Annotated in this window: 100 protein-coding genes (2 of these 100 cut by a window edge); 44 read left to right on the top strand and 56 right to left on the bottom strand. The window is 74.1% G+C overall.

Annotated elements, in window-relative coordinates:
- The 4 genes from ACFVU7_RS20545 to ACFVU7_RS20530 all read right to left on the bottom strand — a co-directional run.
- Positions 1–823 carry the 5' portion of a hypothetical protein gene (locus ACFVU7_RS20545; RefSeq protein WP_388046330.1) on the bottom strand. 206 nt of this gene lie to the left of the window's left edge, so only the first 823 of its 1029 coding nucleotides appear in the window; the start codon lies at positions 821–823; the stop codon falls past the left edge of the window.
- Positions 824–995: 172 nt separating this feature from the next.
- Positions 996–2009: an alcohol dehydrogenase AdhP gene (gene adhP, locus ACFVU7_RS20540; protein WP_074004513.1), complete on the bottom strand. Its 1014-nt coding sequence runs from the start codon at positions 2007–2009 to the stop codon at positions 996–998.
- A gap of 143 nt (positions 2010–2152) precedes the next feature.
- A complete protein-coding gene (locus ACFVU7_RS20535) occupies positions 2153–2650 on the bottom strand; it encodes a GNAT family N-acetyltransferase (protein WP_049652045.1) in 498 nt (165 codons plus the stop codon).
- The gene (locus ACFVU7_RS20530) at positions 2650–3969 is read right to left on the bottom strand and encodes a DUF6271 family protein (RefSeq protein WP_388046328.1); all 1320 of its coding nucleotides are present in this window, start codon (positions 3967–3969) and stop codon (positions 2650–2652) included. Before ACFVU7_RS20530 ends, ACFVU7_RS20535 begins: the two co-directional genes overlap by 1 nt.
- Positions 3970–4327: 358 nt before the next feature.
- Between ACFVU7_RS20530 and ACFVU7_RS20525 the strand changes: the two genes are divergently transcribed.
- From ACFVU7_RS20525 to ACFVU7_RS20515, 3 genes are all read left to right on the top strand, one after another.
- Entirely contained in the window at positions 4328–5518 is a 1191-nt protein-coding gene (locus ACFVU7_RS20525; protein ID WP_049652047.1) for a peptidoglycan-binding protein, read from the top strand.
- Positions 5519–5738: 220 nt separating this feature from the next.
- Positions 5739–6377, top strand: coding sequence for a DUF2269 domain-containing protein (locus ACFVU7_RS20520; RefSeq protein ID WP_388046326.1), 639 nt, complete (start codon positions 5739–5741; stop codon positions 6375–6377).
- 80 nt (positions 6378–6457) lie between these two features.
- Positions 6458–7465, top strand: a complete 1008-nt coding sequence (locus ACFVU7_RS20515) for an MsnO8 family LLM class oxidoreductase (protein ID WP_388046407.1) — start codon at positions 6458–6460, stop codon at positions 7463–7465.
- Positions 7466–7562: 97 nt separating this feature from the next.
- On the opposite strand, the gene ACFVU7_RS20510 is transcribed toward ACFVU7_RS20515, so the two are convergent.
- Positions 7563–9086, bottom strand: coding sequence for an APC family permease (locus ACFVU7_RS20510; RefSeq protein WP_388046324.1), 1524 nt, complete (start codon positions 9084–9086; stop codon positions 7563–7565).
- 242 nt (positions 9087–9328) lie between these two features.
- Positions 9329–10972 carry an amidohydrolase gene (locus ACFVU7_RS20505; protein ID WP_388046322.1) on the bottom strand — a complete coding sequence of 548 codons (1644 nt, stop codon included), beginning with the start codon at positions 10970–10972 and terminating at the stop codon, positions 9329–9331.
- A gap of 206 nt (positions 10973–11178) precedes the next feature.
- Here ACFVU7_RS20505 and ACFVU7_RS20500 point away from each other — a divergent pair, with 206 nt between their 5' ends.
- The 5 genes from ACFVU7_RS20500 to ACFVU7_RS20480 all read left to right on the top strand — a co-directional run bounded on the left by ACFVU7_RS20500 (position 11179) and on the right by ACFVU7_RS20480 (position 14757).
- On the top strand, positions 11179–11787 hold the full coding sequence (locus tag ACFVU7_RS20500; protein ID WP_049652049.1) for a TetR/AcrR family transcriptional regulator C-terminal domain-containing protein: 609 nt from the start codon (positions 11179–11181) through the stop codon (positions 11785–11787).
- 569 nt (positions 11788–12356) lie between these two features.
- Positions 12357–12740 carry a hypothetical protein gene (locus ACFVU7_RS20495; RefSeq protein ID WP_388046320.1) on the top strand — a complete coding sequence of 128 codons (384 nt, stop codon included), beginning with the start codon at positions 12357–12359 and terminating at the stop codon, positions 12738–12740.
- A 4-nt stretch (positions 12741–12744) separates the two neighbouring features.
- Positions 12745–13824 carry a hypothetical protein gene (locus ACFVU7_RS20490; protein WP_388046318.1) on the top strand — a complete coding sequence of 360 codons (1080 nt, stop codon included), beginning with the start codon at positions 12745–12747 and terminating at the stop codon, positions 13822–13824.
- Positions 13825–13906: 82 nt separating this feature from the next.
- Positions 13907–14302 (top strand): roadblock/LC7 domain-containing protein, encoded by a 396-nt coding sequence (locus ACFVU7_RS20485; protein ID WP_310593218.1) that lies wholly within the window; start codon positions 13907–13909, stop codon positions 14300–14302.
- An 80-nt stretch (positions 14303–14382) separates the two neighbouring features.
- A complete protein-coding gene (locus ACFVU7_RS20480; protein WP_049652052.1) occupies positions 14383–14757 on the top strand; it encodes a hypothetical protein in 375 nt (124 codons plus the stop codon).
- Positions 14758–14862: 105 nt separating this feature from the next.
- On the opposite strand, the gene ACFVU7_RS20475 is transcribed toward ACFVU7_RS20480, so the two are convergent.
- The 6 genes from ACFVU7_RS20475 to ACFVU7_RS20450 form a co-directional block, all read right to left on the bottom strand.
- On the bottom strand, positions 14863–16023 hold the full coding sequence (locus ACFVU7_RS20475) for an NUDIX domain-containing protein (protein ID WP_388046316.1): 1161 nt from the start codon (positions 16021–16023) through the stop codon (positions 14863–14865).
- A gap of 108 nt (positions 16024–16131) precedes the next feature.
- On the bottom strand, positions 16132–16479 hold the full coding sequence (locus tag ACFVU7_RS20470) for a VOC family protein (protein ID WP_388046314.1): 348 nt from the start codon (positions 16477–16479) through the stop codon (positions 16132–16134).
- 134 nt (positions 16480–16613) lie between these two features.
- Positions 16614–17492 (bottom strand): SGNH/GDSL hydrolase family protein, encoded by an 879-nt coding sequence (locus ACFVU7_RS20465; protein ID WP_388046405.1) that lies wholly within the window; start codon positions 17490–17492, stop codon positions 16614–16616.
- Positions 17493–17494: 2 nt separating this feature from the next.
- A complete protein-coding gene (locus ACFVU7_RS20460; protein ID WP_388046403.1) occupies positions 17495–18682 on the bottom strand; it encodes a glycosyltransferase in 1188 nt (395 codons plus the stop codon).
- Between the two features lie 80 nt (positions 18683–18762).
- Complete coding sequence (locus ACFVU7_RS20455; protein ID WP_079272522.1) at positions 18763–19980, bottom strand: glycosyltransferase family 1 protein; 1218 nt, start codon at positions 19978–19980, stop codon at positions 18763–18765.
- Between the two features lie 198 nt (positions 19981–20178).
- Entirely contained in the window at positions 20179–20367 is a 189-nt protein-coding gene (locus ACFVU7_RS20450; RefSeq protein ID WP_049652112.1) for a DUF1508 domain-containing protein, read from the bottom strand.
- A gap of 546 nt (positions 20368–20913) precedes the next feature.
- On the opposite strand from ACFVU7_RS20450, the gene ACFVU7_RS20445 reads away from it, so the two are divergent.
- Entirely contained in the window at positions 20914–22410 is a 1497-nt protein-coding gene (locus tag ACFVU7_RS20445) for an IMP dehydrogenase (protein WP_388046312.1), read from the top strand.
- 169 nt (positions 22411–22579) lie between these two features.
- On the opposite strand, the gene ACFVU7_RS20440 is transcribed toward ACFVU7_RS20445, so the two are convergent.
- The gene (locus ACFVU7_RS20440) at positions 22580–23218 is read right to left on the bottom strand and encodes an HAD family hydrolase (protein WP_220450140.1); all 639 of its coding nucleotides are present in this window, start codon (positions 23216–23218) and stop codon (positions 22580–22582) included.
- A 663-nt stretch (positions 23219–23881) separates the two neighbouring features.
- Between ACFVU7_RS20440 and ACFVU7_RS20435 the strand changes: the two genes are divergently transcribed.
- From ACFVU7_RS20435 to ACFVU7_RS20405, 7 genes are read left to right on the top strand one after another with little or no spacing between them, the layout of a single operon-like run.
- Positions 23882–24412 (top strand): adenine phosphoribosyltransferase, encoded by a 531-nt coding sequence (locus ACFVU7_RS20435; RefSeq protein ID WP_049652115.1) that lies wholly within the window; start codon positions 23882–23884, stop codon positions 24410–24412.
- Between the two features lie 11 nt (positions 24413–24423).
- Complete coding sequence (locus ACFVU7_RS20430; RefSeq protein ID WP_074004520.1) at positions 24424–24717, top strand: acyl carrier protein; 294 nt, start codon at positions 24424–24426, stop codon at positions 24715–24717.
- Positions 24714–25940 (top strand): cytochrome P450, encoded by a 1227-nt coding sequence (locus ACFVU7_RS20425; protein WP_049652117.1) that lies wholly within the window; start codon positions 24714–24716, stop codon positions 25938–25940. The genes ACFVU7_RS20430 and ACFVU7_RS20425 overlap by 4 nt, the downstream gene beginning before the upstream one ends.
- 5 nt (positions 25941–25945) lie before the next feature.
- Positions 25946–27403 carry an amino acid adenylation domain-containing protein gene (locus ACFVU7_RS20420; RefSeq protein WP_388046311.1) on the top strand — a complete coding sequence of 486 codons (1458 nt, stop codon included), beginning with the start codon at positions 25946–25948 and terminating at the stop codon, positions 27401–27403.
- A gap of 25 nt (positions 27404–27428) precedes the next feature.
- The gene (locus tag ACFVU7_RS20415) at positions 27429–28214 is read left to right on the top strand and encodes a thioesterase II family protein (RefSeq protein ID WP_375875421.1); all 786 of its coding nucleotides are present in this window, start codon (positions 27429–27431) and stop codon (positions 28212–28214) included.
- Positions 28211–29245, top strand: coding sequence for a threonine aldolase family protein (locus tag ACFVU7_RS20410; protein WP_388046309.1), 1035 nt, complete (start codon positions 28211–28213; stop codon positions 29243–29245). The genes ACFVU7_RS20415 and ACFVU7_RS20410 overlap by 4 nt, the downstream gene beginning before the upstream one ends.
- A gap of 22 nt (positions 29246–29267) precedes the next feature.
- Complete coding sequence (locus ACFVU7_RS20405; RefSeq protein WP_079272524.1) at positions 29268–30428, top strand: MFS transporter; 1161 nt, start codon at positions 29268–29270, stop codon at positions 30426–30428.
- A 109-nt stretch (positions 30429–30537) separates the two neighbouring features.
- On the opposite strand, the gene ACFVU7_RS20400 is transcribed toward ACFVU7_RS20405, so the two are convergent.
- Both ACFVU7_RS20400 and ACFVU7_RS20395 read right to left on the bottom strand, forming a co-directional pair.
- Entirely contained in the window at positions 30538–31185 is a 648-nt protein-coding gene (locus tag ACFVU7_RS20400) for an HNH endonuclease family protein (RefSeq protein WP_049652121.1), read from the bottom strand.
- A 198-nt stretch (positions 31186–31383) separates the two neighbouring features.
- Positions 31384–32799, bottom strand: a complete 1416-nt coding sequence (locus ACFVU7_RS20395; protein ID WP_387828827.1) for an amino acid permease — start codon at positions 32797–32799, stop codon at positions 31384–31386.
- Between the two features lie 457 nt (positions 32800–33256).
- Between ACFVU7_RS20395 and ACFVU7_RS20390 the strand changes: the two genes are divergently transcribed.
- On the top strand, positions 33257–33472 hold the full coding sequence (locus tag ACFVU7_RS20390) for a hypothetical protein (RefSeq protein WP_049652123.1): 216 nt from the start codon (positions 33257–33259) through the stop codon (positions 33470–33472).
- Positions 33473–33518: 46 nt separating this feature from the next.
- Here the strand turns inward: ACFVU7_RS20390 and ACFVU7_RS20385 are convergent, their stop codons facing one another.
- Positions 33519–34511 carry a deoxyribonuclease IV gene (locus ACFVU7_RS20385; RefSeq protein WP_388046307.1) on the bottom strand — a complete coding sequence of 331 codons (993 nt, stop codon included), beginning with the start codon at positions 34509–34511 and terminating at the stop codon, positions 33519–33521.
- A gap of 378 nt (positions 34512–34889) precedes the next feature.
- Between ACFVU7_RS20385 and ACFVU7_RS20380 the strand changes: the two genes are divergently transcribed.
- Both ACFVU7_RS20380 and ACFVU7_RS20375 read left to right on the top strand, forming a co-directional pair.
- A complete protein-coding gene (locus ACFVU7_RS20380) occupies positions 34890–35972 on the top strand; it encodes a nitrous oxide reductase family maturation protein NosD (RefSeq protein WP_074004526.1) in 1083 nt (360 codons plus the stop codon).
- Positions 35973–36038: 66 nt separating this feature from the next.
- Positions 36039–37073 (top strand): methyltransferase, encoded by a 1035-nt coding sequence (locus ACFVU7_RS20375; protein ID WP_074004527.1) that lies wholly within the window; start codon positions 36039–36041, stop codon positions 37071–37073.
- A gap of 103 nt (positions 37074–37176) precedes the next feature.
- Here the strand turns inward: ACFVU7_RS20375 and ACFVU7_RS20370 are convergent, their stop codons facing one another.
- From ACFVU7_RS20370 to ACFVU7_RS20330, 9 genes are all read right to left on the bottom strand, one after another.
- On the bottom strand, positions 37177–37848 hold the full coding sequence (locus ACFVU7_RS20370; protein ID WP_388046305.1) for a class F sortase: 672 nt from the start codon (positions 37846–37848) through the stop codon (positions 37177–37179).
- A gap of 102 nt (positions 37849–37950) precedes the next feature.
- Complete coding sequence (locus ACFVU7_RS20365; protein ID WP_117492275.1) at positions 37951–38403, bottom strand: hypothetical protein; 453 nt, start codon at positions 38401–38403, stop codon at positions 37951–37953.
- 365 nt (positions 38404–38768) lie between these two features.
- Entirely contained in the window at positions 38769–39089 is a 321-nt protein-coding gene (locus ACFVU7_RS20360; protein ID WP_049659041.1) for a TcmI family type II polyketide cyclase, read from the bottom strand.
- A 5-nt stretch (positions 39090–39094) separates the two neighbouring features.
- Entirely contained in the window at positions 39095–39550 is a 456-nt protein-coding gene (locus tag ACFVU7_RS20355; protein ID WP_049659036.1) for an SRPBCC family protein, read from the bottom strand.
- Position 39551: 1 nt separating this feature from the next.
- On the bottom strand, positions 39552–39812 hold the full coding sequence (locus tag ACFVU7_RS20350; protein WP_074004530.1) for an acyl carrier protein: 261 nt from the start codon (positions 39810–39812) through the stop codon (positions 39552–39554).
- Positions 39813–39870: 58 nt separating this feature from the next.
- Positions 39871–41109 carry a beta-ketoacyl synthase N-terminal-like domain-containing protein gene (locus ACFVU7_RS20345; RefSeq protein WP_049659038.1) on the bottom strand — a complete coding sequence of 413 codons (1239 nt, stop codon included), beginning with the start codon at positions 41107–41109 and terminating at the stop codon, positions 39871–39873.
- A 5-nt stretch (positions 41110–41114) separates the two neighbouring features.
- Positions 41115–42371, bottom strand: coding sequence for a beta-ketoacyl-[acyl-carrier-protein] synthase family protein (locus ACFVU7_RS20340; protein WP_375877729.1), 1257 nt, complete (start codon positions 42369–42371; stop codon positions 41115–41117).
- Complete coding sequence (locus tag ACFVU7_RS20335; RefSeq protein WP_074004532.1) at positions 42368–42793, bottom strand: cupin domain-containing protein; 426 nt, start codon at positions 42791–42793, stop codon at positions 42368–42370. The genes ACFVU7_RS20340 and ACFVU7_RS20335 overlap by 4 nt, the downstream gene beginning before the upstream one ends.
- A gap of 27 nt (positions 42794–42820) precedes the next feature.
- A complete protein-coding gene (locus ACFVU7_RS20330) occupies positions 42821–43996 on the bottom strand; it encodes a SchA/CurD-like domain-containing protein (protein ID WP_375877730.1) in 1176 nt (391 codons plus the stop codon).
- A gap of 208 nt (positions 43997–44204) precedes the next feature.
- Between ACFVU7_RS20330 and ACFVU7_RS20325 the strand changes: the two genes are divergently transcribed.
- Positions 44205–45926: an FAD-dependent oxidoreductase gene (locus tag ACFVU7_RS20325; RefSeq protein ID WP_388046303.1), complete on the top strand. Its 1722-nt coding sequence runs from the start codon at positions 44205–44207 to the stop codon at positions 45924–45926.
- Between the two features lie 61 nt (positions 45927–45987).
- On the opposite strand, the gene ACFVU7_RS20320 is transcribed toward ACFVU7_RS20325, so the two are convergent.
- A complete protein-coding gene (locus tag ACFVU7_RS20320; protein ID WP_049658055.1) occupies positions 45988–47649 on the bottom strand; it encodes an APC family permease in 1662 nt (553 codons plus the stop codon).
- A 268-nt stretch (positions 47650–47917) separates the two neighbouring features.
- Positions 47918–48838, bottom strand: coding sequence for a serine/threonine dehydratase (locus tag ACFVU7_RS20315; protein WP_049658053.1), 921 nt, complete (start codon positions 48836–48838; stop codon positions 47918–47920).
- Between the two features lie 276 nt (positions 48839–49114).
- On the opposite strand from ACFVU7_RS20315, the gene ACFVU7_RS20310 reads away from it, so the two are divergent.
- Both ACFVU7_RS20310 and ACFVU7_RS20305 read left to right on the top strand, forming a co-directional pair.
- The gene (locus ACFVU7_RS20310) at positions 49115–49993 is read left to right on the top strand and encodes a DMT family transporter (RefSeq protein ID WP_074004535.1); all 879 of its coding nucleotides are present in this window, start codon (positions 49115–49117) and stop codon (positions 49991–49993) included.
- Positions 49994–50085: 92 nt separating this feature from the next.
- Positions 50086–50349: a hypothetical protein gene (locus ACFVU7_RS20305; RefSeq protein ID WP_143204646.1), complete on the top strand. Its 264-nt coding sequence runs from the start codon at positions 50086–50088 to the stop codon at positions 50347–50349.
- Between the two features lie 67 nt (positions 50350–50416).
- On the opposite strand, the gene ACFVU7_RS20300 is transcribed toward ACFVU7_RS20305, so the two are convergent.
- Entirely contained in the window at positions 50417–50743 is a 327-nt protein-coding gene (locus tag ACFVU7_RS20300) for a hypothetical protein (protein ID WP_049657428.1), read from the bottom strand.
- Entirely contained in the window at positions 50740–51108 is a 369-nt protein-coding gene (locus tag ACFVU7_RS20295; RefSeq protein WP_117492267.1) for an SAV_915 family protein, read from the bottom strand. The genes ACFVU7_RS20300 and ACFVU7_RS20295 overlap by 4 nt, the downstream gene beginning before the upstream one ends.
- A gap of 390 nt (positions 51109–51498) precedes the next feature.
- On the opposite strand from ACFVU7_RS20295, the gene ACFVU7_RS20290 reads away from it, so the two are divergent.
- Positions 51499–53721, top strand: coding sequence for an NADP-dependent isocitrate dehydrogenase (locus tag ACFVU7_RS20290; protein WP_380782647.1), 2223 nt, complete (start codon positions 51499–51501; stop codon positions 53719–53721).
- A gap of 72 nt (positions 53722–53793) precedes the next feature.
- Here ACFVU7_RS20290 and ACFVU7_RS20285 read toward each other — a convergent pair whose 3' ends face one another.
- From ACFVU7_RS20285 to ACFVU7_RS20275, 3 genes are all read right to left on the bottom strand, one after another.
- Entirely contained in the window at positions 53794–54465 is a 672-nt protein-coding gene (locus ACFVU7_RS20285) for a hypothetical protein (RefSeq protein WP_380781070.1), read from the bottom strand.
- 100 nt (positions 54466–54565) lie between these two features.
- Positions 54566–55213, bottom strand: a complete 648-nt coding sequence (locus ACFVU7_RS20280) for a YdcF family protein (protein WP_117492263.1) — start codon at positions 55211–55213, stop codon at positions 54566–54568.
- A 125-nt stretch (positions 55214–55338) separates the two neighbouring features.
- Positions 55339–56355 carry a cytochrome c oxidase assembly protein gene (locus ACFVU7_RS20275; protein WP_082346077.1) on the bottom strand — a complete coding sequence of 339 codons (1017 nt, stop codon included), beginning with the start codon at positions 56353–56355 and terminating at the stop codon, positions 55339–55341.
- A 244-nt stretch (positions 56356–56599) separates the two neighbouring features.
- Between ACFVU7_RS20275 and ACFVU7_RS20270 the strand changes: the two genes are divergently transcribed.
- A complete protein-coding gene (locus ACFVU7_RS20270) occupies positions 56600–57559 on the top strand; it encodes an NAD-dependent epimerase/dehydratase family protein (protein WP_388046299.1) in 960 nt (319 codons plus the stop codon).
- 49 nt (positions 57560–57608) lie between these two features.
- Here the strand turns inward: ACFVU7_RS20270 and ACFVU7_RS20265 are convergent, their stop codons facing one another.
- Positions 57609–58442: an SDR family NAD(P)-dependent oxidoreductase gene (locus ACFVU7_RS20265; protein WP_388046297.1), complete on the bottom strand. Its 834-nt coding sequence runs from the start codon at positions 58440–58442 to the stop codon at positions 57609–57611.
- A gap of 207 nt (positions 58443–58649) precedes the next feature.
- Here ACFVU7_RS20265 and ACFVU7_RS20260 point away from each other — a divergent pair, with 207 nt between their 5' ends.
- Positions 58650–59276 (top strand): TetR family transcriptional regulator, encoded by a 627-nt coding sequence (locus ACFVU7_RS20260; protein WP_388046295.1) that lies wholly within the window; start codon positions 58650–58652, stop codon positions 59274–59276.
- Between the two features lie 64 nt (positions 59277–59340).
- On the opposite strand, the gene ACFVU7_RS20255 is transcribed toward ACFVU7_RS20260, so the two are convergent.
- The 7 genes from ACFVU7_RS20255 to ACFVU7_RS20225 all read right to left on the bottom strand — a co-directional run bounded on the left by ACFVU7_RS20255 (position 59341) and on the right by ACFVU7_RS20225 (position 66617).
- Positions 59341–60393 (bottom strand): CU044_5270 family protein, encoded by a 1053-nt coding sequence (locus ACFVU7_RS20255; RefSeq protein WP_388046293.1) that lies wholly within the window; start codon positions 60391–60393, stop codon positions 59341–59343.
- Positions 60390–61025, bottom strand: coding sequence for an RNA polymerase sigma factor (locus ACFVU7_RS20250; RefSeq protein ID WP_380781060.1), 636 nt, complete (start codon positions 61023–61025; stop codon positions 60390–60392). The genes ACFVU7_RS20255 and ACFVU7_RS20250 overlap by 4 nt, the downstream gene beginning before the upstream one ends.
- Positions 61026–61084: 59 nt before the next feature.
- Positions 61085–62080 (bottom strand): 2-hydroxyacid dehydrogenase, encoded by a 996-nt coding sequence (locus ACFVU7_RS20245; RefSeq protein ID WP_049656211.1) that lies wholly within the window; start codon positions 62078–62080, stop codon positions 61085–61087.
- Between the two features lie 140 nt (positions 62081–62220).
- Positions 62221–63246: a 6-phosphofructokinase gene (locus tag ACFVU7_RS20240; RefSeq protein ID WP_074004545.1), complete on the bottom strand. Its 1026-nt coding sequence runs from the start codon at positions 63244–63246 to the stop codon at positions 62221–62223.
- A gap of 351 nt (positions 63247–63597) precedes the next feature.
- Positions 63598–64326: a type 1 glutamine amidotransferase gene (locus tag ACFVU7_RS20235; RefSeq protein WP_074004546.1), complete on the bottom strand. Its 729-nt coding sequence runs from the start codon at positions 64324–64326 to the stop codon at positions 63598–63600.
- A 46-nt stretch (positions 64327–64372) separates the two neighbouring features.
- A complete protein-coding gene (locus ACFVU7_RS20230) occupies positions 64373–65635 on the bottom strand; it encodes a MurT ligase domain-containing protein (protein WP_049656207.1) in 1263 nt (420 codons plus the stop codon).
- A 283-nt stretch (positions 65636–65918) separates the two neighbouring features.
- Entirely contained in the window at positions 65919–66617 is a 699-nt protein-coding gene (locus ACFVU7_RS20225; protein WP_074004547.1) for a GNAT family N-acetyltransferase, read from the bottom strand.
- Positions 66618–66875: 258 nt separating this feature from the next.
- On the opposite strand from ACFVU7_RS20225, the gene ACFVU7_RS20220 reads away from it, so the two are divergent.
- From ACFVU7_RS20220 to ACFVU7_RS20210, 3 genes are all read left to right on the top strand, one after another.
- Positions 66876–70862, top strand: a complete 3987-nt coding sequence (locus ACFVU7_RS20220) for an amino acid adenylation domain-containing protein (protein WP_388046291.1) — start codon at positions 66876–66878, stop codon at positions 70860–70862.
- A 115-nt stretch (positions 70863–70977) separates the two neighbouring features.
- Entirely contained in the window at positions 70978–71193 is a 216-nt protein-coding gene (locus ACFVU7_RS20215) for a hypothetical protein (protein WP_049658393.1), read from the top strand.
- A 217-nt stretch (positions 71194–71410) separates the two neighbouring features.
- Positions 71411–71701 carry a muconolactone Delta-isomerase family protein gene (locus ACFVU7_RS20210; RefSeq protein ID WP_388046288.1) on the top strand — a complete coding sequence of 97 codons (291 nt, stop codon included), beginning with the start codon at positions 71411–71413 and terminating at the stop codon, positions 71699–71701.
- Positions 71702–71710: 9 nt separating this feature from the next.
- Here the strand turns inward: ACFVU7_RS20210 and ACFVU7_RS20205 are convergent, their stop codons facing one another.
- The 4 genes from ACFVU7_RS20205 to asnB form a co-directional block, all read right to left on the bottom strand.
- Entirely contained in the window at positions 71711–72163 is a 453-nt protein-coding gene (locus ACFVU7_RS20205) for a hypothetical protein (protein ID WP_049658391.1), read from the bottom strand.
- A gap of 126 nt (positions 72164–72289) precedes the next feature.
- A complete protein-coding gene (locus ACFVU7_RS20200; RefSeq protein WP_388046286.1) occupies positions 72290–73759 on the bottom strand; it encodes a pyridoxal phosphate-dependent decarboxylase family protein in 1470 nt (489 codons plus the stop codon).
- 163 nt (positions 73760–73922) lie between these two features.
- On the bottom strand, positions 73923–75041 hold the full coding sequence (locus ACFVU7_RS20195) for a hypothetical protein (protein WP_388046283.1): 1119 nt from the start codon (positions 75039–75041) through the stop codon (positions 73923–73925).
- 242 nt (positions 75042–75283) lie between these two features.
- The gene (asnB, locus tag ACFVU7_RS20190) at positions 75284–77134 is read right to left on the bottom strand and encodes an asparagine synthase (glutamine-hydrolyzing) (RefSeq protein WP_074004552.1); all 1851 of its coding nucleotides are present in this window, start codon (positions 77132–77134) and stop codon (positions 75284–75286) included.
- A 216-nt stretch (positions 77135–77350) separates the two neighbouring features.
- Between asnB and ACFVU7_RS20185 the strand changes: the two genes are divergently transcribed.
- Together ACFVU7_RS20185 and glmS are read left to right on the top strand one after the other, a co-directional pair.
- The gene (locus ACFVU7_RS20185) at positions 77351–77626 is read left to right on the top strand and encodes a hypothetical protein (RefSeq protein WP_049651654.1); all 276 of its coding nucleotides are present in this window, start codon (positions 77351–77353) and stop codon (positions 77624–77626) included.
- A gap of 115 nt (positions 77627–77741) precedes the next feature.
- A complete protein-coding gene (gene glmS, locus ACFVU7_RS20180) occupies positions 77742–79568 on the top strand; it encodes a glutamine--fructose-6-phosphate transaminase (isomerizing) (protein WP_388046281.1) in 1827 nt (608 codons plus the stop codon).
- Between the two features lie 111 nt (positions 79569–79679).
- Here glmS and ACFVU7_RS20175 read toward each other — a convergent pair whose 3' ends face one another.
- Complete coding sequence (locus ACFVU7_RS20175; protein ID WP_369808293.1) at positions 79680–80618, bottom strand: glutaminase; 939 nt, start codon at positions 80616–80618, stop codon at positions 79680–79682.
- A 198-nt stretch (positions 80619–80816) separates the two neighbouring features.
- Entirely contained in the window at positions 80817–81515 is a 699-nt protein-coding gene (locus ACFVU7_RS20170) for a DUF3152 domain-containing protein (protein WP_388046279.1), read from the bottom strand.
- A gap of 452 nt (positions 81516–81967) precedes the next feature.
- Between ACFVU7_RS20170 and ACFVU7_RS20165 the strand changes: the two genes are divergently transcribed.
- Positions 81968–82183 (top strand): heavy-metal-associated domain-containing protein, encoded by a 216-nt coding sequence (locus tag ACFVU7_RS20165; protein WP_049651651.1) that lies wholly within the window; start codon positions 81968–81970, stop codon positions 82181–82183.
- 96 nt (positions 82184–82279) lie between these two features.
- Here the strand turns inward: ACFVU7_RS20165 and ACFVU7_RS20160 are convergent, their stop codons facing one another.
- Positions 82280–82840, bottom strand: a complete 561-nt coding sequence (locus tag ACFVU7_RS20160; RefSeq protein ID WP_388046401.1) for a DinB family protein — start codon at positions 82838–82840, stop codon at positions 82280–82282.
- 111 nt (positions 82841–82951) lie between these two features.
- Here ACFVU7_RS20160 and ACFVU7_RS20155 point away from each other — a divergent pair, with 111 nt between their 5' ends.
- Positions 82952–83926 carry a helix-turn-helix transcriptional regulator gene (locus ACFVU7_RS20155; protein ID WP_387829184.1) on the top strand — a complete coding sequence of 325 codons (975 nt, stop codon included), beginning with the start codon at positions 82952–82954 and terminating at the stop codon, positions 83924–83926.
- 1623 nt (positions 83927–85549) lie between these two features.
- Here ACFVU7_RS20155 and ACFVU7_RS20150 read toward each other — a convergent pair.
- Positions 85550–86884, bottom strand: a complete 1335-nt coding sequence (locus ACFVU7_RS20150; RefSeq protein ID WP_388046277.1) for a PLP-dependent aminotransferase family protein — start codon at positions 86882–86884, stop codon at positions 85550–85552.
- 163 nt (positions 86885–87047) lie between these two features.
- Here ACFVU7_RS20150 and ACFVU7_RS20145 point away from each other — a divergent pair, with 163 nt between their 5' ends.
- Together ACFVU7_RS20145 and ACFVU7_RS20140 are read left to right on the top strand one after the other, a co-directional pair.
- A complete protein-coding gene (locus ACFVU7_RS20145; RefSeq protein ID WP_388046276.1) occupies positions 87048–87848 on the top strand; it encodes a crotonase/enoyl-CoA hydratase family protein in 801 nt (266 codons plus the stop codon).
- A 53-nt stretch (positions 87849–87901) separates the two neighbouring features.
- Entirely contained in the window at positions 87902–88672 is a 771-nt protein-coding gene (locus tag ACFVU7_RS20140; RefSeq protein ID WP_388046274.1) for a GNAT family N-acetyltransferase, read from the top strand.
- Positions 88673–88863: 191 nt separating this feature from the next.
- Here the strand turns inward: ACFVU7_RS20140 and ACFVU7_RS20135 are convergent, their stop codons facing one another.
- Together ACFVU7_RS20135 and ACFVU7_RS20130 are read right to left on the bottom strand one after the other, a co-directional pair.
- Positions 88864–89784, bottom strand: coding sequence for a LysR family transcriptional regulator (locus ACFVU7_RS20135; protein WP_388046273.1), 921 nt, complete (start codon positions 89782–89784; stop codon positions 88864–88866).
- 380 nt (positions 89785–90164) lie between these two features.
- Entirely contained in the window at positions 90165–90656 is a 492-nt protein-coding gene (locus ACFVU7_RS20130; protein WP_049651645.1) for an HPP family protein, read from the bottom strand.
- 196 nt (positions 90657–90852) lie between these two features.
- Between ACFVU7_RS20130 and ACFVU7_RS20125 the strand changes: the two genes are divergently transcribed.
- Positions 90853–92070, top strand: coding sequence for an amidohydrolase (locus tag ACFVU7_RS20125; protein WP_388046271.1), 1218 nt, complete (start codon positions 90853–90855; stop codon positions 92068–92070).
- 123 nt (positions 92071–92193) lie between these two features.
- Here ACFVU7_RS20125 and ACFVU7_RS20120 read toward each other — a convergent pair whose 3' ends face one another.
- From ACFVU7_RS20120 to ACFVU7_RS20110, 3 genes are all read right to left on the bottom strand, one after another.
- Positions 92194–93573 (bottom strand): erythromycin esterase family protein, encoded by a 1380-nt coding sequence (locus tag ACFVU7_RS20120; RefSeq protein ID WP_388046269.1) that lies wholly within the window; start codon positions 93571–93573, stop codon positions 92194–92196.
- A 217-nt stretch (positions 93574–93790) separates the two neighbouring features.
- Positions 93791–95425, bottom strand: coding sequence for an amidohydrolase (locus ACFVU7_RS20115; protein ID WP_388046267.1), 1635 nt, complete (start codon positions 95423–95425; stop codon positions 93791–93793).
- A gap of 93 nt (positions 95426–95518) precedes the next feature.
- Positions 95519–96217, bottom strand: a complete 699-nt coding sequence (locus tag ACFVU7_RS20110) for a TetR/AcrR family transcriptional regulator (protein ID WP_388046265.1) — start codon at positions 96215–96217, stop codon at positions 95519–95521.
- A 72-nt stretch (positions 96218–96289) separates the two neighbouring features.
- On the opposite strand from ACFVU7_RS20110, the gene ACFVU7_RS20105 reads away from it, so the two are divergent.
- The 5 genes from ACFVU7_RS20105 (at position 96290) to ACFVU7_RS20085 (ending at position 104382) form a co-directional block, all read left to right on the top strand.
- Positions 96290–97735: a purine-cytosine permease family protein gene (locus ACFVU7_RS20105; RefSeq protein WP_387829170.1), complete on the top strand. Its 1446-nt coding sequence runs from the start codon at positions 96290–96292 to the stop codon at positions 97733–97735.
- Between the two features lie 1346 nt (positions 97736–99081).
- Positions 99082–100317, top strand: coding sequence for a glycosyltransferase (locus ACFVU7_RS20100; RefSeq protein WP_388046263.1), 1236 nt, complete (start codon positions 99082–99084; stop codon positions 100315–100317).
- A gap of 227 nt (positions 100318–100544) precedes the next feature.
- Positions 100545–101270, top strand: coding sequence for a DUF6461 domain-containing protein (locus tag ACFVU7_RS20095; protein ID WP_375875288.1), 726 nt, complete (start codon positions 100545–100547; stop codon positions 101268–101270).
- Between the two features lie 636 nt (positions 101271–101906).
- Positions 101907–103502, top strand: a complete 1596-nt coding sequence (locus ACFVU7_RS20090) for an alpha/beta hydrolase (protein ID WP_388046261.1) — start codon at positions 101907–101909, stop codon at positions 103500–103502.
- Positions 103503–103656: 154 nt separating this feature from the next.
- Positions 103657–104382 carry a DsbA family protein gene (locus ACFVU7_RS20085; RefSeq protein ID WP_388046259.1) on the top strand — a complete coding sequence of 242 codons (726 nt, stop codon included), beginning with the start codon at positions 103657–103659 and terminating at the stop codon, positions 104380–104382.
- 113 nt (positions 104383–104495) lie between these two features.
- Here ACFVU7_RS20085 and ACFVU7_RS20080 read toward each other — a convergent pair whose 3' ends face one another.
- Positions 104496–105089, bottom strand: a complete 594-nt coding sequence (locus tag ACFVU7_RS20080) for a DUF1707 domain-containing protein (RefSeq protein ID WP_388046257.1) — start codon at positions 105087–105089, stop codon at positions 104496–104498.
- Positions 105090–105557: 468 nt separating this feature from the next.
- Between ACFVU7_RS20080 and ftsH the strand changes: the two genes are divergently transcribed.
- From ftsH to ACFVU7_RS20065, 3 genes are all read left to right on the top strand, one after another.
- Positions 105558–107657, top strand: a complete 2100-nt coding sequence (gene ftsH, locus ACFVU7_RS20075; protein ID WP_388046255.1) for an ATP-dependent zinc metalloprotease FtsH — start codon at positions 105558–105560, stop codon at positions 107655–107657.
- 66 nt (positions 107658–107723) lie between these two features.
- Entirely contained in the window at positions 107724–108563 is an 840-nt protein-coding gene (gene nadE, locus ACFVU7_RS20070) for an ammonia-dependent NAD(+) synthetase (protein ID WP_380738501.1), read from the top strand.
- Between the two features lie 152 nt (positions 108564–108715).
- Positions 108716–109486, top strand: a complete 771-nt coding sequence (locus tag ACFVU7_RS20065) for an SDR family oxidoreductase (protein ID WP_310593214.1) — start codon at positions 108716–108718, stop codon at positions 109484–109486.
- 22 nt (positions 109487–109508) lie between these two features.
- On the opposite strand, the gene ACFVU7_RS20060 is transcribed toward ACFVU7_RS20065, so the two are convergent.
- Both ACFVU7_RS20060 and ACFVU7_RS20055 read right to left on the bottom strand, forming a co-directional pair.
- Complete coding sequence (locus ACFVU7_RS20060) at positions 109509–111182, bottom strand: DUF885 domain-containing protein (RefSeq protein WP_388046252.1); 1674 nt, start codon at positions 111180–111182, stop codon at positions 109509–109511.
- Between the two features lie 330 nt (positions 111183–111512).
- Entirely contained in the window at positions 111513–111941 is a 429-nt protein-coding gene (locus ACFVU7_RS20055) for a DUF5997 family protein (RefSeq protein ID WP_049657333.1), read from the bottom strand.
- A 67-nt stretch (positions 111942–112008) separates the two neighbouring features.
- On the opposite strand from ACFVU7_RS20055, the gene ACFVU7_RS20050 reads away from it, so the two are divergent.
- Positions 112009–112361, top strand: the start of a protein-coding gene (locus tag ACFVU7_RS20050) for a LysR family substrate-binding domain-containing protein (RefSeq protein WP_375875364.1). 481 nt of this gene lie beyond the right edge of the window; 353 of the gene's 834 nt are visible here — the first part of the coding sequence; it begins with the start codon at positions 112009–112011; the stop codon falls past the right edge of the window.

Genomic DNA, 112361 nt, shown 5'->3' with positions numbered 1-112361 from the left:
GGTCGCCGATCCGCGGGACGGCCGCCGCCGGTTCGGTGCCGGCGGTCCGGTCGAGCGTGTGGTCGAAGGCGCGGGCGGCGGCCTCGGGGGAGGCGAAGGAGGCCACGCCGAACTCCACGGTCTGCGCCGAGGCCGAACCGAAGGTCACGGTGGCGGAGGCGAGTTGAAGGTCGCAGGAGTCCGGGAGCAGGCACGGCAGCCCGCCGCCCCGGGCGGTCCCCGCCGTCGGCTCCCGCCGCACCTGCCAGCCGCCCGGCAGCGCCCGCGCGTCGGGCAGCACCGCCCGGACCAGCGCCGGGTCGCCCAGCGGCGGTGCGGCGTGCGCCAGTCCGGGCCCGCCCGGCTTCAGCAGCGGACGCGAGCCCAGGTGGATGCCGATCGCGACCAGCGCGGCGATCAGCACCAGGGCGAGCGCCACCACGATGCCGGTGCCGCTCCGTCGGGCGGCGAGCGTGCGGGCGCGGGCGGCCCCCGGGTCGAGCCGCAGCTGGACGGTGGCCGGGTTCGCCGGCGGCGGCGTGGACGGCGGTCCGACCCGCAGTTGCACGGTGCCGGGCTCGCTCCGCAGCTGGACGGTCGGCGGGTCGGCCGGTTTCCCGAGCCCGGTGGTGGCGAGGTATCGCGCGAACGCCGGATCCGCGGCCAGCAGGTGGTCGACGGCGGCGGTCAGCAGCGCCCGTGCCCGCGCGTCCCCCGGGCTCGCCTCCGCCGCCGTCAGCGCCCGGGCCCCCTCCGGCACCGTCCGCAACCGCGCCCGGAGGACCTCCGCCACCGCCCGGTGCGGCCCGTCGCCCAGCAGCGCCGCCACCGCATCCGGTGCCAAGCCCCGGCCGTCCCCCATGGCAACTCCCCTTGCCGCACGAGTGGTTGCCCCCACGATCCCGGACCGGGGCCCGGTTCGTACCCATGCCGAACCGAACGGAGACGCGACTGAGACGCGATCCGGACGTAGCCGGGCGCGGCCCGGCGGCCGACCCGCGCCGTGGGCGGGGGTGTCAGCGCAGGTCGAAGACCAGGCGGGCGGAGACCTTGCCGCTCAGGACCTCGTCGAAGCAGGCGTTCACGTCCTCCAGCCGGCGGGTCTCGCGGATCACCCGGGTGCGGCCGAGGGCGTGCAGGCGGAAGACCTCGGCGAGGTCCTCGCGGGTGCCGACGATCGAGCCGATCACCTTGGTGCCGTTCAGCACCGTCTCGAAGACCGGGAGTTCGAGCCTGCCCTCGGCCGGGAGGGCGACCAGGACGAGGGTGCCGCCGCGGCGCAGGGCGCCGTAGGCCGCCTGGAAGGAGGCGTTGCTGACGGCGAGGGCGATCGAGGCGTGGGCGCCGCCCAGGGCCTGGACCTCGGCCGCGACGTCCTGGGTGCGGGCGTCCAGGACGTGGTCGGCGCCGAGCTCGCGGGCCAGGGCGAGCTTGTCGTCGGTGACGTCGACGGCGATGGTCTCGGCGCCGAAGATCCGGGCGTACTGGAGGGCCAGGTGGCCGAGCCCGCCGATGCCGGAGACCAGCACCCGGGTGCCGGGCCGGGCGTCCGAGACCTTGAGCGCCTTGTAGGTGGTGACGCCCGCGCAGGACAGCGGGGCGGCGTCCAGCGGGTCGATGCCGTCCGGGACGGGGACGACGTAGTCGCCGTGCGCGAGCGCGTACTCGGCGTAGGCGCCGTCCACCGAGTAGCCGCTGTTGTGCTGCTGGAGGCAGAGCGTCTCCCAGCCGGAGACGCAGTGGTCGCAGCGCCCGCAGGCGTCCGCGAGCCAGGGGATGGCGACCCGTTCGCCCACCCGGACGTGCCGGACCTGGTCGCCGGCCGCCTCGACGATGCCGACGCCCTCGTGCCCGGGGACGAACGGCGGGCTGGGCTTGACCGGCCAGTCGCCGTGGGCGGCGTGGATGTCGGTGTGGCAGAGACCGGAGGCCTCGATCCGGACCCGGACCTGGTGCGCGGCGGGCTTCGGTAGGGGGCGGTCCTCGACGGCCAGCGGTGCGGTGAAGTCGTGGACGACGGCGGCCTTCATGCGCTTCTCCCTCGGGCGTACGGACGGGTGCTGCCGGCGGCCGCGCGCGCGGGCGCAGCCGCCACCAGCTTCACCCGATGGGGTGATCTTCGCCGTCCGGACTAGGCCAAAAGAGTGGGCATGGGGCCAGGTATCCCCGCAGGTCAGCGCACCGGCATCGACATGTAGACGGCGCGTCGCCCGTAGGACGCGGGGACCGCCACCTCCCGGTGCGCGCGGTAGCCGAGCAGCCGCAGCAGGATGTCCGCCCCGCGCACCGCGACCATCGAGATCCGCTCGAAGCCCAGCTCCTCCGCCCGCTCCCGGAAGTGCCGGATGAACCCCAGCGCGACCTCCCGGCCGCGCAGGTCCTCGGCGATCACCAGGTCGTGCACGTGCAGGTTGCCCGACTCGTGCACCGCGTCCTCCGCCCGGGCGAGGTCCGGGCAGCGCAGCGGCGGGTACGGCAGGCTCAGGAGGTAGCCGCGGACCGTGCCGCCCTGCTCCAGCACGAAGCAGGTCTCCGGCGAGCCGAGGGCGCGGGACTGCAGCGCCTCCCGGCCCTCCGACAGGCCGTCGGCCGCGTAGGCGTCGTACTCCAGCGCGACCACGGCGTCCCAGTCGCCGTCGGCCAGGAGCCGGATCCGGAGGTCCTCGCCCACTAGGCCGGAACCTCCGAGGCGCCGAGCCCCTCCGCGCGGGAGGCGGCCACCAGTGCCGCCCAGGCCTCCACCAGCACCGCCCAGCGCTCGGCGTCCGCCCGCGCCTCGTCCAGCAGCTGCTGCCGCCGCTCGGCCACCACGTCCGCGAGCTCGGCGTACTTGCCGCCCAGCTTGCGGTAGGAGCGGTCCAGGACGTCGAGGCAGTGCTCGTTCCCGGCCCGGTCCCAGTCGACGCTGCCGCGCACCAGGTCGATGAGCGGCTCGACCTTCAGCCCGTGCCGCTCGTCCAGCAGCCCGCGGCCGAGGTCGATCATCCCGCCGTAGACCGGGTACAGGTACAGCATCGAGAGCAGGAACTTGACGAACCGCAGCTGGTAGTTGACGAAGCCGGAGCCGGTGCGGCGCTCGGGCGTGTAGTAGTTGACGATGTGGCGGTTGTGGACGACGCCGGGCAGCCGGGAGTGGACCATGGCGTGCAGCAGGGCGTAGTCGCTGCCGATCGTCTCGATCGAGGGCAGCAGCGGCAGCACCTCGTAGGCCCGGTGGTCCAGGGCGATGTTGCACATGTAGACGTCCCAGATGTCGGGCACGCCGAGGACGGACTCGTCGGTGGTGAACGGCTCGGAGCCGGCGCCCTTGAAGGAGACGTCCACCATCGCGTCCTGCTCCTCCTGCGACCACACCGGCGGGGTCCACAGGCGCACCACCTCGCGGTAGACGGCCGGGTCCAGCTCGTGGATCTCGCTGATGTCCACGTTGAGTTCGCCGATGAAGGAGCCGCTGACCAGCATCACCGGCTTGTCCGCGTCGGCCGGGTCGAGCTCGGAGCGGGACACGACGGCCGCCGCCTCGCCGGCCGGCCGGCCGATCGAGAGCAGCTCGTGGTGGATCGGGAAGACCTTCCGGCCGTCGACGACCTGGAAGTCGGCGTCGTCGTTGCGCAGGTGCGCCGAGGTGCAGCCCAGGGCGGCCGCGCCGAGGAAGAGCCGGTTGACGCAGGAGCCGTACGCGACGGCCGGCGGCAGCATCATGTCGAGCAGCAGTTCGGGGTCGGCGGCGCCGGAGCGCTCGGCCACCCGGCGCAGGAACTCCCGCTGCCGCGCCTCGCCGAGGTGGTGGACGACCACGCCGGGGGTGGGCTCCAGCGCGGCCACGGCGCCCGCGTTCTCCGCGAAGGCGACGGCGTCGGTGGTGTCGAGGACGAGCAGGTGCACCTCGACCCCGAAGGTCGCGACGGCGTAGGCCGCCTCCTCGGCGAGTTCCGCGATGGTGTCGGGGCAGGACCGCATGGTGGGCAGGGCGAGGCAGACTCTTTGCATGGTGCGGGTTTCTCCATCGGATCGTCAGATTCGGTGCAGTGATTGCCAGTTGAGCGCACAGGGGGACCCCGGACGGCGGCTCGGGCCGGTCTGCCGGACCACCGTGGACTAGACCACTTGTGAAGTCAACGATTGACAGCGGCGCCCCGACGGGGTGGAATGCGCCCCCTTCCGTGCGACCGGCCGTCCCCGCACGGGCGCCCGAATCGCACGCGAGGACGAAGAGCCCTCGCTGAGTCGAACGGCCGGACGGGTACGGGGGGTTCATTGCCGGGGTTTTGCGCCGTCGGGGTCAATCCGTGAGCCCTGCCTGCCGATACCGGAGGTGATGCCCTCACGCCGTTCGGAGGAGCCCACGATGCCCGAACTGTGGCTGCCCGGTGCCGAGATCCACGACCTCGGCGACCACGCGCCGACCGATCAGCAGTACCCGCCGAAGGCCATCGCCCACATCACCTGGGACCGCAACGCGACCGCCGCCGCGCCGCAGGACTGGTGCTCCTACGAGGACCTGGTCGGCTACTTCACCGGCAGCGGCGCCGGCGACGCGCCGCACCTGGTCTGGGACCCGTTCAGCGGCCGCACGGCGCAGCTGTTCCCGGCCGACTCCCGCTCGAAGAGCCTGCTCAGCCCCAGCCAGAGCCCCACCCGCACCAACCGGGCCGGGCGGGTGGTGATCCAGATCGAGGCGGTGTTCTTCCCCTACTGCCGCTACCAGGGCGCCGTCTACCCGCGCCTGGTCGACACCCCGTGCGCGGGCTGGGACCGGATCCACGCCTGGATCTCCTCCTGGGGCGTGCCCGACATCTGGCCGATGGGCCGGCCGACCGACTTCTCCGGCCACCGCGACGAGCGGACCTGGGAGGCCCTCGGCGGCTGGTACGCGCACGCCCACGTGCCGTACAACGACCACACCGACCCCGGCTCCTGGCCCGACCTCACGGCCGGGCCCGGCTCCCCGGGCATCCCGCCCCAGCAGCAGCCGGTGCCCCCGGTCACGACCGCCCGCTACCAGGTCAGCATCAACGGCCTGCCGTACGGCTACGGCGCCCAGGGCTACCAGGTGACGGTGGTCGGGCGGGCGCTGGTCGCGCACGGCTTCGGCGACCACTACCGCTCCGGCCCCGGCCCGAACTGGACGGACGCGGACACCGAGAACTACGCGGACTACCAGGGGAGTCTGGGCTACGCCGGGCAGGCGGCGGACGGCGTCCCGGGGGAGAGCTCGCTGCGCCGGCTGCTCGGCTACCTGCCCGGGCAGCGGACGGTCTCGGTGTCCCACGTGGTCGCGGCCGCCGGGACCGACCCGGGGGCCGCGCAGGGGCACCTGACGTACGGGTCCGAGGTGGCCATCGTGGAGCAGGCGCTCGCCGACGAGGGGCTGCTCGACCAGCGGTGGGTGGACGGCTCGTTCGGCACCCGGACGGTCTCCGCGTACGCGGCCTGGCAGCGGCGCTGCGGGTACCAGGCGGGGGCGGCGGACGGGATCCCCGGCCAGGCCTCGCTGCAGCAGCTGGGCGCGGCGCAGGGGTTCGCGGTGACCGACTGAGGCCGGCTCCTGGGGAACCGCGGTCGGGGCTGTTTCCCGCTGTCTCCGGCTGCTCCCCGCTGTTCCGTGCTGCTCCTCGGGGAGGAGCGCTCCGGCTGTCGCCCGGTGCGTGTACTCGCCGGGGAGTAGGCGAGGTTACTTCCACCGTCAGATGCCCGATGAGGATCGGACGGGAGAGCCTGGGGCCGTCCTCGTGGCCCCGACTCGAAGGAGGTACCCCGTGCGCTCGCCCACCGGCGCCGTCACGGCGTCCGAACCGGCGTCCGGTGTCAGGCGGCGGTCCGCGGGCCGCCGCCTGACACCGGCGGCGCGCAAACGCCTGGTCGTCCTGCACATCACCGCCTCGGTGAGCTGGCTGGCGCTGATGCTCTGCCTGCTCACCCTGGCGGTGACGGCGCTGACGGCCGTGGGCGCCGGCGACGCCGACCGGCTGCGCACCGCCTACCGGGCGATGGGCCTGCTCGGCGACGTGCTGATCCTGCCGCTGAGCCTGCTCACCTTCCTGAGCGGGGTGGCGCTCGGGCTCGGCACCTCCTGGGGGCTGTTCCGGTACTACTGGGTGAGTACCAAGTTCTGGCTGACGCTGGGGGCGATGGCGGCCTCCGTCTTCGCGCTCAGCGACCGGCTGCACGACGCGGTGCGGGTGGTGGACGCGCACCCGACCGGCCCGATCACGGCGGCGGACCTCGGCTTCGTCCGGTACAACACGGTGATCGTCCCGGCGGTGGCGCTGTCGCTCTACCTGTTCACCGTGGTCCTGTCGGTGTACAAGCCCTGGGGCCGCCGGAAGTCCAAGGCCGGTGCCGGGGCCGTGGACGCGGACGCCCGCCGGGGCCGAATACCCGGGGCGGGCGCCTGACCGGCCGGCCGACGGCCGCCGGCCCCGGCCCGGGGCCGCCCGGGGAATGCCCGCGCGCAGGGAGGGCGTTGTGCACCAACGTGACCAGCGCCGCGTCCACGACCAGGATCTCCGTGCTCGACCGCTCCCGGACCAGACAGGGTGAGGAGCCGGCCCGGGCACTGCGGGACACGGTGGCCTTCGCCCGCGAGGCGGAGCGGCTCGGCTACCACCGGTTCTGGGTCTCCGAGCACCACGGCGTGCCGGGGGTGGCCGGGTCGGCGCCCACCGTGCTCGCCGCGGCGGTGGCGGCGGCCACCTCCCGGATCCGGGTCGGCACCGGCGGGGTGATGCTGCCCAACCATCAGCCGCTGGTGGTGGCCGAGCAGTTCGGGGTGCTGGCCGCGCTGTTCCCGGGGCGGATCGACATGGGGCTCGGGCGCTCGGTGGGCTTCACCGACGGCGTCCGGCGGGCGCTCGGGCGCGAGAAGGGCGCAGCGGACGAGTTCGGTGCCCAGCTGGCCGAACTGCTCGGCTACTTCGACGGCTCGCAGCAGGCGCACCGCGGAGTCCACGCCCGGCCGGCCGAGGGCCTGCACGTCCCGGCCTTCGTCCTGGCCACCGGTGCGGGCGCCGACCTGGCCGCCGACGCCGGGCTGCCGCTGGTGATCGCCGCCCCGCACGGGGAGGACCGGATGCTCGCGGCGATCGACCGCTACCGCGACCGGTTCCGCCCCTCGGCGCACGCCGCCGAGCCGTACGTGGTGGTCTCGGGCACGGTGGCGGTCGCCGAGACGGCCGAGCGGGCGCGCGAGCTGCTCGTCCCGGAGGCCTGGTCCGGCGCGTACTCCCGTACCCACGGCGAGTTCCCGCCCCTGGCCCCGGCGGCGGAGATCCTCGCCCGGGAGATGACCGTCCGGGAGCGGGCCGCGTACGAGCAGTCGCTCAAGGGCCACATCGCGGGCACCCCGGCGCAGGCCGCCGCCGAGCTGCTGGCGCTGGTGGAGCGCAGCGGGGCGGACGAGTTCCTGGTCACCACCAGTACCTACGACCGCGCCGCGCTGCTGGACTCCTACCGGCTCCTCGCCGAGGCCGTCGGCCGGGCCTGAGCGGGCCGGGCCCGAGTGGGCCCGGAGGAGGCGGAGCCGTCACCGGTCCGGTCCGGGCCTCGCCGGCTGCCCGGCGCTCGCTGCCCGGCACCGCCGCTCAGCCCCCGTCGACCTCGGTCGTCCCGAGCCGCGCGTACACCTCCGGCCGTCGGGCCCGCAGCCGCAGCGCGATCCCGACGCCGGTCAGGAACACCACCGGCACGATCGCGACCAGCGGCCAGTTGACCTCTGGGCCGGCGCCGGTGAACAGGTCGAGCCGCCACACCACCAGCGCGGTGGCCCCGCACAGCAGCACGGTGGCGGCCAGCGGCGCCACGACCGTACGGAACGCCCCGGCGCTCGCGGCGGCCGCCCGGTTGCGGCGGAAGAAGGCGAACACGGCCAGACCGGCCAGCGCCTGGAGCACCAGGATGCCGACCACCCCGGGGGAGTTCGCCCAGAGGAAGAACTGGTTGTACGGGTCCGCCCCGATCAGCGCGGCCACCACGACGGCCACCGCCGCCACCACCGACTGCACGATGCCGCCGATCCACGGTGAACCGTGGCGCGGGTGGACGCGGCCCAGCGCGGCCGGGGCGGCCTGCTCGGTGGCCAGCGCGTAGCCGTACCGGGTGATGGTGTTGTGGAAGGCGAGCAGCGCCGCGAGCAGGCTGGTGACGATCAGCACCCGCTGCACGTCCGTCGCCCAGCCGCCGACGTAGTCGGTCATCGCGGTGAAGAACATCCCGGCCGGGTCGGCGGTGGCGGTCGCGACGGCCCCGGTGTCGCCGAAGGCCTGCACGATCATCCAGGTGACGAAGGTGTAGAAGAGGCCGAGGAAGACGATCGCGGCGTAGGTCGCGCGCGGCACGGTCCGCTGCGGCTGCCGGGCCTCCTCACGGTAGATCGCGGTCGCCTCGAAGCCGATGAAGGCGGCGAAGGAGAGGCCGAGCACCCCGCCCATCCCGCCGGAGAACACGTGCTCCGGGGCGAACGAGGACAGGCTCAGCCCGTGCGCCCCGCCCTTGACCAGCACCGCCACCGCGAGCACCAGCAGGATGCCGGTCTCGGCGATCAGCAGCGCCCCGAGCACCTTGGCCCCGAGGTCTATCGAGCGGAAGCCGAGGAACCAGACCACCGCGACCCCGAGCAGCGCCCAGACCGGCCAGGGCAGGTCCAGCCCGAGCAGGTCCTCGGCCGTGGTGTGGGCGAAGAACCCGAAGGCGCCGAACATGCCGATCTGGATCGCGTTGTACGAGAGCACCGCGAGCAGCGCCGCGCCCAGCCCGGCCGCCCGGCCGAGGCCGCGGGTGACGTAGGCGTAGAAGGCGCCGGCGTTGCGGATGTGCGCGGTCATGGTGGTGAAGCCGACCGCGAAGAGCGCCAGCACCACGCCGGTGGCCAGGTAGGCGACCGGCGCGCCGATGCCGCCGAAGGAGATGGCGAACGGCGCCACGCCGGCCATCACGGTCAGCGGCGCGGCGGCGGCCACGACGAAGAAGACGATGTCGCCGGTGCCGAGCACCCCGCGCTCCAGCCCGCCGGGGGTGCCGGGGGTGCCGGCGGAGGTGGGGGTGGAAGGGGCGCCGGGGTCGGGGGGACGGAGTGCGGCGGGGGAGGCCGCGTCGGAGGGCAGGGTCATGGGGGAGCTCTCCTGGGGTCGTGGGTACGAGGGTAGGGCGGTCGGCGGCGCGGACGCGTCGGCCGCCGACCGGGGAACGAGGCACGGACGCCGTGGGGGACGGCCGGAACCGGTCGGGACATCCGTCCGGGCGGGGCGGCCGGTCGGCCAGGACGTCTCAGCGCGTCGAGCCGCAGCCGGACAAGCCGGACAAGCCAAACAAGCCGGACCAGCCGCAGCCGGACAGCCGGCCGGGGCGCGCCTCAGCGCGTCGAGCGGTCACGGCCGGGCGGCCCACCGTGGGTGCGCCGTCCGCCGAGCCAGGTGCCGGCCACCTCGATCGAGGCCAGCTCACCGGCCGGCACCGCGTACGGATCGGTGGCCAGGTGCACCAGGTCGGCCCGCAGGCCCGGCCGCAGCACGCCCCACTCGGCCTCCTCGAAGGCCTGGTGCGCCACGCCCGCCGAGTACGCCGCCAGCGCCTCGGTGAGCCCGATCCGCTCCTCGGGCAGCCAGCCGCCGTCCGGCAGCCCGTCCGGCGTCTGCCGGGTGACGGCGGTGGCCAGCCCGGCGAGCGGCTCGTAGCGGGTGACCGGCCAGTCGCTGCCGAAGGAGACCCGGGCGCCGCCGCGCAGCAGGGCGGCGATCTGGTACTGCCGGGAGCCGCGGTCCGGGCCGATCCGGGGCAGGGTGAGCTCGGTCATCAGCGGGTCGGTCTGCGCCCACAGCGGTTCGAAGTTGGCGATCACCCCGAGTTCGGCGAACCGCGGCAGGTCGTCCGGGTGGACCAGCTGGACGTGTGCGATCACCGGCCGGCGGGCGCGCGGCCCGTTGCGGCGGGCGGCGGCCTCGACGGCGTCCAGCGCGATCCGTACGCCGTGGTCGCCGATCGCGTGGATGTGCGGCTGGAAGCCCAGCGCGTCCACGGCGGTGACGGCCTCCGCCAGCTCGGCGCCGGTCCAGTTGGCGACGCCGTGGGAGTGCGGGCAGTCGCTGTACGGCTCCAGCAGCGCGGCCGTCCCGGACTCGATGACGCCGTCGGCGAAGAACTTGACCGCCCGCGCGCTGAGCCGTCCGCGCCCGGCGGCCTCGACCCGGTCGCGGTCGGCGGCCAGGCGGGGGAGCCGCTCGCGCCAGCCGTCCGGTTCGAGCAGCAGGGCGAGTCCGGCCCGGACCGGCAGGTCCTGCTCGGCGACGGCCGCCAGCCAGGTGTCCACCTGCGCGGGTTCGACCCAGGCGTCCTGGAGCCAGGTGAGTCCGGCGGCGGCGAGCGCGGCGGTGGTCTCCCGCAGTGCGGCGACCTGTTCGGCCAGCGGCCGCGGCGGGACGAGCGCGAGGACGGGGTTGAGCGCGCCGAACTCGCGCAGGGTGCCGAGCGGGCTGCCGTCCGGTCGTCGGACGATCTCGCCACCGACCGGCTGGGGCGTGTCCGGCCCGTACCCGGCCCGGCGCAGCGCCTCGCTGTTGGCCCAGCCGGTGTGGTGGTCCATGGTGCGCAGCAGGACCGGCCGGTCCGGTACGGCGGCGTCGAGCAGCCGGGCGTCGAACAGCCCGCCCTCGGCCAGTGACGGATCCACGGCGTCGCCGGTGATCCACTCGGCCTCGGGGTGGCGCCGCGCCCAGTCGCGGACGGCCGCCACGACCTGCTCCACGCTGGTGCAGTCGCGGACGGGCACGCCGCGCAGGCCGATGGCGCCGAGCAGCGGGTGGACGTGGCCGTCGCCGAAGGAGGGCAGCAGGGCGCCGCCGTCGAGGTCGACGGTCTCGGTGCCTTCGTCGCGCAGGGCGAGGGCGGCGTCGCCGAGGGCGGCGATCCGCCCCGCGCTGACGGCGAGGGCGTGGGTGCGGGGGAGGGCGGGGTCTCCGGTGTGGATCCGGCCGCCGGTGAAGATCGTTTCGGCACGCATACGGGGGTGTGCGTCCTCTCCGGGGCAGGGCGGGCCGACGGGTGCGCGGCCTGCCTAACCGAATGGGGTTCGGTTACCGTAGGCGCGGCACCGGCGGGTGCGGAAGGGTTTTACTGAAAGCCGTTCAATAACGCTTGGATAACGACGATCTTGGTCTGTCGGGGGCCGACGGGCCGCCCGGCGACCCCGAAGGTGAGGAACCGGGCATGCCCAGGCCGCGCACACCCCTGCTGGACCGGCAGCGCATCGTGGACACCGCGCTCCGGCTGGTCGACGAGGCGGGGGACCTCACCATCCCCGCGCTGGCCGGTGCGCTCAAGGTCAGCCCCTCCGCGCTCTACCACCACGTGGCCGGCCGGGCCGAGATCGTCGCCCTGATGCGCGCCGAGCTGGTGCGCACGATCGGCGAGCAGTCGATGTGGGACCAGCCCTGGGACGCCGCGCTGCGCACCTGGGCGCACGCCTACCGGGACGCCTTCGCAGAACACCCCGGCATCGTCCGGCTGCTCGCCACCGCGCCGCTTGCCGAATCGTTCATGCACGAGCTGTACGAGCGGGCCGTCGCCACCCTGGAGGACGCGGGCTTCGCCGCGCAGGACGTGATGGGCCTGATCACCGCCCTGGAGAGCTTCATCCTGGGCTCGGCGCTGGACCTCGTCGCCCCGGACGTCATGGTCGACGCCGTCGACCGCGCCGCCACCCCGAGGTTGGCCGACGCCCTGGATGCCGTCCCCGTCGGGCGCGAGCGCGCGGACCGGGCCTTCGAGCTCGGGCTCACCGCCCTGATCGGGGGCTACCGGGCGCTGCTGGGCTGACCGGCACGGGCCGGCCCGGAAGTGCCCGGCGGCCCCCCGGTCGCGATTTCTGACCAGGCGTGATGGCCTGCTAGTGTTCTTCCCGTCGAGAGGAAGTGACCTTCCGGGAAACGAATCTCGAACAGGCGTCAGCGGTGCTACCAGAGCACGCCCTACTTTCAGTAGGGAGAGTCCGTGCGATCCGGGCCTGGCGCTCCCATCGAAGGGGCTCGTTCCGTCCAACGGAACGGGCCCCTTCGGCGTGTTCGCGCTCCATGGGCTCGTCCTCTTATCGCACTTTCGATGACGAAACCCTCCGGCACGGCCCGGTATCGGCCAAGGTCCCGTGCCAGGCGGCCGGTGAACGGCGCTCCAACCGCCCTGGCCCACCAGTGGCGTCACCTCCCCTCCCGGACTGATGCATCGTCAATTCTTGGCCGGAACTGGCCGTTGCCGGTGTGAATATGCCATCGGAATGTTCGTCCGACGGAATCCGGCAGTAGCCTTCCGTGTCGAACTAGCCACTGCTGGTGGTGAACCGGTCGGCGCCGCGCTGCGTCCGGCCGCCCAGACCCCGCGAAGGAGCCGGTGTGCCCGGTATCGACGAATGCCTCTCCGGAGCGATGGCGATCCCCGGGGCCCGCGCCGCGAGCCTGGTCGACTGGAGCAGCGGGCTCGCCCTCGGCAGCCTCGGGGACAGCCCGACCGGAGAGCACGAAACCTCCGCCGCCGAGGCAACCGACCTGGTGCGGGCGGCCGTTGAGAGCCAGACCTTCACCGTGACGGAGGACCGGCGGGCCCCGCTGGAGGACATCATCGTCACCGCCGGCCGCAGCTACCACCTGATCCGCTTCATCGACACCGTCTTCGACAACAGGCTCGTGCTGCACCTCTGGCTGGACCGCGCGGAGGGCAACCTCGCCGCCGCCCGCTTCCGCCTCCGGGCGCTCACCGACGAACTGGTGCTGGGGTGAGCGCGTGACCGCCGCGACCGGCACCGCGCCGCCGCCCTGGGCGGGGGCCGCCACCCCGAGGACCCCGGGCGAGGCGCTCGCCCTGCTCGCCGACCGTCGCGCCACCGGCGCCCTGCACGGACCGCTCGGCAGCCTCCACCTGGTCGACGGGCGGGTGGCCGCCGCCCAGTCCTCCCGGGCCCCCGGCCTGGCCGACCTGCTCATCGGCTGCGGCCGGATCACCCCCGAGGGCTGGGCGGAGCTGCTCCGGATCCACGGACCTCGGTCGAGGGTCGGCGAGGCGCTCGTCGACCGGCGGCTGCTCACCCGGGGAGAGCTCGAACTCGGCCACCTGGGAACGCTGTTCGACGCCTCGTTCTTCGTCCTCGCCGACCCGGGCGGCGGAGTCTGGCGGTTCGAGGCCGACGCCCGGCACTGGCTCGGACCGGTCGCGGACGTCGACCCGGCCCGGATCCGTCGCGAGGTCGCACGCCGTCGGCAACTGCTCGACGGGATCTGGCCGTGGGGGCAGCTCGACACCGCGCCCGTCCGCCCGGTCGAGCACGTCCGCCGAGCCTCCCACCGCCCGTCCGGCCGTCGGCGCCGCGAGCTGCTGGACCACGCCGACGGCCGCAGGACCCCGGCCGACCTGGCCCGGCTGCTCGGCCGCTCCGGTTTCGGCGTGACGGCCGACGTCCGACGGCTCGCCGCCGCCGGGCTGCTGGACGCGCCGTTGCCAGCCGACGTGCCGCGCCCGCCCGAGGTGCCGACGGCGGCCCAGGTGCCCGAGGTGTCGCCAACGGCCGTACCGGCAGCCGAAGTTCCCCCACCGGTCACGAGCGGACCGGCCGGAGGGCTGCACCGCAGGGTCCCCGGCGCCAGCCTCCGGGGTGCCGGACTCCCCGGAGCCCCGGTCACGGCCGACCCCGCCGCAGCCCGTACCGGCACCCCCGCCGGGACCGACACCGGGACCGACGCCGGGACCGACGCCCCCACGCGATCAGAACGCCCGCCCACCACGGCAGCGGCCCACCCGCTGACCGTTCCCGACCCGGACATCGCGCTGCTGACCCGGGTCCGAGACCTTCTGGAGGCCCGACTTTGACCCATTCCCCGCCCGCGACCCCGTCGTTCCGGCCATGAGGCGGGCACTCAAGCAGCGTGTCGGAAGGAGACAACTGATCGCCTTGGAGACCGAGTTGCTCGCCGAACTGCGCGCCGTCAAGCACCGCGTCCCGCACCTCGCGGGTGGTCTGGTCGCCAGCGTGGACGGCCTGTTGATCGCGCACGACACCCACGGCACCGAGCCCTCGGGTCTGGCCGCGATGACGGCGGCCTCGCTCTCGCTGGCCCAGCGGCTCGCCGACACCACCGGCCAGGGCGAGTTCCGCGAGTCGCTGGTGCGCGGCGAGAACGGCTACGTCGCCACCTACGCGGCCGGCGGCAGCTGCGTGCTGACGCTGCTGGCGCACCCCGACGTCAACGTCGGCCGGCTGCACCTGGAGGCCCGCCGCAGCGCGCAGCGCATCGCGGAGCTGCTCAACGACGCGCTCGTGCCCAAGGACCCGCGCGACGCGGGCTGACCGCGCCACCAGACCACCGCACCGCCTGAAACCGCACCGACCGAAACCGAACCACCCACCACTGAAAGGGAGTTACCCAGATGACCGACGCAGCCGGCGCGCTCAAGCAGGCCATGACCAGCATCGAGGGCGCCATCGGCGCGGCCCTGGTGGACTACAACAGCGGCATGGCGCTGGCCACCCTCGACGGCCCCGGTGGCCTGGACCTCAACGTCGCCGCCGCCGGCAACACCGACGTGGTCCGCGCCAAGATGCGCACCATGGACATGCTCGGCCTCCAGGACGGGATCGAGGACATCCTGATCACCCTGACCAGCCAGTACCACCTGATCCGCCCGCTCACCGGCCGTACCGGCAAGGGCCTGTTCCTCTACCTCGCGCTGGACAAGGCGCGCGCCAACCTCGCGATGGCCCGCCACCAGTTGGGCCGGATCGAGGCCGAGCTGGAGGTCTGACGCGGCGCCCCGAAGCGCCGCGCCGGCCCACCGCGCCCGACGTGCGAGGAAGCGGACGAGGCCCCGGCGGTGGCTCACGCCCCGCCGGGCTCCGTCCACCCGGCCTCACCCCTGCGGCAGGTCCGGCCCGACGCTCCGCCCGCGCACCAGCTCGACCGGTCCGCCCGCCCGTTCCCGGGCGGCCAGTGCGGCGGCCGTACGGTCCCAGGACGGGCCGGTCAGCAGCGTCCGCGCCTCGGCCGGGTCGCAGAGCCGCCACTCGACCAGTTCGTCCTCCGGCAGCACGAGGGAGTCGAGCATCCGCTCCGTCACCGTGCCCCCGTCGAACACGTACACCAGGACGGCGGTGTCCCGGCCGGTCGCCGGGTCCGCCTCCGGGTCGGCCGCCGCACCCGGCTGCCAGTCCAGCGCCAGCAGTGGCCCCGGTTCCACGTCCCAGCCGAGCTCCTCGCGGATCTCCCGCCGGGCGGCCGCCCGGGGCATCTCCCGGTCCGCCTCGACCCCGCCGCCCGGCAGCGTCCAGTGCGGCACCTGCCCGAGCGGCCCGTCCCACGGCCGCAGCCGCACCAGCAGCACCCGGCCGGCGGCGTCGGTGAACAGTGCCCGCGCCTTGGTCCGGATGCGCGGCCGGGTGGCGTAGTAGGTCGCCCGGTCCATCGGCGGCTGCGAGGGTTCCGGCGGCTCCTCGGCGGACGGCGTCAGCCCCGGTGCGGCGGCCAGTCCGGCGTACTCGGGCACCGGCGCGTCGGCGGGCAACCGCGCGAGCGTGTGGCCGACCGGCCGGCTGTCCTCCAGCTCCAGCGGCCCGGTGTCGCCCGGTGCCCGCAGACAGGCCGTCACCCGGCGGGACAGCCGTGGTGGCAGGGCGTGTCCGGCCTGCTCCGCCGTCAGCCAGGTCCAGCCGCCGACCTCCGCCGTGTCCGGCCGGAACGCCGCCACCTGCTCCGCCGTCAGCGGCTCGGCCCAGTAGAGGTACACGACGATCGGCCGGTCGCCCTCGCGCAGCAGCGCCCAGTCCACGCCGGCCAGCGGCCCCAACCGGGGCGTGAACCCCAGCTCCTCCCGGATCTCCCGCAGGGCGGTCTCCCTCGGCGACCGGTCCGTCGGCTCCCACCCGCCGCCCGGGATCGCCACCGGGTGCTTCCGGTCGTACGGCAGCCGCACCACCAGCAGCCGCCCGGCCCCGTCGGAGAACAGCACCCCCGCCGCCGCCATCACGTCCCGACCCACCGCGCCCGAGCTCTCCACCCCGACTCCCTCCGTCACGCTCTCCCCGGACACGACAACCCGGGCCACCCCGATGGTTCCCGCCGAACGGCCCCGCCGATCCCGGCCGTGACCGGCACCGTCCCCGGTCGCGGGGGAGCGAAGGTGTCAGCGGTGGCCCAGGACGTTGACCACACGGCCGTTGGGGTCGCGGACGAAGAACCGCCGTACGCCCCACTCCTCGTCCTGCAAGGGGTGGACGATCTCCGCACCGCCGGCCAGCACGGCCGCGTAGGCCGCGTCCACGTCGTCGACCTCGATGCTCAGGTCGGGGGTGACCGGCGCGGTCCTGTCGCCGGTCATGAAGCTGACCTGCGCCGCCGGACTGGACGGGGAGGCGAGCGTCATGATCCAGCCGTGGTTCATGACCTCCTCGAAGCCCAGCAGGCCGTAGAACTCCCGGCTCTCCTGCGCGGCCTCCGACCGGATGTTGGGCACGACACGGCGAACGGACATCGACGACTCCAGACAAGAACGGGAATGCCTCCGGGACCCTCCACAAGTACTACGCCACTCCCGCCGCCGCGCGCACTTCCGCAACAGTCCCCGGTTCCACCGCCTTCGCCGTCCCCGCCACCCCGGCGCGCTCCTCACCCCAGCGAGGCGAGGGCCTGCGCCGCGGCCCGGGCCATCTGCTCGTCGTGCCGCCGGCTCCCGCCGCGCAGGCGGGCGACGCCCTCCGCGGCGGCCAGTGCGAGCAGGCCCGGCAGGAGGTCGGTGCTGCGGGCGGCGAGCCAACGGGTGCCCCGGGTGGCCATCCACCAGAGGTCGGCGGCCAGGCCCGGAGGTGGTTCGGCGGGAGCGGCGGTCGGGGGCGGGCCGAGGGGGTGGCCGGCCTCGGTGAGCAGGTCGTGGAAGCGCCGGGCGATCAGGTGGTGGCCCTCGGCGCTGGGGTGCAGGCGGTCGACGCTCAGCAGCCGGCGCTCCGTGAGCCACGGCAGCTCGGCGATGTGCAGGTGCACCGCCCGGTGGCGTTCGGTGAGGGCGTGCACCACGGTGTTGACCGCCCGCATCCGGCGCGCCAGGGGACGGGCGAGCGGCGCCGGGAGCCGGAGCAGGCTGCCCGGGTCGGGCAGGCAGGCGGTCAGCAGCCTGGCGCCGTGGCCGGACAGTTCCCCCATCGTGGCGTCCAGTTCCAGGGTGGCGCGCCGGATGTCGAAGCCCGAGCGCAGGGTGTCGTTGCCGCCGACCACCACCGCCGCGAGCTGCGGCCGCAGAGCCAGCGCGCCCGGTAACTGACGTGTCGTCAATTCCGTGGTGAGCGCCCCGCTGTACGCCAGGTTGGTGAACTCGACGTCCCGACCCTCGGGCGGCAGCGCGCGGGCGAGGACGGCGGCCCAGCCGCGCCAGCCCTCGCCGACCTGGTCCCCGACCCCCTCCGTGAGCGAGTCCCCGAGGGCGACGAAGCGCAGCAGCTCGCCGGCCGTGGGGCGTTCTTCCGCGGCCCGGCCACGCCCGGCCTCCAGCATGCTCATCCTGACCCCCGACCTCCGTCCACCGCCTCGTCGTCGCGTACACCGTGCGCCGCAAGGAACGCCGCCACCGCCGCCGGCCAGCCGTACCGCTCGGCCTGAGCCCGGGCGGAGGCCCGTCGCAGCTCCTCCGGCCGACCCAGCAACTGCCGTACGGCGGAGGCGAATCCGTCGCCGGTGTCGACGGCCGCCACCCCGGCGAGCCCGACCAGGCCGGGCAGCGCGGAGGAGCGGCTGACCACCACCGGGGTCCCGCAGGCCAGTGACTCCATCGCGGCCAGCCCGAAGGTCTCCACCGGGCCGGGCGCGAGCACCACGTCCGCACAGCCCAGCAGCCGGGCCAGTTCCGCCCGCCCGCCCAGGTGCCCGAGGAAGCGCACCGGCAGCCGCAGCCGCGCGGCCCGCGCCGCCAGCCGGTCCCGCAGCGGGCCGGTGCCGGCCACCACCAGCACCGCGGGCCGCCGCCGGGCCCGCAGGACGGCCAGCGCCTCGATCGCCCGCTCGGGCCGCTTCTCCGCCGAGAGCCGGGAGCAGAGCACCAGCAGCGTCTCGTCCGGAGCGGCGTACCGGGCCCGCTCGGCCGCCCGTGCGGTCGGCGGCAGCGGGCGCATCGCGTCGAGGTCCACCCCCAGCGGGGCCCGGACCAGGTTCGGGGTGCCGATCCGCCGGAACTCCGCCGCCGCCCAGTCGGTGGTGCAGAGCACCGAGTCGTAGGCGCGGGCGGTGGCCGCGTTGAACCGGTCGGCCGTCGCGCCCGCCAGCGGACCGGGCAGGCCCCAGGTGCGCAGCAGGCCGGCGGCGCTCTCGTGCGAGACCATCACCGAGCGCACGCCGTGCCGCCGCGCCCAGGCGCCGGTCCAGCGCAGCGTGGTGCGGTCGGACACCTCCAGCCGGTCGGGGGAGAACCTGGTCAGCTCGGCGGCGACGGCCCGCCGGTCGGTGAGCAGCCGGTAGCCGCCGCTGGCCGGCAGCACCGGGCCGGGCAGGGTGACCACCACGCCCTGCTCGGTCTCCTCCTCGGAGCGCCGCTCCCCGGGGACGATCAGCACCGGACGGTGCCCGGCCGCCCGGTACCCGGCACCGAGGTGGCGCAGCGCGGTGCGCAGACCGCCGGAGACCGGGGTGACGAAGTTGGCGAGCCGGACGATCGTCAGCGCCTCGCCGGTCGCCGAGACCCTGCCGGCCATCGGAGCCTCACCGGTCGCCGGAGCCTCACCGGCGATCGGCGAGGCGCCGGCCGTAGGCGCCCCGCCGTCGGGAACGGAGCTCATGCCGGCAGCTCCTCCGACAGGGCGGGCGCCACCGGCGCGGCCGACGCCGGGGCGGCGGACGGCAGCCGCACTCCGCGGTGCTCCGCCAGCACCTCGGCGTAGTGCCGCAGCAGCAGGTCCCCGACCGCCTCCCAGGTGCGCGCGGTCACCTCGGCGCGCCCGGCCTGCCCGTACCCGGCCCGCCGTGCCGGGTCGGCGGCCAGCTCGGCGACCGCCCGGGCCACCGCCGCGGCGTCCCGGGGCGGCACCAGCAGGCCGGTGCGGTGGTGGGCGACCAGGTCCAGCGGGCCGCCCGCCGCGGGGCCGATCACCGGCACGCCGCTGGCCATCGCCTCCTGGATGGTCTGACAGAAGGTCTCCAGCGGGCCGGTGTGCACGAAGACGTCCAGGGTGGCGAAGCAGCGCGCGAGCTCGTCCCCGGTGCGCCGGCCGAGGAACACGGCGCCCGGCATCGAGGCCTTCAGCCCGGGCGCCGAGGGGCCGTCCCCGACGACCACCACCCGTACCCCGGGCAGCGCCGAGGCCGCCGCCAGCAGGTCGACCCGCTTCTCCGGCGCCAGCCGTCCGACGTACCCGACCAGCACCTCCCCGCCCGGGGCGAGCGCCCGGTGCAGCGCCTCGTCCCGGTGCCGGGGGTGGAACCGCACCGAGTCCACTCCGCGCGGCCACAGCTGCACCCTCGGCACCCCGTGGGCGGTGAGGTCCTGGGCGGCGGGGGTGGAGGGCGCCAGGGTACGGGCGGCCGCGCGGTGCACGGCCCGGATCCGCCGCCAGGCGGCGGCCTCCCCGAGCCCCCGCCCGGCCCGGTAGGCGTGCGCGTACCCTGCCAGATCGGTCTGGTAGACGGCGACGGCGGGCACCCCGAGCCGCGCCGCGACCTGCATCCCGCGCGCGCCGAGCACGAACGGGCTGGCCAGGTGGACGAGGTCCGGCCGGTGTCCGGCGACGGCGGCCGCCAGCTGCCGACTGGGCAGGGCGATCCGTACCTGGGGGTATCCCGGCAGCGGCACCGACGGGATGCGCACCACGGGAATCTCCGGCGCCGCGCCGCCGCCGAAGGTCTCCGGCGGGCACTCGGCGCCCCGCGCCGGCGAGGGGGTGACGACAAGGGGCCGGTGGCCCCGGCGGACCAGGTGCTCGGCCGTCCGCAGCACGCTGTGGGCGACTCCGTTGACCTCGGGCGGGAAGGATTCGGTGACGATGACGACGCGCATGCCAGTGTTCTGTCCGCGTCCGGCGTGCACCCGGCCAAAGGGATCTGTCGTAGAGGCGAACGCGGGTCGGCGATTTGCACCGCCGACCCGCGCTCCGGAGCCGGGCCCGCCACACCGTCCCGTGCGTCGGATCCCGGCCTGTCACACCGTCCCGCGTCCCGGCCCGTCACACCGTCCCGTGCGTCGGGGCCCGGCCCGTCACACCGACCCGGCGGTCTCCTTGAGTTCCGCGTACGGCGCGAGCTTGCGGATCGACGCGATGCTCCTCAGGCAGTCGTCCTTGCTCTCCTGCGGGTCGCCGGTCACCACGATCGTCCCGTTGCTCGCCTTGAGTCGGAACCGGTGCATGCCGCCCTCGTCCACGTACAGTTCGAATTTCCCGGCCATGCCAGATACAGCCTTCCGCTCGGATGACCCCCTGGCACCGCAACCTAGGGCCCACCCCACCACGCCGCCCGCCGACCGGACCCGTTCGGGTCACACCGCCGCGCGGCGTCGCCGGCCAGCCGCGCTCCCGGGCCCCGCCGGGCGACCGGGCGAGCAGGCGAACGGCCCACGCGCGGAGGCGACGGGCCGGTCCCGCCCCACCCGCGCGTGGAACCTCCGGCCCGGGGTCCGCCGCCCGACCGGAGCCGTCCGCGTCGTCAAGTGTCTTTGACGACACCTCGGTTCTCCGTGTCCGTACCGTCGGGCGCACCGCTCCTCGGGAGCCGCCGACGGCGATGACGGTGATTCGTCAACAAGTCGGGCAGTCGATAAGGTGCGTAGTCAACTGCCGCGCCTCGCACCTGAGGCCCGGTCAGGATGCGCGCCCTGGTGGGGCGGAGCTCCGCCGTGCCCGTCCGTGAACCTGACCGGTCGAGCCGTCGGGCACGGGCGCGGTCTTCGCGGTCGGGCCGACCGGCGCCGCCCGCTCGGGATCAGGAGGAATGCATGGCACAGATCATCGCCGAGGTGTCGCGGACGTTCAACGAGTACCTGCTGCTCCCGAACCGGACTCGGACCGACTGCGGGCCCGCGGCCGTTGATCTCCGGACGCCCCTGGTGCGGCACCGGGTGGGCGAGGCCTCGGCGATCGAGCTGCACGCCCCGTTCGTGTCGGCGATCATGCAGGCGGTCAGCTCCCCGGAGCTCGCGATCGCGCTGGCCCGCAACGGCGGTCTGAGCTTCATCCACCACAACCAGCCGGTCGAGGAACAGGCGGCGGCCGTCCGGAAGGTGAAGAACTTCAAGGCCGGTTTCGTCACCAGCGACACCAACGTCCGGCCCGACGACACCCTCTGCGACCTGGTCGCGGTGATGCGCCGGACCGGCCACAGCACCGCCGCCGTCACCCACGACGGGACGGCGACCGGGCGCCTGCTCGGCCTGGTGACCTCGCGCGACTTCCACCCCCAGCGGCACGACCTCGACGGTCCCGTCAGCGGCCGGATGACCCCCCTCGGCGAGCTGCCCCACGCGGGCGGCGACGTCACCCTCTCCGAGGCGAACGCGAGGCTGTGGGAGGAGCGGCTGGACTGCCTCCCGGTGCTGGACGGCGAAGGGCACCTCCAGCACCTGGTGTTCCGGTCCGACTACGCGGACAACAAGCGCTTCCCGAACCAGGTCGTGGACGGCGGCAAGCGCCTGCGCGTGGGCGCGGGCGTCAACACCCACGACTACCGCGAGCGGGTTCCGGCCCTGTTGGAGGCGGGCGCGGACGTCCTGTGCTTCGACTCGTCCGACGGCTACAGCGACTGGCAGGCGGAGGCGCTGACCTGGACGAAGAAGAACTACCCGGAGATCCCGATCGGCGGCGGCAACGTGGTGGACGGCGAGGCGTTCACGTTCCTCGCCGAGGCCGGCGCCGACTTCGTGAAGATCGGTGTGGGCGGCGGCTCCATCTGCATCACGCGCGACCAGAAGGGCATCGGCCGGGGCCAGGCCAGTGCCGTCCTCGACGTCGCCGCCGCCCGGGACGCCTTCCTGGAGCGTACCGGCGACTACGTGCCGCTCTGCTCCGACGGCGGCCTGGTGGAGGACTACCACGTGGCCCTGGCGCTGGCGATGGGCGCGGACTTCGTCATGATGGGGCGGTACTTCGCCCGCTTCGACCAGGCGCCCGGCGCGAAGGTCCCGACCAGGGACGGCTTCGTCAAGGAGTACTGGGGCGAGGGCTCCAACCGTGCCCGCAACTGGCAGCGCTACGGCCAGGGCGGCCAGGGGCTGGTCTTCGAGGAGGGCGTCGACGGCTACGTTCCCTACGCCGGCGACCTCAACGAGGGCCTGGCCACCACCATGGCGAAGATCAAGTCCACCATGGTCTCCTGCGGTTCCGTGACGCTGCCGGAGTTCCAGTCCACCGCGCGGCTGACCCTGGTGTCCGAGCAGAGCTTCCAGGAGAGCCACGCGAGCGTCACCCTGCGGGACACCTCCGGGACGGTCGCCTGAGCAACGGCGTGAGCGGTTGCGACGCGGAACCCCGCTGAAGGGACCCCGCGGGCGTACCCGCGACGAACGGGCCGACGACGAACGGCCCCGCGGGCGACCGGGCCCGTGCATGACCGGACCCGCGGGTGATCGAGAGCCGGAGGCTCGACCACCCGCGGGTCCGGTGCCGTCAGCCGGCGAGGTGGGCGTCGAGCCACCCCGGGAACTCGGTCAGGTCCTTCAGGACGACGTCGGCACCCGCCTCGCGCAGTTGGTCCGCGGTGAACGGCCCGGTGGCCACGGTCACCGCGAGGGCGCCGCCGGCCCGCGCCCCGGTGATGTCGCCGAGGTGGTCGCCGACGTAGACGGAGGCACCCTGCTCGCGCAGGACGGCGCCCTTGCGGTCGGCGAAGACCGAGCCGAAGACGTCGTCGACCTTGATGCCGAGCGCGGCGAGGTTCAGCCGGGCGTTGGGCTCGAACTTGCCGGTGACGACGATCGTCCGACCGCCGTGCCGGTGGACGGCGGCGATCGCCTCCAGCGCGCCGGGCAGCAACTCGCCCACCGGGGCGCCGTATTGGGGGAACAGCGCCCGGTACCGGTCGGCGGCCGCGTCCACCTCGTCGGCGGGGAACCAGTTGGCCAGCTCCTCCTCGATCGGCGGGCCGACGCGGGTGATCGCCAGGTCGCTGTCGATGGCGACCCCCGTCTCGGCCGCCACCATGTCCAGCACCGCCTTGATGCCCGGCCGGCCGTCGGCCAGCGTCATGTCGAGGTCGAACCCTATGGTCAGTGCGGGTGCGGGGGACGCGTTCTCGGTCGTGTTCATGGCAGCAATGATCCGACCAACCTTGTGGCGAAGCAAGTTTGAGACTTCGTCAGATCTGAGGGCCCGAGGCCTGTTGACAGGTCGGGTTCCCGGCGGGCGCATGGGGAGCCGCAGGCGACCGACTCCGGCAAACCGCCCGCAATCCGGCAGACCCGATGATTTCGACGCCAATGCCGGTGCGGCCAGGGCATTTTCGGCCTGACTTACCGTCAATTACTGTTTCCCTCTGGATGAAAGACCAGGCGATCTTGCCGAGGGGTCGCCCGCGATGTAGCTTCGTCTGTAGCGTCATGAACACGCCAGCTAGCGGTGCGGAATCAACCGGGGGGCTGTGTTTGCCGATGAAGTTCTGGTGTTGACCAGTGATCCGACTGCCACGGGCTGCGTGAACGTGCCCAGGGGGCTCCCGGCTCTGGAAGAGCCCGCCGATGAGATTTCCGGCGTAGGAGAACCGTTTCCCCGGGCAGGCGCATCGGCCGCTTCGGCACGATGGCGGATCGTCCCCCTCACTCTGCAAATCCGGAACCACTTTCAGTAGCAGGCCTTTCCTGGCGTGCCCGCGTGCTCACGTGCTCACGTACCCGCGTGCTCACGTGCTCACAGGCTCACGGGCTCGAGCGCTCGCCGGGACCTTTCACTGCCGTACGGCAGCAAGGAGGACTCATGAAGACCGGTCATCAGCGGGACGGCGAATCAACGGTTCCAGTGTTCAAGGACTTCCGGGCCGGCGTGGCGTTTCGCGACGTCATGCCCGTCCTGGCCAGCCGGGAGTCCTTCGGTGCGGCGATCGACGGCCTCACGGAGTGGTCGACTCCACTCGCCCCGGACTACGTCGCCGGCATAGACGCGCGCGGCTTCATCCTCGGTGGGGCCCTGGCGGACCGCCTGGGCTGCGGCTTCCTGGCCATTCGCAAAGAGGGGAAGCTGCCGGGCGAGACGGTGGGGCGGACGTTCTCCGGCGAATACTCGACCGACCGGATCGAGATTCGCAAGGACCTGGTGCCGCCCGGCGCCCGGGTCCTCATCCATGACGACATCGTCGCGACCGGGAACTCGGTGGCGGCCGCCGTGGAAATGCTCGAGGAGCTGGGCGCCACGGTGGTCGGAATCACGTGCTTGATCGAGAAGTCGTTCCTGAAGGGAAGGTCGCGCGTGAGCGTGCCTCTCTTCTCGGTCTATTCCTTCGACGCGTAAGGGAGTTGCTCGTGGCAGTGGAAACAGCACGGCAGACGTCGGTCCAGGAACGCCTCACACAATTATGGGCCGCCCGGCTGGAGATCTCGTCGATCGGCCTGGACGAGGACTTCTTCGAACTCGGCGGCGACTCGCTGACCGCCGCGGAACTGCAGGGGGACATCGACCGGGAATTCGGGGTGGAGGTGTCGGCCACGACCCTCTTCCTGTCGCCCACCATCGCGGAGTTGACCCAGGTGATCGAAGAGGCGGTGGCGGCGGCCCGGCCCGGGACGGCCGAGGCGTACCCGGGAGGCCGGCAGTGAGCACCGGCACGGCGGGAGACCTCACCGATCCCGCGCTCTACTCCCAGGGCGAACCGCACGAGGTCTGGCGCCGCCTCCGCGAACACGACCCGGTCCACTGGCAGCCGAACTCCGGCCGTGGCGGCGGCTACTGGGTCGTCACCCGGTACGCCGACGTCGAGCGGGTGCTGCACGACTACTCCGCCTTCACCTCCGAACGGGGCACCCTGCTCAACCTGCTCGGCCGAGGCGACCCGGCGGCCGGGAAGCAGCTGGCGGCGACCGACCCGCCGCACCACGACCGGGCGCGGATCCCGCTCAAGCAGGCCCTCGCCGTCAAGCCGCTCGCCTCGTTCTCCGACCGGATCCAGGCCGGCATCCGTGACCTGCTCGCCCCCGGAGCCGACGGACAGCCCTTCGACTTCGCGGTCGCGATGGCCCGGCTGCCCCTGGTCGCCCTCAGCCCCATCCTCGGGCTGCCCGCCGAGGACCACGAGCGCCTCATCCGCCTGGCCATGATGTCGACGGCGGAGGAGGACCCGGAGTTCCAGCTGCCGGGCGGCGTGGAGCCGACCCTCAAGCGTGGCCACCGGGAGATCTTCGCCTACTTCTCGGACCTGGTCCGGGCCCGGCTGCGGGATCCCGGCGACGACCTGATCAGCGTGCTGGCCGAGACCGAGGTGGACGGCGAGCCCATCTCGACCGGCTCGGTGATCTCCAACTGCTACAGCATGCTGCTGGGTTCGGCCGGAACGCTGCCGCACGTCCCGATCGCCGCGATCGTCGAACTGGCCGGCAGCCCGCGGTACGAGGACTGGGCCTCGCACCCGGAGCTGCTGGACTCCGGCATCGAGGAGGCCCTGCGCTGGGCCACGCCGGCCAGCAACTTCATGCGTTACGCGCTCCAGCCGGTCGAACTCTCCGGCGTGCGGATCGCCGAGGGCGACGCCGTGGTCGCCTACCTCGCCTCGGCCAACCGGGACGCCGAGGTCTTCCCCGACCCCGACGTGTTCGACATCCGGCGCCGCCCCAACCGGCACCTCGCCTTCGGCGTCGGCCACCACTACTGCGTCGGCTCGCACCTCGCCCGGCTGGCCCTGCGCCTGCTGTTCACCGAGCTGTTCGCGACGTTCTCCTCGATCGAGGTGGTCGGCGGGATCGAGCGGATGCACTCGACGTTCCTGGCCGGCTTCAAGCGGGTGCCCGTCGCGGGCGTGCCCCGCGGGGCCACCGTGAAGGGCTGAGGCGGATGACCCACTGGGTACCGGACCTGCCGGTCGTGCCGCTCGACGCCCCGCCGCACATCCTCGACCTGGTCGAACCGTTCCGGGGCCGGGGCGCGGCGGTCGTGGACGCCGGGGGATCGCTCGACCACGCCGAGCTGGACGAGCGGTCCGCCGTGGTCGCCACCGCGCTGCGGGCCGCCGGGGTGGAGCCGGACAGCCCGGTCGTCGTGCACGCGCGGCTGTCCCGCTGGGCGGTCGTCGCCATGCTCGGGGTGCTGCGGGCCGGAGCGCGGTACGTCCCCGTGGACGCGGGGTTCCCGGTCGCCAGGCAGCGCTACATCGCGGAGGCCAGCGGCGCGCGGTTCGCGGTGTCGGAGCCCGGGCTGGACGTCCGGCTCGAGGGCCTCCGCACGGTGCCGGCCGACACCGACGGCCCCCGGGGCGGGACCGTCCGCGGCACCCTGGCGTACACCTGCTTCACCAGCGGGTCGACCGGCCGGCCGAAGGGCGTCACGATCTCCGCCGCCGCGCTGGCGGCCTCGACCGCGGCCCGGCTCGCGTACTACCCGACGCCGGTCTCCACCTTCCTGCTCTGCTCGTCGATCTCCTTCGACAGCTCGGTCGCCGGCATCTACTGGACCCTGGCCTGCGGCGGCCGACTGGTCATCCCGAGCGACCGCCCGGCGGACCTGCTGGCGGTCGGCCGGGCCGCGCGGGACCACCGGGCGTCGCACCTGCTCATGCTCCCGTCGCTCTACGACATCGCCCTGCGCGGCGGCCTCGCCGAGCGGGCCGACACGCTCTCCACGGTGATCGTCGCCGGGGAGGCCTGCCCGCCCGACCTGGTCCGGCAGCACTTCGACGCGCTCCCGCGCACCCGGCTCTACAACGAGTACGGCCCGACGGAGTGCACGGTGTGGAGCGCGGTCCACGAGTGCACTCCGGCGGACGCGGACCTCCCGGACGTGCCGATCGGCGGCGCCGTCCCCGGGACCAGCCTCTACGTCCGCTCCGCCGACGGCGCCGCCGTACCGCCTGGGGAGCCCGGGGAGCTCCACATCGGCGGACCGGGCCTCGCCGAGCCGGCCCGCGAGCTCTACCGCACGGGGGACATCGTGTCCGTCACCGCCGGGGCCGAGCTGCGCTTCCACGGCCGGGCCGACCACCAGCTCAAACTCGGCGGGATGCGCGTCGACCGCTCCGAGATCGAACAGGCGCTGCGCACCCACCGGGACGTGGCGGCGGCCGCGGTCGGCGTCTGCACCGTCCAGGGGCGGAAGAAGGTGGTCGGCTTCGTCAGCTCGACCACCGGGGAGGTCGACCGGCGCAGCCTCCGGGCGCACCTCATCGAACGCCTGCCGGCCGTCGCCGTACCGAGCCGTATCGTGGCGCTGCCCCGGCTGCCCGTGCTGCCCAACGGCAAGGTCGACCACGGCGCGATCGACGAGCTGGCCCACGACACGCTGCTGCAGAAGAACTGACCGACGGAAGGAGGTGGGGACGACCGTGGCAGCACCCCGTTGGCTGATGTGCCGTCAGCGTCGCCCCGACGCCGCCCTGCGCCTCTACTGCTTCCCGCACAGCGGCGGTTCGCCCGGCGAGTACCTGCGCTGGGCGGACCGGCTGCCCGCCGAGGTCGAGGTGTGGGGGGTCCAACTCCCGGGCCGCGGAAGCAGGATGCGCGAGCCGGCCATGACCGACCTGCGGGAGCTGGTCGGCGCGTTGACGGAACAGGCCGAGTTCACCGGCCCGTACGCCTTCCTCGGGCACAGCCTCGGCGCGATCGTCGCCTACGAGACGGCCGTCGCGCTGCGGGCGCTCGGACGCCCGGAGCCGGAGCGGCTCATCGTGTCCGTGAACGGCCCCCCGCACCTGCACCGCCCCGGACTGCCGCTCCACCTCCTCGACGGCGTCGACTTCGTCCCCCGGGTCGAGGAGCGGTACGGGCCGCTGCCGCCGGAACTCGGGAACGACCCGCGGATGCGCGAGCTGTACCTGGCCAACCTGCACGCGGACCTGACCGTCGTCGCGACCTACCGGCACGTCCCGACCGCCCCGCTGAGCTGCCCCGTCCTCGCGCTCGGCGCCACCGACGACTGGGAGGACGAGGGCAGGCTGCGCGAGTGGGGCCGGCACACCACCGGCCCGTCCGACGTCCGGATCCTTCCGGGCGGCCACTTCTACTTCCGGGACCACCCGGACCTCTTCTTCGACTGCCTGACGGACAGCCTCGGCGCCCTCACCGGGGCCCCGGCCGTCCGTCCGGCACCCGACCCCAAGGGAGCGCCGTGACCACCCAGACCATCGACCTGCGGAGCGACACCGTCACCAGGCCCAGCGCGGCCATGCGAGCCGCCATGGCCGCCGCCGAGGTCGGCGACGACACCCTCGGCGACGACCCCACGGTGATCCGGCTGGAACGGATGCTCGCCGACGCCTTCGGGTTCACCGGCGCGCTGTTCCTGCCCAGCGGGGTCATGGCCAACCAGCTCGCGCTCCGGCTGCTGGTGCCGCCCGGGCAGGAGCTGCTGGCCGACGCCGGCGCGCACTTCCTGCTCTACGAGGACGGCGGAGTCGCCTGGCACGGCGGGATCCTGACCCGGACGACGGTCTCCGAGGACGGCCTGATCGACCCGGAGGTGCTCGCCCGGATGATCCGTCCCGCCACCGCCTACGGCAGCGGGACCCGGGCGGTGGCGGTGGAGAACACCCACAACGCCGCCGGCGGCGTGGTGTACCCGCTGGCCGCGCTGGAGGAGATCCGGCGGGTCACCCGCGAGGCCGGGGTCACGGTGCACTGCGACGGCGCCCGGATCTGGAACGCCCACGTCGCCAGCGGCGTCCCCTTCGAGGCCTACGGAGCCTGTTTCGACACGCTGTCCCTCTGCTTCTCCAAGGGGCTCGGCGCGCCCGCCGGCACCGTGCTGCTCCTGGACGCCGACCGCGTGGAGGAGGCCCGGGTCATGCGGCACCGGATGGGCGGCTCCATGCGGCAGACCGGGATCCTGGCCGCCGCCGCCATCCACGCCTTCGAGCACAATATCGGGCGGATGGCCGAGGACCACGCGAACGCGGCCCTGATCGCCGGTCTGCTGCGCGACGGCGGACTGGACGTCCGGGAGCCGCAGACCAACCTGGTGTTCGTGGACGTGCCCGACGCGGCAGGGGTGCAGGAGCTCTGCGCGGCGTCCGGCGTTAGGGTCTCGGTGATGGGACCGCAAACGGTCCGCCTGGTGGCCCACTTGGACGTCGACAAGCAGCAGTGCGAGCGGGCGGCACGGACGGTCGCCGAGGCTGTCGCCCAACTGGCCACGGGCAACTGAGCACGTGTAGGAGCAGCTTGAGATGTCGTTCCGAGTGTGGCTGTCGGCCAGGTTCTTCCTGTTCTTCCTGACCTGGAGCTCGTACCTCTCCTACTGGGGGGTCTGGCTGCTCGCTTCCGGTTTCGGACCGACGGAGGTCACCGCGGTCATCACCGCCGGTCTGCTGTCGCGCTCGGTCTCCATCGCCGTCGTCTTCCCGGTGCTCTGCCGGACGGTCCCGCTCCGGAGACTGTCGCAGCTGCTCGCCTGGACGGCGACGGCGCTCAGCCCGCTCTACCTGACGCATCCTCAGTTCGCTTCGATGATGGTGGTGTCGGTGCTCGTCGGCGTCAGCTACCCGCTGCTGATGCCGTTGAGCGAGACCCTCGCGACCATCGGCGCGGCGAACGGGCAGGTCGACTACGGGAGCGTCCGCTACTTCGGTTCGGCGGGGTTCCTCTTCGGCCTGGGCGTGTCCGGCGTGGTCGGGCGGACGGTCGGCAGCGGCGCGCTGGTGGGGGTCTTCGTCGTCGGGTGCCTGCTGCTCGCGCTGGCGGACCTGGCGCACCCCGTCGGGTTCCCGACGGTGGCGACCGTGGCCGGCGGCGGCCGCGGCCGGCTGCTGCGCAACCGCGTCTACGCGCTCGGCCTGGGCAGTTCCGTGCTGCTCCAGGGCGCCCACGCGGCCTACTACGCCTTCGGCGTCGAGTACTTCGGCCGGCTCGGCGTGTCGAGCATCAACGTCAGCCTCATGCTGGCGCTGGCCGTGGGGTGCGAGCTGCTCCTGTTCAAGTACGCGGGGCCGATGCTCGGCCGCTACCCGGTCCCGGTCCTCTTCGCCGCCGCCGCGGTGCTCTCGGTGCTGCGCTGGGGCCTGCTCGCGGTGCCGATGCCGCTGGTGTGCGTCGTGCTCACCCAGACGCTCCACGCGGGCACCTTCGCGCTGACCCACGTCGCGCACGCGCGCTGCGTGCAGGGCCACGTCCCCGAGGACCTCTGGTCCGACGCCCAGGCGCTCTACGCCGGGTTGGCCATCGGCCTCGGTGTCGCCGCCGTCACCGCCGTCACCGGCCCGCTCTACGCGGCCTCCCCGCACTGGGCGTTCCTGGCGATGGCCGCGGTCTGCCTGCCCTGCTTCCTGCTGGTCCGGTGGCAGGTCAGGCTGCTGCGGGACGGGGCGGAGGTTCCCGAGCGGGTCGCGTGAGCGCGCCGTCCGGCTGCCGCCGCGCCGCTGTACGGGCGTACCCGGGCGGGCCGCGTACGGCACCGCGGCCCGGCGCGGGGTGAGCGCCGGGCCGCGGGGGCCGCGGGGTTCAGCAGTTGGCGAGGATGCCGGTGAGCGCGTTCTTCTCGGCGCTGTCCACGCTCAGGCCGTAGTACTGCTTCACCTGGACCCAGGCGCGGGCGTAGGTGCAGCGGTAGGAGGCCTGGGGGAGCCACTCGGCCGGGTCGCGGTCGCCCTTGGAGCGGTTGCTGCTCGCGGAGACCAGCAGCAGCTGGGGGCGGGTGACGTCGTTGGCGAAGGCCTGGCGCTGGGGGGTGGTCCAGGCCCAGGCGCCGGAGGCCCAGGCCTCGGAGAGCGGCACCAGGTGGTCGACGTCGAAGGAGGAGGCGTTGGTGGTGGTAGCGCCGTCGTACGGCGAGGACCAGTTGCCGCTGGTGGCCTTGCAGGAGGTGTCGGTGGCGACGTTGCTGCCGTCCCGCTTGACGACCCACTCGCGGGTGTCGCAGGTGCCGCTGACGGTGATCCAGGTCGGGAACAGCGTGCGGTCGTAGGTGTCGCCGTGGGTCTCCGCGGTGGCGGGCATCGCGGCGAGGTACGTGCGGGCGGTGGCCGCGGAGATCGGGGTCGGCAGGGCGGCCTGGGCGGGGGTGCCGGCCGTGACGACGGTCACGGCGGCGAGGACGGCGGCCACCGGTATGCAGGACAGGAACCGGCGTGCGGGTGCGCTGGGGGCCATGGCGGACGCTCCATCATCAGATCGGATGAACTGCTGAATTGCGTGCGCCAGTGTGGCGATTCGATGACCTACGCGGGTAGACCCGGGAAGTGAAATCCTCGTGCACATCGGACGTGCACCGGACAAGTCCGGCGCGCGCCACGGAGGTTCACGAGGATTTCAGGGGATGTGTCGGCTTCTCCGACTGCCGCCGGGAGTTCAGTCGCGGCGCCGGCCCGCCATCCAGACGTAGACCAGGATGCCCGCGAACAGGAACAGGACGCCCTGGTAGACGGCGGCGTAGCCGGCCCCGGCGAGCAGCCAGATCGAGAAGGCGAAGGCGCCCAGGCCGAGGACGGCGTCGCGCACCAGCCGCCCGCCGTCGACCTTCTCGCCGGCCCCGCGCACCAGCCAGTACAGCTGGGCTGCGGTGGAGAGCAGGTACGGCACGGTCGCGGTGAAGGTGGTGACCAGCACCAGCATGTCGAAGGCGCCCTTCGCGCCGCTGGCGAAGTTGAGCACGGTCAGCGCCGAGGCCAGCGCCACGCTGACCAGCACGCCGAAGGTCGGCACCCCGCGCCGCTCCTTGCCGAAGGCGGCCGGGAACAGGCCGTCCTTGGCAGCCGCGTACGGGGCCTGGGCGGAGAGCAGGGTCCAGCCGTTGAGGGCGCCGGTCATCGAGACCAGCGCGGCGACGGCGATCGCCGTGCCGCCCCAGGTGCCGCCGAACATCGCGTTCACGGCGTCCGAGAACGGCGCGGCGGAGTGGACGAGCTGCTGGTGCGCCACGGTGCCGAACACCGCGAGGGTGCCGAGCAGGTAGACCACCGCCGCGCCGGCCGTCCCGAGCACGCTGGCCCGGCCGACGTTGCGCTCCGGGTCGCGGACCTTACCGGCGCTCATCGCCGCCGACTCCACACCCAGGTAGCTGAACAGCAGGATCGCCGCGGCGGCGGACATCCCGCCGGCCCAGCCCTGGCCGCTGGCGTCGAAGGGCCCGAGGTTCTTCGGGTCGAAGAAGAACAGCCCGCCCACCGCGACCAGCAGCAGCGGGACGAACTTCAGCACGGTGGAGACGAGTTGGACCGCCCCGACGTAGCGGGTGCCGGCCAGGTTGGCCAGCGCCGGCAGCCACTGGAAGGCCAGCGCGGCGGTGATCTCCAGCGGGATGGAGTGGTGCAGCGGCAGCAGCACGTCCAGGTACCCGACGGCGGCCACGGCGAGCGCGGCGTTGCTGACCCAGGTGGTGATCCAGTACGACCAGGCGGACAGGAAGCCGGCGAAGTCCCCGAAGGCCTCGCGGGCATAGACGTACGGCCCGCCGGTGCGCGGGTTGCGGCGGGCCAGCTGCCCGAAGACCAGCGCCAGCGCGATCGCGCCCACGGTGAGCACCACGAAGGCGACCAGGCTGACCGTGCCGAACGGGGCCACGGCGGCCGGGATCATGAAGATGCCGCCGCCGATGATGTTGCCCATCACCAGGGCGGTGGCGGTCGTCAGCCCGAAGCGGCGGCCGCCCTTCCGCGGCGTCGGGCCGGTCGGTGCGGTGCCGGTGGGCGGGGAGTCGACCGGCCCCGGGGTCTCCGGGCCGCTCGGTCGGGTCGCCTGCCGAGGTGCGGCGGGACTGGTCTGCATGAGGGTGGTGCGCCTTTCGTGGTGCTGCTCCTGCTGCCGCCGGGTTGCGCGGCCGCGCTCGCTGCTGCTCCCGCCCGGTGGAGCGGTGGAGCGCCATGGAGCGACCGTTCATGCTCGGACCGGGCGGCACTGTGCACCAAATCGGCGGGATTTGTTCAGTTCGCCGGGTCCGTCACCGCAAGACTTGCGGTCGCGGGGCGGCCGGACGGGTACTCGTCCGGCGCCCTCCTCGCGGCTGTTCGACCGGATTCACGGACGTACGCCCGGATTCGTCCGGTCGGGGGAGTTGCCTCACCCGATTGCCTCAGCCCGGTTGCGGCGCGCGCCCGAAGCCGTGCGTTCGTGTGCCAACGTGGGCGCGGCGCCTCCCCGGTGGGGCGCGCCCAGCCCGTCGGGCGGCCGAACCGGCCGGTCGGGGGCGCGGGTTGAGGACCAGAGACGAACCAAAGGACAGCAGATGTCGCTTCGTGGGAAGATCCGCAAGCTCGCCGTGATCGTCGCCGTGGCCGGTGCCGTGGTGGCGGTCCCGACCTCGGCCATGGCGGGGGGCTTCGCTCCGACGCAGTCGGAGGGGCAGAGCCTGGAGTCCGGCTCCGCGGGCGTCGGCCTGTTCGGCCCGCACGCCACCTGGTTCAACTTCGCCGAGCACGGCGAGAGCGACTGCGGCTGCTGATCCCCTCCGCACCCCGAGCCCGGAGGCCGTCCGTCGGCCTCCGGGCTCACGGCCGCCCGGCGGCTGCGGCCTCCAGCAGCCTCGCGGCGCGGGCCCCGGTGCCCCGGAGCGCCGCCCGCTCCCGCAGCTCCTTCAGCACCGCGATGTCCATCGCGTGCCCGGTGCCGTCCCCGCCGTGCTTGCGGTCCGGGGTCTCCACCACCAGCGGCACCCCGGCCGTCTCCGGGTGCTCGAACAGCTCGCGGAAGGGCTCGGCGCCGATCATCCCGGCGCCGATGTTGGCGTGCCGGTCCTTGCGGGCGCCGACGACGTCCTCGGAGTCGTTGGCGTGGATCAGCCGCAGCCGGCCCGGCCCCGCGGCGGCGGCCAGGGCGTCCAGGGCGGCCGTCACCCCGCCCGGCTCCGCCAGGTCGTGCCCAGCGGCGAAGGCGTGGCAGGTGTCCAGGCAGACCCCCACCTTCGGGTGATGGTCCAGCGCCTCCATGTACGCGGCCAGCTCCTCCAGCCGCGAGCAGAGCGAGCTGCCCTGCCCCGCCGTCGGCTCCAGCAGCAGCCAGGGCGCGTCGTCGCCGAGCCCGTCCAGCTCCTCCAGCAGCGGCCGGACGTCCGACCGGACCTGCGCCATCGCCTCGGCCCGGCGCGAGCCGCCGCCGGGCGCGCTGCCGACCGCCGAGCCGGTGTGCAGGACGACGCCGAGCGCGCCGATGGCGTGGCCGCGGCGCAGCGAGTGCCGCAGCGAGTCGGCCGAGCGCTCCCGGGTGGCCGGGTTGTCCGAGCCGAAGTTGATCAGGTACGGGGCGTGCACCCAGGCCGGGACGCCCCGCTCGGCGCAGGCGGTGCGGAACTCCTCGTCCTGCGCCGGGTTGCCCGGGGGAGTGGCCCAGCCGCGCGGGTTGGCCACGAACACCTGGACCGTCTCCGCGCCGACCCGGCCCGCGTACGCCAGGCCGGTGCCGGCCAGCCCGCGACCGGCCACCGGGACGTGCGCGCCGATCGGGTTGCGGAGGGCGGCGACGGACGGTACGGGTGCGGTGGTCATGGCCCCGAGCATGCCACGCGCCCGGCCCCGGTCGTCGGGCGGGCCGGGGCGGGCGGTCCGGAGGCCGGGCTCCCGGCGGCCCGAGGAAAAGGCTTTCTCTGTGCTCGATCGAGTGAACCCGGGCCCTGGGGAAGGCCCCCCGCCCGACCGCCCGCTGCCGCGCCACGCCGGGCCCGTCCCACCCCTGGTCGACGCCCCGTCAGCCCCGCAGCCCAGCCCTGGTGGCGGGCCCACCGGGCCGCCCGTAGCGTCGACACGGCCGCATCCACCGGCCGTCACCGCCCGCGCACAGCGCGTCAGCCCCACCGCTGGACCGAGCGGAAGACCACCGCACCCGTACGAGCGCCGCGCGCGCCGAAAGGAAACAGGTCACCACTCATGCCCACGCGACGGGTCCACCACCTCGCCGCGGCCACCGCCGCCGCCACCGCCCTGACCACCGTCCTCACCTCGCTGGCCGCCGCCCCCGCGGCCCATGCCGCCCCCCGCTTCCCGCTGCACTTCGTCCAGCCCGGCGAATCGATTCAGCAGGCCGTCGACGCCGCCCGGCCCGGCGACACCGTCCAACTGCTCCCCGGCACCTACCAGGGCAGCGTCCGCATCACCACCCCCCGCCTCACCCTGCGCGGCTTCGGCGACGAGAGCGTGATCACCCCCGGGGACGGCGGCGAGAACGCCTGCGCCACCGCCGGGCACGGCATCTGCGTGGTCGGCACCGAGGAGGACCCGCTGTCCGACGTCAGGATCGACAGCCTCGCCGTCACCGGCTTCCGCAAGAACGGCATCGACGCCAGCGGCACCACCCGCCTGACCGTCCGCGGCACCTACGTCCACGACAACGGCCAGCAGGGCATCAGCCAGGAGATGTCCACCCGCGCCGTCATCCGCGGCAACCGCTCGGCCGACAACGGCCAGTCCGGCGTCTTCCTCGCCAACTACGCCTACCGCGAGGGCGGCTCGCCCGACACCGGCGGCACCGTGGTCGAGGGCAACGAACTGACCGGCAACCGGGTCGGCGTCACCGTCCGCCGGCTGCGCGGGCTGGCCGTCCAGTCCAACGGGATCAGCGGCAACTGCGCCGGCGTCTTCGTGGTCGGCGACGAGGGCGTGCCCCGCGCCGGGGACCTCGACGTCCGGGACAACTCCGTCATCGGCAACAACAAGTTCTGCCCGGCCAACCCGCGCCTGGGCGCCATCCAGGGAGCCGGCATCGTCCTCACCGGCACCGAGGACACCCGGGTGACCGGCAACGAGGTGCGCGACAACACCGGCACCTCGGACTTCTCCGGCGGCATCGTCCTGTTCAAGAGCGTCGTCGGCGTCGCCAACGCCCGCGCCGTGATCGCCGACAACGAGCTGAGCGGCAACGGTCCGGCCGACCTCGCCGACCGCGACTCCGGCACCGACAACACCTTCGCCCGCAACACCTGCGGGCGCTCCGAGCCGGCCGGCCGCTGCTGAGCCCCGGTACCCCCTCGCCGCCCGCCGCCGCACCAGGAACTCCCTAGGACCCGAGGAAACCCAGCCATGACCACCGCACCCGTCCATACCAGCCCCCAGGCCGCGATGCGCCTGCGCGAGCTCGTCTTCGGCGCCGCCTGCGCCGCCGCCGTCCGCGCCGCCGCCCGGCTCGGCGTCGCCGACGTGCTCGGCGACACCCCGGCCACCGTGACCGACCTCGCCGTCGCCCTCGACACCGAGCCCCGCCAACTGCGCCGCCTGCTGCGCGCGCTCGCCTGCTACGGGCTCTTCGCGCAGAGCGGCGACGACCGCTTCGAGCACACCGAGATGTCCCGGCTGCTGCGCGAGGACGCCCCCAACTCGCTGCGCTACATCTCCCTCTGGTGCACCGAGCCGTGGACCTGGGAGGCCTGGCCGAAGCTGGACGAGGCGGTCCGCTCCGGCCGCAACGTCTTCCCCGACCTGTTCGGCAAGGAGTTCTTCGACTACCTGCACAGCGACGCGGGCGACTCGGCGAAGGTCTTCGACAAGGCGATGACCACCTCCAGCCGGCAGTCCGCCGAGGACTTCGCCGACTACCTGGACCTCACCGGCATCGACTCGGTGGCGGACATCGGCGGCGGCCAGGGCCACGTGCTGGCCAGCCTGCTGGAGAAGCACCCGGCGCTGCACGGCACCCTGCTCGACCTGCCCAAGGTGGTGGCCGGCGCCGACCCCCGGCTCCAGGACGGCGGCGCCTTCTCCGCCCGGGCCCGCCTCGTCCCGGGCGACTGCCGGACGGAGATCCCGGTCCGCGCCGACCTCTACATCATCAAGAACATCCTGGAGTGGGACGACGACAGCACCCGCCGCACCCTCGCCAACGTGGTGAAGGCGGCCGGCTCCGGCGCCCGCGTGGTGGTGGTGGAGAACCTGGTCGACAACAGCCCCTCGATGCGCTTCACCACCGCGATGGACCTGATGCTGATGCTCAACGTGGGCGGTGCCAAGCACTCCGAGGAGAGCATGGTCGGGCTGATGGCGGAGGCCGGACTGGTGGTCACCGCGGTCAACCCGGTCAACCCGTACCTGCACGCCTTCGAGGCCGTCGTGAGCGGCTGAGCCGACCCCTGCACGCCCCCGTACGACGAGAACGGACCGTACGACCAGAACGACCGCCGGCCCCCGGACATCGGGGGCCGGCGGTCGTCGTGCGCGGGCCGGGTCAGGCCGGGTGCGAGGACTCCAGGTGGGCGAAGACCACCACGTTGTCCAGGTAGTCCCGCCGCTTCTTGTCGTACGCGCCGCCGCAGGTGATCAGCCGGAGCTGGGCGTCGGGGGTCCTGCCGTAGACCCTGGCGTCGGGGAAGGCGTTCTTGGCGAAGGTCTCCACCGAGTCCACCGAGAACACCGCGACCGTCCCGTCCGCGCGGCTCACCTCGACCTTGTTGCCCGGCAGCAGGAAGCTCAGCAGCAGGAACACCGCCGGGCCCTTGGTGGTGTCCACGTGCCCGGCCAGCACCGCGCTGCCGCGCTCGCCCGGGGTGACGCCGTCCCGGTACCAGCCGACCAGGTTCTTGTCGTCCGGCGGCGGCGCGTCGAGCTGGCCCGCGGGGTTGAGGGCCAGCTCGGTGAACGGCGCGTCGACGGCGATCTGCGGGATCCGCAGCCGGGTCGGCTTGGCGCGTTGGAGCGCGGGCGCCCCCGGGGCGGCGGCCGGGGCCGCCGGCCCGGGGACGGCCGGCGCGGCGGCCGCCGGGGGAGCGGGCCTGCCGTCCTCCGCGCCCGCGTCCGACCGGGTGTCCACCGAGTTGTAGATCAGCAGCAGCCCGACCGCTGCCGTGCCCATCCCCGCGCGCAGCAGCCGGGGCATTCCAGAGGCGGGACCGCCCGTCATTCCTCTCCTCCGCTCAACCGGTTCCGCGACGGCCCGCCGCCCCCGGTGCGCCCGCCCCGTGCGGGCGGGCGCCCGGAGGCGGCGGAAGCAGGGTGCCCGGCGTCAGGCGACCGCGCCGGAGGCACGGCGGCCGCGGCGCAGGGCGTACGCGCCCGCCCCGAGGCCGCCGAGCAGCAGCACCGCGCCGGAGGCGAGCCCGCCGCCGGACAGCGCCAGGCCGCCGCCACCGGTGTGCACGCCGCCGTGCGGGGACTTGTGGTCCTCGTCCCCCCTGGCCTCGCCGCCCTTGTGCTCGTCGGAACCCTTGTGCTCGTCGCCGCCCTTGTGTTCGTCGTCGCCCTTCCGATCGTCGGAGCCCTTGTGCTCCTCGGAGGCGCCGCCCTTCCTGTCGTCGTTGCCCTTGGAGTTGTCGGAGGCCCTCTCGGTCTTCTCCTGCTTCTCCTGCCAGGTCAGGTTCTTGCCCTGGTCGGCACCGTCGGCGAAGGCGATGGGGGTACCGACGGTCAGGACGGCGGCGACGGCCGCCCCGGCGAGCAGCGTGCGTGCAGAACGCATGAGGATGATCCTTCCGGCGCGCAGGACCGCGACTGCCGACACGGTGCCGGACAAGGGGACTCGCGGGGGGTGCGCCTGATCCACCGTCATCCACCGTGCGGCCGCCTGCCACCGGAGTGTGGCAGCGCCGGTGCGCGGCGTGCGCCCTTCGGGTGGAGTCCCGGGTGTGTTCACCCGGCTGGCCGGGTGATCCGGGTGAATCCACCCGGGGGGCCGTCCGGCCGGACGCACGTGGGCCCGCCCCCGGCGCACGGCCGGGGGCGGGCCCATCGGGGGCTGGATCAGCGGGCCCGTCGGGGAGCCGCGGGGGCAGTGGCCCCGTCGGGGAGCCGCGGGGGCAGTGGCCCCGTCGGGGAGCCGCCGGGTCAGCGGTCCCAGCGGTAGAACTCCCGTGCCATGGCGTCCTTCGGCTCCCGCCAGGTGGCCGGGTCGTACGCCTGCACGTAGGCGGTCAGGCGGTCGCTGACGGTCCGGAACTCCGGGTGCCCGACGACCTTGGCGACGGCGGGGCCCGGCGGGCGGTCGGCCTCGATCAGGTGCAGGTAGACGTCGCCGAACTGGAAGAGGCTGCGGCCGGTGACGCCGATCAGGTGCGGCAGTTCGCCCTGGTCGGACTCGGCGAACACCTCGGCGATGTCCGGCGCGGCCTCGGGCTTCATCCGGGCGACGATCAGCGCCCGGTGCAGGCCGGTCACAGCTCCGCCGCCCGCTTCTCGACCTTCTCCCGGATCAGCTGCATCTGGATCTTCGAGTTGCGGTTGATGTGGCCGGTCATGCCCTCGTCGTCGACCGGGGCGGTCGGCTTCATGGCGAAGTCCTGGATCCAGCGCATCCTGGTGCCGGCCGGCGCCTCCGCGTACTCCCAGCGGATCTCCATGAACTCGAACGGGCCGGGCTCGACCCGGCGGGCGCGCACCGCGAGCGCGTCCCGGTCGGTCTCCCGCTCGGAGACCCAGCTCCACACCTGGCCGTTCTCGTCGGGGTGCATGGTGAGCCGGAACCGGACGAGCTCGCCCTGCCGGTCCAGCACCTCCACCGAGGCGTACTCGCTGAACAGCTGCGGCCAGTTCTCCAGGTCGTTGGTCATCTCCCAGACCAGGTCGAGCGGGGCGGCGATGACGATCTCGTTGTCGGTGTGTCCGGGCATCTCAGGCACCAGCCTTCGTGGCGAGGGAGGAGTTGACCAGTTCCAGGAACTCGGCCGGGGTCTTGGCCGACTCGGCGCCCGAGGTGACCTTGAGGCCGTGCCGGTTCTCCAGCTCGCCGACCACGCCGAGCAGGCCGAGCGAGTCGACGCCGAACGTGTCGAACTCCGCGCCCGGCCGCGCCAGGTCGCCCGGGTCGACGGTGACGCCGGCCCGGGACTGGAGCAGGACGGCGAGTTCCGGATAGCTGAGGGTGTTGCTCACGGGTGTCCCTTTCGGAGGTGTGACGGGGTGGTGCGGGGCGGTGGTCCGGGGCGGCGGTTCAGGGCCGCCAGCGCCGGACCACCAGCGCGGAGTTGGAGCCCATCAGCCCGCGGCTGACCACCAGGGCGGTGTTCAGTTCGGCCGGGCGGGCGCGGCCGGTCACCAGGGCGAGGTCGTGGCAGACCTCGGTGACGTTGGGGGTGGGCGGCAGCACGCCGTCCTCCATGGCCAGCACGGCGGCGGTCACGTCGAGCATCGGGGCGCCGCAGTAGGCGCGCCCCGTACCGGTCTTGGGCGCGGTGACCGGGACGCGTTCGGCGGCCGGGCCGAGCGCGTCGGCGAGCGCCAGGGCCTCGGCCCGGTCGGCCTCCGGCACCCCCAGGGCGTCCGCGAAGACCACGTCGATCTCCTCGGGCGCGATGCGGGCCTCGTCCAGCGCGATCCGGATGGCGGCCGCCAGCCCCTCCCGGGACTCCGCCCAGCGGGAGGCCCCGGTGAAGGTCGCGCCGTGGCCGACCAGTCGGGCCCGGATGCGGGCGCCGCGCAGGAGGGCCGCCTGCTCGTCCTCCAGCAGCAGCATCGCGCCGCCCTCGGCGGGGGAGAAGCCGCAGGCCAGCGCGGTGAACGGCAGGTACGCCCGCTCGGCCCGCCCGGCCAGGCTGACCTCGGGGTAGCCGAGCTGGCAGACCATCGAGTACGGCGCCAGCGGGGCCTCGGCGGCGCCGACCACCACCGCGTCGGTGCCGCGCTCGATCGTGCGGGCGGCGTGCGCGAGGGCGTCCAGGCCGCCGGCCTCGTCGCTGGCGACCACCCCGCACGGGCCCTTGTAGCCGCCGCGGATCGAGATCTGGCCGGTGCTGGCCGCGTAGAACCAGGCGATGGACTGGTACGGGCCGACGAACCGGGGCCCCTGGCCCCAGAGCTGCTGGAGCTCGCGCTGGCCGAACTCGCCGCCGCCGGAGCCGGCCGCGGTCACCACGCCGACCGCGAAGGGCTGTTCCGGGTCGGGCCGGAACCCGGCGTCCGCCACCGCCAGGTCGGCGGCGGCCATCGCGTAGTGCGTGAAGCGGTCGGTCTGCACCAGGAAGCGGTTGTCGATCGCCGACTGCGGATCGAAGCCGTTCACCTGGCCCGCGATCCGGAGCGGAAGCCCGGTGCAGCCCTCGCGGGATATCCGGTCGAGGACGCTCACGCCCTGCCTGGTGGCCTTCCAGAAGGCGTCGGCCCCGACCCCGTTCGGAGCCACCACGCCGAGCCCGGTGATCACCGCCCGGCGGCCCTGCTGACGTGACGTCATGGAACTCACCCCGTTCTGTTGAGCACGACGGCGGACTGGAATCCGCCGAATCCGCTGCCGACCGAGAGGATGCGGCTCAGCGGCAGCTCGCGCGCGGTGCGCGGCACGTAGTCGAGGTCGCACTCCGGGTCCGGAGTCTCGTAGTTGGCGGTCGGCGGCACGACCCCGTGGGCGAGCGCCAGGGTGCAGGCGACGACCTCGATGGCGCCGATCGCGCCGAGCGAGTGCCCGACCATCGACTTGATCGAGCTCATCGGGGTCCTGAAGGCGTGCGCGCCCAGCGAGCGCTTGACCGCGGCGGTCTCGTGCCGGTCGTTCTGCTTGGTGCCCGAGCCGTGCGCGTTGACGTAGTCCACCTCGGTGCGGTCCACCCGGGCGTGGGCGAGCGCGTGGTCGATCGCCCGGGACATCTCCAGCCCCTCCTTGGTGAGGCCGGTCATGTGGTAGGCGTTGCCGAAGGTGGCGAAGCCGCCGATCTCGCCGTAGACCCGGGCGCCGCGGCGGCGGGCGTGCTCCAGCTCCTCCAGGACCAGGACGGCGCCGCCCTCGCCGAGCACGAAGCCGTCCCGGTCGGCGTCGAAGGGGCGGGAGGCGTGCCGCGGGTCGTCGTTGCGCTCGCTGGTGGCCTTGATGGCGTCGAAGCAGGCGACGGTGATCGGCGAGATCGGGGAGTCGGAGGCGCCGGCGAGGCAGATGTCGGCGCGTCCCTCCTCGACCGCCTGGAAGCCGTAGCCGATCGCGTCCAGGCCGGAGGTGCAGCCGGTGGAGACGGTCTGCACCGGGCCGTGCGCGCCGGTCCGCTCGGCCACCGCGGAGGCCAGCGTGCTGGGCGCGAAGGCCCGGTGCAGCTGCGGCTCGGCCTGCCGGTGGTCCACGTCCCAGCGGGCGCCGGCCGCGCTCACCAGGGCGTAGTCGTGCTCCAGCCGGGTGGTGCCGCCGACGGCGGTGCCGAGCGAGACGGAGATCCGCCACGGGTCCTCGGCGGCCAGGTCCAGGCCGGCGTCGGCGATCGCCTCGTCGGCCGCGACCATCGCGAACTGCACGTAGCGGTCGGCCCGTTGGACGTCCTGCGGGCCCAGCCCGTGGGCCGCCGGGTCGAAGTCCACCTCGGCGGCGATCCGGGAGCGGAACCCGGTGGGGTCGAACAGCGTGATGCCCCGGGTCGCGGTGCGGCCGGAGGTCAGCAGCTCCCAGAACGCCGGGACGCCGACCCCGCCGGGGGCGACCACGCCGATCCCGGTGACGGCGACGCGCCGGGTCACGAGACCACCTTGGCGTGTTCCGGCGGGCCGGAGGCCGCGGTCCCCTCGGTGCTCACGTGGCCGAGGTCGGGGCGCGGGGCGAGCGGGCCGAGGTGGAAGACCATCCGGGCCTCGGTGTCGCCGACATTGCGGAAGCGGTGGCGCATGTTGATCGGGATCATCAGGCCCTGGTCCGGCTTGAGCGGATGGGGCTTCCCGTCCAGGTCCACCTCCAGGTCGCCGCAGACGACGAACACGAACTCCTCGGAGTACGGGTGGTAGTGCTCGCCGATCCGCTCGCCGGGCCGGACGATCGCCAGGCCCATGAAGCCGCTGGTCGCGCCGCAGCTGGTGGGGGTGAGCATGGTGCGCAGCTCGGCGCCGTGGCGGCGGTTCTCCGGTGCCTCGTGGACGCTGACGATCCGTGGGGACTGCGTGGTCATGGAGATCTCCCGTGAGATGACGGAACGTCAGTTGTTGATCGGGTCGGCGGAACTGCGGTCGGTGACCGGGTTCATGGCGCGGGCCGCGAGGAAGGCGCCGAGCCCGGCGGCGGTGCGCAGGTCGCCCTGCGGGCCGAGGTCGAGCAGCCCGGCGAGCACGGCGGCCTGCCGGTCGTCGGCCACGCCGAGGGCGGCCGCCGGGTCGGCCTCGGCCGGCACCCGCAGGTCGACCAGGCGCACCACCACGTCCTCGCGGTGGAAGACGGTGGCCGCCGCGACCGGCCCGGTCGGGTCGGCGGTGGCGAGGTTGTCGTGCTCGGCCAGCAGCTCGGCCACCTCCTGCCCGCGGTCCGGGCGCACCGGGTAGAGCACGGCGTGCCGGTGCAGCCGGGCGGAGGCGGGGGAGCTGGCGATCGCCTGGTGCCGGGCGGGCAGCGCGGCCCTGGCGAAGAACGCCCGGGCGGCCTGCGGGTCGCCCAGTTGGCGGCTCTCCTCCAGGTGCGGGTTGAGCGCCTCCTCGACGGCCCGCACCTCGGGCTGCATCGCCACGTGGCGCAGCGCGTCGCCGAGGTTGCCGATCACCTCGACGGCGCGGACCACCCGGTTGCCGAGCATGAACAGCGAGGTGCGGCGCAGCCGGGTGTGCTCGTCCACCTCGGCCCGGGGGGAGGCGTAGCCGGAGAGGATGCGGGCCACCTCGGGCTCGCTGCCGGGCTTGACGGTGAAGGTCAGCGCGTGGCGCACCACCCCGTCCGGGCCGGGGTCGACCCTGGGCGGGCCGACGTGCCCGGCGGGAGTGGTGCGCGGCAGCCCGGGCGGCACCTCCATCGGGGCCCGGGTGCCGGTCGAGCCGGCCGCGGAGGTCTCGCGCAGCACGGCGTAGCGCAGCGAGCGGAAGTTGTCGCTGACGCAGCCGTGCATCGGCTTGACCATCTCCCGGTGGGCCGGGCTGTCCACCCACTCCAGGAAGGTCTCCTGGTCCTTCCACTCGCTGGTGATCAGCCACTGGCGCGGGTCGTTGATCGACTGGCACAGCTGGTCGCTGACGTGTCCGGGGACCGAGGCCACCTGGTGGCGCAGCTGCTCGTACACGTCGAGGAAGCGCTGCTGGGCGCCGTCCTGGATCTCCAGCATCAGCACGACCCGCAGCCGGGTGTCGGCCTCGTCGTGCTGCTTCGGCTGGGGTTCGGACAGAGTTGTCATGATCCACTTTCTGCTCTGGGCCGCACGCTGCGGGCCGTGTCGGCCGTGCCCGGCGGGTGCTCCCCGGCCTGGGAGGGCGGTGCGACGGCGGGTCGGCCGGGCGCGTCGGCGCCAGGCCTGAGGTCGATCGTGGGCGGCGCGGCGGGCGCGGCGCGAGATTTGCGGGCCATCCGGGCGAAGGGGCGCCACGGGCCCCCTCCGGCGGGGGATGGAAGAGCGGGGCCCCCGGTCGAGCGGGCCCGCCGAGGGCGGCGCCGAGCCCAGTCTCCGGGCCGCGGAATCCCCTGACAGGGCGGAGCAATTGATGAATCCGAAGGTTGACGACCGGGTGCCGGTCCTCATCGTGGGCGGCTCGCTGGTCGGGCTGTCGGCCTCGCTCTTCCTCGGGCGGCTCGGGGTCGGGCACCTGCTGGTCGAGAAGCACGCCGACACCTCGCACCACCCGCGGGGGCGCGGCAACAACGTCCGCACCATGGAGCTGTTCCGGGTGGCCGGGATCGAACCCGCGATCCGTGAGGCGGCCTCGATCCTGGCCCCCAACCACGGCATCCTCCAGGCGCCGTCGCTGACCGGCGCCGAGCAGGAGTGGCTGTTCCGGGAGATCGACCCGGGCGGCCGGCTGGCCCGGTTCAGCCCCAGCTCCTGGTGCCTGTGCAGCCAGAACGACCTGGAGCCGGTGCTGCGGCGGGCGGCCCGCGAGCTCGGCGGCGACCTGCGGTTCGGCACCGAACTGGTCTCCTTCGAGCAGGACGCGGAGGGCGTCACCTCGGTGCTGCGCAGCCGGGAGAGCGGCGAGCGGCGGGTGGTGCGCTCGGAGTTCCTGATCGCCGCGGACGGCCCGCGCAGCCCGGTCCGCGAGCGGCTGGGCATCGGCCAGTCCGGCAAGGGCGAGCTGTTCCACAACGTCAGCATCACCTTCCGGGCCAAGCGCCTGGCCGAGGTGGTCGGCGACCGGCACTTCATCGCCTGCTACCTGACCAACCCGGAGGCGGACGGCGCGCTGCTGCCGGTGGACAACCAGGAGGAGTGGGTCTTCCACGCGCCCTGGCACCCCGAGCAGGGCGAGCCGCTGGAGGCCTTCACCGACGAGCGCTGCGAACGGCACATCCGCACCGCCGTCGGCCTGCCGGAACTGGACGTCGAGGTCACCGGCCGGGCGCCCTGGCACGCCGCCGAGCGGGTGGCCGAGCGGTACGGCGCCGGGCGGGTCCTGCTCGCCGGGGACTCCGCCCACGAGATGTCCCCGACCGGGGCGTTCGGTTCCAACACCGGCATCCAGGACGCCCACAACCTGGCGTGGAAGATCTCCGCCGTGCTCTGCGGCTGGGCCGGGCCGGGGCTGCTGGAGACGTACGGGCAGGAGCGCCGCCCGGTCGCCCGGGTGACCGGCGAGCGGGCCTCGGCGCGGTCCGCCGAGCACAGCCACCCGGGCTACGCGGTGGTGCCCGGCGCGGGCCGGCAGGCCGGGGTGCTGGCGGTGGCGCTCGGCTACCGGTACCCGGTGGGCGCGGTGGTCGGTGCGGACCGGGACGGCCCGGTGGTCCCCGAGCAGTTCGAGTCGGCGGGCGAGCCGGGCAGCCGGGCCCCGCACCAGTGGCTGCTGCGGGCGGGGGTGAGGCTCTCCACGCTGGACCTGTACGAGCAGGCGATGGTGCTGCTCACCGGCCCCGAGGGCGGTGCCTGGCAGGCGGGCGCCCGGCGCGCGGCCGACCGGCTGGCCGTCCCGCTGGACGGTTTCCGGATCGGCGACGGGGCTGAGGACGACCTGGCGCCGGAGCCCGGCGCGGACTTCGCCGCCCTGCACGGCATCGGCCCGCTGGGCGCGGTGCTGGTCCGCCCGGACGGCTTCGTCGCCTGGCGCTCGCCCGGCCCGCCGCGGGACGCGGAGGCCGAGTTCGCCGCGGCGCTGCGGACGGTGCTGAGCCTCTGACGGACGCGGACGGGCCCGCCGGTCGCACGGCCGGCGGGCCCGTCCTGTCGTTCGTCGGCGGTCAGTGGCCGCCCTCGTCGACCACCTCGACGTCGGCGACCTCCTGCTCGATCTCCTCGGCCGGCAGCGCCACCCGGATCGCCCAGTAGTAGATGGCCACCGAGAACACCGACACCAGGGCCATGTCGGTCCACAGCGGGATCCGGCCGATGCCGTCGCCGAAGCCGCCGAGCCAGGAGATCAGGCCGAGGCCGATCAGGTAGGGCGGCAGCCACTGGGCGGCCTTCCAGCTCAGTCGCGGCGCGTTCGGCAGGCCCTTCCTGATCGCGTACGCGGCGTAGCTCCCGAGCAGGACGTAGCCGAGCACGATCGCGATGCCCAGGCGGGAGAGGGTGTGCCAGCCGGACCAGTAGATGATCAGGCTGGAGACCACGAACGCGGCCGGGGAGATCACGCCGCCCGCCGGCAGCCGGTAGGGGCGCTCGCGGTCGGGCAGCCGGCGGCGCATCGCGCCGAAGGCCAGCGGGGCGCCGGCGTACATCAGCACGCTGGCGGAGGTGATGAAGCCGACCAGCTCCTGCCAGCTCGGGAAGGGCAGGAAGCAGATCACGCCGGTGACGAAGGCGATGACCAGGCCGAACCACGGCACGCCGTTCTTGTCCAGCTCCTCGAAGCGCTGCGGGGCGTAGCCGTTGCGGCTCAGGCCGTAGGAGATGCGCGAGGTCGAGGTGGTGTAGATCAGCCCGCTGCCGCCGGGGGAGATCACGGCGTCGGCGTACAGCACCCAGGCCAGCCAGCCGAGGCCGACGGTGGTGGCGAGGCCCGCGAAGGGGCCGTCGATGCCGGGGAAGTCGAGCTTGTCCCAGCCGTTGGCGAAGGAGCTGACCGGCAGCGCGCCGATGAAGACGACCTGGAGCAGGGTGTAGACCACGGCGCCGATGGCGACCGAGCCGAGGACGGCGCGGGGGATGTCGCGCTTGGGGTTGCGGCTCTCGCCGGCCAGCTGGATGGCCTGCTCGAAGCCGAGCAGGGCGAAGATGATGCCGCTGGTGCTGATCGCCGCGAGCACGCCCTGGGCGCCGAACGGGGCGAAGCCGTGCGAGGTGAAGTTGGAGCCGTGGAAGTTGGTCACGGCGAGCACGAAGATCGTGAACAGCGGGACGAAGATCTTCAGCCAGGTGGCGACGTTGTTGGTGCGGGCCAGGACGCGCACGCCCAGGAAGTTCACCGCGACGAACACCGCCATGAGCACGGTGGCGACGGCGAAGCCGCTGGCGGTGAGGGTGTTGTTGTCGTTGAGCAGGCCGCCCGCCCAGGGCCAGTGCCGGGCGTAGCCGATCATCGCCTCGACCTCGATCGGCGCGACGGTGGCCGCCTGGAGCCAGGAGAACCAGCCGAAGGACATCCCGGCGAGGCCGCCGAAGGCGTAGTGCGGGTACCGCGCGGTACCGCCCGAGACCGGGAACATGCTGCCGAGCTCGGCGTGCACGAGCGCGAGCAGCACGATCGCCACCGTGCCGATGCCCCAGGAGACGACGGCGGCCGGGCCGGCCGCCACGACGCCCTCCTTGGCGCCGAACAGCCAGCCGGAGCCGATGATCGAGCCGACCGAGGCCCACATGAGGCCGACGAGGCCGACGTGGCGGCGCAGTGACCGCTGGGCGGTTCCGGTTTCGGAACCGGTGCCCTGGCCGGGCGGCGAGATCTGGTTGAGGGAAGCCATGAACGATCTCTCTGTGTGTGGGGACTCCGGGGTGGGCGGAGCGATGAGAGTTGCCACACACTAGGACTTTTCAGCCCCCTCTGCACAGATTTCATTACTGAATGTTTACATTCTTTTCTGGACGTCCTTGCAGGTAGGGGGCGTTATGGCGCCCGGCATATTACGTATCCGATCGATCCGACCGAAATTCGGGCCGCGCCGTGCGGGGTCGCATGATAGGGGAAATTCCCGAGGATGGGAATAGTGGGCTCCGTATAGCGGAGCGGCGCTAGTCCACCAGATCGGACGGGTCGGTGTTGGCGCCGCAGAGCAGCACGGCGACGCGCTCGCCCTCGGCCCGGTCGACGGCGGCGAGCGCCGTGGCGGCCGCGTACTCGACGGCGATCCGGCGGTCCTCCCAGAGCTGCCGGCGGGCGCGCACGATGGCCTCGTCGTCGACCAGCACCGACCGGACGCCCTCGTGCGCGGCGGCGTCCACGGCGAGGGCGGTGGCCCGACGGGCCCCGAGCGAGTCCTGGGCGACGGAGTCCACCGGGACGTCCACCGGGCGGCCCGCGGCCAGGGCGGCGTTCAGCGCGCGGCTGCCCGTCGGCTCCACGGCGAGCACCCGGATGCCGTGCTCGCGGGCCGCCACCGCCACGCCGGCGAACAGCCCGCCGCCGCCGACCGACACCACCACCGTGTCCAGCCCGGGCACCCCGGCGCGGATCTCCGACAGGACCGTCCCGGCGCCGGCGGCGATCAGCGGGTGGTCGTACGCGTGCGAGGACAGCGCCCCGCTGCCGGCCGCGAACTCCTCGCAGGCGGCCAGTGCCTCCGCGTACTCCCGGCCCGCCAGCCGTACCTCGGCGCCGTACGAGCGCAGCCGCGCCAGCTTCACCGGGGAGGCCGTCTCGGGCAGGAACACCGTTGCCCGGACGCCGAGTTCGCGGGCCGCCCAGGCGCAGGCAAGCCCGGCGTTGCCGCCCGAGGCGATGGTCACCCCGGCGTCCGGGAGGGTGCCCGCCTCGGCGTGCGCCAGCAGGAAGTTCTGCGCGCCGCGCGCCTTGAAGCTGCCGGTGTGCTGGAGGAACTCCAGCGCCAGCCAGGTCCGTCCGCCGTCGTCCCCCGGTGCCACCGCCACCGGGCGCACCCGCCCGGCGATCCGCTTCCCGGCGGCCTCGACCTCGTCGTACGTCAGCTGGTCCATCGTGTTCCGCTCCTTCGTCGAGGGGACGTGCCACCGGGAGTCCCGGCCAGGACGACCGTACGTCCCGTCCGTGGGCGAAGGAAAGATCACGAACGCCGGGGCCGGACCGCGCGTAGGCTGGCCCCGTGCGATTCGTGATCCTCCCCCCGCCGGCCCGCTAGCGGGCGGCCCACTCCACCTCCTCCGGCCCGACGGGACTGCCCGCAGCCGGGGCGATGACTGCCGCCCGCGTACCCAGCGGACCTGAACCGGCAACTCATCGTGGAGTACCGACGCATGACCTCGTACACCGCCGTGCCCTTCCGGCGCGGCCTCCTGTCCATCTCCGCCGCCGCCGTCGCCTGGGGCGTCGGCGGCGCCGTCTCCGCACTGCTGATGAGCACCAGCGGACTCGGCCCGGCGGGCGTCTCCTGCTGGCGCTTCGGCGTCGCCGCGCTCTGCCTGGCCCTGCTGCCGGGCCGCCGGCCGCGCGCCGGGCGGGGCGCCGCCGGGTGGCGCGCCGCCGCGCTGACCGGGCTCGGTCTGGCGGTCAGCCAGTGCGCCTACTTCGGCTCGGTGCGGTACGCGGGCCTCGGGCTGGGCACCCTGATCACCATCGGCGCCGGCCCGGTGTTCACCAGCCTCGGCGCCCACCTGCTGCTCGGCGAACGCCTGACCCGTCGAACGGCGGCCGCGGTCGCCCTGGCCCTGGCCGGCCTCGCCCTGCTGGTGGCCGCCCCGGCGGCGGGCCCGCGCCCGGCCCTCGGCGTCGCGCTGGCCGTCCTCGCGGGCGCCGGCCAGAGCGGCCTCACCCTCTGGGCCCGGGGCGGCGGCTCGGCCCGGGCCGGCACCGGCGCCTTCACCACCGGGCTGCTCTGCCTGCTTCCGCTCGTCGCCGTCCAGGGCGTCCAGGGCGTCCTGCCGGTCGACGGGGACCCGCTGGTGACCGCGGTGGCGCTGCTCTTCCTCGGCACCGTGCCCACCCTGTTCGCCTACCGCTGGTACTTCACCGGCCTGACCACCGTGCCCAGCACGACGGCCGCGGTGCTGGTCCTGCTGGAGCCCGCGACCGCGGCGGTGATCGGCGTGCTCTGCCTCGGCGAGCCGCTGACGGCGGGCCTGCTGGCGGGCTCGGCGCTGCTGCTCGCGGCCATCGCGGCGCTGGCGCGGGAGTAGCGGCTCCGGCGCGGGAGCGGCGGAGGGCGGGGGCCACCCGGGCGGGCGTCCTGTGGTCGCCGGGGGTCCGGTGGCGTGCTGTCGTGGTCCGCATGAACAGCTCACTGCCGGCCCGGGTGGCCGCCGCGACCGCCTCCGCCCTCCTGCTCCTCCCGCTCACCGCGGCCGGGACCGTGGCCGCCGCCGGTCCGGCGGCGGCGACCGGGCGCCGGGACGTCACCGCCGACCAGTGCCGGGGCGCGGGCGGGCACGTCGAGGGCAGCGGCTACTGCGTCGACGCGGATGGCGAGGACGCCTGGGGCGAGCCCATCGACGGCCAGGCGGTCAACCCGAACCCGCGGCCCGGGGAGGAGTGAGCGCCGTACGGGCCCCGCGCCCCGCTCCCGGGCAGGGGAGCGCGGCGCGAAGCCCGTACGGGGTCGGTCAGGGCACCGGGCGCAGGGTGACCGGGGCCGGGGTGAGGGCGCGCAGGACGAGGTCGACGCGCACCTTGGCGGCGCCCGCGCGGTACAGCGCGGTGGAGATCGTCCGTAACTCCTCGGGGCCGGTGCAGGCGAGGCGCAGTTCGAGGTCGGCCTCACCGGCCAGGGCCAGGCCGCTCTGGACGGCGGGGAACTCCGCCGCGAGGCGGTCGAAGTCGAGCGGGACGGGGCCGTGGCTGATCCGGGCGATCGCGTGCAGCGCCCGGGCCGGGCGGGCCCGCCCCGCCGGGTCCGGCTCGTCCGGGACGAGCCGGAGCGGGGCGGTCACCGGTGCTGGAACTGGACGGTCGGGGCCGGGGCGGAGGGCGCCGCGACGGGGGCGCGGCCGGGCGGGGCGGTCCTGGACGGGGCCGTGGCGGAGGGAGTGGCGGCGGAGGGGGCCGCGACCGAGGGGGCGACCAGCCGCGGGTCCAGTACCAGGGTGTCGATCCCGAGCGGGGCGGTGAGGTCGCGGAGGGCGGGCTCGCCGAGCTCGGTGCGGGCCTGGTCGGGCCCGAGGAGGGCGGCGAGGGCCTCGGGGCTGGAGAATCCGACCGCACAGCGGCGGCCGTCGCGCAGGCGGAACAGGCGGAGTGCGGTGGTGCTTCCGGTGCCGGAGACGGTGACCGGAACGTGCCAGACGGCGCGGGCCATGCGAATGCTCCCGAGTGGGGTGGTGGTGCCTGCCGGAACTACTGCCTCGACGCTAGGTCGACCCGGCCCGGGAGGCTCCGGTCCTGACGCGCCGTTGACCGAATGCGGTCGTGCGTTGACGCACTCCTGACGTTCGGCTCACCCGAGTGGACCAAACCACTGGTCGGGCGCTCCGCTTGCCGAGCGCCCCGACCCGGACGACCGTGGAACCCGTCCCCCGTCACGACCTCCGTTCCGTCCTCCACGCCGCCCGTCGGAACGCCCCTCCGGGAGGGCCGGGGCGCCCGCCGACCGGGCCGGTGCGCGCCCGGAAACGGGGGGAGGTGGAGTCGGAGGCCCGTGACGAGATATCTTGACGTCAAGACGTTGGAGACGTGAAGCGGAGTACCGATGACTGACTCGACCATCATCTATACGCACACCGACGAGGCTCCGGCCCTGGCGACCTACTCGTTCCTGCCCGTGGTGCAGGCGTACGCCTCGACCGCGGGTGTGCGCGTGGAGACCCGCGACATCTCCCTGGCCGGGCGGATCATCGCGAGCTTCCCGGAGCGTCTGACCGAGGCGCAGCGGATCGGCGACGCGCTGGCCGAGCTGGGTGAGCTGGCCAAGACCCCGGACGCCAACATCATCAAGCTGCCGAACATCTCGGCCTCGGTGCCGCAGCTCAAGGCCGCCGTCGCCGAGCTCCAGGCCCAGGGCTACGCCCTGCCGGACTACCCGGACGACCCGCAGACCGACGAGGACAAGGACGTCCGCGCCCGCTACGACAAGGTCAAGGGCAGCGCCGTCAACCCGGTCCTGCGCGAGGGCAACTCGGACCGCCGCGCCCCGCAGTCGGTCAAGAACTACGCCAAGACCCACCCGCACCGCATGGGTGCCTGGACGGCCGACTCCAAGACCAACGTCGCCACCATGGGTGAGAACGACTTCCGGTCGACCGAGAAGTCCGCCGTGATCGCCGGTGACGGTGCGCTGCGCATCGAGCTGCTCGGCGAGGACGGCACCACCACCGTGCTGCGCGAGAAGGTGCCGGTGCTGGCGGGCGAGGTCGTCGACGCCTCGGTGCTGCACGTCGCCGCCCTGAACGAGTTCCTGGCCGCGCAGATCGCCCGGGCCAAGGCCGAGGGCGTGCTGTTCTCGGTGCACCTCAAGGCCACCATGATGAAGGTCTCCGACCCGATCATCTTCGGCCACGTGGTCCGCGCCTTCTTCCCGAAGACCTTCGCCAAGTACGGCGAGGTGCTCGTCGCCGCCGGCCTGAACCCGAACAACGGCCTCGGCGGCATCCTGGCCGGCCTCGACAACGTGCCGCACCTGGGCGCCGAGATCAAGGCCTCCTTCGAGGCCGAGCTGGCCGAGGGCCCGGCCCTGGCCATGGTCGACTCCGACAAGGGCATCACCAACCTGCACGTGCCGAGCGACGTCATCGTCGACGCCTCGATGCCGGCCATGATCCGCACCTCCGGCCACATGTGGGGCCCGGACGGCAAGGAGGCCGACACCCTCGCCGTGCTGCCGGACAGCAGCTACTCCGGCGTGTACCAGGCCGTCATCGACGACTGCCGCGCCCACGGCGCCCTGGACCCGGCGACCATCGGCTCGGTGCCGAACGTCGGCCTGATGGCCCAGAAGGCCGAGGAGTACGGCTCGCACGACAAGACCTTCGAGATCGCCGCCGCGGGCACCGTCCGCCTGGTCGACGCCGAGGGCAACGTGGTGCTGGAGCAGGCCGTCCAGCCGGGCGACATCTTCCGCGCCTGCCAGACCAAGGACCTGCCGATCCAGGACTGGGTCAAGCTGGCCGTCACCCGCGCCCGCGCCACCGGCGTCCCGGCGGTGTTCTGGCTGGACGAGAACCGCGCCCACGACGCGGTGCTGATCGAGAAGGTCAAGAAGTACCTGCCGGAGCACGACACCACCGGCCTGCAGATCGAGATCAAGTCCCCGGTCGACGCCACCACGTTCTCGCTGGAGCGCATCCGCCGCGGCGAGGACACCATCTCGGTGACCGGCAACGTGCTGCGTGACTACCTGACCGACCTGTTCCCGATCCTGGAGCTGGGCACCAGCGCCAAGATGCTGTCGGTCGTCCCGCTGATGGCGGGCGGCGGCCTGTTCGAGACCGGCGCCGGCGGCTCCGCCCCGAAGCACGTCCAGCAGCTGGTCAAGGAGAACTACCTGCGCTGGGACAGCCTCGGCGAGTTCTTCGCGCTGGCCGCCAGCTTCGAGCACCTGGCCACCACCACGGACAACGCCCGCGCCCAGGTGCTGGCCGACACCCTGGACCGCGCCACCGGCACCTTCCTCAACGAGGACAAGTCGCCGAGCCGCCGCCTCGGTGGCATCGACAACCGCGGCAGCCACTTCTACCTGGCCACCTACTGGGCCCAGGAGCTGGCCCAGCAGACCGACGACGCCGAGCTGGCCCAGGCCTTCGCCGGCCTGGCCGCGACGCTGACCGAGCAGGAGTCGGCCATCGTGGACGAGCTGATCGCCGTCCAGGGCTCGCCGGTCGACCTCGGCGGCTACTACCAGCCGGACCCGGCCAAGGCCGCCGCCGTGATGCGCCCGTCGAAGACCTTCAACGAGGCGCTCGCCAACCTCGGCTGAATCCAGGCGAGTTGAGGCACCGGAGGCCCCCGGGTCGGTCCGTACGGACCAGCCCGGGGGCCTCCTCCGCGCTCAGGCGTCGGCCGGCCGACGGCGGCCGAGCAGGCCGGTCTCGTGCAGCAGGAGCGCCTGGCCGCCCCACACCAGCACGGTGCCGACCAGACAGGCGAGCGCGACCAGGATGCCCATGCCGATCCTGACCGGCCGGTGCTCGGCCACCTCGCCGGTCGAACCGTCCGCCCACACCTGTTCCCGATGGCCGTCCGGGTGGTCGCCGTCGTGGGAGCGGCGGACCTGCTCCCAGTCCTGCCCGGCCGCCGTCCAGCGGTAGGTGCAGCTGTAGACGTCGATCGAGCCGATCGGGCCGCGGTCGCTCTCCAGGGTCTCCGAACCGGAGACGTGGCAGCCGCTCAGGGTGGCCGTCACCGCCTTGTCGGTGCGCATCCAGCTCCGGATGTCGTCCGTGGCGGACGCCGCCATCAGGACGCCGACCAGCGGCGGCACGAGCAGGAACAGGCCGATGCCCACGACCGCGCCGGGGGAGACCTCGTACCGCAGGAACGGTCCCGAGGCCGCCGCGCCCGCCAGCAGGGCGGCCCCGAACACCCACCCGTGCCAGGACAGCCACCCCGGGTCGTCGAACACCCACTGCCAGGCGGCCAGCCCGCCCACCACCGCCGCGACCAGGGCGGCCGCCAGGGCCACCAGGACGCAGGCCCGCTGCAACGTGCTCCACTTGGACACGCTCGTGCCCCCTCCGCACTCGGTTCCGCCTCCATCCTGGCGGAGGGGTGCGACACGATCCAGGGCCCGGCACCTGGGTCGCTGTGCTCCGGGACCGTCCTCAGGACAGTCCGAGCAGTGCCCCGGCCCCGGCCGCCGCCACCACCAGGAGCAGGGCGGCCCCGTGCGGGCGCCACAGGGCGAGGGCGGTGCCGACGGCCTCGCGCAGCAGGAGGTACGGGCCGTGCGCCAGCGGGCCGTCCGCGCCGAGCACGGCGGCGGGGGCGCCGGCCCGGCGGGCGGCGAGGGCGGAGCGGACGGTGTGGAAGCCGTTGGTGACCACCGTGCAGCGGTAGCCGGGGCGCTCGGCGGCCATCAGGGCGGCGCTGAAACGCAGGTTCTCGGCGGTGTTCACGGCTCGCTCCTCGCGCCGGATCCGCTCGGCCGGGACGCCCCGGGCGACCAGGTAGCGGGCCATCGCGGCGGCCTCGGTGCAGTCCTCGTGCGGGCCCTTCCCGCCGGTCACCACGACCAGCGGGGCGTACCCGGCGGCCTCCTCGGCGGCGAAACGTTCCAGCGCGGCGTCCAGCCGGGCCGCCAGCGGGGGCCCGGGCTCGCAGCCCTCCAGCGCGGCGCCCAGGACCACCAGGTAGTCGGAGCCGGCCGGCACGGGCCGGCGGCGGTGGTACAGCGCCAGGCCGAGGAAGCCGAGCAGCCAGAGCGGGACGGACCCGCAGAGCAGGACGGCGACGAACAGCAGGACGTGCATATACGTTCGAACGCCTGCGGCGGAACGACCGTTCCGGGGCGCTCCCGGAACGGCGGAACCCCCGTTCCGGAGGCGGAACGGGGGTTCCCGGGAACGATCGTTCCGCGGTGAGTGGTGGGGTGGCCTCAGCCGGCCTCGGCCGCCGGGGTGGCGCCCGCCACCGGGGCGGCCGGGGCGGCCGGAGCCGAGCCGGGGCGCCGGTCGCGCTTGTGCAGCGAGGCCAGGTAGGCGTTGTACGCCTCCAGCTCGGCGTCGCCGGTGCGCTCCTCGGAGCGGTCGCGGCGGCGGGCCTGCCGCTGTTCGGAGCCCATCCACTGGTAGACCAGCGCGATCAGCACGATCGCGGTCGGGATCTCGCCGAACGCCCAGGTGATGCCGCCGGCCAGCTTCTGGTCCTCCAGCAGGTTGGTCCCCGGTGGTGCGCCCTCCACGGTGAAGGTGGTGACCAGCGGGTGGCCCGCCATCATCACCGCCACGCCGAAGAAGGCGTGGAACGGCATCCCCATGAACAGCTCGATGATCCGCATCACGTGGCCCGGGCGGTGCGGGCCCGGGTCCACGCCCATGATCGGCCAGAAGAAGGCCAGACCGGTGAGCAGGAAGTGCACCATCATGAAGATGTGCCCGAGGCGGTACTGCATCAGGAAGTCGAACAGCGGGGTGAAGTAGACCCCGTACAGGCTCGCGATGAACATCGGGATGGTGAACGCCGCGTGCGAGACGATCCGCATGTACCGGCTGTGCAGCAGCGCCACCAGCAGCTCGCGCGGCCCGCGCGGACGGCCCTTGCCGGCCGGGCGCAGGGCGCGCAGCGCCAGCGTGATCGGGGCGCCCAGCAGCAGCAGGATCGGCGTCAGCATGGAGAGCACCATGTGCTGGATCATGTGCGCGCTGAACAGCACCATGCCGTAGTCGTTCAGCCCGGTGCAGGTGACCAGCAGCATGGTGGCGACACCCGCCGCCCAGCCGACCGCCCGGCCGATCGGCCAGCGGTCGCCGCGCCGGTACAGCCGCACCACGCCCGCCGCGTACAGCCCCAGGAGGACCAGTCCGCCGAGCAGGAACACCCAGTCGGGGGACCAGGTCCAGACGTTGGACAAGCTGAACGGGCCTAGTTGGGTCATCCCGCCGTGGTGGTGCATTCCTGACATTCCGTCGCCCATCGGCGGGTCCTGCTTTCCGTCCTCGTGGTCCAAAACGCGGGTCCGGTTCGCCCGTTTTGCTTGACATACAGCCTAGGTGGGCCTTACCCCGGGCCATCCCCCCACCCCCTCCGTACGGGTGTCTCCCCACCGGAGCGCCTCCTGGCTAGACTGACCGGCCGGTCGGCGGGGAGGCTCGGGGCTCGGAGTCCGAGGGCTCGGGGATTCGACAGGAGGCTCGGAGATGGCGACGGAACACGGCCCCGCGGCGCCCACCACGGTCGCGCTGACCGGGGCGACCGGCTTCATCGGCTCCGGCGTGCTCGCGGCCCTCGCCGCGCGCGGCGTCCGGGTACGCGCCCTGGCCCGCACACCGCCCCAGGACGCCGTACCGGGCCCCGCCTGGGTCCCGGGCGACCTGGCCGACCCGGCGGCGCTCACGGAGCTCTGTACGGGCGCCGGGGCACTGGTGCACCTCGCCTCCCGGGTCGACGGCGGAGCCGAGGAGTGCGAGGCGGTCAACGACCGGGGCACCGCCGCCCTGATGGCGGCCGCCACCCGCGCCGGGGTGCGGCGGATCGTCCACCTCTCCACGGCCGCGGTCTACGGCGAGGGCCCGCACCAGGGCATCGAGGTGGACGAGGTGCCGCCCGCCCCGGTGTCCGAGGCCAGCCGCACCCGGCTGCTCGGCGAGCGCCACGCGCTGGCGGCCGGCGGGTGCGTGCTGCGCCCCGGACTGGTGACCGGCACCGGCGACCGCTGGGTGGTGCCCGCGCTGGCCGAGCTGGTCCGCCGGGTGCCGGTCCGCTGGGAGGGCGGCCGCACCCGGCTCTCGATGGTCGACCGCGCCGACCTGGCCCGGCTGATCACCGCGCTCGCCCTGGACGGGCAGGCCGCCCCGCCGGGCGTCCACCACGCCTCGCACCCCGACCCGGTCCGCGGCGGCGACCTGCTCACGGCCCTGGCCGCCCTCGGCCTGCTGCCCGCCCCGGACGGCCCGGACACCCCCTGGGAGGAGTGCCGCCGACTGCTGGCCGCCGCGCCCGGCCGGGTCTCCGAGCGGCAGTTCGGCCTGATCGCCCGCGACCACTGGTACCGCAGCGACCGGATCTGGCACCTCGCCGCCTGCCCGCCCGGCCCCGGCCCCCTGGCCCGCCTCCCCGAGGCTGCCCCCTGGTACCGCCGGGCGCTCGGCCGGCCCTGAGGGGCCGCCGGGAGGCGGGCGTCGCGGCCGGGGTCCTCCCGGTCCCGGTTCAGGAGGCCGCGTCGGCGAGCAGCGCGGTGGTCAGCTCGTGGAGGCGCCGCGCCGCCTCGGGGTCGAAGGCGGGGCCGGTGAGCTCCAGCGGCTCGCCCGTCATGGAGGCGGAGATGATCTCGGTGGGCGGCGCGTCGAGCGCCGCCAGGACCGGCACGATCCCCTCCTCCACCGGCCTGGCGTTCCGCCGCGCGGCCTCGATCTGCTCGGCCATGACCGGGTCGTACTCACCCGAGAAGCCGGTGCGGACGCTGCCCGGGTTCAGCAGCACGTACCGCACCGGACCGGCCGGCCGCCGCTGGGCGAACCCGACGCCGAGCAGGTCGTTGAGGCGGCTGCCCTGCATCAGGGCGTCGATGCCGCTGTAGTCGCGCTCACGGCCCAGGTCGTCCCAGCGGATCTCGCCGAAGTCGACGCCCGGGCCGCAGACGTTGACCACGACGGGCGCCGGTGCGGCGGCCAGCAGGTCGGCCAGTTCGTGGCTGAGGACGAAGCGGCTGAGGTAGTACAGCGCGAAGGTGTGCTCGAAGCCCTCGGTCGTGACCAGGCGCGACGAGCGGAAGTGCTGGGCGCACAGGACCAGTCCGTCGATCCCGGCGAACCGGTCCCGGATCTCACCGACGGCCCTGCGGGTCTCGCTGACCAGGCTGAGGTCGGCGGCGATGAAGTGTGCGCGGTCCCCGGCGCCGATGCGCTCGGCCTCCGCGAGCACCTCGGCGCCCTTCTCGGCGTTGCGGCCGAGGACGACGACCTCGTCGCCGCGCCCCAGGTGCGTCAGGGCAACGGCCTTGCCGATGCCGTCCGTACCACCCGAGACAACAATCGTTTTCACGCTGGGACCTCCACGGAACGGTGAACACGGGAGAACTCGCGGCGGGCAACGCCGGTGCGGCGGGAACCGACCTGTGGGAAGGCATGCGCATACGCGCGCCGCCAAGTCATCGATTGATGACTCGGTCGAAGCTAATCGCGCCGGGATACCATGTCAACAGCTGATGACTTGATGCCGCAGCACCTGTCGATCCACCGGGAGAATGCCGTGAGCGCACCGTCGAGCGGCCGGCCGCCGCGCCACAAGCGCGACCGGGAGGCCACCCGAGCCGCCCTGCTGGCGGCCGCCCGGGTCCACTTCGGCCGTGAGGGCTACGCCGGGGCGAACGTCCGCGGCATCGCCCAGGACGTGGGCGTGGACGCCTCGTTGGTGTTCCGGTACTTCGGTTCGAAGCGGAAGCTGTTCGAGGAGGCGTCGGCCGAGGACGCGCAGGAGGCCGGGGCCGTGCTGGCCGGCCCGCCCGGCCAACTCCCTTACAGGCTGCTGGAGATGATCCTCCGCGAGGAACGGCCGGAGTCGGTGGGCGACCACCCGTTCATCGCCATGCTGCGGTCGGCCGGCGACGAGACGATCCGCGGTCAGCTGCACGACCAGGTGTGCGACACCTACATCGCGGGCCTGCGCGCCCTGGTCGACGGGCCGGACGCGGATCTGCGGGCGGAGCTGTTCAGCGCCTGGCTGCTGGGCATCAGCGTGGTGCGGACCGTGGTGCGCAGCGAGGTGCTCGCCGCCGCGACCCTGCCCGAGGTGGCACCGTACTTCGACCAGGTGGCCGCCGCCCTGCTCGGCGGGGGCGGCTCCGCCGATGACCGACGAGGTGGGCCCGATCGTTGAGGGGCCGCCGGTGCCGGGGTGTTCCCGTTGCGGCGGCCGGCGGCCCCCATCGGGCGTGGGACCGTCAGGCCGTGGCCTGCCCGGCGCCGGGGCGCTGGTTCTTCGCGTCGACGACGGCCCGGGTGACGATGGTCGTGCGCTCCACGACGGTGCCGGGCTTGATGCCGTACTCCTCCCGGACCTGCACGCCACGGCTGCCGAGGTACTGGTGGCTCTCCCGATCGAAGATCCACTCCGATCGCTCGCCGGTCTGGGGGTCGAGCCGCGCCAACGCGATCCCGTCGCGGCCGGAGACGTCCTGCGCGTGCTCGACCACCACCACGCCCGGGATCTTGCCGGCGGCCTCGTAGAGCGCGGCGGCGAGGGCGGAGGGGACGAGCTGCTCGCGGATGATGGAGCCGATCTCGTTGAACGCCTGCTGGTCGTGGTCCCGGTCGCCGCTCACCGTCGAGTAGACGGACTTCAGCAGCGCGTCGGGGTCGGCGGGCTGGGCCGCGAGCCACTGGTAGGTCAGCTGCTCGCGGGGCTCCTTGGTGTCCAGCGTGATGCCGCCCTTCGACTGGTAGCCCGGCTCGTCCAGCCAGCCCCTGGTGCCGTCGGGGGACTTCCACACCTCGCGGTCGTGCAGCGGCTGGACCCAGGTGGCGGACTCCCCGGTGTCCACGTTGTGACGGGTGGCCATGAAGGAGACCTGGCTCTTGACGTAGACGAACTGGCCCGGTCCGGGCTGGGGCGTGGTGCGCGCCGTCGCGGCGGCGGCGATCGCGTGGACCGTCGAGGCGAGCTGGACGGTGCTCCCCTCCTCGATCCGCACGACGGGTGCCCTGACCAGCCGTGGGGAGCCGACGGTGTCGGCCGGGGTGTTCAGGGAGACGACCACGGCGAGGGCCGCGGCCGCGGCGACCGGCGCCGCGAAGAGGACGGTGCGGCGCAGCGGGCGCCGTACCGGGGCGGCCGCGGGGGCGGCCTGGTCGGGCCGGTGGATCTCGCTCATCAGGTGCTCCTCGAGCAGGTCCTGGCGGTCGGCCGCCAGGCGGGGATCGGCCGGCGCCGGCAGTAGACGGGCCAGTTCCGCGTGGTCGAGCGGTTCGGTGTGCCGCCGCGAGTTGCGGATCATCGGTGCGTCTCCTTGTGCGGCCGGGCCGCGGTGCTGCGGCTGCCCTGTACTTGTCCGGGGATCGGGAGCGGTTCCGTGTTCTTCTGCGCGGCGCGCAGTTCCTCGGCCGCGAGTCTGCGCAGTCGGGTGCGGGCGCGGGAGAGGCGCGAGCGTACGGTGCCGACGGGTATGCCGAGGGTGGCCGCCGCCTCCGCGTAGCCGATCCCGGACCAGACGCAGAGCGCGAAGACCTCGCGTTCCGAGCGCCGCAGGCGCCCCAAGGCCTTGTGGGCGGCGGCGAGTTGCTCGGAGTCGGCGATGCGGCCGACGAGTTCGTCGGCGAAGTCGGGGACCGGGTCGGTCGCGGGCATGCGGGCCAGGGCCGCGCTGTGGCGGCGGGCGGCGCGCGTCGTGTTGCGCAGCACGTTGACGGCGATGCCCATGAGCCAGGGGCGTGGACTGTCGCCCTCGTCGCGGAGTTTCCCGCGCAGGCGCCAGGCCTCGAGGAAGGTCAGCGAGACCACGTCCTCGGCGAGTGCCCAGTTCCCGGTCACGCGCACGGCGTGGCGGTACACCAGGGAGGCGTGGTCCCGGAAGAGGTCGCGGAACGCTTCGGGGTTCCCGGCCCGGAGCCGGGAGTGTGGATGGTTCACGTCATGCCTTGTCCGGGCGGGAGGACCGGTTCCCGTGACCCGGGTCACCATCCGCGGTGTCAGTTCCTGGGGACCAGGGTGTTCTCGTTGCGGCGGCCGGCGGCGTGGTCGTCGATGTTGCGGGCGGTGGCGTCGATGATCTGGCCGACGGCGGTGCGGGTGAAGTAGGCCTGGTGGCTGGTGACGAGGACCTGGGGGAAGGTGACGAGGCGGGCGAGGGTGTCGTCGGTGATGCCCTCGATGGAGCGGTCGGTGAAGAAGACGCCGGTCTCCTCCTCGTAGACGTCGAGGCCGACGCCGGAGAGGCGGCCGGCGCGCAGGGTCTCGACCAGGGCGGCGCTGTCGACGAGGCCGCCGCGGCTGGAGTTGATGAGGATGGCGTCGTCCTTCATGCGGGCGAGGGCGGCGCCGTCGATGAGGTGGTGGGTGGCCGGGAGGAGGGGGACGTGGAGGCTCACCAGGTCGGCGCGGGAGAGGAGTTCGGGCAGTTCGGTGTAGTGCATGCCGAGGTCGAGGCAGGCGGGGTTCCGCGCGATGTCCCAGCCGAGGAGTTCGGTGCCGAAGCCGGCGGCGATGCGGGCGAAGCACTCGCCGATCTTGCCGGTGCCGATGACGCCGACGGTCATGCCGTGGATGTCGCGGCCGAGGAGCCCGTCGAGGCGGAAGTCGAACTCGCGGGAGCGGCTCGCGGCGCGGGTGAGGCGGCGGTTGACGGCCAGCGCGAGGGTCCAGGCGTGTTCGGCCACGGAGTACGGGCTGTAGTGGGAGACCCGGGCGACGGTGAGGCCGAGTTCGGCGGCCGCGTCGAGGTCGATGTTGTTGAAGCCGGTGGAGCGCTGGGCGATCAGCTCGGTGCCGCCGGCGGCGAGGACGGCGAGGGTCTCGGCGTCCAGGACGGCGTTGACGCTGCTGCTGACGGCCGGGTAGCCGGCGGCCAGCGGGGCGGTGTCGCGGTTGAGGAACACGTCGAGGCAGCGCAGCCCGTGGCGGCCGGCGAAGGCCTGCTCCAGCAGCGGCCGCTCGTCGGCCTGCACTCCGTAGGCGAGGATCTCCATGCCGGACACGCTAGCGGCGGGGGCCGCCGGACGCCCGCCGGGTGCGGCAGGCGCCCCCGGGACGTACGGAGGCCTGGGACGTACGGAGGCCCCCGGGCCGCGCGGGGCGGGCCGGGGGCCTCCGGGGAGGGCGGGGGCGGTCAGAGGACCGTCTCGGCCTCCAGGTAGCGGTCCTGCGGCACGGTCTTCAGCTCGGCGACCGCCTCGGCCAGCGGCACCAGGTTGATGTTGGTGCCCTGCAGCGCGGTGATGTGCCCGAAGGCGCCCTTGTGGACGGCCTCGACGGCGTGCCAGCCGAAGCGGGTGGCGAGCACCCGGTCGTAGGCGGTCGGGGTGCCGCCGCGCTGGGTGTGGCCGAGGATCACCGGGCGGGCCTCCTTGCCGAGGCGGTGCTCCAGTTCGCGGGAGAGCTGGGTGGCGATGCCGGTGAACCGCTCGTGGCCGTAGATGTCCTTGGTGCCCTCCTCCCAGTGCATGGTGCCGGGCTCGGGCTTGGCGCCCTCGGCGCAGACCACGATGGCGAACTTCTTCTGGCGGTCGAAGCGCTCGCGGACGACCTCGGTGAGCTTGTCGATGTGGAACGGGCGCTCCGGGACGACGATGGCGTGCGCGCCGGCGGCCATGCCCGCGTTCAGCGCGATCCAGCCGGTGTGCCGGCCCATGACCTCGACGACCATGACGCGCTGGTGGGACTCGGCGGTGGTCTTCAGCCGGTCCAGCGCCTCGGTGGCGACCGAGACGGCGGTGTCGAAGCCGAAGGTCACGTCGGTGGCGGCGATGTCGTTGTCGATGGTCTTGGGCACGCCGACGATCGGCAGGCCCGCGTCGCTCATCAGCTTGGCGGCCTTCAGGGTGCCCTCGCCGCCGATCGGGATGACCGCGTCCAGGCCGAGGTCGGCGCAGTACTTCTTGGCCCGTTCGACGCCGTCCCGCAGGTGGCTCGGCTGGACCCGGGAGGAACCGAGGATGGTGCCGCCCTGGGCCAGGATGCCGCTCACCGAGTCCAGGGTCAGGGGGCGGTGGTGGCCCTCAAGGAAACCGCGCCACCCGTCCTCGAACCCGATGATCTCGTCGCCGTGGTCGACCACCCCCCGGTGGACCACGGAGCGGATCACCGCGTTCAGGCCGGGGCAGTCACCGCCGCTGGTCAGCACTCCGATACGCATTAGCTTTGCAACTCCCGAGCAGAACCGAGGAACGGCCGGACTACAGGCTGGGACGACGAGCCGTCACCGTAACGGGGCGCTCCCTCGCCGTGGTGGCGGGGAGGTGGCCGCGGGGTGAAGGACCGGCCGATCCGGACAGAACGCCCGAAAACGGCCGCGAAGTCGAGCATACGGCCCCTGGTCCGGCCGGGCAGGAGCCGACGCGGGAGCGGCGCCGTCGGCGCCCCCGCGCGGAATTGCAGCCTGCTGCCGAGGAGGGTGTGCAGTAGGCAGCCCCATTGTGGTACGTCCGGGGCCGCCCGCGGACCGGGTGACCGCATGGCGGGCACCCGGCCGGGGCGTACGGATGTACTACTGGGGACGCGTCGCGGCCGCGATGCGCTCGGCGCGCAGCGCGTCGTACCAGGTGGTGTCGGCCGGCGGCAGCGCGGCGACGTCCAGCGCCAGCTTGAGCAGCATGTCGGCCACGGCGGGATTGCGGGCCAGCACCGGGCCGTGCAGGTAGGTGCCGAACACGGTGTCCCGCCAGGCGCCCTCGGTGCCGTCACCGGTGCCGTTGCCCCGGCCGACGCTGACGGTGGCGAAGGGCTGCACGCCCTGGCCGAGATGGGTGACGCCCTGGTGGTTCTCGAAGCCGGTCAGCTGCGGCAGGCCGAGCCGGGGGTCGACGTCGGCGAGCACGTCGCCGACGCAGCGGGCGCCCTCGCCGCGGGTGGTCCAGACGTCGAGCAGGCCCAGGCCCGGCTCGCGCTCGCCGAGGTCGTTGATGAACTCGTGGCCCATGATCTGGAAGCCGGCGCAGACACCGAAGATGATCGCGCCGTTCTCGGCGGCCCGCACCAGGCCGCTGTCGGCGCGCAGCCGCTCGGCGGCCAGGCGCTGCGGGCGGTCCTCGCCGCCGCCGATCAGGTAGATGTCGCCGCTGGTGGGGATCGCCTGGTCGGAGCGGACGTCGATCCGGGTCACGTTGAGGTGGCGCTGGCGGGCCCGGCGCTCCACGACCAGGGCGTTGCCCCGGTCGCCGTAGGTGCTGAGCAGGTCCGGGTAGACCCAGACCACGCGCAGGCTGCTCTCACTCATCCTCGAAGGCCTTCCGTCACGTAAAGACTGGTGTGCGGGCGCGGCATCAGCCGGCCACGACCTTCCGCAGCTGCTGGAAGGCGGTGTAGTTGGCGATGGCCTCGATCCGGCCGGGCGGGGCCATCCGGACGGCCTGCTCCAGCGTGTCGACCACGTGGAACTGGAGTCCGGCGACCTCCAGGCGGACGGCCAGGTCCAGCTTGCGCTGGCCCATCACGAAGACCGGGTGCCCGGCGAGGCGCTCGTAGTCGACGTCCCACAGCCAGGAGGTGTCGGTGCCGTCGGCGTCGAGGGCGTTGACGGAGAGGATCACCGGGGCGGGCGGGCCGTCGATCAGCGAGAAGGTCTCCAGCCAGCCGGCCGGGTTCTTGGCCAGCAGCAGGCGGATGTCCCGGCCCTGGTACTGGACCACGTCGTAGCGGCCGGCCACGGCGGCCACCGAGCGCATCCGCTCCAGGGCGACCTGCGGGGCGACGCCGAACACGGCGGCGACGGCGGCCGAGCTGGTGGCGTTGGCCAGGTTGGCCCGGCCCGGCAGCTGGAGCTGGATCGGCCAGGCGCCGCGCTGCGGGTCGATCACGTGGGTGCCCTGGAGCGCCCAGTGCGGGTTGGGCCGGCGGAAGCCGCAGTCCTGGCAGAACCAGTCGTCGCCGGGGCGCTGCATCACACCGCCGCAGGCGGGGCAGGACCAGGCGTCCTCCTTCCAGGCCTGTCCGGCGGCCACCCAGACCACCTTCTTGCAGGAGGAGGCGGCCCAGGTCACCAGCGGGTCGTCGGCGTTGGCGATGACCACGGCCTCGGTGTTCTGGAGGCCCTCGCGCCACTTCTCGGCCATCATCCGGGTCTCGGCGGCGCGGTCGAGCTGGTCGCGGGAGAGGTTGAGCAGGGCGATCGCCTTGGGGCGGGTGTCGCGGGCGACCATCGCCAGGTACTTCTCGTCGACCTCGATCACGCCGAAGCGGGCGTCGTTGCCGCCGGCCAGGGCGGAGGTGATGCCGGCGGGCATGTTGGCGCCCAGGGCGTTGGAGACCACCGGACCGGCGGCGCGCAGCGCCTCGGCGATCAGGCGGGTGGTGGTGGTCTTGCCGTTGGTCGCGCTGACCAGGACGACGTCGAGGTTCTCGGCGAGGGTGGCGAGCAGGTCGGGGTCGAGCTTGAGGGCGACCTTGCCGCCGATCACCGAGCCGCTCCCGCGCCCGGCCTTGCGCGACACGGCGGCGGCGACCCGGCCGGCGGTGACCGCGATCTTGGCGCGGGCCGGCAGCGAGGCGTCGCGTGCGCCTGTGGGCTCCGATTCGGTGCCTGCCATGCTCAGTGGTTCCTCCTTGCTGCGGCACCACCCGTGGCCGAATAACGGGCCGTCGGGCGGCGGGGACGGGGGTCAGCCTACCGACTCCGTCGCCCGACCGGACGATCCGGACCCCGTGCCGCCTGCTGCGACGCGCTCGCGGGTGCTGCTGACGGCCTGTCGGGGAGAGCGGTGTACGGAGCAGCCCCAAGGGTTCGGCTCCGAACCCCTACTGCTTTGACGACGCTCGACGACCACCGTCGGGTTCCCGACCTGCCCGGGTAAGGATCTGGTGAAGAAATGATCAGCGTCCCGGATGGTGGGCGCAGCCGGCCGGATCCCCGGCGGCCAGCGTGGCGGTGATCACCAGGGTGCCGTCCTCGGCCCGGAAGTCCAGCGGCGCGTCCAGCCGTCGCATCGCGGCGATCAGCCCGGTGTTGCCGCCCTGGGTCACCGCGTACACCGTGCGGACGCCGGCCGCCCGGGCCGTCGCCGACAGCCGCCGCAGCAGCGCCGCGCCCAGCCCGTGCCGCTGCCAGTCGTCCTCGACCAGGACGGCCAGCTCGGCCTCGCCGTCGTCCCACATCAGGTGCCCGAGCGCGAGGATCCGCCCGTCCGGGGCGGCCACCGCGTAGCTGCGGCCGTGCCGCGGGTCCAGCAGGTGGTCCAGGTAGCGGCCGGCGTCGCGGACCGGGCCGTGGTAGCGCAGCCGCAGCGCGGCGGGGGAGCAGCGCCCGTGCATCGCCAGCGCCGCCGCCCGGTCGGCCGGCCCGGCCGGGCGCAGCAGCAGCCCGGTCCCATCCGGCAGGGACAGTCGGGACGGGGTCTCCGGCGCCGGACCGGCGGCGCGGACGGCGGGCGGGTGCGGCCGCACGGTCCGGTACGGGCCGCCGGTGAGCGCGGGCGGCCGGGTGGCCTGGCCCTCGGGCGCCGCGCACCTGCGGTCGGACCTGCGGAAGGGCCGGTGCCAGAGCCGTTCGGGGCGAGTGCGTGATGCCTTCATGCCGCCGACGCTACCGACGGTGCGCTTCCGTTCGGTTACGTGATCGTGAACGGGCGAATGCCCGGGTGCGCGGCCGGGCGGGGTGGGACAGGGCGGGCCCCCGCCCGGGACGGCATCGGCGCAGGTCGCGACCGGTGCCTCAGGCGGGTGGGACAGCGGGCGGCCGACGGTGGATGGCGTTCCCCGGTGCTCCTGGTGAGCAGGAGGCCACGCCCCGTACGGCCACACCCGTACGTCCACGCACCGAAGGCCGTTTCCATGCGCGACACCCCGTCCGTCCCCACCACCGCCACCGCCACCACCGAGACCGCCGCCACCACCGGCGCCCCCGCCGTCCCGCGCGCCCGCCGGGCCCCGGTCGGCACCGCGCTCACCGGGCTGCTCGACCGGCAGGCGCAGACCCGGCCCGGCGCGCCGGCCGTCCTCGGCGAGGGCGGCGGCCTCACCTTCCAGGAGCTGGCCGGGACGGCCCGCCGGCTGGCCGCGCTGCTGCGCCGCCTGGGCGCCGTCCCGGACGGCTGCGTCGGCCTGTACGTCGAGCCCTCCGTCGAGCTGGTCGCCGGGGCCTGGGGCGTGCTGTACGCCGGGGCCGGCTACCTGCCGCTGTCGCCCGAGTACCCCGAGGACCGGATCCGCTACATGGTCGAGGACAGCGGCACCCGGATCGTGCTGACCCAGGCGCACCTGCGCGAGCGGTTGGCCGCGCTGGTCCCGGCCGGGACCGCGGTCGTCACCTTCGAGGCCTGCGAGGACACCGCTCCGCCGCCGGAAGCGGCGGAGGAGGCACACGAGGAAGCGCCCGAGGGGGCCGTCGAGCCGGAGTCGCTGGCCTATGTGATCTACACCTCGGGCAGCACCGGCCGCCCCAAGGGCGTGATGATCGAGCACCGCTCGGTGGTCTCCCAGCTGCGCTGGATGCGCTCCGCCGGGCACCTCGCCCCCGGGACCACCGTGCTGCAGAAGACCCCGATGAGCTTCGACGCCGCGCAGTGGGAGATCCTCGCCCCGGCCGTCGGCGCCCGGGTGGCGGCCGGCACGCCCGGCCTCTACCGGGACCCGGAGGCGCTGGTCGCCGCCGTCCGGCGGCACGGGGTGACCGCGCTCCAGTGCGTGCCCACCCTGCTCCGGGCGCTGCTGGACACCGAGGGCTTCGCCGACTGCACCGGCCTGACCCGGGTGTTCTCCGGCGGTGAGGCGCTCTCCCGGCGGCTCGCCCGCGACCTGGGCCGCGCCCTCCCGCAGGCGGCGCTGGTCAACCTGTACGGCCCGACCGAGTGCACCATCAACGCCACCTGGCACCTGGTCGACCCGGCCGATCCGGCCGACGGCGCCGGCTCGGTGCCGATCGGCCGACCGGTGGCCGACACCCAGTGCCACGTCCTCGACGAGCAGCTGCGGCCGGTCGCCGCCGACGGCGTCGGCGAGCTGTACATCGGCGGCGTCCAGCTGGCCCGCGGCTACCTGAACCGGCCGGAGCTGACCGCGGAGCGGTTCGTCCGCTCCCCGTTCGCCCCCGGCGAGCGGCTGTACCGCACCGGCGACCTGGTGCGGTGGAACCCGGACGGCACCCTCCAGTTCGCCGGCCGGGTGGACAACCAGGTCAAGCTGCGCGGGTACCGGGTCGAGCTGGACGAGATCGCCCGCGCGATCGAGGAGCACACCTGGGTGCGCCGCTCGGCCGCGGTCGTCACCGGGGACGATCGCACCGGGCACCCGAACCTGGTCGCCTGCGTCGAGCTCAACCCGCGCGAGGCCGCCCTGATGGACCAGGGCAGCCACGGCGGCCACCACCAGTCCAAGGCCAGCAAGCTCCAGGTCAAGGCCCAGCTGTCCGACCCGGGCCTGCGCGACCGGGCCCGGCTGGCGGGCCGCGAGCGGATCGGGCTGCCCGGCCGGAAGGAGACCGACGCCCAGCGCCGGGAGGCCTTCGCCCGCAAGAGCTACCGCTTCTACGACGGCGGCGCGGTCACCCGGGACGACCTCACCGCGCTGCTCGCGCCGCGCCCAACCCGCACCTTCGGCCGCGACCTGGAACTGCTGAGCCTGCCCGAACTCGGCCGCGTCCTGCGGTGGTTCGGCCAGTTCCACAGCGAGGAGCGGCTGCTGCCCAAGTACGCTTACGCCTCGCCCGGCGCGCTGTACGCGACCCAGCTGTACCTGGAGACCGGCGGCCTGGACGGGCTCGCGGCCGGGCTGTACTACTACCACCCGGTCGAGCACGTCCTGGTCCGGATCGGCCCCGCCGGCGCGCGGCCGGGCCCGGATGGCGGGGCCTACCTGACGCTGCACTTCTCCGGGAAGCACGGCGCCATCGAGCCGGTCTACAAGAACAACATCCGGGAGGTGCTGGAGTTCGAGACCGGCCACATGCTGGGCGTCCTGGCGGAGGTGCTGCCCGAGTGCGGGCTGGACATGCGCCCGATCGGCCTCGACCCGGCGGCCAAGGGCCGGCTGGACGTCGCCGGGGAGGACCACTACCTGGGCGCCTTCGCGGTCGTCCGGGCCGGCGGCCCGGCGCGGGACGAGGGCACCGAGCTGTACGTCCAGGCCCACGAGGGCCGGGTGGACGGCCTGCCGGGCGGCCTCTACCGGTACGCCGACGGCGAGTTGACGCACGTCTCGGAGGAGGTGGTGGAGTCCCGGCACGTGATCGCGATCAACCAGGCGGTCTACGCCCGGGCCTCGTTCGGCATCACGGCCGTCGCCCGCGCCGAGGAGGAGTGGCTGCGGTACATCGTGCTCGGCGCCGAGCTGCACCGCCTCCAGCGCAACGGCCTGGGGCTGGGCTTCATGTCCTCCGGCTACAGCTCCAAGTCCGGCCACCCGCTGCCCGCTTCGCGCCGCATCGACGAGATCCTGGCCGGCCGCGGCATCACCCCGGGACCGTCCTACTTCTTCCTCGGCGGCAAGGTGAGCGAGGAGCAGATCCGCAGCGAGGGCATGCACGAGGACACCGTCCACATGAAGGGGCCGGCCGAGCTGATCAAGGACCAACTGGCCACCCTGCTGCCCGACTACATGCTGCCCAACCGGGTGCTGGTGATGGACGCCCTGCCGCTCACCGCCAACGGCAAGGTGGACCTCAAGGCGCTGGCCGCCTCCGAGGCCGTCCGCACGGCCGACGTGCGCGGCGCGTACGTCGCACCCGCCACCGGGTACGAGCGGTGGCTGGCCGAGGCCTGGGGGCGGGCGCTGGGGTACCAGGAGGTGTCGGTGACGGACGAGTTCTTCGCCGTCGGCGGGAACTCGCTGATCGCCGTCGCCCTGGTGCACCGGATCAACCGCGAGTTCGGCGTCGCGCTGCCGCTCCAGGTGCTGTTCGAGTGCCCCCGGCTGGGCGACCTGGCCGCGCGCGTCGAGCGGGCCTGCGGCGAGGGCGGCGAGCGCGCGGGCGGGGGCACCGGCGGGAGCGCGGCCTCCCGGCTGGTGCCGCTGCACCCGGGGGCGGCCGACCGGGCCGTGTTCTGCTGGCCCGGACTGGGCGGCTACCCGATGAACCTGCGGCCGCTCGGCCGGGAGGCGAGTGCGGGCCGGGCCTTCTACGGCGTCCAGGCGCACGGCATCAACCCGGGCGAGACGCCGTACCCGACCATCCGGGAGATGGCCGCCGCCGACGTCGCCGAGCTGCGCCGGGTGCAGCCGCGGGGGCCGTACACGCTGTGGGGCTTCTCCTTCGGCGCCCGGGTCGCCTTCGAGGCGGCCTGGCAGCTGGAGCGCGCCGGGCAGCGGGTGGAGCGGCTGCTGCTGATCTGCCCCGGCAACCCGAAGGTGCGCCGGGACGACGCCCGGTCGTGGGGCCGTGAGGCCTCGTACGCCAACCCGGCGTACCTGACCATCCTGTTCGGGGTGTTCGCCGGCCGGATCAGCGGCCCCGACCTGGAGCGCTGCCTGGCCGAGACGGTGGACGAGGCGACCTTCGTCGCCTCCGTGCACCGGATGCTGCCGGAGCTGGACGAGGAGCTGATCCGGCGGATCACCGGGATCGTCGGCGAGACCTACGAGTTCGAGTACAGCTTCCGCGAGCTCGCCGAGCGGCGGCTGGAGGCGCCGGTGACCGTCTTCAAGGCCGCGGGCGACGACTACTCCTTCATCGAGGGCAGCACCGGCTACTCCGCGACCCCGCCCACCGTGGTCGACCTGGCGGGCGACCACTACGGGGTGCTGCGGGAGCACGGGGTGACCGAGCTGGCCGCCGCGATCCGGGAGGTGGAACGGACGGGCCCCGGGGAGCCCCCGGGCCGCTGATCGGATGATGTGGACACGCTCACGGATGGCTCAGGATCCGTGAGCGGGGGAGCCCCTTCGGATAGGGATGGCTCGGCTTTTCCGCCGATCCCGTCTCCTCCGAAGGGGCTTTCCGATGTCCGTGAAGAACTCCGCACTGGCCACCGCCTGTTGCGCCCTGCTGCTCGCCCTGCCGCTCGCCCTCGCCCAGTCGGCCGCCGCCGACAGCAACGGCCCCAAGACGCCCGAGGAGGCCGCCACCTGCCACCAGGTGCTCGGCGCCCTGCTCGGCGGCTTCGGGCCGATGCTCGGCGAGGCCGTCTGCGTCGTGCAGCCGGCCGACAAGGGCTGACGCCTCCCGGGAATCCGCCGCCGGCGGTGGCCGCCGTCCTCGGGCCGCCGCCGGCGGAGCCGGATCCCGGGCCCGCGCCGGGTGCGGGGCCGCCGGAGGCCGGCTCCGGATTCGCCCGGCCGGCCCACCGGGCGCGGGCCGGTCGTGGCGGCGGTCGGGTGCCGGGCCGACGATGAGGGGGCGGGGGCGGGGCGGGGGGCGAGAAGGGAGTAAGACCGTGCAGGAGTTCCTGGTCGAGATCACCACCAGCGTCCCCGAGGGCACCGCCGAGGAGGAGGTCGACCGGCGGCGCGCCGCCGAGGCCGTCCGCGCCCGCGAGCTCGCCGCCACCGGCCACCTGGCCAGGCTGTGGCGCCCGGTCGGCGAACGGCGCAGCATCGGCGTCTGGCTGGCGGCCGACGAGGCCCGGCTGCGCGCGGAGGTGCTCGGCAGCCTCCCGCTGCGGCCGTGGATGACCGTCGTGGTGACCCCGCTCGAACCGCACCCCAACGACCCGGGCCCGGCCTGAGGCGACGGCTCAGGCGATGCGGGTCGGCGCGTCCTGGAGGGTGTGGCCGGTGGCGGTCAGCAGCGTCGTCAGGACGGCCGGGGTCACCGGGTGCTCGGTGCGGAGGTAGAGCTCGTCGGCGGCGGGGTGGGGGTGGACGGAGAGCAGGGTGATCCGGTGGTCGGCGAGCGTCGTGCCGGTGTGGGCGAGGGCCGTGGTGCGCACCCGCCAGAGCGCGACCGGGGGCGGGGCGTGCGGTGACCACCAGCTGTGGAGCAGGGCGGTGGCGAGCAGGGCGAGCGCGGAGGCGGCCACGACGACCGGGCCGTCCGGGCCGTGGACGACGATCTTGGCGATGAGGTCGGCCGCCGTGACGGAGAGGAAGACGGCGGCGAGTTCGACGGTGTCACGGCGCCAGCGGTGGGTGCGTCGGGCACCGGGGCCGGCGGGGGCACGGAGGGGAGAGGGCTTCGAATGCTCCATGCCACCACCGTGCCCGACCGGTGTTTCCCGGTCGGGCATCCGTCGTGACCGGCCGGTTACGGTCCGCGCCGGGGTGTTACGGGAGGAACGCGCGGGGCAAAGTCGGGAGGCCGGGCCGCCGGTGGTCTAGCCGAGCAGGTCGCGGGCCGCGGCCTTGACCTCGGCGAGCAGGAGGTGGAGGTCGGCCTCCGTCGTGGCGGCGTTGAGGAGGCAGGCGCGGAGCAGTTCGGCGCCGTCCAGGCGGGCGCCGGTGACGAAGACCCGGCCGCGACGCTGGACGGCGGCGGGGAGGTCGCGGTTGAGGGCGTCGCGGGCGGCCCCGTCCCGGCCGGGGGCGCGGTGGCGGAACGCCACGATCGAGGTCTGCACCTCGGCGAGCAGCTCCAACTCCTCGTCTGTTTCGACGAGTTCGCCGAGCCTGCGGGCCAGTGCGGTGCACCGGGCGATGTCCCGGGCGAGCCCGGCCCGGCCCTTGTGGGCGATGGTGGCCCAGACCTTGAGGGCCCGGAAGGGGCGGGTCTGCTCGGTGCCGTACTCGGAGAACCAGCCGAGCGCGCCGGCCGACTCGTCGCGCAGGTAGGACGGGACGAGGCTGAAGGTGCCGCGCAGCTCCTCGGTGTCGCGGACCAGCGCGCAGCCGCAGTCGACCGGGACGCCGAGCCACTTGTGCGGGTCGAGGGCGAGCGAGTCGGCGCGCTCCAGCCCGGCGTAGCGGTGGGCGATGGCCGGGTCGAGCCGGCCGAAGGCGCCGTACGCGCCGTCCACGTGCATCCAGAGGCCCTGCTCCTCGCAGAGGTCGGCGATCGGGCCGAACCCGTCCACCGCGCCGGCGCCGACGGTGCCGGCCGAGGCGACCACCAGGAAGGGCAGCAGGCCGGCCGCGCGGTCGCGCTCGACGGCCGCTCGCAGGTCGGCGGTGTCCAGCCGGCCGTCGGGGCCGGTGGCCACGGTGCGCAGCTGCCGGCTGCCGAGGCCGAGCAGCTCGGCGGCCTTGCGGACGCAGGAGTGGGTCTCGCCGGTGACGTAGCCGACCAGCGGCGGCAGGCCCGCCAGGCCCTCCTCGCGGACGTCCCGGCCGGCCCGCCGGGCGGCGCGGTCGCGGGCGGCGGCGAGGCAGACGATGGTCGCCATCGAGGTGCCGGAGGTGAGCAGGCCGCCGCCGGCCGGGTGCGGGAAGCCGACCAGTTCGGCTATCCAGCGGACCACGGCGCGCTCCAGGTGGACGTCGGCGTGGTCGCCGCCGGCCGAGCTGGGGTTCATCGCGGAGGCGGCGAGGGTGGCGAGCACCCCGGCGGGGGCGGGGGCGGAGTTGACCCAGCCGAAGAAGCGCGGGTTGCCGTTGCCCATCGGGTACGGCAGGACGTCCCGTCCGATGGCGCCGATCAGCTCGTCGAGCGGGCGGCCCTCGGCGGGCAGCGGGGCGTCGAGCAGGGCCCGGCGGGCGGTCTCGTCCATGGGCTGCCAGACCGGGCGTCCGGGCAGGTCGGCGAGGTAGTCGGAGACGAGGTCGGCGGTGGCGTGGGCGGCACGGCGGAAATCGGCGTCGGTGAAGTCGGCGTCGGTGACGTCGGTGCCGGGGGAGTCCTCGGTGGTCATGGCGTGCTCCAGGGAGGCCGGGGGACGGGCTGGGCGAGGCGCGGCGTCCTTGGCGCACCCGGGTCAGGCGATGATCGGGTGATCCTACGCAAGCAGGCCCGCACCGTGCGGTGCGAGCCTGCTTGCTGAGACCCGGGGGCGTCGGTCCGGGGGACCGGGGGCGTCAGTCCAGTGAGCTGGACAGGCCGCTCGCCGAGCGGCAGTAGCCCTGCATCTCCTTGTTGGTGATCTTGGCGCAGAGCCGTCCGGCCGCGCCCCCGTCGGTGTAGTTGACCGTGTAGTAGCTGACCAGGCCCTCGGCGCAGGCCTTGCGCTGCCAGCCGTCGGCGGCGGTCGCGCACTGCTCGGACGCCCAGTCCTCGCGGTCCAGGTTGTACTTCATGGTGCGCGAGCCGACACCGCGGCTGCAGTCCACCGCCCCGCCGCTGGCCTTGCCGTTGAGGCACCACTTGAGGGCCTCGGCGTAGACCTCGGGGTGGTTCGGGTAGTCGTGCGAGGAGAGGAAGAAGGTCGGGGCGTAGAAGAAGCAGGCCGACTGGAACAGCGACGGCTGGTCCTTGCACGGGTAGAGCGGGTCCTGGGCGAGCTTGTCGGCGGGCAGGTTGGCCTTGGCCTGCTCGTCCTCCTCGTCCGGGCCGAAGAGCTGCATGAACAGGCCCTCGGAGCAGCGGATCCGGTTCTGGTCGGAGGGGAACTTGTTGCACAGGTCGCGCGCCTTGGCGACGTCCTGCTTGGCGACGAACATGGTGCCGTGGCCGACGCCGTGGATGCAGGGCCCGGTGTTCTTGGGCGCGCAGAGCTTGAGCAGGTCCGTCTCGGGCTGGGTGGAGGCGTTGAGCATCTCCTCGACCGCGCCGTGCAGGTAGCCGGCCGCGCAGGTCTCGTGCGGGAAGGAGATGACCTTCTGGAAGTCGGCGTTGAAGCGCTTGACCGCCGCGTGGCCGAGCTCGTGCGCGATCGGGTGGCAGAAGCGCACGGTGTACGGCTTCTCCTTGGTGATCTTGTCGAGGTCGGCCAGGGCGACACCGGGGTCGGTGGCGTCCATCTCGGCCATCACCTTGTTGCGCAGCGTGGAGCGGGTCCACACGGCGGGGTCGCCGGTCGGGGTGGCGCTCGCGGGGCCGGCCGCGGCCGGCCGGGCGCCGGCGGCGGGGCCCCCGGGGGCGACGGCGGTCAGGGACGCGGTGGCCGCCGCGGGCGACCAGTCGGTGACGGCCACCGACCCCAGGCCCAGGACGCCCAGGAGCAGGGCGGTGAGAATCGCGAAGACTCGCGGCTGCATGACGGGATCCCCCGGCGGATCGAGGTGAACGTTTCGCTCCCATCCTGACGGCACGTGAGCGGTAAGCCGCGATTTCGCCCGCCATTCGGGAGGTGTCGGCGACGCTATCGCACCGTGGGACCTCCGGGCCCGGCGGGATGGTTCCGCACAATCACCCGGACGGAGTACGGGGGCGCGGGCGTCGCCGGGTGCGCCGTTCGGGTGGCGGCACCCGCGCCCCACACGCGTTCGGGCCCCGGCGGTCAGAGCTCCAGCGTCACCCGGTACTCCGTCAGCCAGGCGTCGAAGTCCAGCGCGAGGTCGACGGCCAGCCGGACGGACTGCGGGTCGGTGTCCGGGGCGAGCGCGTCGGCGAGGCGCCGCCGGTCGAGCAGGTCCAGGGCCGGGGAGGTGCGCTCGACGGCCAGCCGGGCCAGTTCGGCGCGCAGCTTCGCCGGGTAGTGCGGGTCGGTGGTGACCGGGTACGGGCTCTTCGCCCGCTCGGCGACCGCGGCCGGCAGCACGTCCCGGACGGCGGCGCGCAGCAGGCTCTTCTCCCGCCCGTCGAAGGACTTCATCGCCCACGGGGCGTTGAAGACGTACTGGACCAGCCGGTGGTCGCAGAACGGCACCCGCACCTCCAGGCCGTTGGCCATGCTCATCCGGTCCTTGCGGTCGAGCAGGATGCAGACGAAGCGGGTCAGGTTGAGGTACGAGATCTCGCGCATCCGCCGTTCGAGCGGATCCGCCTCCGGCAGGTGCGGGACCTCGGCGACCGCCTCGCGGTAGCGGGCCCTGCGGTAGCCGTCCAGGTCGAGCTTGCGGAGCAGTTCGGCGTCCAGGAGGTGCTCGCGCGGGGTGGCTCCGCCGCCGGCGATGCCGGTGAGGCCGAGCGCCCAGGGGAAGTCGTCGACGGCGATGGTGGCCGGGTCGTGGAACCAGCGGTAGCCGCCGAAGAGCTCGTCCGCCGACTCGCCGGACAGCGCGACGGTGGAGTGGCGGCGCACGCCCCGGAAGAGCAGCAGCAGCGAGGTGTCCATGTCGCCGACGCCGTTGGGCAGGTCACGGGCGCGCAGCACGACGGAGCGCCGGGCCGGGTCCGTCAGGTCGGCCGCGTCCAGCTCGACGACGCTGTGGTTGGCGCCGACGTGGTCGGCGAGCAGCCGGGCGAACGGGCCGTCCTGGGTCTGCCGGACGTCGTTGGCGTTGAAGGTCTCGCTCTGCCCGGCGAAGCCGACGGAGAAGGAGCGCACCGGGCCGGCCCCGGCCGCGCCCAGGGTCCGGGCGGCCAGGGCGGTGACGGCGCTGGAGTCTAGGCCGCCGGAGAGCAGCGAGCAGAGCGGGACGTCCGCCTCCAGCTGACGGTGCACGATGTCGTCCAGCAGGGCCCGGACGGTGGCGACCGTGGCCTCCAGGCTGTCGCGGTGCTCGCGCGCCTCCAGCGCCCAGTAGCGGCGGACCGAGAGGCCCTCGCGGCGCACCCGCACGACGTGCCCGGGCCGGACCTCGTGGATGTCCCGGTACGGGGTGAGCCCCGGGGTGCGGGCGTAGCCGAGCAGTTCGCGCAGCCCGTCCAGGTCCACCACCGGGCGGACGGCGGGGTGGGCGAACAGGGCCTTGACCTCGGAGCCGAAGACCACGCCGTCCGGGGTGCGGTGGTAGTACAGGGGTTTGACGCCCATCCGGTCGCGGACCAGCAGCAGCTCCTCGCGCCGGATGTCCCAGACCGCGAAGGCGAACATGCCGTTGAGCCGCTCGGCCAGGTGCTCGCCCCACTCCAGGTAGGCGCGCAGCACGACCTCGGTGTCGCTGCGGGTGCGGAAGCGGTGCCCGGCCGCCTCCAGTTCCGCGCGCAGTTCGCGGTGGTTGTAGACCTCGCCGCTGTAGGTGAGCACGGCCAGCGTCCGGCCGTCGTGCTCGACCGTCATCGGTTGGACGCCGCCCGCGATGTCGATCACCGCGAGCCGGCGGTGGCCGAGCACGGCGTGCGGCTCCAGGTGGACGCCGCCGGCGTCCGGGCCGCGGCGGGCCTGGGTGGCCGTCATCGCGTCGATGACCCCCCGTTCGGCGGTGAGGTCGCGCTCGAACGCGACCCATCCGGTGATCCCGCACATCAGCAAGCCTCCGGTCTTCCGCTTCGTGTTCAGGGGGTCACGCTACGTGCGGAGTTGGCGCCGCTTCAAGGGGCTTTCGGGAACGGGGGCGAACGGGTGGCCGTTCGACGGTCGAATGTGAAGGATTCGTGGATGTGGTCTGAAAGTCGTAATGTCTGCCCGATTTCGGGCAGAAACTTTGGCTTCGGCGGCCGGCCCGACCTAGGCTCCACACTCGTGCCGAGCTCACCCCACCCCCACGAAGACCTCCTCGCCCACCTCACCCGGACCAGCCCGCTCGGGCCCCGGGAGGCGGCGCGGGTCGTGGCGGAGGTGCTGGCGTACTTCTCCGAGAGCACCGAGGAGTACGTGCGCCGCCGCCACACCGAGCTCCAGGCACGCGGTCTGACCAACGAGCGGATCTTCGCCCGGCTCACCGAGGAGCTGCCGCAGCGCCGGGTCTCGGCGCCGGAGCTCTCGGCCCGCCAGCTGCGGCGGATCGTCTACGGCTGAGGCGGCCGAGCGCCCGTCGCCCTCATCGCGCTCGCTGCCCACCGCCCTCGCTGCCCTCAGCGGGCTGACCGCCCTCGTTCCCGACCTTCCGAAGACTTCGAAGAGGAGACCACGCATGTGCGGAATCGTGGCCTACATCGGCCCCAAGGACGCGACCCCCTTCCTGCTGGAGGGGCTGGCGCGGCTGGAGTACCGCGGCTACGACTCGGCCGGTGTCGCCGTCACCGGGCGCAGCGGCGGGATCAAGCTCCGCAAGGTGAAGGGCCGGGTCGCCGACCTGGCCGCGGCCGTGCCGGCCCGGTTCAAGGGCACCACCGGCATCGGCCACACCCGCTGGGCCACCCACGGCGTCCCCAGTGACGCCAACGCGCACCCGCACCTGGACAACGCCGAGCGGATCGCCGTCGTCCACAACGGCATCATCGAGAACGCCGACGAGCTGCGCGCCAAGCTCGCCGCCGACGGCGCGGTGTTCCGCTCCGAGACCGACACCGAGGTGCTCGCCCATCTGATCGCCGCGAACGTGGCCGAGGGCGTCGAGCTGGAGGACGCCGTGCGGGCCGCGCTCGGCCGGGTGGTCGGCACCTACGGCATCGCGGTGCTCGACGCCGAGCGGCCGGACCGGATCGTCGTCGCCCGCAACGGCAGCCCGATCGTGCTGGGCATCGGCGAGAAGGAGATGTTCGCCGCCTCGGACGTCTCCGCGCTGGTCCGCTACACCCGCCAGGTCGTCCACCTGGAGGACGGCGAGCTGGCCACCGTCCGGGCCGACGGCTTCCGGACCTTCACCGAGGACGCCCGCACCACGCACCGCCAGCCGTCCACCGTGGACTGGGAGTTCGACTCCTACGACACCGGCGGCTTCGAGCACTTCCTGCTCAAGGAGATCCACGAGCAGCCCGGCTCGGTCGAGCGCACCCTGAGCGGCCGGCTCGACGAGCGCTTCGCCACCGCGCACCTCGGCGGCCTCAACCTGGACGCCCGGGAGCTGCGCGAGATCCGCCGGGTGAAGATCCTCGGCTGCGGATCGGCCTACTACGCGGGCGAGATGGGCGCGCAGCTGATCGAGGAGCTGGCCCGGATCCCCGCGCACAGCGAGCCGGCCTCCGAGTTCCGCTACCGGAACCCGGTGATCGAGGCGGACACCCTGTACGTCGCGGTCAGCCAGTCCGGCGAGACCTACGACACGCTGGCCGCCGTCCAGGAGGTCAAGCGCAAGGGCGGCCGGGTGCTCGGCGTCGTCAACACGGTGGGCAGTGCTATCGCCCGAGAGTGTGACGGCGGTATCTACCTGCACGCCGGTCCGGAGGTCTCGGTCGCCTCCACCAAGGCGTTCACCTCCACCGTGGTCGCCTTCGCGCTGCTCGCCCTGCACTTCGGGCGCATCCACGACCTGTCGCCCGCCGACGGGCGCCGGATCGTTTCCGCGCTCAAGGCGCTGCCCGACCAGATCCGCGAGGTGCTGGAGCAGAGCGAGGCCATCGCCGGACTCGCCGCCGAGTACGCCGACTCCGCAGGCATGATGTTCATCGGCCGGGTGCGCGGCTACCCGGTGGCCCGCGAGGGCGCGCAGAAGCTCAAGGAGATCTCCTACGTGCACGCCGAGGCCTACCCGGCGAGCGAGCTCAAGCACGGCCCGCTGGCGCTGATCAGCCCCGAACTGCCCACCGTGGCACTGGTTCCGGACGACGAGCTGCTGGACAAGAACCTCACCACGCTGGGCGAGATCAAGGCCCGCTCCGGGCGGGTCATCGCCGTCGGCCACCGGCGGCCCGAGGAGAAGCTCGCGGACCACTGCATCCTGGTGCCCAAGAGCGAGCCCGAGCTGGACCCGCTGCTGCTCAACATCCCGCTCCAGCTGCTCGCCTACCACGCCGCCGTCGCCCTGGGGCGGGACGTGGACAAGCCGCGCAACCTCGCGAAGAGCGTGACGGTGGAGTAGTCCCCCGGAGCCTCGGAGGAGGGCGTCCTCGGAGAGGAGGGCGCTCGTCACGGACCCGCGGGTCCCGGTCGCTGTGCGGACGGCCGGGGCCCGCGTTCCGCTGTCCGCGGGTCAGAAGACCGAGCAGCCGGACAGGGTGGTCAGGGTGTCCAGGGCGGCGACCGCGGCGACGGAGTTGCCGGCCTGGTCCAGGCGCGGGCCCCAGGCGCAGACGGCGGCGCGACCGGGGAGTATCGCGAGGATGCCGCCGCCGACGCCGCTCTTGCCGGGCAGGCCCACGCGGAACGCGAACTCGCCGGCGGCGTCGTAGGTGCCGCAGGTGAGCAGGACGGCGTTGATCCGCTTGGTCTCGCTGCGGGACATCAGCCGGGTGCCGTCGGCGCGCACGCCGTACCGGGCGAGGAAGGAGCCGGCCAGCACCAGGTCGCGGCAGCTGGTCGCGACGGCGCAGTGGGCGTAGTAGTGCTCCAGGACGGTCTCGACCGGGTTCTCCAGGTTGCCGTGGCTGGCGATGAAGTGGGCCAGCGCGGCGTTGCGGTGGCCGTGCTCGGCCTCCGAGGCGGCGACCACCGGGTCGGTGTCCAGCAGCGGGTTGCCGGACTCGCGGCGCAGGAACTCCCGTACCGCGCCCGAGGCGTCGCCGGTCATGGTGTGGAGCCGGTCGGTGACCACCAGGGCGCCCGCGTTGATGAACGGGTTGCGCGGGATGCCGTGCTCGGTCTCCAGCTGCACCAGGGAGTTGAACGGGTTGCCGGACGGCTCGCGGCCGACGCCCTGCCAGAGGGTGTCACCGCCGTAGGCCACCGCGAGGGCGAGCGAGAACAGCTTCGAGACGCTCTGGACGGAGAACGGCCGCTGCCAGTCCCCGACACCGTGCAGCTCCCCCTCGACGGTGGCGACGGCCATGCCGAAGGCCTCCGGGTCGGCGGTGGCGAGGGCCGGGATGTAGTCGGCGACCCGGCCCCGGCCCGTGGTCGCCCGGGCGGCCGCCTCGGCGGCCTCCAGCAGGACCGGCCAGTCCAGGTACTCCCCGCCGGGCACACCGTTCAACGCTTCTCCTCCACCGGCACCGACTGGGAACACGACCGGGACCGGGCGCGCGGTGCGGGTGCGTCCGGTCCGACCAGGATTATCCGTGTTTCGGGCGGGTGGGTCGGGAGGGGGGTGGGTGGTTCGCCCCGTGCGGTGTCGTGAGGCCGTCGGTGCCGGGTTGTGCCGCTCGGCGGTGTGCGGCGGCGTGCGGGCCGGCTACGGGGCGTTGGTGGGGGCCTGGACGGGCGGGCCGGTGAGCAGGGTGCCGGTGTCCGAGTACGGCCAGCCGTTGGGGACGCAGCCGTGCAGCCCCTTGATCTGCTGCATCATCACCGGTGCCGGGGCGCCCGGGCCGGGGCAGTCGACGTGGCCGTTGCCGAGGATGTGGCCGACCTCGTGGTTGACGGCCAGCGCGTGGTACTGCTCGGGCCTGCCCTGGTAGAACTCGGACAACTCGGTCCAGCGGGTGAGGTTGACGACCACCTGGTGGGTGACGCCGCAGTTCACCCAGCCGCCGGTGTCCAGCCCGTACTGGCCGCAGATCCGGTCGGTGGACTTCGGGGTGGCCAGGTAGACGGTGAAGTCCACCGGGTCGGCGGGCATCCGCTGGAACGAGGCCGTGCCGCCGGCCGCCCAGCCGTGCCGGACGTCGCCGAGGACCGCGTCCACCTCGGCGGCGAACTGCGCCGGGCTCTCCGCGATCCCGTCCTCCACCCGCACCTTGTAGCGGTACAGGTGCTCGCCGGTGCCGAAGCGGGCGGAGCCGCCCGGCGCGGTGGTGAACGCCAGCCGGTCACCGTCCCCGCCGCTCCACGGCTGCCACCAGAGCAGCCCGGCGGTCAGCGCCGCGACCAGCGCGAGGGCGGGCAGAGTGTGCCGGGGCTTCCAGCGGCGCAACCGCTCGGGCGCCCTCACCGGCCCGCTCCCGCCGCGGCCAGATGGCCGTACACGCCGCGCAGGGCGGCGTGGGCCATCAGGAGGGCGGTGGTGTCCGGTCGGGCGTGGATCGGGGCCAGGGTGGACATGGCGGAAGTGCTCCAGGACGGGATCGGCGGGCCGGGGCGGCCGATCGGCGACCGGGCCGTCGCCCGGTCGTGCGAAAGGGTGGTACCTGGAGGAACGGGGCGGGGTGCGGCGACGGTTCAGGGCGCCTTCGCGGTACGGGGCACCTTCGCGGTTCGGGCGGTGGCGTGCGCCACGGTGCCGGCCCCTGTCGGACGGGAGGCCCGGGTGGTTCCCGGAACCGCTCGATGGTGTCACCCCGGCGGCGTGTCCCTGGGCGGCGCCGTCGGATTCGGGTGTCGTAGGGCGGGTCGATCCGTCCGGGTCGGCCCTGTCCCGAGCGAGCTGCCATCGGAGGCGCCGTCATGTCCACCACCGCTGTTTTCACCGTCGACGGCATGAGCTGCGGCCACTGCGAGAAGACGGTCAGCGCCGGGCTCGCCGTCCTGCCGGGCGTCACCGACGTCAGTGCCGACGCGCCGAGCGGACGGGTCACCGTGGCCTCCGCGCAGCCGCTGGACGAGGCCCTGGTCCGCCGCGTCGTCGACGGGGCAGGGTTCACCTTCGTCGGGCAGGCCTGAGGGCGGTTCCGGGCGGGGCGGTCCGGGGGCGCGGTGCAGGGGGCGGGGCCCGGCGACTGCTGTCGACGGGCCCCGTTGCCGTCCCGCCGGCCGGGCTCAGCCCATGCTCTTCGCGCCGTCCAGGGACTCGCGGATGATGTCGGCGTGACCGGCGTGCTGGGCCGTCTCGTTGGCGATGTGCAGCAGCACCCGGCGGGCCGACCACTCGGCGTCCGCCTCGAACCACGGGGCCTTCGGCAGCGGCTGGGTGGCGTCCAGGTCGGGGAGGGTGGCCACCAGCTCGTCGGTGCGCACGGCCACCTCGGCGTACGCCGCGAGGACACCGGCCAGCGTCTCGCCCGGCAGCATGCGGAACTCGTCCGCGCGGCGGGCGAAGTCCTCCTCGGTCCAGGCGGTGAAGTCGGGCATCGCGGACGGGCCCTGCACGATGAACTCCGCCCAGAGCCGCTCGACGCTGGTCACGTGCTTGATCAGGCCGCCCAGGCACAGCTCGCTCGCACACGTCCGCAGGCCGACCTGCTCGTCGGTGAGGTCGCGGGTGGTGAAGCGCAGGAAGTGCCGCTGCTTCTCCAGGGCCGCCAGGAGGTCGGCGCGCTCGCCGGTGAGGTTCTGCGTGGCGGCGGGGGTGGCGGCGGCGGGGGTGGTGGTCGTGGTCATCGTCATGGCCTTTCGCTGGGTCCTGCTACGGGTTCCTGCTCCCTCGGACAAGAACAACGCTACGGACCATTGCGGTCACTTCCTGTCCTGAATCCCAGGGAGAATCGATGCATGGCGAACACCAGCACGCGGACGCTGCGACTGCTCTCCCTGCTCCAGACCCACCGGTACTGGCCGGGCGACGAACTGGCCGACCGGCTCGGCGTCTCCGTCCGCACCCTGCGCCGCGACATCGACCGGCTGCGCGAACTCGGCTACCCCGTCGAGGCGCAGCGCGGCGTCGACGGCGGCTACCAGCTGGCGGCGGGCGCGGCGCTGCCGCCGCTGGTGATCGACGACGAGGAGGCGGTCGCCCTCGCGGTCGGCCTCCAGGCGGCGGCCGAGAGCCCGGTCGAGGGCGTCGCCGAGGCCTCGGCGAGGGTGCTGGCGAAGGTGGTCCAGGTGATGCCGGCCCGGCTGCGCCGCCGGGTCGAGGCGCTGCGCGCGGTCACCGTCCCGGTGGACTGGGGGACGAGGACGGGCACGGGCGTCGACCCGGACGTCCTGACGGTGGTGGCACTCGCCTGCCGGGACGGCGAGCGGGTGCGGTTCTCGTACACGGCCGCCGACGGGCGCGGTACCGACCGGCACGTCGAACCGCACCGGCTGGTCTGCCTGAACCGCCGCTGGTACCTCGTCGCGTACGACCTCGACCGGGCCGACTGGCGCAGCTTCCGCCTCGACCGCCTCACCGCCCCGACCGGCAGCGGCGCCCGCTTCGCCCCCCGGACCCTCCCGGCGGCCGACGCGGCGGAATTCGTCCGCGCGGGCCTCAACAGGATGCCCCGACCGCACCAAGTGGAGGCCCTGATCGAGGCACCGGCGGAGTTCGTCCGCGCCCGCGTCGGCCGCTGGGGCACCGTGGAACCCGTCACCCCGCACCGCTGCCGCCTACGGATGACCGCCGACTCGCTCGACTGGCCCGCCATGGCCCTCGGCTCCCTGGGCGCCGAATTCCAGGTACTCGCCCCGGACGCCCTCCGGACCCTGCTCACGGACTGGAGCACCCGCTTCGCCCGCGCAGCGGCGGAGGGGGAGGAGGCGTAGGAAGTCGGCCTGGCCGACTTCTGGTGTCGGCAGTCCGCGCACCCCGCTGCGCCTGGCTGTTGCTTGCCCGGCCCCGGTGCTCGCCCCTGTCCCTGGGGCGCGGCCGGGGTGGGTGGTGGCGTGGGAAGTCGGCCCGGCCGACTTCTGGCGTCGGCAAGGGGCGTGGTGCACCGCTCTGACGGCCGCTTCGTCGTGGTCTGCTGCTCCGGTGCTTGCCATGGTCGGACGACGGCCCGTTGCGGCGGAGTAGGAAGTCGGCCCCGCCGACTTCTGGTGTCGGTAGTCCGTGCATCCCGCTGCGCCTGGCTGTTGCTTGCCCGGCCCCGCGTTTGCGCCCGGCGTTGGCCTTCATGCTCGCTCCGGTGTCGGTGCTCGCCCCTGTCCCTGGGCCGCGGCCGGGGTGGGTGGTGGCATGGGAAGTCGGCCCGGCCGACTTCTGGTGCTGACGGTCCGCGCATCTTGCTCCGCTTCTGTCCTCACCTTCGGCCTTCGCGTTCGCTCCGTCCCCGGGGCGCGGCCGGGGGCGGTTGGCGGTGTGGAAAGTCGACCGGGCCGATTTCTGGCGGGTGGTCATTGGCGCATCACCGCCTTGGCCCGGTGCCGGCGTCGGAAGTCGCCCGGGCTGAGTGCCGGTGTGACCGGCGAGTGTGCGCCGGCCACCGAATGCCGTGCTTCCGGTTTGAGCAGCTGTGGCGGCATGGCCGGTGTTGGTGGAGCAGGAAGTCGGGCCCGTCGACTTCTGGTGCCGCTCTGGGCGCGTTCGGGTTTGTGGCGGACCGGTAGGTGGTGTGGGAAATCGGGCCCGTCGACTTTTGGCGCGGGCCCTGGGCGGGTTCAGGCCCAATGGCTTTTGGCGTGGGCGTGGGTGCCGCGTGGGCGTGGGGGGCGGTGGCGGGTCGTGGCGTGGGAAGTCGGCTTGGTCGACTTCTGGTGCTGACAGTCCGCGCAGCTTGCTGCGCCTGGGCGGAGTTTGCCCCGCCTCTGCCCTCACCCTCGGCCTTCGCCTTCGCCCCGTCCCTGGATTGCGGCCGAGGGTGGGTGGCGGTGTGGAAAGTCGGCCCGGCCGACTTCTGGCGTCGGCAAGGGGTGTGGTGCAGCGTTCCGGCGGCTGCTTTGTCGTGGCTTGCTCTTCTGGCGCTCGCCCTGGGCAGGCGACGGCCCGTTGTGGCGGAGTAGGAAGTCGACCAGGCCGACTTCTGACGGGTGGCCGTTGGGGCGTTAGCGCCTCGGCCCAGTGCAGGTGCAGGTGCTGGCGTCGGAAGTCGACGGGGCTGAGTGCCGGTGTGGCCGGTGAGTGTGTCCCCTGCCAGCGAATGCCGTGTTTCTCCGGTCTGTGTAGCTGTGGCAGCAGCCCTCGGAGACGCCACGGCTGGCTGGTGGTGGCGGAGTGAGAAATCGGACCCGTCGACGTACGCGCGGGCGTGGGGGAGCAAGTGGGGCTTGTCAGGTGGCGGTGGGGCGGGTCCTTGTGGGCGGGGTGGCGTGGGAAGTCGGCATGGCCGACTTCTGGTGTGGTTGTGGTGAGAGCGGGTCGGGTGGGGCCTGATGTGCTGTCGGCGCTCGGTACGGCCGGGTTGTGGTGGCGGAGTGGGAAGTCGGGGCTGTCGGCTTTTGGTGTGGGGGTCAGGGGGCGATGGCTTCGAGGGTGGTGCGGAGGTGGGTGAGGACGGTGGGGAGGGTGGGGAGCGGGGGTGTGGCGAGGGCGAGGCGGAGGGCGTTGGGGTGGTGGGGGGTGGTGGCGAAGGCGTCGGCGGTGGAGATCAGGATGCCTTCGGCGGCCAGGGCGGCGGCTGCGTGGTCGGGGCGCTGGTGGGGTTCGAGGGTGAGCCAGAGGATGTAGGAGGTGGGGTGGGCGGTGGTGGTCAGGCCGGTCAGGGCGGTGCGGGCGATGGACTGGCGGGCGGCGGCGTCGGTGCGGCGTTCCTGTTCCAGCCGGGCGACCGTGCCGTCGGTGAGCCAGCCGGTGGCGAGGGCGGTGATCAGGCCGGGGGCGCCCCAGGCCGCCGCGCGCAGGCTGGTGGTGGCGGCCCGGAGCAGGTGGTCGGGCAGGACGGCGAAGCCGAACCGCAGGCCCGGTGCCACGCTCTTGGAGAGGCCGGCCAGGTAGCAGGTGCGCTCGGGGGCGAGGGCGTGCAGGGGTGGGGGCGGGGCGGCCTCCAGGAAGGCGTAGGTGCCGTCCTCGATGAGGGTGAGGCCGTGGTCGGCGGCGAGCCGGACGAGGCGTTCGCGCTGTGCCGGGGCGAGCACCCAGCCGAGCGGGTTGTGGACGGTCGGCTGGGTGTACACCGCCCGTACCGGCCGGGTGTGGCAGAGCCGGTCGAGTGCGTCGAGGTCCGGGCCGTCGGCGGTGACCGGGACGGGCGCCAGGTCCAGTCCGTGGGCGGCGGCGAGCAGTTTGATGCCCGGGTAGCCGAGCGCGTCCACGGCGAGGACGTCCCCGGGGCGGGTGAGCGTGCGCAGGACGCAGTCCAGGGCCTGTTGCGCCCCGCTGGTGAGCAGGACGTTCTCGGGTGCGGTGTCGATCCCGCGGTCCAGCAGGTGGGTGGCCACCGCGGCCCGGTCGTGCCGGTGGCCGCCCGGCGGGTGCTGGCGCAGCAGGGCCTCGGCGTCGCCCGAGGAGGCGAGCGCGCGCAGGGCCTGCCGCAGCTGGTCGCCCTGCCCGGGGGAGAGCGGCTGGTTGAAGGAGAGGTCGGCCACCCGGGGCACGGGGAGCGCGCGGGAGGGTTCGAGGCCGTCGTAGCCGGAGCGCAGCCGGACGAAGGTGCCGCGGCCCTGTTCGCCCACCACCAGCCCGGCGGCGGCGAGTTCGGCGTACACCCGGGTGGCGGTGGCGAGGGCGATCCGCCGCTCGCGGGCGAGGGTGCGGTGGGTCGGCAGCCGGGTGCCGGCCGGGAGCGCGCCGGAGCGGATGGCGGTCGCGTACTCGTCGACGATGGCCTTGTAGGAGGGCGGTCGCACGGGTCACCTGCCCTTCCGGGGAGTGGACGGTCCGGGCACGGGCGTGCACAGGCGTGGACGGGTGCGTACCGGAGTGTATCCAGGACAATAAGTGGATTGTCCTGGGCCGGTGTTCCTAGCCTCGTCACATCCAGCAGCGAGGCCAGGAACGGAGCACGAGCCCATGACCATCCGCAGCGAGCGGGACCGGCACGTCGTCACCCTCACCATCGACCGGGAGAAGAAGCTCAACGCCCTCGACTACCCGACGATCGACGCGCTGCTCGCCGAGCTCGACCGGATCGACGCCGACGACACCGTCCGCGCCGTGATCCTCACCGGCGCCGGCGGGCGGGCGTTCAGCGCGGGTGCCGACATCCCGTCGCTGGCGGCCAGCATCGCGGGCGGGCCCGAGCGGGCGCTGCGCGAGTTCGTCCGGCGCGGGCACACCCTCACCCGGCGGATCGAGGAGTTCCCCAAGCCGGTCATCGTGGCCGTCAACGGCCTTGCCTTCGGCGGTGGTTGCGAGATCACCGAGGCCGCCCCGCTGGCCGTCGCGGCCGAGCACGCGACCTTCGCCAAGCCCGAGATCTCGCTCGGCTTCCCGCCGCCCTTCGGCGGCTCGCAGCGGCTGCCCCGGCACGTGGGCCGCAAGCGCGGCCTGGAGATGATCCTCACCGGTGACCCTGTCCCGGCCGCCCGCGCCGCCGAGATCGGCCTGGTCAACTCGGTCGTCCCGGCGGACGAACTGCTGGACACCGCACGGGATCTGGCCGAGCGGATCATCCGGCACGCGCCGACCGCCGTGGCCGCCTGCCTGCGAGCCGTGACCCGGGGCATCAACCTGCCGATCGACGAGGGGCTCGCGGTGGAGGCGACGGCCTTCGCGGCGACCGTGCCGACGGACGGTGTACGGGACGGGATCCGGCGCTTCCTGGACCGCTCGTCCTCCAGTGGCAGCTCGTCCTCCGGTGCGGAATCCTGAGGCGGTGCCGGAAAGTTGTTGTCGGCGGGCGACCGGGGGCTGATCATGGCGGGATGTCGGATCTACTCGCCCGTGTGACCGCCTTCCGCGCCGCCTTCGCCCGCCGCCAGGCGGCGGAGACCGTCGAACTTCCGGAGTTCCCCGAGGTGTTCGCCGTCCGGGACGCGGCGTTCGGCCAATCGGAGGAGCACAACCAGCTGATCGTCGAGGGCCCGGGCACCGACCCGGCGGTGCTGCCCGAGTTGGCCGCCCGGTGGTTGGGGCGCCGCCACCGGTACCGCGTCACGGTGCTGGACCCGGAGTCGGGTGAGCGGGCCGCCCCGGTGCTGGCGGCGGCGGGGTGGGAGCGGGAGGGCGTGGTGGTCCTGGCCCGGTCGACGCTCGGCTGCCGGCGGCCCGAACCAGCCGCGCTCCCCGTCGAGTTGGCCGAGGTACGGGAGGCGGTGCTGCGCCAGCAGCGGGAGTGGATCGAGGACGAGGAGCTCGCCCGGCAGCTCACCGACCGCCGTTCCGCCCGGCTGCGTGGTGCCGAGCGGGTGCACTTCCTGGCCGCTCGGACGCCGGCCGGCGAGGTCGCGGCCTGGAGCGACCTCTATCTCGAACCAGCCGTCGGGCTCGGCCAGTTGGAGGATCTGGTGACCGGTTCGCGGCACCGCGGTGCGGGGCACGGCGACACCCTGCTGGCGACCGGCCTGGCACTGGCGGCCGAGGCCGGTGTCCCGCAGCTGTTCCTGCTCGCGGACGCGGTGGACTGGCCGCGTGAGTGGTACGGCCGCCGGGGTTTCGAGGAGATCGGGCGCGGTCACGCCTTCTACGGCCGGTGACGGTCGGGGTGCGGGGCGGTGGCACGGTCTGCTCCACCGGCCGGAGCTGCCAAGGCAGTTGCGCTGCGAGATGGCGCTCGCCGTGAGCAGAGGGGACCGCGTGCGCGGCCTGCTGGACGTTCCGCCGGAGGACTTCGCCCCGCTGCGGACGGCGAGCTCCGGGTAACGGGCGGGGGCGGGGCATGGCGGGGTCAGGCCGTCTCCGGATCGACGGCCGGCGGGGCTTCGCGGCCGCAGTGGGCGGCGACGGTGTCGGCGAAGGCGCGGGCGAGCGGGCCGAGGTTCTCCCAGTCCCGGACGGCCCACCCGGCGGTGAGGGCGGGCAGGTCGGGCAGCGGGAGCAGCCGCAGGCCGGGGTGGCCGGGGCCCTGCCACTGCGGGAGGGCCGGGACGACGGCGTGGCCGAGGCCGAGTTCGGCGAGCAGGATCGCGGTGTCCCAGTCCGCGACGCTGGTGTCGAAGACCGGCCGGATGCCCGACTTCCCCAGCCAGGACTCGACCTGGGAGCGGGAGACGGAGTTCTGCGGGAGTCCGATCAGCCGGGCGTCCTGGAGGTCGGCGGGGGAGATCCTGGCCCGGGCGGCGAGCGGGTCGCCCGCCGTGACGGCGAGCACCCAGGGCAGGTCGACCACCGGTTGCTGGTCGATGCCCCGGGCCGGGGCGCCGAGGGTGATCCAGGCGAGGTCGACCCGGCCGGCGTTGAGCGACTCCAGGCAGCTGCGGCTGGAGACCTCGGTCTGGAACTCCAGGCTGACCCGGGGGAAGCGCCGCCGGAAGTCCACCACGGCCGCGGACATGAAGTGCCGGATGCTGGTGGCCCCGGTGGTGATCCGGACGGATCCGCCCTCGCCGCGCGAGAGTTCGGCGATCCGGTGCAGCGCGTGGTCGATGCCGCCGAGGCCGGTGGCCACCGCCGTGCGCAGCAGGCTGCCCGCCGCGGTGGGGACGACCCCGCGCGGGTGGCGCTCGATCAGGGCGAGGCCGACCTCCCGTTCGAGCCGCTTCACGTGCTGGCTGACGGCGGACTGGGTGCAGTTCAGCTCGCGGGCGACGGCGCTGAGCGAGCCGGCCCGGCAGACCGCGGCGAAGACGCGGAGGTCGTCAATGGTCACGGAGACCCAAGGTATCGCTTGGAGGGGTCCCAGCAAATCGGCGGATTGACTTGGGTGTTGCGGGGGATCGATCATCGGACCAGGGCCCAGGGCGGCAACCCGCCCGCTGACCCGCCGGCGTTCCGGACGCTGTGGCGGGAGCGGCGGGCGGGTGTCGACCCGCATCTGTTCAAGAGCATTTCTCTACAAGAGCGGTGATGTACGACGGAGGGGCGGCGCGCCGATGCTCGGGGTGCGTCGTGCCGGGAGCGCTCGCCGCGGCGGGGGTGGAGAGGGTGTCCGTGCCGGGTGGAACGGATGACGGCCGGGTCATCCGATCGGATGACCCGGCCGTCGGCGTTCGGCGGGAGAGTGGAGAGCCGGTCAGTACGGCGCGGCCGTCACCAGGACACCGGGTAGCGGACCGGGTGCCCGCCGATCCGGCCGGGCAGCAGGCCGATCACGACCAGCAGCCCGGTGGCCAGGACGAGCAGCGGGAGGAAGGGCACGGGGTGCGGCGCCTGCAGGACCACGATCACGGCGGTGGCCGCGGCCGGGGAGTGCGAGAGGTGGGTGAGCATCATCGCGCCGAGCGAGAGCCCGGCGGCGACGGCCGCGCCCCAGGTGGTGCTGCCGGTGACGGCGAGGACGGCGAAGCCGATCAGGGCCGACATCAGGTGCCCGCCGACCAGGTTGCGCGGCTGCGAGATCGGCAGCCCGGGCGCGCCGTGCACCAGGGCGGCGCTGGCGGCCAGGGGCGGGATCAGCAGGGGCTGGTCGAGCAGTACTCCCACCCCGACCAGCAGGAGCAGGGCGCCGATGGCGAAGACGGTGGCCCGCAGGGCGTGCAGCGGGTGCCGTCCGGGCGTGGCGGCGGGCGGTGGTGTGGACATGCGTGAGCTACTCCGGACGAGGGACGGGGACCCGGAGATGATAAACAGACTGTTGAATGAAAGGTAGGACGTTTTGCCTGTCGGGCACATTCCGTCCAGGGGGCAGGACCACCCGGGGATCCAGAGCGAGCCGGGGAACCAGAGCGAGCCGCGGAACCAGAGCGAGCCGCGGAACCAGAGCGAGAGAGAGCAGCCCATGACCACGCCTTCCGTCACCGTCTTCCGGGACGTCCGCCCGTACGGTGCCGACCGGGCCGTCGACCTGATCGTCGTGGACGGCCTGCTGGCCGAGCGGGTGCCGGCCGGGGCGGTGCCGGAGGTGGTCGAGGGCGGCGGCCGGATCGCGCTGCCCACCCTGGTGGACGCGCACATCCACCCGGACAAGACCGCCTGGGGTGAGCCCTGGTACAGCCGGCGCCCGGCCGGCTCGCTGCCCGAGTACGTCCAGGGCGACGTCGACCTCCACCGGCACCAGCGCACCCCGCTCGCCGAGCGGGCCCACCGGCTGCTGAGCCACGCCGTGACGCGCGGCACCCGCGCCGTGCGGGCCCACGTGGACGTGGCGCCCGCGTACGGGCTGGCCGGGGTGACCGGGCTCGCCGAGGCGCGCGAGCGGCTGGCCGGCGCGCTGGACGTCCAGCTGGTGGCCTTCCCACAGCACGGGGTCCGGCGGACGCCCGGCGCGGGCGCGCTGCTCGCGGAGGCGGCGGCCAGCGGGCTGGTCGACGCCATCGGCGGCATCGACCCGGCCGGCTTCGACGCCGTCCCGGCCGAGGGCCCGGACGGCGAGGGGCCCGCCCAGCTGGAGCTGCTGTTCGGCCTGGCCGAACAGCACGGACTGCGCCTCGACATCCACCTGCACGACCGGGGCGAGCGCGGCCTCGGCCCGCTGCGCGAGATCGCCGCGCGGACCAGGGCGGCCGGACTGGCCGGGCGGGTGGTCGTCAGCCACGCCTTCTGCGTCCCGGAGCTGGCGGGCGCCCCGCTCGCCGACCTCGCCGCCGAACTGGCCGAGTCCGGCGTCGGCCTCACCACCGTGGCGCCCTCGGCCCACCAGGTGCTGCCGTTCCGCGAGCTGCGGGCGCACGGGGTGCGGGTCGGGCTCGGCTCGGACGGCGTGCGCGACTCGTGGAGCCCGTACGGCAACGCCGACCCGCTGCACCGCGCCCACCTGCTCGGCTGGACCACCGACGCCCGCACCGACGAGCAGCTGGCCGACTGCTTCGCCCTGGCGGCCGACGGCGGCGCCGAACTGCTGGACCTGCCGGCCGTGACCCTGGAGCCGGGCTCGCCCGCCGACTTCATGCTGGTGACGGGCGAGTGCCTGCCGCAGGTGGTGATCGACCTGCCGGCGCGTGAGCTGGTGGTCCGCGCGGGCCGGGTGGTGGCGCGGGACGGGCGGTTCACGGGCTGACGGGCGTCCGGCGGCCGGCGAGGCCTCCCCGTCGGCGGCGCGGTCGGCGGGCGCCTCCCCGTCGACCGTGCGGCCGCGCGTTGTGCGGCCCGTGCCGACGGAGAGGCGCTCCGGCGACGATGCTCAGAGGGTGCGGGCCGCGCTGGTCTCGTGGAGGTGGACCAGCGCGTCGTAGGCCGTGCCGATCGCGAGGCGCGGCAGCGGGTCGCTGCGGAACTCCGTCCCGGCGTCGTAGGTCGGGCGGGCGGTGTTCAGCCAGGACCGGGTGGCCGGCGGGGCGGAGCGCAGGTCGACGTAGTAGTCGCGGTAGCGGACCCGGTCGAGGGGGTACTCGTTCATGTCCGCGGTGGCTGGCGGAACGGTGACCGGCTTCCAGGCGGCGGCGAACGGGTCGTCCTTGGTGAGGAAGGAGCCGCGGTCGAAGGTGAAGCCGACGGCGAGGTAGTCCGCGCCGAGGGCGTCGCGCAGGTACGAGCCCTGGGTCTTGGGGTAGAGCTCGGGGTCGCTGCTCTGGTACCCGACGTGGCCGTTGTGCGCGGACAGCAGCACCTTCCCGCCGGTGCGGCGCTGCCACCAGAGGGTGTTGTCGGTCATGGCGCGGTCGCGGAGGTTCTGCATCGCGGCCACCTCGCTGTTGTCCTCGAGGTTCATGGCGGTGAAGGTGAAGGTCTGGGCGATGCTCCGGGCGTTCTGCACCGCCCAGTCGTACGCCTCGCCGCCCTCGCCCCTGGCCGCGGTGACCAGCTCCAGGGTCTGCTGCGCCACGGCGGCGTTCTGCCGCCGCTCGGCGAGCGGGCGCGTGGTGATGTAGCCGATGGCGTCGTCGAACGGGCGCAGCCCGGCGTACAGCTGCTCCAGGCGCGGCAGCGACGCGGGGGCGGCCTCGCGGACGTAGGAGGTCACCCGGTCGAAGAGCTGGTCGCCGATGGCGGGGAAGTCCAGGTCGTCGCCGACGAAGTGGACCGGGTGCTGCGGGTGTTCGCGGTTGTGGTCGCGCATCCAGTCGATCAGGTCGGCGAACTCCTGGCGCTCCCAAGGGGACTTGCCCATCGTCTCCTTGACCAGCTGCCGGGCGTCGCCGCCGGTGCGGCCCTGCACGTAGTCGTCGATCCGCAGACCGGAGGACCAACTCGTCTCCAGGGCGAAGGCGGTGAAGCCCTTCTCCTCGACCAGGTAGCGCAGGACCCGCTGCTTCATGGTGAAGAACTCGTGGGCGCCGTGCGTGGCCTCGCCGAGCCCCACCACCTTGGCTTCGCCGATCATCGCGCCCAGCGGACGCAGGTCGGTGGTCCGGCCCCCGGGCTCGGTGGACCGCAACGGGTGGGCGAGACCGTTCAGTTCGCGGACCACGGTGGATATCTGACTGTTCGTCATCTTGTCGGTGCCGGGCTGGTCCGCGTGTGCCGCCGGGGCGAGCAGGGCGGTGGTCGCGACGGCCGCCGTGGCGGCCAGCAGGGCGCGTCGACCGATGGGCTTGCCGTGCTTCTCGCTGCGTACGGTCACTTCGGGGGCTCCTCAAATTCGTCGAACCGTCAACCCGTCGGAACGGCCACGGTGGTTCGAGTGGTTCGCCGGCGAACGTGCCGGTCAATGAATAGTCGATCACCGGGGGGCTTCGGCGCGCTGAGGAGTGCCGCCGGATCGTCCAGGGGGATAACCCCCGGGCGGCCCCGGCACACCCGTGCGCGGGGGTGTGCCGGGGCCGGTACCGGGTGAGGGTTCAGAGCGTGGCGGAGCGGTGGGTCGGTCGGCCGTCCAGGACGGTCAACAGGACGGGGAGGTCCGCCAGTTCGGTGGCCGGGGTGGTGAGCGGGTCGGCGGCGAACACGGTGAGGTCCGCGCGGTGGCCGACGGTGATCCGGCCCGCCAGCTGCTCCTCGCCGGCCGCGTGGGCGGCGTTGGCGGTCATCGCCAGCAGGGCCTCCAGGGCGGTGAGCGCCTGGCCGGGGTTGTGCGGGGCCTGGCTCAGGTCGCGGGTGGGGCGGCGGTGGCGGGCGCCCGCCATGACGCCCAGCGGCGGGTAGGGGGCGATCGGCCAGTCCGAACCGAGGACGACCGTGGCGCCCGCGTCCCAGAGGTCCCGGCAGCGCCACGCGCGGTCGGCCCGCTCCTCGCCGAGGCGGCGGGACCAGTTGTCGGTGTGGTCGGCCCGGGTGAAGTCGCAGCAGTGGGTGGGCTGCATGGAGGCGACCACGCCCAGCTCGGCGAAGCGCCGGACCACCGCGTCCGGAACGGTCTCGATGTGCTCGATCCGGTGGCGGACGGGGGACGCCCCGTGCGTCGTCCCCCCGTCCGCCGCCGCCCCGATCGAGTCCAGGGCGTGCCGTACGGCGGCGTCGCCGATCGCGTGGGTGGCGGTCGGCACCCCGGCCTGGTGCAGCTCCCGGATGACGCGGGTGTAGTGCGCCGGATCCGGCCAGAAGGCGTGGGTGGACTCGCCGTGGCAGTCCTGGCGCTCCAGCCAGGCCGTGCCGTTGTCGATCGTGCCGTCCATGAACAGCTTCACGCCGTCCACCCGCCAGAGCCGACCGCCCCGGCCCTGCTGCCCGATCAGCGCCCGCAGCCCGTCCGCGTCCACACCGGGCTGGCACCAGGGGGCCACGCGCAGCCGCAGCGGCAACTCGCCGGCCTCGTCCAGCTCGCTGTAGAGGTCGAGGCTGTCGCCGTTGGCGTCCATCGCGTGGCCGCCGGTGAGGCCGGCGGCGGCCATGGCGCTCAGCGCGGCGGCCAGGCGGTCGCGGCGCTCGGCGCGGGTGGGCTGCGGGGCGGCGCGCTCGACCAGCTCGCAGGCGGCGTCCTCCAGCAGCAGGCCGGTGGGGCGGCCCTCGGCGTCGCAGACCACCTCGGCGGCCTGGTCGAAGCGGCGCGGGCCGTCCACGCCGGCCAGCTCCAGGGCGCACGGGCTGGCGAGCATGGAGTGGGCGTCGAAGAGCTGGAGCAGCGCCGGAACGCCGTCCAGGACGGGCTCGAGGGCGGCGGACGCCACCGGGCGGTCGCCGAAGACGTTCGGGTCCAGGCCCCAGGCGTGCAGCCAGGCGCCGGGGGCGAGGCGTCCGGCCTCGGTGGCGAGGGCGGCGCGGACGCCGGCCAGGTCGGTGCAGCCGGAGAGGTCCAGGCCCTGGGTGAGCTCGGCGCCGGTGACCGGGTGCAGGTGGCCGTCCACCAGGCCGGGGGTGACCACGGCGCCCTTGAGGTCGATCACCGTGGTCGCGGGGTCGGCGAGTTCGCGGACGGTGCGGTCGTCGCCGAGGGCGGCGATCCGGCCGTCCACGACGGCGAGGGCGGTCTGCGGGAGGAAGCCGCCGGAGGCGGGGTCGAGCAGACGGGCGGAGAGGAGGACCAGGGAGGTGCGCACTTCGACTCCAGTGGTGCTTCGGGGTGGGGGCGTGGTGTCTGCAGGGATTGAGGGGATTGAGGGAGCTAAGGGGGTCGGGGGCTGGGGCGGTGGTCAGGGCTGCTCGGGGGCGGGGGTCTCGGGTGCGTCCGCCGGGTCCGTCGGGTCCGTGGGGTCGGCGAGGCTCGGGGAGGTCAGCGCGCCGTCGGTCAGGCCCAGTTCGCGTTCGGCGGTGGCGGCGGCGAGCCGGGTGGCGGCGTACGGGTCCTTGCGCAGGCCGGTGTTGGCGTGGACGGCCAGGCCGTCGATCACGACGAGGATGTGGACGGCCGTCAACACCGGGTCCGCGGTGCGGAATTCGCCCTGCTCGACCCCGGCGGCGATGACGTCGCCGAGCCGGCCGCGCCAGTCCGCCTCCTGGTCGAGCACGCGGTCGCGCAGGACGGGGCGGTAGCGGCTGAGGTGGCGGGCGTTGAGCCAGAGCCGGCTCACGTCGTCGTAGGACGGGCCGGTGGTGCGGGCGAAGAAGCGGGCCAGGTGCCGCAACGGGGACCCGTCCCGCGGGTCGGCGGGCAGTAGCGCCTCCAGTTCGGCGGTGGCGGCGCTGCCGAAGGCCTCGGCGACGAGGTCCTCCACGGCGGGGAAGTAGTGGCTGATCAGGCCGGGGCGGACATCCAGTTGGTCGGCGATCCGGCGCAGGGTGATGCACTCCAGGCCCTCGGTGAGGGCGACCTCGGCCGCGGCGCCGACGATCTCCGCCCGGCGGTCCTCGGGGGACTTGCGAACCCTTTTGCGCTGAACGCTTGACGTCATGGGGCGGATGCTATTGAGTGTGCGACCAATAAGCAAGCAGGTGGGCACGACACCCCCACGGAGGGCCCCCGCATGACGTCCACGCTCCCGGACCACCCCCACACCTCGCCGGACCACCCGGACCACCCGGCGCACCCCGCCGCCCCGCCCCAGCGGGAACCGGGCGGCCGGGTCGAGGTCCACGGCATCGACCACATCCCCGAGACCGAGCGACGCGGTCGCGCCCGCGAACTCTTCCCCGTCTGGGCGGCCGCCAGCGTCAACTACCTCAACCTGGTGGTCGGCGGCGCCCTGGTCCTGAGCGGCCTCGGCCTCTGGCAGGCCTTCGCCGTGGTCGTCCTCGGCAACCTGTTCTGGCTGGGCACCGGCCTGCTCGCGGTCTCCGGACCGGCCGCCGGCGCGCCCAGCGAGGTGATCACCCGCGCCATGTACGGCATCCGGGGCAACCGGGTGAACAACGCGGTCACCGGCTGGATGATCTCCGTCTGCTACTTCGCGCTGAACCTCGCCGCGGCCGCCGTCGCCGCCTTCTCGCTCGCCGAGGAGGCGGGGATCACCCCGACCACCCCGATCAAGATCGCCATCGTGATCGTGATCGTCGTACTCACCCTCACCATCAGCGTCTACGGGCACGCCCTGATCGTCCGGCTCTACCTGCCGATCACCCTCGCCCTCACCGCCGCCTTCGCCGTGGTCGGCTACGCGATCGTCACCCACGCCGACCCCGGCTGGACCCAGCCCGAACCCCTCACCGGCGGCCGACTCTGGGCGGCCGTCCTGGCCGGCGTCACCCTGATCGCCTCCGGCCCGCTCTCCTACACCACCAGCGCGGACTTCTCCCGCTACCTGCCCGCGACCACCGCCCCGCGCGCCGTCCTCGGCTGGACCGCCCTTGGCGGCTTCCTGCCCAGCGTGGTGGTCGGCGGCCTCGGCGTGCTCGGCGCCACCGCCGTCGACATGACCGACCCGCAGGCCGCCCTCCGGCAGATCCTGCCCGGCTGGTTCAACCCGGTCTTCCTGCTCTCCCTGGTGGTCGGCACCATCGCGGTCAACGCCCTCACCGCCTACAGCGCGGGCCTCGCGCTCCAGGCCGTCGGCATCCGCATCCGCCGCACCCGCAGCGTGCTGCTCGACGGCGCGGTCGCCGTCTCGCTCACGCTGTACGCCCTCCTGGTCTCCAACTTCCTCGACACCGTCAGCAACGTGCTCCAGCTGACCGTCGTCCTCCTCGGCCCCAGCACCGCCGTCTACGCCACCGACATACTGCTCCGCCGCAACCGCTACGACGGCCGCGCCCTCGGCGACGAACGCCCCGGCAGCCCCTTCTGGTACCGCGCCGGCGTCAACCCGGCCGGCGCCATCGCCCTCACAGGCGGCGTCACAGCCGCAGCCCTCGGCGTGGACACCCTCTACACCGGCCCACTGGCCGCCCTGGCCGGGGCGGACGTCGCGCTGCCGGCGGGCATGGTGGTGGCGGCGGTCCTGTACGCCGTGCTGATGCCTCGCCGGCGGGGGTGACGCCGGTCCGGCCGCGTGCGCGCCGCAGGGCGGGTGGGAGTGCTTCCACCGCCCGGGCGGCCGGGCTGGCCGGGCGGGCCGGGTTGGTGGGTGACCTGCCCGTGTCGGCTGGCCCTGGGCCGGACAGTCGGTTCGGCGCTGTCGCTCGCGGCGAGTGAGGTTCGCGCTGGGGCGTAGGCGGTTCTGTGGCTGGGCCAGGCGGTGTGGACCTCGCGTTGTCGGCGGGCATGGTGACGGCGGTGGTTCTGTGCGCCGTGCTGATGCGTCGTCGGCGGGGGTGAACGCCGGGTGGGGGCTTCTGGGCCGTGGGACGGCTGCCCTGCCGCAGGGCGGGTTGGGTGGTACTTCCGCCGCCTCGGGGCCTGGTCTGCCCTGTGGCGTCCGGCTCTGGGCCAGGCGTCTGGGTGCTGTTGCTCGCGGCGAGTGAGGTTCGCGCCGGGGCGTGGACGGTGCTGTGGCCGGGTTGGCAGGGGCGGGCCTCGCGCTGCCGGTGGGCATGGTGGCGACGGCGGTTCTGTACGCCTGGCCACTGCTTCGCGCGACGGCCGACCGGTCAGGGTGGGCAAGCGGACAAGGGGATCCGGCGTCTTGGGGGCGGGGCCCTGGGGAGCCACCCGGAACGTGGGGCGGCCTGGAACGGGCGTGTGGTGGCGGGCTGTCCCGGTCAGAAGGTCCGGCGTGGGTACCTCGGGACAGGTGCACGGTCCGCGGCCCGGTGTGGATGGCCCGGGCGTGTGAGGTCTGGGGAAGCGGCCGATGGCGGGTGGCCGGGGTGGGTTCCAGCGTCTCGGGGCGGGGCCTTGGCGCAGGCAGCCGGAATGGGGAGCCGGTCGGAACGCGGGGCAGCCTGGAATAGACGTGTTGGGGTGGGCTGGCCTGGGCGGGAGGTCTGGTGTGGGCGGCTCAGGGCAGGTGGTTCGAGGTGGGGCCCGATGTAGAAGAGCCGGGTGTAGGCGGCCGGGGTGGGCGGTCCGGGGAGGCGGCCGATGGTGGGCGGCTGGGTGGGGACGGCCTGGGTGTGTGTGGCTGGGGTGGGTGTTCCGGAGTTGACACCACGGGGGGGTATGCGGCCACGCGGTAGGGGGCGGTGGCTCGCAGCGGGCTGCTCGGTGGTGGTGGTTCGGAGTGAGCGGCGCGTGGTAGGCGGCGGGTTTCGGGTGGGGATTGCTCCGGTGTGGCCGGTTCGGGGGAGTGGGTGGGACCGGGCGGCCAAAGAAAAAGGCGAGGAGAGTGAATCCCCTTGCCACTTTCAAGCTATACCGTGCCCCGGGGCTTGCGGCAAGGCCCCCGGCATGGCGCAGAATCCCGGCCGTAAGGCCATGACCTGCGGAAACGGGAGTCGTGAAATGCGTGTGTTGATGACGACCTGGGGGTCGCGCGGGGATGTCGAGCCGCTGGCGGGGCTGGCGGTGGCGCTGCGGGGGTTCGGTGCGGAGGTGCGGGTGTGCGCGCCGCCGGACGAGGAGTTCGCGGCAGTGCTGGGGCGGGCGGGGGTGCCGCTGGTGCCGCTCGGTCCGTCGGTGCGGTCGGTGGTGGCCGGCCCGAAGCCGCCGACGGCGGAGGACGCGTTCCGGCTCGCCCGTGAGCTGGTCGCCGTGCGGTTCGAGACGCTGACCGCCGCGGCCGAGGGCTGTGACGTGGTGCTGGCGACCGGCCTGATGCCGGCCGGTGCGCGGGACGTCGCCGAGAAGCTCGGCCTGCCCTACGTGTTGGCCTGCTTCCACATCCTCGGACTGCCCTCGCGGCACTCCCGGCCCGGCCGGCGGCCGGGCACGCCGTCCCCGGACGACGAGACCGACTACCGGAAGCTCTGGGAGCAGGACGCCCAGCGGGTGAACGCGCTGTACGGGGACGCGCTCAACAGCCACCGGGCGGCGATCGGCCTGCCGCCGGTGGAGAACGTCCGCGACCACGTCCTCACCGGACGGCCGTGGCTGGCGGCGGACCCGACGCTGTGCCCGTCGGAGGGCAGGACGGAACTCGACGTGGTGCAGACCGGCGCGTGGATCCTGCCCGACGACCGGCCGCTCCCGGCCGACCTGGAGGCGTTCCTGGCCGCCGGTGAACCGCCCGTGTACGTCGGCTTCGGCAGCATGGCCGCGCACGCCCCGGAGGACATCGCGCGGGTGGCCGTCGAAGCGGGCCGCGCGCACGGACGCCGGGTGCTCCTGGCCCACGGCTGGGCCGGGCTCGCCGCGGTCGACGAGCACGAGGACTGCCACGTCGTCGGCGAGGTGAACCAGCAGGCCCTGTTCCGCCGGGTGGCCGCCGTCGTCCACCACGGTGGTGCGGGCACCACGACGACCGCGGCCATGGCGGGCGCGCCCCAGGTGGTCGTGCCCCGGATCGCCGACCAGCCGTACTGGGCCGGCCGGGTGGCCGAGTTGGGCATCGGCGCGGCCCATCTCGACCGCACGCCGACCGTCGACTCGCTCTCCGCCGCGCTCGCCACGGCCCTGGCGCCCGAGACCCGGGTACGGGCGGAGGCCGTGGCCGGCGGTATCCGCACCGACGGGGCGACGGTGGCCGCGAAGCTGCTGTTCGAGGCGGTGGGCAAGAAGGTACCGGCCGCGTCCCGGTGAGTGGCGGGGGCGGGGCGTGTGCCGCCTCTTCCGGGTGAACGGCGAAGGGTGCCAGGTGAGTTCGGCTTCGGATCGGTCTCCTTCCGATTGATCAGGGGTGGTTGGCGATCCGGGCGCGGCTGGTTCGGGCGGCGATCCGGCGACCGGCGGCCGGGTGTCGGCCGGGTCGGTTAGGGTGCCCACGGGCGCGCCCGGTCACCGCAGGCCGCGCGCGAGGGGAGGGCGGCATGACCGACGGCACGCACGGGGGAGTGGGGCAGGACGGCGACGGTATCCAGTGGCTCCTGGAGATCGGTCGGCCGAGCACCGGCCGACCGGGCACCAGCCGGTCGTCAATGGGTGGGCCCGGCACGGACGGTGAGGTCGGCGGCGTCGTCTTCGCCCGGGGGATCACGCCCGCGGAGCTCGCCCACCGGATGGGTGCCGACCCGGCCACCGCGACCGAGCCGATCAGTGACACCGAGATCCGGGACCTGGACATCGACGTCTACCGCCCCGGTGACGACGGCGACGGCGTGATCCGGGTCGGCGCGTGCGCCGGCTGGTCGTTCGCGATCGAGTACGGCGACTCCACCGGCGGTGAGCTGCTCACCGAGATAGCGCGCGACGGAGCCGAGGTGGTGCACTTCCGCCCGATGCCGGAGCGGCGGCCGGCCCTGCTGGACTACGCCCGGGACGGTGCCGTGCTGTGCGGCTTCGGCCTCGGTGAGGAGCGCTGGCGCTGGGGCCAGGAGCCGGACCTGCTGGTGCCGGACCTCGTCGCCGCCGGAGTCCTGGAGGCCGACGGCGTGACCTCCTGCGACCCCGGGCGGGAGCCCGACGGGGCCGCCCGCCGCCGCACCCTCGGCGCCGTCGAGCGGCGCTTCGGACTGAGCCTGCCCCGGGACGCCTTCGGCGGGCTGCGCCTGCCGGCGTACGCGGTGCGGGGAACCCCGGGCATGGCGTTGTACTGAGGCGGTGCGCCGGCGAAACAGCAGGAAGAGGAAGAGGAAGAGGAAGGGCAGGAACGGGAACAGCGGGAACGGGAACAGCGGGGACAGGGACGACAGAGTCAGGGCGGTCACGGGAGGCTCCTTCCCGGGCCCCATCGGCAGGGCCCCGATGGCCGTCATCTTTGCGTGCCGCCGGTCCGTCGCACATGTGCCGATCGGGAGGTTCCCGCTGCGCCGTTCCTGTCTCGACCCTGCCGATCGGCAGGGTCGAGACAGGAACGGCGGCAGAGCCCGGGGGCGGAGCGAGACGTGCCCCGCCGCCACCGAGAGGCGCCGCAGCCGGGCTGGGCCGGGTCGAGCCCGTCAGTCCGAGCCCGTCGGCCCGTCAGCCGGAGCCCGTCGGCCCACCGGCCCGGCACCCGTTCGGCCGGTGGCAGCTGGTACGGCGCACGCCCCCCGTCCGGGGGTCTCCGCAGGGCATCGGCGGTCCCCGGCCCCTAGGGTCTGTGGTGCGTCGGCGAACCGAGTGCCGCGCGCACGCAGGCCCGCCAGGCGTAGGCCGTCCCGCCGTGAGCCCTCCCGCCGTGCGCCGGGGTGTCCGGCAGGCCCGAGACCGCGCGCCGGGGTGCCCGGCCGACCGAGAGGTGGACCCGCCCCATGCACACCGTCGTCCGCGGCGCCGGAGCGCTCGGCCTGACCGTCCTGCTGCTCACCGCGGCCATCGGCTGCCAGGGCGACGGCTCCTCCGCCGCCGAGCCCGCGCCGACCTCCCCGACCTCCCCGGCCACCGGGGCGGCGGCAGCCACCGGCACCGCCACCGGACTGGCCGCCCAACAGCTGGACTGGCACGCCTGCCCCGCCCCCACCGGCGCCCAGGGCGACGGCACCGCGCCCGCCGCCGACTGGCAGTGCGCCACCCTCAAGACCCCGCTGGACCACGGCAAACCGGACGGCACGACGATCGGTCTCGCGCTGATCCGCAGCCGGGCCAAGGACGAGCAGCACCGGATCGGCTCGCTGCTGTTCAACTTCGGCGGCCCCGGCGCCTCCGGCGTGGCCACCCTGCCGGCCCTGGCCGCGACCTACTCCTCCCTCAACTCCCGCTACGACCTGGTGAGTTTCGACCCGCGCGGGGTCGGCGCCAGCGACGGGGTGACGTGCCTGGACGACCGGGCGATGGACGCCGCCACCGCCGCCGACAGCACCCCCGACACCCCCGACGCGGTGAAGGCCCTGGACGACGGCAACGCCCGCTTCGTCGCCGCCTGCGAGCACAACTCCGGCGCGGTGCTGCCGTACGTGGACACCGAGAGCGCCGCGCGCGACATGGACCTGATGCGGCAGGTGCTGGGCGACCCGAAGCTCTCCTACTTCGGCATCAGCTACGGCACCCAGCTCGGCGGTGTCTACGCGCACCTGTTCCCGCAGCAGGTCGGCCGGATGGTGCTGGACTCGGTGGTCGACCCCACCAAGGACCCGCAGCAGGCCGCGCTCGGCCAGGCCCAGGGCTTCCAACTCGCCCTCGACGACTTCATGAAGGCCTGCGCCGCCCAGGTCGGGGCCGCCTGCCCGACCGGTGCGGGCGGCGACGAGGGCACCGCGAAGGTCACCGCCCTGGTGCAGAAACTGGCGCAGTCGCCGCTGCCGACCACCCAGGGGCGGCAGCTCACCGAGAGCCTGGCGATCACCGGCATCGCGGGCGCCCTGTACAGCCAGGAGACCTGGCCCGTGCTGGCCGCCGGGCTCACCCAGGCGATGGACCAGGGGACCGGCGACACGCTGCTCCAGCTCTCCGACGCGCTGAATGGGCGCGACGCGCAGGGGCACTACAGCAACCTGAACGCCGCGAACCGGGCGATCAGTTGCGTGGACGCCCGGCAGCGCTACTCGGACCAGGACGTGCAGCAGCAGCTGCCGCAGTTCCAGGCCGCCTCCCCGGTGTTCGGGTCCTACACCGCCTGGGGACTGACCGCCTGCACCGGTTGGCCCGTCCCCGGCAAGGCCGCCCACCCGGAGGTGTCGGCACCGGGGGCCGCCCCGATCCTGGTGGTCGGCACCACCGGCGATCCGGCCACCCCGGTGGAGGGCGCCCGTACGATGGCGCAGCAGCTCGGCGCGGGCGTCGGCGTCACCGTCACGCTGCAGGGCGAGGGGCACGGCGGCTACAACACCGGCAACCCGTGCCTGAAGCAGACCGTGGACGCCTACCTGCTGGACGGGACGGTGCCGGCGGACGGGACGACCTGCGGCTGAGCGGTCGGCGCGGCGTGCGGGGCGTGTAGGGCATGCGGGCAGTGCCGGGCGCGTAGGGCGTGCGGGGACGGACGGCCGGGAGTGAAAGTGGCCCACTGGAATGGCCATCGATTGGCCCTGGAGAGTGGGCCACTCTGTCACTAGTCTTCTCAGCGTGACCAACGACGTGACGAACACCGCGCCCGCCCAGCACCACCTCGACCAGCTCACCGCCCGGCTTCCCGACCGGCACCCCGGCAACGGCCACCGGGCCGGCGACGACACCGTCAGGAACGACACCGTCAAGGTCGACTTCTACTTCGACCCCGTCTGCCCCTTCGCCTGGATAACCTCCCGGTGGATCCTGGAGGTCGAGAAGCAGCGCGAACTCGACCTGAACTTCCGGGTGATGAGCCTGTCCGTCCTCAACGAGGGCCGCACCGACCTGCCCGAGCGCTACCAGCGCCTGATGACCACCGGCTGGGGCCCCGTGCGGGTCTGCATCGCCGCCGCCGAGCAGCACGGCCCGCAGGTGCTGCGCGAGCTGTACACCGAGCTCGGCACCCGGCTGCACGACCAGGACCGGGCCGCCGACGACGCCGTCATCCGGGAGGCGCTGGCGGCGGCGGGCCTGCCGGAGGAGCTGGCCGAGGCGGCGAACAGCACGGAGTACGACGAGGCCCTGCGCAAGAGCCACCACGAGGGCATGGACCCGGTCGGCGAGGAGGTCGGGACGCCGACCATCCACGTGGACGGCGTCGCCTTCTTCGGCCCGGTGCTGAGCGCCATCCCGCGCGGCGAGGACGCCGTACGGGTCTTCGACGGTGTGCGGCTGCTGGCCGGGTACCCGAAGTTCTTCGAGCTCAAGCGGACCCGGACGGACGCGCTCGACTTCTCCTGACCCGCCCCGGCGGAGGCCGCGCCGAGCCCGCACTGAGCCCGCACTGAGCCCTCGCCGAGCCCGCCTCGGGCGTGCCCGCACGGAGGACTGCCGCGGGCCCGGCCTGCGGCCCGTCAGCCCCGGCGGCGCTGCTTGATCCTGATCGGCCCCGACCGGGGGTGGCCGATCACGGTCAGCACCGGGGCGCCCGGCTCCGCCTGCTCGGCCGCCTTGTTGACGATGTTTCCGGTGTTGGTGCTCGACGGGTCGATCCGTACGCCCCAGCCGCGCGGGACGATCAGCCGGATGTGGCCCATGCCGGTCGATGCCGCGACCGTGATCTCCTGGTGGGGGCACACGGCCTCGGTGAAGTCGACCGTGAGCAGCGAGATCTTGGTCTCCGCGACGATCCGACGGGGCACGGACCAGCGGCCGCTCTGCACCATGTTGTTCATCCGGGGCCGGAGCGTGAGGACCTCCTCCGCCGCGGACGCCTCCCGGGCCTCCAGCCGGCCGCCGAGGTCGGCCACCAGGATGTCGAGTTCGCCGTACGTCCGCGCGGCGTAGGTGCGGTCGAGCCGCTCCTCCAGTTCCCCGAGGTCGATGCGGCCGTCGCCGGCGGCGATCCGCAACTGCTCGGCCACCGCTTCCCGGTCGCTGTCCCCGGCCCGGGGTTCCACGGCGGCCTCGGGCGTCTTGTGCAGGGCTGGCAGTTCCTCGTTGACCATGCGGCTACTCTAGGTCGCGAATCGTCCTGGTGGGCGGCTCGGTTGCCAACTCCGTACGGCCCGAGGACCCTTGAGCGCGCCCGGAAGAGCGGTCGGAGGGGCAGCCGGCGGGGGACGGCCGAGGACGCGGGGCGAACGGCCGTCGAGGATGCGGCCGCCTCGGCCGGAGCGGCCGGGCCAAGGCTTCGCCGGGTGCGGTGGAAGCGCCCGGCAGGCTTCCGCAAACCGTTCGCGACGGCGCGACCCCACGTACCGGACCGGCCTTCGGCCTGCCCGAGTCCGCCTCCCGTGTCCGACGCCCGTGCCCGGCGCCCGAGCCCGATCCGACGCCGCGGGCCGTGGCGTCGAGTGGGTCGTTCTCCCCCGAGTGGACCGCTGCCACCCCCTTCAGGCTCCCGTCCGGGCGCGGAGAGTCCGACCATGGAGGGACGGAGGCTGTCCGGCCCCCCCGAGAGGCGGTGAGCGTGGATGATCGCACGAATCCGGCTGCGCGCCGCCCGTCACCCCACGACCCCGCCGGGCTCCGGCCCCGACCCCGGCCCGAGGCAGGGCTGGGGTCAACCACGGGGCCAGGGCCAGGGCCCAGGCCCGGGCCGGAACCAGCGCCCCGGCCCCGGCGGCCCGGCCAAGCCCCCGCCGCCCTCGTGGCGCCGCTGGCTGTTGCCCGTCGCCGTACTGGTGACGCTGCTCCTGCTGGTGCTCTTCTCCAACCCCGGCAAGCCCGGCACCCGCTACGGCTACACCGACTTCGTGAACCGGGTCGACGCCGGCCAGGTGCAGACCGTGGACGTCAGCGACACCGGCGCGGTGAGCGGCACGCTCAAGGACGGCACCCACTTCAGCAGCCAGATCCCGACCGCCCTGGACACCTCCCAGCTCAGCAGCGCGCTCTCCGACCACCACGTGACCGTCACCGGCAGCCGGAGCAGCGGCGGCGGCTCGATCTGGTCCTCCCTGCTGCTGTTCCTGCCGCTGCTGATCTTCGGCGGGCTCTTCCTCTGGTCCGGCCGGATGGCCGCCCGTTCGCTGGGCGGCGGTCTGAGCGCCATCGGACGGTCCCGGGCCAAGATCATCGAGGCGGAGCGGCCGGACACCGGGTTCGCCGACGTGGCGGGGTACGAGGGGGTGAAACAGGAGGTCAGCGAGGTGGTCGACTTCCTGCGCAGCCCGGAGCGGTACGCCGCCGCCGGGGCCAAGGGGCCGCGCGGGGTGATCATGGTCGGGCCGCCCGGCACCGGCAAGACCCTGCTCGCCCGGGCGGTCGCCGGCGAGGCCTCGGTGCCCTTCCTCTCGGTGACCGGCTCCGGCTTCGTGGAGATGTTCGTCGGCGTCGGCGCCTCCCGGGTGCGCGACCTCTTCGACGAGGCCCGCAAGCGCGCGCCGTCGATCATCTTCATCGACGAGATCGACGCCGTCGGCGGGCGCCGGGCGGGCGGCACCCGGCTCGGCGGCAACGACGAGCGCGAGCAGACCCTGAACCAGTTGCTCGCCGAGATGGACGGCTTCGACCAGAGCACCGGCATCGTCGTCATCGCCGCCACCAACCGCCCGGACGCCCTCGACCCGGCCCTGCTGCGCCCCGGCCGCTTCGACCGGCAGGTCACCGTCCCGCTGCCCAACCAGGCCGAGCGGGCCGCCATCCTCGCCGTGCACGCCCGCGGCAAGACCCTGGCCCCGGACGTCGACCTCGGGCGGCTCGCCCGCGGCACCCCCGGCTTCTCCGGCGCCGACCTCGCCAACCTGGTCAACGAGGCCGCCATCAACGCCGTGCGCGCCGACCGGGCCACCCTCACCGCCGACGACCTCGACACCGCCCGCGACCGGGTGCTGCTCGGCCGCCGGGAGTCCTCCAACGCGCTGCTGCCCGACGAGCGGCACGCCGTCGCGGTGCACGAGTCCGGACACGCGCTGGTCGCCGCGCTGTGCGAGCACGCCGACCCGGTCGCCAAGGTGACGATCCTCCCGGCCGGCGTCGCCCTGGGCGCCACCGAGCAGCTGCCCGAGGCCGAACGGCACTTGTACAGCGAGGCCTACCTGGTCGACCTGATCACCGTCCAGCTCGGCGGCCGGGCGGCGGAGCTGGTGGTCTTCGGCGAGGGCTCCACCGGCGCCGCGAACGACCTCGCCAACGCCACCTCGGTCGCCACCCGGATGGTCCGCGAGTTCGGCCTCTCCCCGGAACTCGGCCCGGTCGGCTACTCCAGCGGCACCCCGCACTACCTCGGCGACAACCCCGAGGACCTGCTGCGCCGCCCGTACTCCGAGCAGACCCAGCGCGCCGTGGACGAGGCGGTGGCCCGCCTGCTGCGCGGCGCCGAGCGGCGGGCCGTCGCCCTGCTCACCGACCACCGGCACCACCTGGACGAGCTGGCGGCGCTGCTGGTCGCCCAGGAGACGGTGGACGGCCGGGTGGTGCTCGACATCCTGTCGCACCCGGCGCCGAGGCCGGAGCGGCCGGTCTCGCTGCGGAAGCCGGACGGGCCCGAAGGAGCGGCGGCGGCGGACGCGCGGCCGGCACCGGCGGACACGGACGCGCAGGCGGAACCGGGGGAGGCCCCCCGCCCGTGACGGCCGCGTCGTGGGTGGTCGTATCCTCGTGATCGCGTCACGTACCCACCGTCCCGAGGAGTCGGAATGACCGAGCCCCTGCCCGCCGACGTCCAGCGGGAGATCGCCCGTGCCCTCGGGGTCGTCCCCGTGCCGGACCCCGCGAAGGAGGCCGAGCGGCGGGTGGAGTTCCTGGTCGGCCAGGTGCGGGCCACCGGCGCGCGCAGCCTGGTGCTCGGCATCAGCGGCGGCGTCGACTCCACCACCGCCGGGCGCCTGTGCCAGCTCGCCGTCGAGCGGCTGCGGGCCGAGGGGCACCAGGTGACCTTCACCGCCATGCGGCTGCCGTACGGCGTCCAGGCGGACGAGGCGGACGCCCAGCTCGCGCTCGGCTTCATCCGCGCCGACGAGGTGCTGACCGTCGACGTCAAGCCCGCCACCGACGGCGCGCTCGCCGCCCTGAAGGCGGCCGGCCTGACCTACGGCGACCACGGCCACGAGGACTTCGTCGGCGGCAACGTCAAGGCCCGCCAGCGGATGGTGGTCCAGTACGCGGCGGCGGGTGCCAAGGGCGGGCTGGTCGTCGGCACCGACCACGCGGCCGAGGCCGCGGTCGGCTTCTTCACCAAGTTCGGGGACGGCGCGGCCGACGTGATGCCGCTGTCCGGCCTCACCAAGCGCCAGGTGCGGGCGGTCGCCGAGGCGCTGGGCGCGCCCGCCGAGCTGGTCAAGAAGATCCCGACCGCCGACCTGGAGGACCTCGCCCCCGGCCGCCCCGACGAGGACGCCCTCGGTGTCAGCTACGACGCCCTGGACGACTTCCTGGAGGGCATGCCGGTCAGCGAGGAGGTCTTCCGCACCGTCCTCGGCCACTACCGCCGCACCGAGCACAAGCGCAACCTGCCGGTCGTCCCGCCGGTGGTCTGACCGGTCCGGACGAGCGTGCCGCCGGCGCCGGGGGGCGAAGGCCCTCGGCGGTCTGATCATGACGTGGACGACCAGGCCCCCGGTACCGCCAGGTGACCGGGGGCTGCCGAACATCGCCCGGCGCGTACGGGCCGAAGCCCGAGGGGGGCGGAGTGACGACGGTGGAGCGGCTCGCGGTGGTGTCCGGGGGCGGGACCGGGATCGGCCGGGCGATCGCGGCGCGGCTGGTCCGGGACGGGCACCGGGTGGTGGTCCTCGGCCGCCGGGCGGCGGTGCTGGAGCAGGCCCGGGAGGAGATCGAGCGGACCGCCGGACCGGGGCGCGTCGTGCCGGTGGCGGCCGATCTGACCGACCCGGCGGCGGTCGAGGCGGCGGCGGCCCGGATCGCCGCGCTCGGGCCGGTGGACGTGCTGGTGAACAACGCGGGCGCGATCGTCACCCCGCCCGCCGATGACGGTCTGGCCGCGCTGGCCGCCGCCTGGCGGCGGGACCTGGACGGCAATCTGCTCACCGCCGTGCTGTTGACCACCGCGCTCCAGGACGCGCTGCGCCGGCCCGGCGGCCGGCTGGTGGTGATCAGTTCGGCCGCGGCCCAGCGCGGCGGCGCGGGCCCGCACTCGGCGGGCTCGTACGCCGCGGCCAAGGCCGCGCTGCACGGCTGGGCCTTCGGCCTGGCGCGGCAGTTGGGGCCCGACGGGATCACGGTGAACGTGCTCGCGCCCGGGTACGTCGAGTCCACCGAGATCTTCGGGGCGGGCTGGAGCGAGGAGTTCCACGCGCGGAAGGTGGCCGACACCCTGGTCGGCCGGGCGGGCACCCCGGCCGACGTGGCCGAGGCGGTCGCCTACCTGGCCTCGCCGGCCGCCGGGTACCTGACCGGTCAGGTGATCGGGCTCAACGGCGGTGCGGTGCTGGGCCGTTGAGCCCGGCCGGAGGGCCTGCGGCCTACTGCTCCGCGATCCAGTCCGTCACCAGCTCCTCCAGCACCCCCAGCGGCAGGCTGCCGTGCCCGATCAGCCGGTGGTGGAACTCCCGGACGTCGAACCGGGCGCCGAGCGCCGCCTCGGCCCGCTCGCGGTGCCGCACGATCTCCCGGCGGCCGATCAGGTAGGCGGTGGCCTGGCCCGGCCAGGCGATGTAGCGGTCGATCTCGTTGCGGACGTTGGCCTCGGGGGTCGCGGTGTTGGCCCGCATGTAGGCCTTCGCCCGCTCCCGGGACCAGCCGTAGTGGTGCATCCCGGTGTCCACCACCAGCCGGACCGCCCGCATCGCGTCCAGCGAGAGCATCCCGAACCGGGACAGCTCCGAGCCGTACAGCCCCATCTCGTCCGCGAGCCGCTCGGTGTACAGGCCCCAGCCCTCGACGTGGGCGGTCAGCTGGCCGCTCGGGTTCCGCCGGAACCGCGGCAGGTGGTGCAGGGTCTGCGCGACGGCGAGCTGGAGGTGGTGGCCGGGAACGCTCTCGTGGAAGGCGATCGCCTCGTACTCGTAGCTGAACCGGGTCTCCGGGCGCAGCGTGTTGATCCAGTGGGTGCCGGGCAGTCCGCCCGGGCCCGGCGGCTGGTAGTAGGCCAGCGGCGCGGTCTCCGCCTCGATCGGGTCGATCTCCCTGGTCACGCAGTCGGCGATCGGGTACGGGCGGAACCAGTCCGGGGCGGCGCGGCGGGCCCGGTCCAGGGCGCCGTCCGCCAGGGCGACGATCTCGGCCGCGCTGCCGAAGCGCAGCGAGCGGTCCTCGCGCAGCGCGGTCAGCACGGCGGCCGGGTCGGTGATGCCCAGCACCTTGCCGCCCAGCTCGGCGAACTCCTCGCGCAGCGCCGCGACGGCCTCCAGACCGATCCGGTGCACCTCCTCCGGGGTGAGCCCGGGCCGGGTGAAGCGGGCGACGGCGTCCGCGTAGCCCTCGGCGCCGCCCGGCACGTGGCAGACCCCGGCCTTGTCGTCCGGCCGGGCGCCTGGTGCCAGCCGCTGGGCCAGCCCGGCCAGGAAGCGGGCCACCGCGGGGCGGACGGCGTCGCGCACGATCGCCAGGGCGCGCTCGGACTCCGGACGGCCGGCCAGCGGCCGCAGCAGCTTGTCCTCGGCCGGGGCGGTCGCCAGGTGGGCCTCCAGCTGGGCGACGGCGGCGTCGACCCCGCTGCGCAGCGGGTGGCGGCCCTCGGCGGCGGCGTCCAGGGTGCGGCGCAGGACGGCGTCGAAGTAGTCGGGCAGCGCGGCGAGGCGTTCCAGGTAGGCGTCGGCGCCCTCCTGGTCGATCGAGGTCATGGCGAGCGCGGTGAAGGCCTCGTTCTGCGGGGCGACGATGGTCGCCGAGACGCTGAACTCGGCCAGCCCGTGGGTGATCTGGCCGATGCCGTTGGCGAGCAGCCGGGCGAGCACCCGGTGGGTGATCCGGTCCTCGCCGGCCAGCGAGTCCAGCGGGACCGCGGCCAGCCGGGCGGTGAAGCCCAGCAGGGCCTCGCGGTGGCGGTGCGCGGCCGCGCGGGACGGGTCGGGCACCAGGTGGGCGTAGCCCTCGACCCCGCTGAGGGTCGCGTCGAACGGGTTGTGGGTGTTCTCGGCGTCGAAGAACTCGTCCGCGAGTGCGGCGAGTCCGGTGTGCTGAGGCTGTTCGATCACGGTCGCTCCCCCGATGCGGTGTACCGCGGCGCGGCGTACCGCCGTGCCCGGTCCCGCCGATTATTCGGAGCGACCGGCGGCCCGGTCAATACGCGCTGGTGGGACGGGGGTTCCGTCCCCTCCCGCCGGCGCCCGCCACGCACGGACCCACCTGCGAAGCCGCGTACGGACCCACCTGCGAAGCCGCGTACGGACCCACCCGCGGACCCGCGTACGGACCCGCGCACACGACGGTGCCGGCGTCCGTCGGAACGGACGCCGGCACCGTCGTCGTGCGGGGGCCCGGCAACCGGCGCCGGGGCACCGCCGTGCCGGGCGGGGGAGGACGGGTCAGCTGGCCTTGGCGGCCTTGCCCTCCTTGGCGGCCTGGGCGGCGGCCTCCTTCTCGTGCTTCTCCTTGATCCGGGCGGTCTCCTTGCGGACGTCCACCTGGTTGGCGCGCTCGTGCTGGAGCCAGAGCGGGTTCTCGGCCTTGACCGCCTCGATCTGCTCGGTGGTGAGCGCCTCGGTCACGCCGCCGCGGGCCAGGCCGGAGATGGAGATGCCGAGCTTGGCGGCGACCACCGGGCGCGGGTGCGGGCCGTTCTTGCGCAGGTCCTGGAGCCACTGCGGCGGCTCGGCCTGCAGCGCGCTGAGCTCCTCGCGGGAGACCACGCCCTCCTGGAAGCCGGTCGGCGCCGCGTCGAGGTAGATCCCCAGCTTCTTGGCCGCGGTGGCCGGCTTCATGGTCTGGCTGGTCTTCTGCTTGAGCGATGTCATGGTGACAAGGGTAAGGGAGTGCGCGGGCGCTCCCGGTCACGGTCGGTAGCCTTGCCTTGTGACAGACATGCAGGTGAACCCGTCCTTCCGGCTCGTGTACGTCCCGGGCGTGACCCCCGGCAAATGGGTCCGGGTCTGGAGCGAGCGGCTCCCGGACGTGCCGCTGGACCTCCTCGCGGTCCCGTTCGGCGACGGCGAGCGCACGCTGCGCGAGGGCGGCGCGGACGCCGGGCTGGTCCGGCTGCCGGTCGACAAGGACGTGCTGAGCGCGATCCCGCTCTACAGCGAGACCACCGTCGTGGTCTTCCCCAAGGACCACTGGCTCGCCGCCGCCGAGGAGGTCGCGCTGGACGACCTGGCCGAGGAGGTGGTCTTCCACCCGCTCGACGACACCCTCGGCTTCACCGCCGACACCCTGCC

Source organism: Kitasatospora sp. NPDC058046 (assembly GCF_042885595.1).
In the GTDB taxonomy this organism is placed as follows: Bacteria; Actinomycetota; Actinomycetes; order Streptomycetales; family Streptomycetaceae; genus Kitasatospora.
The sequence above is the reverse complement of the archived record's forward strand: the minus strand, read 5'-3'. Positions and strand labels throughout refer to the sequence as shown.

Bases quoted from the DNA above. Each gene is read 5' to 3' on its own strand.
- ACFVU7_RS20295 (WP_117492267.1), bottom strand. From the start codon at position 51,108: ATGGCCCGCGCCGTCTGGCACGTTCCGGTCACCGTCTCCGGCACCGGA.
- ACFVU7_RS20530 (WP_388046328.1), bottom strand. From the start codon at position 3,969: ATGCAAAGAGTCTGCCTCGCCCTGCCCACCATGCGGTCCTGCCCCGAC.
- ACFVU7_RS20165 (WP_049651651.1), top strand. From the start codon at position 81,968: ATGTCCACCACCGCTGTTTTCACCGTCGACGGCATGAGCTGCGGCCAC.
- ACFVU7_RS20400 (WP_049652121.1), bottom strand. From the start codon at position 31,185: ATGGCCCCCAGCGCACCCGCACGCCGGTTCCTGTCCTGCATACCGGTG.
- ACFVU7_RS20455 (WP_079272522.1), bottom strand. From the start codon at position 19,980: ATGCGCGTCGTCATCGTCACCGAATCCTTCCCGCCCGAGGTCAACGGA.
- ACFVU7_RS20420 (WP_388046311.1), top strand. From the start codon at position 25,946: ATGACCCACTGGGTACCGGACCTGCCGGTCGTGCCGCTCGACGCCCCG.
- ACFVU7_RS20160 (WP_388046401.1), bottom strand. From the start codon at position 82,840: ATGACCACGACCACCACCCCCGCCGCCGCCACCCCCGCCGCCACGCAG.
- ACFVU7_RS20090 (WP_388046261.1), top strand. From the start codon at position 101,907: ATGCACACCGTCGTCCGCGGCGCCGGAGCGCTCGGCCTGACCGTCCTG.
- ACFVU7_RS20215 (WP_049658393.1), top strand. From the start codon at position 70,978: ATGTCCGTGAAGAACTCCGCACTGGCCACCGCCTGTTGCGCCCTGCTG.
- ACFVU7_RS20460 (WP_388046403.1), bottom strand. From the start codon at position 18,682: ATGGCCGGCAGGGTCTCGGCGACCGGCGAGGCGCTGACGATCGTCCGG.
- ACFVU7_RS20305 (WP_143204646.1), top strand. From the start codon at position 50,086: ATGAACAGCTCACTGCCGGCCCGGGTGGCCGCCGCGACCGCCTCCGCC.
- ACFVU7_RS20080 (WP_388046257.1), bottom strand. From the start codon at position 105,089: ATGGTCAACGAGGAACTGCCAGCCCTGCACAAGACGCCCGAGGCCGCC.
- ACFVU7_RS20445 (WP_388046312.1), top strand. From the start codon at position 20,914: ATGGCACAGATCATCGCCGAGGTGTCGCGGACGTTCAACGAGTACCTG.
- ACFVU7_RS20140 (WP_388046274.1), top strand. From the start codon at position 87,902: ATGTCGGATCTACTCGCCCGTGTGACCGCCTTCCGCGCCGCCTTCGCC.
- ACFVU7_RS20500 (WP_049652049.1), top strand. From the start codon at position 11,179: ATGCCCAGGCCGCGCACACCCCTGCTGGACCGGCAGCGCATCGTGGAC.
- ACFVU7_RS20145 (WP_388046276.1), top strand. From the start codon at position 87,048: ATGACCATCCGCAGCGAGCGGGACCGGCACGTCGTCACCCTCACCATC.
- ACFVU7_RS20195 (WP_388046283.1), bottom strand. From the start codon at position 75,041: ATGCAGCCGCGAGTCTTCGCGATTCTCACCGCCCTGCTCCTGGGCGTC.
- ACFVU7_RS20395 (WP_387828827.1), bottom strand. From the start codon at position 32,799: ATGCAGACCAGTCCCGCCGCACCTCGGCAGGCGACCCGACCGAGCGGC.
- ACFVU7_RS20200 (WP_388046286.1), bottom strand. From the start codon at position 73,759: ATGACCACCGAGGACTCCCCCGGCACCGACGTCACCGACGCCGACTTC.
- ACFVU7_RS20510 (WP_388046324.1), bottom strand. From the start codon at position 9,086: ATGACCCTGCCCTCCGACGCGGCCTCCCCCGCCGCACTCCGTCCCCCC.
- nadE (WP_380738501.1), top strand. From the start codon at position 107,724: ATGACCGAGCCCCTGCCCGCCGACGTCCAGCGGGAGATCGCCCGTGCC.
- asnB (WP_074004552.1), bottom strand. From the start codon at position 77,134: ATGTGCGGGATCACCGGATGGGTCGCGTTCGAGCGCGACCTCACCGCC.
- ACFVU7_RS20480 (WP_049652052.1), top strand. From the start codon at position 14,383: ATGACCGACGCAGCCGGCGCGCTCAAGCAGGCCATGACCAGCATCGAG.
- ftsH (WP_388046255.1), top strand. From the start codon at position 105,558: ATGATCGCACGAATCCGGCTGCGCGCCGCCCGTCACCCCACGACCCCG.
- ACFVU7_RS20385 (WP_388046307.1), bottom strand. From the start codon at position 34,511: ATGACCACCGCACCCGTACCGTCCGTCGCCGCCCTCCGCAACCCGATC.
- adhP (WP_074004513.1), bottom strand. From the start codon at position 2,009: ATGAAGGCCGCCGTCGTCCACGACTTCACCGCACCGCTGGCCGTCGAG.
- ACFVU7_RS20440 (WP_220450140.1), bottom strand. From the start codon at position 23,218: ATGAACACGACCGAGAACGCGTCCCCCGCACCCGCACTGACCATAGGG.
- ACFVU7_RS20105 (WP_387829170.1), top strand. From the start codon at position 96,290: ATGACGTCCACGCTCCCGGACCACCCCCACACCTCGCCGGACCACCCG.
- ACFVU7_RS20465 (WP_388046405.1), bottom strand. From the start codon at position 17,492: ATGCTGGAGGCCGGGCGTGGCCGGGCCGCGGAAGAACGCCCCACGGCC.
- ACFVU7_RS20525 (WP_049652047.1), top strand. From the start codon at position 4,328: ATGCCCGAACTGTGGCTGCCCGGTGCCGAGATCCACGACCTCGGCGAC.
- ACFVU7_RS20505 (WP_388046322.1), bottom strand. From the start codon at position 10,972: ATGCGTGCCGAAACGATCTTCACCGGCGGCCGGATCCACACCGGAGAC.
- ACFVU7_RS20125 (WP_388046271.1), top strand. From the start codon at position 90,853: ATGACCACGCCTTCCGTCACCGTCTTCCGGGACGTCCGCCCGTACGGT.
- ACFVU7_RS20355 (WP_049659036.1), bottom strand. From the start codon at position 39,550: ATGCCCGGACACACCGACAACGAGATCGTCATCGCCGCCCCGCTCGAC.
- ACFVU7_RS20325 (WP_388046303.1), top strand. From the start codon at position 44,205: ATGGAAGAGCGGGGCCCCCGGTCGAGCGGGCCCGCCGAGGGCGGCGCC.
- ACFVU7_RS20095 (WP_375875288.1), top strand. From the start codon at position 100,545: ATGACCGACGGCACGCACGGGGGAGTGGGGCAGGACGGCGACGGTATC.
- ACFVU7_RS20380 (WP_074004526.1), top strand. From the start codon at position 34,890: ATGCCCACGCGACGGGTCCACCACCTCGCCGCGGCCACCGCCGCCGCC.
- ACFVU7_RS20310 (WP_074004535.1), top strand. From the start codon at position 49,115: ATGACCTCGTACACCGCCGTGCCCTTCCGGCGCGGCCTCCTGTCCATC.
- ACFVU7_RS20235 (WP_074004546.1), bottom strand. From the start codon at position 64,326: ATGAGTGAGAGCAGCCTGCGCGTGGTCTGGGTCTACCCGGACCTGCTC.
- glmS (WP_388046281.1), top strand. From the start codon at position 77,742: ATGTGCGGAATCGTGGCCTACATCGGCCCCAAGGACGCGACCCCCTTC.
- ACFVU7_RS20315 (WP_049658053.1), bottom strand. From the start codon at position 48,838: ATGGACCAGCTGACGTACGACGAGGTCGAGGCCGCCGGGAAGCGGATC.
- ACFVU7_RS20270 (WP_388046299.1), top strand. From the start codon at position 56,600: ATGGCGACGGAACACGGCCCCGCGGCGCCCACCACGGTCGCGCTGACC.
- ACFVU7_RS20390 (WP_049652123.1), top strand. From the start codon at position 33,257: ATGTCGCTTCGTGGGAAGATCCGCAAGCTCGCCGTGATCGTCGCCGTG.
- ACFVU7_RS20370 (WP_388046305.1), bottom strand. From the start codon at position 37,848: ATGACGGGCGGTCCCGCCTCTGGAATGCCCCGGCTGCTGCGCGCGGGG.
- ACFVU7_RS20280 (WP_117492263.1), bottom strand. From the start codon at position 55,213: ATGCACGTCCTGCTGTTCGTCGCCGTCCTGCTCTGCGGGTCCGTCCCG.
- ACFVU7_RS20110 (WP_388046265.1), bottom strand. From the start codon at position 96,217: ATGACGTCAAGCGTTCAGCGCAAAAGGGTTCGCAAGTCCCCCGAGGAC.
- ACFVU7_RS20255 (WP_388046293.1), bottom strand. From the start codon at position 60,393: ATGATCCGCAACTCGCGGCGGCACACCGAACCGCTCGACCACGCGGAA.
- ACFVU7_RS20345 (WP_049659038.1), bottom strand. From the start codon at position 41,109: ATGACGTCACGTCAGCAGGGCCGCCGGGCGGTGATCACCGGGCTCGGC.
- ACFVU7_RS20330 (WP_375877730.1), bottom strand. From the start codon at position 43,996: ATGACAACTCTGTCCGAACCCCAGCCGAAGCAGCACGACGAGGCCGAC.
- ACFVU7_RS20130 (WP_049651645.1), bottom strand. From the start codon at position 90,656: ATGTCCACACCACCGCCCGCCGCCACGCCCGGACGGCACCCGCTGCAC.
- ACFVU7_RS20205 (WP_049658391.1), bottom strand. From the start codon at position 72,163: ATGGAGCATTCGAAGCCCTCTCCCCTCCGTGCCCCCGCCGGCCCCGGT.
- ACFVU7_RS20335 (WP_074004532.1), bottom strand. From the start codon at position 42,793: ATGACCACGCAGTCCCCACGGATCGTCAGCGTCCACGAGGCACCGGAG.
- ACFVU7_RS20225 (WP_074004547.1), bottom strand. From the start codon at position 66,617: ATGAAGGCATCACGCACTCGCCCCGAACGGCTCTGGCACCGGCCCTTC.
- ACFVU7_RS20405 (WP_079272524.1), top strand. From the start codon at position 29,268: ATGTCGTTCCGAGTGTGGCTGTCGGCCAGGTTCTTCCTGTTCTTCCTG.
- ACFVU7_RS20435 (WP_049652115.1), top strand. From the start codon at position 23,882: ATGAAGACCGGTCATCAGCGGGACGGCGAATCAACGGTTCCAGTGTTC.
- ACFVU7_RS20240 (WP_074004545.1), bottom strand. From the start codon at position 63,246: ATGCGTATCGGAGTGCTGACCAGCGGCGGTGACTGCCCCGGCCTGAAC.
- ACFVU7_RS20290 (WP_380782647.1), top strand. From the start codon at position 51,499: ATGACTGACTCGACCATCATCTATACGCACACCGACGAGGCTCCGGCC.
- ACFVU7_RS20230 (WP_049656207.1), bottom strand. From the start codon at position 65,635: ATGGCAGGCACCGAATCGGAGCCCACAGGCGCACGCGACGCCTCGCTG.
- ACFVU7_RS20245 (WP_049656211.1), bottom strand. From the start codon at position 62,080: ATGGAGATCCTCGCCTACGGAGTGCAGGCCGACGAGCGGCCGCTGCTG.
- ACFVU7_RS20450 (WP_049652112.1), bottom strand. From the start codon at position 20,367: ATGGCCGGGAAATTCGAACTGTACGTGGACGAGGGCGGCATGCACCGG.
- ACFVU7_RS20100 (WP_388046263.1), top strand. From the start codon at position 99,082: ATGCGTGTGTTGATGACGACCTGGGGGTCGCGCGGGGATGTCGAGCCG.
- ACFVU7_RS20470 (WP_388046314.1), bottom strand. From the start codon at position 16,479: ATGTCCGTTCGCCGTGTCGTGCCCAACATCCGGTCGGAGGCCGCGCAG.
- ACFVU7_RS20155 (WP_387829184.1), top strand. From the start codon at position 82,952: ATGGCGAACACCAGCACGCGGACGCTGCGACTGCTCTCCCTGCTCCAG.
- ACFVU7_RS20365 (WP_117492275.1), bottom strand. From the start codon at position 38,403: ATGCGTTCTGCACGCACGCTGCTCGCCGGGGCGGCCGTCGCCGCCGTC.
- ACFVU7_RS20055 (WP_049657333.1), bottom strand. From the start codon at position 111,941: ATGACATCGCTCAAGCAGAAGACCAGCCAGACCATGAAGCCGGCCACC.
- ACFVU7_RS20320 (WP_049658055.1), bottom strand. From the start codon at position 47,649: ATGGCTTCCCTCAACCAGATCTCGCCGCCCGGCCAGGGCACCGGTTCC.
- ACFVU7_RS20275 (WP_082346077.1), bottom strand. From the start codon at position 56,355: ATGCACCACCACGGCGGGATGACCCAACTAGGCCCGTTCAGCTTGTCC.
- ACFVU7_RS20220 (WP_388046291.1), top strand. From the start codon at position 66,876: ATGCGCGACACCCCGTCCGTCCCCACCACCGCCACCGCCACCACCGAG.
- ACFVU7_RS20375 (WP_074004527.1), top strand. From the start codon at position 36,039: ATGACCACCGCACCCGTCCATACCAGCCCCCAGGCCGCGATGCGCCTG.